Raw genomic sequence first — 115,343 nt, forward strand, 5'->3', positions numbered from 1 at the left:
CTCTTCCCATCCCGAACAGAGAAGTTAAGCCCGCCTGCGCAGATGGTACTGCATATTGTGGGAGAGTATGTCGCCGCCTTTCTTTTGTAAAACCCTGTCCATACCGGACAGGGTTTTTTCGTTTTTACATATTAGTTGGAAATTGTCATAAAAAATAGAAGGAGCTAAGTTTTAAAAACTGTTAAATTATAGTCAATTCTATAAGGTTAAAGATTGATAGTTTAGACTTTTCGGATTTGAATGAGTATTTTTGTGTTTCAATTATTTTATTTAAACATGAAGAAAAATATTTTACTGTTAACACTTCTTGCTATTACAAGTTTAAGTGCACAGCAACGTCCAAAATTAGTTGTAGGGATAGTTGTAGATCAGATGAAAATGGAATATTTATATCGATTTTCAGATGATTTTTCTCCAAACGGCTTTAAAAGATTAATGAATGATGGATTTACTTTCCAAAATATGCATTATAACTATATGCCAACTTATACTGCTCCTGGACATGCTTCAATCTATACTGGTACGACACCAGCAACCCACGGAATTGTAGGTAACGAATGGTTCAGCAGAACTCTGGGAAAAGAAATGTATTGTACAGATGATGCAGGAGTTAAAACAGTGGGTGATGGTACAGCAGAAGAAGGCGCTATGTCTCCTAAGAATCTTCAAAGTACTACGATTACAGACGAAGTTAGAATGGCTACTAATTTTAATGGTAAAGTAATTGGAATGAGTTTAAAAGATCGTGGAGCGATATTACCTGCTGGTCATTTTGCAAATTGGGCATTCTGGTACAGTAAAACAGGTTCTTTTATTTCTAGTACATTTTACGGCGACAAATTACCTGATTGGGTTACTGAGTTCAACAACGAAAAAAACTACTTAAAATATATTAATAAAGGTTGGGATTTGTACAAACCTGCTTCGGTTTACAACGAAAGTCTTCCAGATAATAATCCTTATGAGGGAAAATTATATGGAAGTGCGGCACCGGTTTTTCCATACGATTTAAAAACTATGTATGAAAAAAATGATGCGGGTGTTATCCGTGCTACTCCTTTTGGAAACGATTTATTAGCTGAATTTGCAAAAAGGGCTATTGAAAAAGAGGGATTAGGGAAAGATAACATTACAGATTTCTTAACGGTTAGTTTTTCTTCTACAGATTATGTAGGCCATTTACTCGGACCAAGATCTATGGAGCTTCAAGATACTTACTTGAGGTTAGATCAGACAATAGCAGATTTTTTAGTTTATCTTGATAAAACGGTTGGGAAAGGTAATTATCTACTTTTCTTAACAGCGGATCATGCTGGAGCTGAAAACGTAATTTATTTAAAAGATCGTAAATACAATGTAGATAATTATCCTTCTAAAGAGGTTAAGAAAAGTTTACAAGATTTTTCAACTAAGACTTTTGGTGTAGATTTGATTCAAAACTATTCAAATTTTAATGTTTTCTTCAATAAACAAATTATTAAGGAGAAGGCATTAGAACTTGCAAAAGTAAAACAAGCATTCAAAGAATTTTTAATTACTCAGCCTCAAGTTAAAAAAGTTTATACAGAAGAAGAAATTTTGGCAAATGCTGGAAATGATTATTCTCTTAATTTTGTAGCAAAAGGATATGATGTAACACAAAACGGTGATTTAGTTATTGTAGATAAGCCGGGAGATATAGAATATTCAACTACTGGGACATCTCACGGAACTATTTATAGTTATGATACACACGTTCCGGCCATTTTCTACGGATGGAATATTAAGAAAGGAGAATCTTATGATAAAAAGGCTATTACAGAAATTGCTCCGACAATAGCTCAGAAAATTAAAGTTACTTTTCCAAACGGAACTGAAGCTAAGGTAATGACTGAAGTTCTTGATAACAAGAAATAATAAAATATACTATTTTAAACCTGTCTTGTGTGAGACAGGTTTTTTTTATGAAAAAAAAAAGGCTTTTCAATTAAGAAAAGCCTTTATAATAGCGACTTAGTAAGCACTTATATAAGTATTAGCACTATGCGTTTGCTAATACTATTTCTTCGTTAAAAGGAAGATTCCAAGCTTCAGCAACTCCTTTATAAAGGATTTTTCCATTAGCTACGTTTAATCCTTTTTTCAATTCTTCATTTTCTGCACATGCTTTTTCCCATCCTTTGTTTGCTAATTGTACAGCATAAGGTAAAGTTGCGTTTGTTAAAGCTAAAGTAGACGTGTAAGGAACAGCTCCCGGCATATTAGCAACACAGTAGTGAACGATATCGTCAATAATGAAAGTTGGGTTTTCGTGAGTTGTTGGAGTACAAGTTTCAATACATCCTCCTTGGTCAACAGCGACATCAACAACAACAGTTCCTGGACGCATTAATTTAAGCATATCACGAGTAATTAAGTGAGGTGCTTTTGCTCCTGGAATTAAAACAGCTCCAACAATTAGGTCGGCATCTTTAATTGCTCTTGTAATGTTGTAGTGGTTCGACATTTCTGTATTTACATTTGCTGGCATAATATCATCTAATTGACGTAAACGTGGCAAGCTTAAGTCCATGATAGTTACTTGAGCACCTAATCCAGCAGCCATTTTAGCTGCTTGAGTTCCTACGATTCCTCCACCTAAAACTAATACTTTTGCCGGTGGTACACCTGGAACACCTCCTAAAAGAATTCCTCTTCCTTTTAATGGTTTTTCAAGATATTTTGCTCCTTGTTGAATTGCCATACGACCTGCAACTTCAGACATTGGAACTAATAATGGTAAACTTCTGTCTGTTTTCTCTACCGTTTCGTAAGCTAAACAAACAGCTCCTCTTTCTAACATTGCATGCGTTAATTCCTCAGAAGATGCAAAGTGGAAATAAGTAAATAATAATTGATCTTTTTTGATCAATGGGTATTCAGAAGCAATTGGCTCTTTTACTTTGATGATCATTTCTGCAATTGCATAAACTTCTTCAATAGTTGGTAAAACTACTGCACCAGCTTCAGCATATTCTGCATCAGCAAAACCACTTCCTAAACCAGCAGTAGATTGTACATAAACTGTATGTCCGTGTTTTTTCATTTCAGAAACACCGGCAGGAGTTAGAGCAACTCTGTTTTCGTTATTTTTTATTTCTTTAGGAACACCTATTATCATTTTGTTATATTTTTTGTTTTTATTGAAATTGTTTTTACAAATCTACAGATAGAGAATAAATTATGGTTTAACATGCGATAAATAAGAAAATATTATTTTATTTTTTACTTTTACAGAAAAATATTCTGATTCTGTTAAGAATTGATTCTCCAAAAAGAAAAAATGACTAAATCAGCTTATTTTAATAAAACGTTTTCGTTATGGCTTTAGATGAAATTGACAAAAAAATCCTACGTCTTTTGCAGGAAGATGCGCATTATACTTTAAAAGATATTGCAAACAAAATAAATTTGTCCTTAACACCTGTTCATGATAGGGTGAAACGTCTTGAAAAAGATGGTATTATCGAAAAATATGTGACGCTTTTAGATAAGAAAAAATTGGGAAATAATTTGACAGTTTATTGTCAGGTCACACTCGTCAAACAAACTTATGATACGTCTGAAGGATTTAATCAGTCAATTTTAAATCTACCCGAAGTTGTAGAATGTAATTATGTTTCTGGAAATTTTGATTACATGCTTAAAATTATCATTCCGGATATGGAAAGCTATCATCATTTTCATCAGAAAAAATTATCGGTTCTTCCAGAAGTTTCTCTAATTAATACTGTTTTTGTTATTTCGGAAGTGAAGAGTACCACAGTTCTTCCTATTTAAAACAAAAGAAAAACCATCAGGAAATCCCGATGGTTTTAGAAAAAAGTTAGTTTTGGTTGAATTAATAATAGGTATAACGTCTTACTTTGGCAATATATTTTGCTAAACGAATAACTTGGTGGCTATATCCGTATTCATTATCGTACCAGATGTATAAGACTATATTTTTTCCGTCTTTTGACACAATTGTAGCATTGCTATCATAAATAGATGGAGCAGAAGTTCCTACAATGTCAGACGAAACTAATTCGTTGTTTAAAGAATATTTTATCTGCTCTACCAATTCTCCTTCAAGAGCATATTTCTTCATGATTTTATTGATTCCAGAAATTGATGTTGCTTTTTTAACTTCTAAATTTAGAACAGCAAGTGATCCATTTGGCACCGGAACGCGAATTGCATTTGAAGTTAATTTCCCTTCTAATGATGGTAAAGCTTTTGCTACAGCGCTTCCTGCTCCGGTTTCGGTAATGACCATATTTAAAGCTGCAGCTCTTCCGCGGCGGTATTTTCTGTGCATATTATCAACGAGATTCTGGTCGTTAGTGTAAGCATGAATGGTTTCTAAATGCCCTTTTACAACACCAAGACTTTCTTCCACCACTTTTAAAACTGGTGTAATAGCATTTGTGGTGCAGGAAGCTGCCGAAAATATACTTATTTCGTCTGGATTAAAATCGTTATGATTAACGCCATGAACAATATTGGGAACTCCTTTTCCAGGTGCGGTCAATAAAACTTTGTCTACTCCATTTGAAGTTAAATGTCTTTTTAGGGCTTCTTCTGTTGTAAAAGCGCCTGTATTGTCAATTACTAAAGCATCATTGATTCCGTATGTTGTATAATCAATTTCTTCAGGTGAATTTGCAGTAATGATATGAACTGTTGTTCCATTAATAATCAAAGCATTATTTTTTGGATCGGCAATTACAGATCCTTGAAAATCACCATGAATAGAATCATATCGCAATAGAGAAGCTCGTTTCTCTAAACTCGATGCATCATTTTTGTCACGCGTTACAATAGCTCTTAAACGCAGTTGATTTCCTTTTCCGGTTTTTGACATTAGCTCTCTTGCTAATAAACGCCCAATTCTTCCGAAACCATATAAAACAACATCTTTAGGTTGTATTTCTTTAGAAGATTTTGCTTTTTTCAATTTTTCAATAACAAAATATCGTGCATCAGGATATTTTTCATCTTCTAAACGATATTCGTAAGTTAGTTTTCCCAAGTCAATTTTGGCTGGTGGAAGATCTAAGGATAAAACAACTTTTGCGATTTCAACCGAATCAAAAATAGTGATTGGTTTACCCACAAATTCACCAGCATATTGATGAAGGTTAATAATATCGCTTACGTTTTTATCCAATAATTGATTTTTGAATAAAACCATTTCGATGGATTTGTCATACCATAAATCGCTTATGACTTTGATTAATTCGACACCGGCTTTTCGTCGGTCAACTTGTAATGTTACCTCTTTTTGGTACAATGATTTGTTACTCATAATTGAAAAAATAAAATGCTCACTATTTTAAAATTTTGCGCAAAAGTATCTATTTCAATCGATTTCGTAAACTATTTTAGCATTTATTTTTGAAAACAAAAAAGCCACCTTAAATTTTTAAGATGGCTTTTTTTTTGTTTTCAGTCGGAGTCACTGTTTACAGTTTTGTTATACTAAAAACTGTGATCGAAAACTACGACTATATAATAATTCTAAATATCTCCCCGTTTTTGTTGATCATTTCGATACGAACGCTTTGTCCTTCATCTTTTTTGTTCAAAAGTTTTGAAACGGTTTCAACATTTGTTGCTTTCACATTATCAATACTTAAAATGATATTGCCTTGTAATTCATTTTGATACTGCATCAAATTTTCATTAGTGATGTTTTTAATTTTTACACCATAATCAATTCTGAATTTTTTCTTATCGGCAGCGTCAATATTTTCTAATTCAATTCCTTTAAATTCAGTGCTGAAGAATTCATTTTTACTTAAAGTTACAGGAACTGTTTTAGTTTTGCCGTCTTTTATATACGTTACTTTTACAACATCGTTAGGACGTTTTGTATTGATATAACCAGAAAGATCAGCAAAAGTAGAAATGTTTTGATCGTCTAATTTTACAATAATATCACCTTTTGTAAGCCCAGCTTTTTCTGCACCAGAGTTTTTCGAAACTTTGTTGATGTAAAAACCTTGAGTTTCTGTAACGCCTAATTCTTTTGAAGCTGTGCTATTAAGTTCGCCGCCTTCAACGCCCAGAATTCCTCTCTGCACATTTCCATATTCCATAATATCCTCAATAATTTTTCGGGCAATATTAGATGGAACAGCAAAAGAATATCCAACATACGATCCTGTCATAGACGAAATCATGGTGTTAATTCCAATTAATTCTCCTCTTGTATTTACTAACGCTCCACCGCTATTACCTGGGTTAACCGCGGCATCTGTCTGAATAAATGACTGAATTCCGCTTTGGTCTAAATTTCTGGCCTTCGCCGAAACAATTCCAGCAGTAACAGTAGATGTTAAATTATAAGGGTTACCAACTGCCAAAACCCATTCTCCAACTTTAACAGAATCTGAATTTGCAAATGCAGTGTAAGGTAATTTTTCATCAGCATTGATTTTTAATAATGCGATGTCCATTTTAGAATCCGTTCCAATAAGCTTCGCTTTGTATGATTTTTTGTTGTTTAAGGTAATCTCAATTTCAGAAGCATCTTTGATAACGTGATTGTTGGTTACGATATAACCATCTTCAGAAATAATAACACCAGAACCAGTTCCAACTTGTTCTTGTTGCTGTTGTCCGCCATATCCGTAAAAGAATTCCAGCATTGGGTTGCTAATGGTTCTTCTAGATACATTTTTTACGTGCACAACGGTGTGGATTGTTTTATCAGCTGCTTCGGTGAAATCAACTGCATCTCCGGGTAATCCAACTGTTTTTCCATATGAATTAGGGGCAAGGGTAACAACAGAATTTCCTTTTCCTAAAAGTGAATCACTGCCGTCAAATAATAACTTGTAAGCACCAAGTGTAGTAGCACCACTTAGAAGTGAAACTAAAAATAAGGTTGAAAATTTTTTCATATTACAGTTTATTTTTTTGAGTTGTTTAGATATTTGTTTTTAACATTTAGTAACGTAAAATTATGCCAAAAAATTATTTGAAAAAATGGTTTAACGCTCTTTAACAATGATTAACATTTCATTAATTAATAGTTCGTACTTTTGTATTTCTAACAACTAAAAAATGCAAATAGAATTTTATAAATATCAAGGAACTGGAAATGATTTTGTAATGATTGATAACCGTTCAGATTTCTTTCCAAAAAATGATGTAAAACTTATTGAGCGTCTGTGTGACAGACGTTTCGGAATTGGGGCAGACGGACTTATTTTGCTTGAAAATGATTCTGAAACTGATTTCAGAATGGTATATTACAATTCAGATGGAAATCAAAGTTCGATGTGTGGAAACGGCGGAAGATGCCTTGTTGCCTTTGCCAATCAGCTTGGGGTTATTGATGATAAAACTACTTTTATAGCTACAGATGGACTTCATCATGCTTCTGTAGGTGATGATGCCATTGTATCTCTTCAGATGATTGATGTGAATGAAGTACAAAAAAAAGATTCTTATACTTTTCTAAATACAGGATCACCACATCATGTTCAGCTTGTTGATGACTTAGAGCACTATAACGTAAAGGAAAATGGTGCAGCTATTCGTTACGGCGAATTGTACGGTGAAAAAGGGAGTAACGTTAATTTTGTAAAGAAAGTTGATGATGGTACATTTTCGCTTCGTACTTACGAAAGAGGTGTTGAAGATGAAACCTTGGCTTGCGGAACTGGTGCAACAGCTGTAGCAATTGCTATGAATGCCATTGGAGAAACAGATAAAACTTCTATCAATTTAAATGTTGAAGGAGGAAAACTGGTTGTTTCTTTTGATAAAGAAAATGATCATTATACAAATGTATTTCTTACCGGACCAGCCAAATTTGTTTTTAAAGGCACTATAGAAATTTAATACATCCAATTTTTAAATTCTCAATCACAATCTTTAATTTAAATTCAATAATCTAAAAATCAGATGATCACACTCAAAGGCGAATCCATTTATCTTCGTGCACTTGAACCCGAGGATTTAGAATTTGTATATTCTATGGAAAACGATCAAAGCATTTGGGAAGTCAGTAATACCAATACACCATACAGCCGATATCTGATTAGACAATATCTCGAAAATGCGCAGCAGGATATTTATGAAGCAAAACAGCTGCGTCTGGCTATTTGTCAGGATGAAGATTTTCCTGCTATTGGTTTGATAGATTTATTTGAATTTGACCCTAAAAATAATAGGGCAGGAATTGGTATCGTAATTCAGAAGAGTGAAAACAGAGGACAAAATATTGGTTCTGAGGCATTAGAACTTTTAATAAAATACTCTTTTTTCAATTTAAATCTCCATCAGATTTATGCAAATATTAGTACAAATAATGAAGCAAGTATAGCTCTTTTTACTAAATTTGGTTTTGAGAAAATAGGAATTAAAAAAGATTGGATTTTGCTGAATAACCACTATTACGACGAAGCAATTTTCCAGTTAATCAATAAAAACATTTAAAACTTAAGAAACTTTGAACTTAAAAAAAATCATCACCATAACCGCTGTAGCCGTAATTTCTGTTTTGTTGATTTACGGATTTATTTTAATCAGCCGAATTTTTAGTGCCAATACTAAATTTGAAGAAAATGAAGTGTATGTGCATGTGCCAACGGGATCGAATTACAGTGATGTTAAAAAGATATTAGCACCATATATTAAGAATTTTGACAATTTTGAATTAGTGGCAAGCAAAAGAAGTTATCCTGAAAATGTAAAACCAGGACGTTTTCTTCTTAAAAAAGATATGAATAATATTGATTTAGTTCGTGCCATGCGCGCTAATGTTCCAGTAAAATTGGCATTTAACAATCAAGAACGCTTAGAAAACTTTGCTGGTAGAGTAGGTTCAGAAATTGAAGCAGACAGTACTTCTTTATTAAAAGCTTTTAGAGATCCTGCTTTTTTAGAAGCAAACGGATTTAATGAAGAGAATGTTTTTGCGATGTTTATCCCAAATACATATGAGGTATATTGGAATACATCTGCAGAAAAGTTCCGTGATAAAATGATCAAAGAATATCATAAATTCTGGACTCCTGAAAGAATCGAGCAAGCTAAAAAGCAAGGATTGACTCCTGTTCAGGTTTCTATTTTGGCTTCAATTGTACATAAAGAATCGGTTAAAAGAGATGAAAGACCACGTATTGCTGGAGTTTATTTAAACCGTCTACGTCTTGAAATGCCATTACAAGCAGATCCAACGGTTATTTATGCTTTAAAATTAAGAGACAATGATTTTGATCAAGTTATTAAAAGAGTGTTTTATAATGATTTGATTATGAAATCTCCTTATAATACCTATGTAAATATCGGACTTCCTCCGGGACCAATTGCAATGGCGGATATTACAGCTCTTGAAGCCGTTTTAAACCCAGAAAAACACGATTATATTTACTTTTGTGCTAGTGTAGATCGTTTCGGTTATCATGAATTTGCATCCAATTATGCAGATCATACTAAAAATGCTAAAAGATATTCAGACTGGATTGCTAGTCAAGGGGTAACTAGATAACTTTGATTTTCGAATAATTTTCAATTCAAAATAACTTAAAAAAAGCTTTCAATCTGATTCAAATTTTTGAAAAGGATTGAGAGCTTTCTTTTATTTAAATATAAAAATCTTACAAAATTTACATTTTAAATTGTAAGTTATTTCTTTCTTTTTAATCGAATTTACCTAAAATTGATATAAAATTGCACTTTTTTTAAATTTGTTTTTCCTGTTTTTGCTCTAAAATTTATTGATAGATTTCCTCTCGAACCTTGCGTAATTAAAGGGCTTAACTGGAATTGGCAGAATTTTGATTATCGTTTAAACCGCTGATAATCAGATTTTTTTGTTTTTAATTACTTTTGCATCGTAGAAATTTCAAAGAGGTGACAGCGATTTGAAGAAAAACAATTTATGATAAAGAAGTGGTATTTTTATGCGAGTTTGATCGTAATTATTACATTTTTAAGTTTGGGTTTTAAACCCTTTAGTGTCGAAACCAAACCGTGGTTTCTAACAGAAAAAACAGATGGCGCAGAATACATGTTTCCGTCTGAAGAAAAGGATGATTATCCTAAAGTAAATCTAAACGTTCCATATACCGGAAAACGTCTTATCGGTTTTAAAGAAGCAGTCGCTTTTAAAGAATCTCAGGGAAAATACAAATTAGTGAATTCGCTGGGGTATATGGGAAAATATCAATTTGGTTCTAAAGCTTTACGTGCAATTGGTATCAGTGATGACAAGGACTTCTTAAAAGATCCTGCTTTACAGGAAAAAGCTTTCGTAGCGTTATTATCCAAAAACAAATGGATTTTGCGTAATGAAATCGAAAAGTATGAAGGAAAAGTCATTAATGGCGTTAAAATCACCGAATCGGGAATTTTAGCGGCAGCACACTTAGGAGGTGCAGGATCAGTAAAGAACTTTTTTAAACATGGAGGCAACAGGCATTTTAGAGATGCTTTTGGAACTTCTTTAAAAAGTTACTTAAGAGATTTTGCAGGCTATGATCTTTCTTTTATTGAGGCAGATAATAATGCCACAATTGACAATTAAAAAAGAAGCCCCGTAAAATTCGGGGCTTTTTTAATCTATTAGTATTTCTAGGATTTGTATGGCAGCTTCGCTGATTTTGGTTCCAGGACCAAAAATGGCTGCAGCGCCCGCATCAAATAAGAATTGATAGTCCTGTACCGGAATTACACCGCCCACAATTACCATAATATCTTCACGTCCATGTTTTTTAAGTTCTTCAATAACTTGCGGAACCAGCGTTTTATGTCCAGCTGCTAGAGATGAAACGCCTAAAATATGAACGTCATTTTCAACAGCTTGTTTTGCAGCTTCTGCAGGAGTTTGGAATAAAGGACCTATATCTACATCAAAACCTACATCGGCGTAACCTGTCGCTACTACTTTTGCGCCGCGATCGTGACCGTCTTGTCCCATTTTGGCGATCATAATTCGAGGACGTCTTCCTTCTTGTTTAGCAAAAGCATCGGCTAACTGCTTTGCTTTTTCAAAATTTTCGTCGTTTTTTATTGCTGCACTATACACACCGCTAAAAGATTTAATCTGCGCTTTAAACCTTCCAAAAATGCTTTCAAGGGCAAAACTGATCTCACCTAATGTGGCTCTATTTCTAGCAGCTTCAACAGCGATTTCTAATAAATTACCTTCTCCGGTTTTAGCGCAGTGAATTAATTTTTCAAGTGACTGATTTACTTTTTGAGTATCTCGCTTTGCTTTAATATGTTCCAATCGCTCAATTTGTTGTCGGCGTACCATTTGGTTGTCAACATCTAAAATATGAAGCGGATCTTCTTTTTCTAATCTAAATTTATTTACTCCGACAATAATGTCTTGCCCGCTGTCAATACGAGCTTGTTTTCTTGCAGCAGCTTCTTCAATTCGAAGTTTTGGTATTCCAGCTTCAATAGCTTTGGTCATTCCGCCTAACTCTTCAACTTCATTAATAAGTTTCCAAGTATTTTCTAAAATATCATTGGTAAGCTTTTCAACATAATAACTTCCTCCCCATGGATCTACCGTTTTGGTGATTTTGGTTTCTTCCTGTAAATAAATCTGAGTATTACGAGCAATTCTGGCTGAGAAATCTGTTGGTAGTGCAATAGCTTCGTCCAAAGCATTTGTATGTAAAGACTGCGTTCCGCCAAAAGCTGCAGCTGCGGCTTCAATACAAGTTCTGGCAACATTGTTAAACGGATCTTGTTCTGTCAAACTCCATCCGCTGGTTTGGCAATGTGTTCGTAATGCTAATGATTTATCACTTTTTGGATTAAACTGCTGAATCAATTTTGCCCAGATCATTCGGCCGGCTCTCATTTTGGCAATTTCCATAAAATGGTTCATTCCAATAGCCCAAAAGAAAGAAAGGCGGGGAGCAAATTCATCGATTGTCATTCCGGTTGATAATCCTGTTCTAATATATTCTAAACCGTCGGCAAGGGTATAAGCTAATTCAATATCAGCTGTTGCTCCGGCTTCCTGCATGTGATATCCTGAAATTGAGATCGAATTGAATTTCGGCATTTTTTTGCTTGTAAATTCAAAAATATCTGCAATAATTTTCATCGATGGAGCAGGAGGATAGATATACGTATTACGAACCATGAACTCTTTTAGAATATCATTTTGAATGGTTCCAGAAAGTTTATTCAGTTCAACTCCCTGCTCTTCAGCAGCAACAATATAAAAAGCCATGATAGGGAGAACAGCGCCATTCATAGTCATCGAAACCGACATTTCATCTAACGGAATCTGATCGAATAATACTTTCATATCTTCCACAGAATCTATGGCGACCCCAGCTTTTCCAACATCTCCAACTACTCGTTCGTGATCTGAATCGTAACCGCGGTGTGTTGGTAAATCAAAAGCGATAGAAAGTCCTTTTTGTCCCGCAGCAAGATTTCTTCTGTAAAATGCATTACTTTCTTCTGCAGTAGAAAATCCAGCATATTGACGAATTGTCCACGGGCGACGAACATACATCGTAGCATAAGGTCCGCGAAGATTTGGAGTAAAGCCTGCCCCGAAATCAAGAAATTCTAAATCTTCTATATCTTTTTCAGAATAGTTTTTTTTAATCTCAATTCCTTCGGCTGTGGTGAAGTTATGGGTTAAGTGTGAAGGGTTATGCGTTTGCTCGCTTAGCTCTTTACTTTTAACATCTAACTTTATATGTGTAAGGTCTTTTCTTGTCATAGACGCTTTTCGGTTTATTTAATATTAATTATCATTTAGATTATTCCTGTTCCAGCCTTTCCTGTTCCAGTTTTTCAGCTAATCTTTTTTCGATTATAGGGGTAATTAATGTTTTTCTTGGTTTGATTTTTACAAAAGGAAACAGCTCTAAATCATGTTTCATTTTGTCATCTTTATTAGGATATTTATTGGTGCCTAACAAGATTTCTTTTTTTGAATCGAATAATTCCTGTTCTTTATTGGCACTTTCCTGAATTTTCTTCTTGATAATTCCTTCGTTCAGAAGTTTTAGGTATCCGCCATTCGCTTCCATATCTTTGAACAATGCCAGACTTTTTTCAGCCAGCTGCATCGTAAGGCTTTCAATGTAATAACTTCCGTCGGCAGGATTGTCTACTTTGTCAAAGTAACTTTCGTGTTTTAAAACTAACAACTGGTTACGGGCAATTCGGTCCCCAAATTCATTGTCCTTATGATACAATGAATCATAAGGTAAATTTGCCACTGCATCTGCACCGCCTAGAATTGCCGACATACATTCGGTTGTAGTGCGAAGCATATTGACATTGTAATCATAAATTGTTTTGTTTCGTTTTGTTGGCGTTACCAAAAAATGACAGTCTAAATTTGGATTATATTCTGCAGCAATTAATTTGAAAAGCATTCGTAAAGCGCGAAGCTTTGAGATTTCAAAAAAATAGTTGGTTCCAACGGCAATTTGAAAAACAATAGGTTTTGTAAAATCAGGAAAACGATTTAAATATTCATTAGCATGTGCTAAACTGTAAGCGATTTGCTGTGTAATATTGGCTCCGGCGTTTTGATACAAACCTGAATCAATGCTTAGTAAAGAAAGATTTTGAGCTTCCTTTGAAATTTTCTCAAGTGTCTCGAAATTATTTTTATCAGAAGTTAAAAACCAGTTTCCTTCTCGTGCCAAATGACCAATTGGATCTAAATTGCAATAAAAAACTGCTTTTCGAGCAATAGAAATTTGGTTTAATTTCTTAACGAAATCGATTGAGAGAAAGCTTAAATTGAAGTAAACGATTTTATTTTCTAAAGGAATATTTTCCAATAGTTTAGTAACGTCAATATTTTCGTTTTGAATTGTAAAACGTAAACTTTCAGCGCCTCTTTCAAGTGTATTGTTTGCTCTTCGAATCGATTTTTCAATGTCGTGAACAAATATATTCTGGCAGATTTTAAAATGAGAAGCCTGTGTGTTAACAGAAGCTGATTTGGAAAATTCATCTCTGTGATAAAAAGGCTTAACCTGAATATCTTCTGGAGAATTCCAAATTACAGTTTCGTTATAATCGGCTCCATCTAATTCAAACTGAATTTTTTGTTTCCATTGTTTGGATGAAATCGGATTAAAATCGTCGAATAGGTTAGCCATTGGTTGTTTTTTTCTTGATTATTCTTCTTTTTGAATAGTATCTCCCTCAAAGTGGATGATGTAAATATCTTCGCTGTCTTTTTTCATGAAGTACTTTTCGCGAGCATATTTCTCTATTTGTTCAGGATTTTTAAGTTGTTTGATCTGTTCCTGATCTTTTTTGATTTCTTCCTGATAATATTTTTTATTGTCTTGGAGTTCATTAATTTGCTGGTCCAAAAAACGATGATCAAAATAGGAGTAATTGTCTAAAAATAACATCCAGATTATAAAGAACAGTAAAACCCAAACGTATTTGTTTCCTAGGTATTTAAACCATTTTTTATCTTTATATGGATTTTTAAATTTCATTTTTAAACGAATATTTCTTTTGAATTGGAGGGTTGTCTCTAGTTCGGATTACTTCTAATTTTTATGGATTAAATTTACAATAAAAATTATAAAATTCTCTGATTAATTACAGCACGAACTACATCAATCGCTACCGTATTGTATTTGTCGTTTGGAATAATAATATCAGCAAAAGCTTTAGAAGGTTCGATAAACTGCTCATGCATAGGTTTTAAGGTGTTTTGATAACGGTTTAAAACTTCGTCAATATCTCTTCCTCTTTCAGAAATATCCCTTTTTAAACGACGAATTAATCTTTCATCAGAATCAGCATGAACGAAAATTTTAATGTCAAACATATCGCGTAATTCTGGATTGGTCAGAATTAAAATACCTTCCACAATCATTACTTTTCTTGGATGAGTTGATACGGTATCGTCCGTTCTGTTGTGCTGAATAAAAGAATAAACCGGCTGATCAATAGTTTCTCCGGCTTTTAAAGCTTTTAAGTGTTTTACCAGTAATTCAAAGTCAATAGCACGAGGATGATCAAAGTTAATTAATGCTCTTTCGTCGAAAGATAAATTGGTAGTTTCTTTATAATAAGAATCCTGAGAAATTACGCCCACTTCTGTATCTGGTAATTCATTCATAATTTGGTGTACTACCGTTGTTTTTCCACTTCCTGTTCCTCCTGCGATTCCTATAATGAGCATAAATTTGATGTTATAATTTGTTTCGCAAAAATAATAATTTAAGTGAATTGCTAAACATATTATGTGTTTTAAACCATATAAGTAATGTAAGTAAATTTAAGCGGAAAAATTTTTAAGTAAAACAGTGCTTAACTGAACTTATATCACTTATATGGTTAAAATGTTTATTTTTATTTTAAAAAAAATCCCGAAAGTAAACCTTCGGGATTTGGTGCAATCAGTATAGTTTTAAAAAAATATTCTGAATTTAGTAAGCACTTGTAATTATTTGTTCTTTTTTGCTTTTATCATCATTTCAAGCTGATCCCAAAGTTCTTCTGGAATTGCTTCTAATAAATTGAATTGTCCCGCACCTTTCAGCCATTCACCTCCATCAATTGTAATAACGTCTCCATTTACATAAGCTGAAAAATCAGAAACTAAATAAGCAGCCAAATTGGCTAATTCCTGATGATCTCCAACTCTTTTCAATGGCACTTTTTTGGCCATATCGAATTTTTCTGAAAGATCGCCCGGCAATAATCGGTCCCAAGCACCTTTCGTTGGAAATGGACCCGGAGCAATAGCATTAGAACGGATTCCGTATTTTGCCCATTCTACCGCAAGACTTCTGGTCATAGCCAAAACTCCCGCTTTTGCTGTAGCACTTGGTACAACATACGCAGAACCTGTCCATGCGTAAGTAGTAACTATATTTAAAATCGTTGCCGATGTTTGTTTGGTGTCAATCCAATGTTTTCCAAAAGCGAGCGTGCAGTTTTTGGTACCTTTTAATACAATATCAATAACAGTATCAAAAGCGTTTGCAGATAAACGTTCTGTTGGTGAAATAAAATTTCCAGCCGCATTGTTTAAAAGAACATCTACTTTTCCGAAAGCTTTTAAAGTTTCCTGCAGCATGTTTTCAACTTCTTCGTAATGACGAACATCACATTGAAGAGGTAAACATTTGCCTCCTGTTTCTTTTTCAAGCTCTGAAGCAGTATTTTTTAGTTTTTCTAAGTCTCGGGAAGTAATGGCAACCTGAGCGCCTAATTCTAAAAAATATTTTGTCATTGCTTTTCCAAGACCGCTTCCGCCGCCGGTAACTACAATGACTTTACCTTTCAAAGCGTCGTCTCGTAGCATCTTATCTGTATAGCTCATACTTTTCTTTTTTTGCAATATTAATTAAATAAAATAGGATGCACGCATAATATTGTTATAAAATTTTAAAAAATTTTATATATCGCATAATTTTTTAGCGGCTGATTCTAAAGTATGATTGTCTTTTGCAAAGCAGAAACGTATTAATTTCTGGTCCTTATGATCCGAATAAAAAGTAGAAATTGGTATTGCGGCTACTCCATGATCGATGATGAGATTTTTACAGAAACTCACATCGTCTTGATCTGAAATGTTGGCATAAGAAGCCACCTGAAAATAAGTTCCTTCACAAGGTTTTAATTCGAAACGGCTGTTTTGAAGTAATTTTTGAAAATAATCTCTTTTTTCTTGATAGAATTTTCCAAGAAGATTTACATCCACAACATCTATATATTCGCTGATTGCAAATTGAGAAATACTGTTGACGCTGAAAACCAAAAACTGATGCACTTTTTTGATTTCTTTCATTAAATGTTCAGGGGCAATGGTATAACCAATTTTCCAGCCTGTAATATGAAATGATTTTCCAAAAGAAGAAACCATCACACAACGGTCTAAAAGAAAATCTTTAGTATGTGCCGAAATATGTTTTTCTTCGAAAGTAATGTATTCGTAAACTTCGTCAGATAAAATGATGATATCTGGATATTTTTCAAGAAGTTTTTTTAGTTGAACAAAATCATTCTCGGTTAAAATTTTCCCAGTTGGATTATGCGGATTGTTGATAATCATCATTCTGGTTTTCACAGAACATGCTTTTTCGATTCTTTCCCAATTTGGAGTATAATCGTCGTTTAATGCTACTCGAACAGGTTTTGCTTTGCAGAGTAAAACGGGAGATTCATACGAATCATAACTCGGATCGAGAATAATTACTTCATCATTTTCTTTTACTAAAGCTAAAATCGTAGTGAAAATTCCCTGTGTTGCTCCGGCCGTAACCAAAAGATCAGTATCTGGATTGATTGTTCTGTTATAAGAACTCTGAGTTAATTTCGCAATTTTATTCATCAATGGTGGATAACCTGCCATTGGTGTATATTGGTGAACATTTTCTTTAGCTAATCTCGCGACAATATCGGTCAGTCTTTCGTCAACTGGAAAATTTGGAAATCCCTGAGAAAGGTTTATCGCATTGTATTCGATTGCCATTTTTGACATTACCGTAAAAATGCTTGTGGTTACGTTAGGGAGTTTGCTCATCATTTGTATTTATTGGAATCGTTAAGTAATAACGAACTCTTACGGGTTTTTTGTTCAGTGTTCCATGTGTCCATCTGGGGCATTTTTTGAGAATGCGAATTGCTTCGTTTCCAGTTCCAAAGTCTGCATCTTTAACAACTATTATATTGCTTAAATAACCATCCTTTTCAACTATAAAATTTACATCAACGATTCCTTTTACCTGAAGTTCTTCTTCTGGATATCTATAATTTTGCCTAATGAATTTATGGAGCTTTTTAATTCCTTTTTCAAATTCGGGTTTTACATCTATTGAATCAATATTGTATACTTTGGTGTCTTCCTTTATTTTAATTTCAGTAACGTCGGCATTTGTATCTATTTTCGATACAGAATTGCTAAAGTCAGTGTCTTTTGAAGCTTTTTTTTCTGTTGAAGAAATGCATTGTGTTAATACAAGGAATAGCAGAGCTGACATTCTTTTCATAAATAAAGATTTATAAAGTAATTTACATTTTATGAATAATAAAAATTGCAGGACGTTTGTCAATATCAATTTTTAACTTTTTCCAATCTGAAACTTTCATCGTTTTAATGAATTCTGTTGGTAAAGTAATATCTGCGGCGATGCAAAGATGAGTTGCGGGATTTAAAATCTGTAAAAGATCTTCAATCAATTTGTTGTTTCTATATGGAGTTTCAATGAATAATTGCGATTGATTTTTGTCCTGAGATAATCTTTCGAAGTGACGTATTGCCGATTTCTTCTCGTCTTTATCAATTGGTAAATATCCGTTGAAGGTAAAGCTTTGGCCGTTCATTCCAGAAGCCATCATGGCCAGTAGGATAGAAGAAGGACCAACTAAAGGCACAACTTGAATTCCTTTTTCGTGAGCCAATTTTACAATTGCTGCGCCTGGATCTGCAACGCCCGGACAGCCGGCTTCGCTCATTAGTCCCATATTTATCCCCTCTAATAAAGGTTTTATGAAATCATTGTGTTCGCTGGTTTCTGTTCTTTTATTTAAGGTAAAAAGAACTAATTCAGATTGTTTTTTTTCTGGATAAACTGCTTTTATAGATTTTCTGGCAGTTTTATCATTTTCAACGATATAATAGTCGATAACTTCTATCGTTCTTCTAACGGTTTGAGGTAAAACATCCATTGGATCGCTTTCGCCCATTGTAGTTGGGATAAGATATAATTTGCCAAAAAGTTTCATGAGTTTTTGTTTAAAATTAAAAAATTCAATTATCTCTGTTTCAGAAACAATTGAATTGAATTAGGAGTGTTTTTTCAGAAGCTGATCAGCAATTAGATCAGTTACTTCGTCCAGCATTTGGTAAACATTGTCAAAACCGTTTGCAGAACCATAATACGGATCTGGAACGTCAACATTTTCATCTGGAAATAATTCGTTTAAAATCAAACGAACTTTATTTTTATGTTCTGGAGTTTTGGCTAAATGAATAACATCGCGAAAATTCGAATTGTCCATTACATAAATGTAGTCGAATTTGTCAAAATCAGAACTTTGGATTTGTCTGCCTTTTTGTGAGCTGATGTTGATTCCGTTTTTTCGGGCAACTTCTATCGAGCGCTTATCCGGACAATGACCAACATGCCAAGAACCTGTTCCAGCCGAATCTACAACGAATTTATCCTGAGGTAATTTTGAGGCTAAAATCCCTTCTGCTAAAGGAGACCTGCAGATATTCCCCAGACAAACCATTAAGATTTTTATAGGCATGGTGCGTATTAAAGCGTTAGTTTTTTATTGATGTCTTCGACAAATTTTTTGAATTGTTTGTCTGTAGAAACTAAGTTGTCAACCGTTTTACAAGCGTGTAATACCGTAGCGTGGTCACGATCTCCAATTTGAGAACCAATATTTGCCAAAGAAGCTTTAGTAAATTTCTTGGCAAAGAACATGGCTAATTGTCTTGCTTGTACTACGTGTCTCTTTCTCGTTTTAGATTGAAGTGTTTCAATATCTAATTGGAAATAATCTGAAACAATTTTTTGGATATAATCGATAGAGATTTCTCTCTTAACATTTTTAACGAATTTCTCAACAACGCTTTTTGCTAATTCGATTGTCACTTCTTTTTTATTGAAAGAAGATTGAGCAATTAATGAAATGATAGCGCCTTCAAGTTCTCTAACATTCGATTTGATGTTGCGGGCAACATATTCTAAAATATCTTCCGGCATAGTAACACCATCACGATATAAAATGTTTTTTAAGATTGAGATACGGGTTTCATAATCAGGCTGGTGCAATTCTGCAGACAATCCCCATTTGAAACGAGATAATAAACGCTGTTCAATATCCTGCATGTCAACAGGCGCTTTGTCAGATGTTAAAATTACCTGTTTTCCGTTTTGGTGCAAGTAATTGAAAATGTGGAAAAATACGTCCTGAGTTCCTGATTTTCCTGATAAAAACTGAACATCATCAATAATTAAAACATCAATTAATTGGTAAAAATGAATAAAGTCGTTACGGTTATTCTTTTTTACAGAATCAATATATTGTTGTGTGAAAATTTCAGCAGAAATATATAAAACGGTTTTTTCTGGATATTTATCTTTTACTTCAACCCCAATGGCGTGTGCTAAGTGTGTTTTTCCTAAACCAACTCCTCCAAAAATCAGCAAAGGATTAAAAGAAGTTCCTCCCGGTTTGTTGGCAACAGCCATACCAGCCGAACGAGCTAAACGGTTTGAGTCTCCTTCAAGGAAATTATCAAAACTATAATTAGGATTTAATTGAGATTCAATTTTTAAATTTCGGATTCCCGGAATTACAAATGGATTTTTCAGCTCTGGATTTAAGTTTTTAAACGGAGCGTCAACCTCTTGCGGTTTCATTGGAACTCTGTTGGAACTTGGCAGCTGCTCGGTAAATGGCTGTTTGTTTCCGTAAGTGTTCTCCATTTTAATTTTATAGAGTAACTTTGCGTTTTTTCCCAGTTCTTTGGTAAGCGCAACTTTCAATAATTTTACGTAGTGTTCTTCTAGCCACTCGTAGAAGAATTTACTTGGAACTTGAATATATAACGCGTTATCGGTTAGCTCAACTGATTTGATTGGTTCAAACCAAGTTTTGTATGCTTGATCTTGAATATTGTCCTTTATGAAAGACAAACAGTTTTCCCATACCGATTGAGCAGTTTTAGTCATAGATTCAAATAAATTTTTATATTATTGTTAAAGATTCTCCTATAAAAAAGGAGCAATTTTATTCCTTAATTCGGGATAACAAATATGTGAACAAATTTCTGTAAAAAAAAATATTTTGTAGTTTAATTTTATTAAAAAAAGTCGTAATAGGACTTGAGTAATTTAAAAGTTTTTAATATATAAATAATGAAAAAACATCAAACGCAAGTACGTGTCCGTTACTCCGAAACTGATCAAATGGGAGTGGTTTATCACGGAAATTATGTGCCGTATTTTGAGATTGGAAGAGTGGAATGGCTTAGAAATAAAGGGATTTCGTATAAAAGTATGGAAGAAAGCGGAATTGGACTTCCAATTGTTTCCATGCAGATCAACTATAAAAAATCAGCTCGATACGATGAACTTTTAACAATTCATACAACCTTCAAAAGTCAGTCATCTGTTAAGATTGAATTTGACTGCGAAATTTATAATGAGGCAAATGAGTTATTAACAACAGCAGTGTTTATTTTAGTATTTATTTCGTTAAAAACGGGTCGCCCAACAGCTCCGCCAGATTATATTTTAGAATTGTTTAAAACACTCGAATAATTGTTAAATCGAGATGCATTTTGATGTTAAATTATATAATTTTAATATCGATTTCAAACATTAAATCAAAAATGTCGAATATAGATTCGGCATTTTTTTTACGCGTTTTTGTAATTATTTTTCCAATTGGCTGACCTGTGTTTTCATCCATTTCCATTTCCTGAGAAGTAATCTCAAGTTTCTTTTCTTTAATTACCCGCATTACTTTGTTCATGTTTTTATAATCAAAAGAAATCAAAAACTGAACATCGATTGTTTTTTCTATAATCTCACAAACCTCCAGGGTCATTTGAGCCGTTGTTCTGTAAGCACTTATCAAACCGCCAACGCCTAATTTGATACCGCCAAAAATACGAACTACAACTACAAGAACGTTGGTGACTCCAAAAGATTGTATCTGGCCGTAAATAGGTGCGCCAGCCGTATTGTTTGGTTCGCCATCATCATTTGCTCTGTATGAAATTTTGGGTGCAGTTCCTAATTGATACGCATAGCAATAGTGTACAGCGTGCGGATGAAGTTTTCTTAAGTTTTCAATAATAGGTTTTACTTCTTCCTCACTTTCTATAGGATAAGCATAGCCAAAGAATTTGCTTCCTTTTTCTTTAAAAAGCACTTCTTCAGATTCAAAAGCAATGGTTTGGTACGTATCGTTAATTTCCAAAAGCAGTATTCTTAAAGTATATTTTTTTTATAAAGATCAATTACATCTTCTTTTCCAACTTGTAAATTCCAGACATTTATACCTAATTTCGCTGCGCTGTCTGTGTTTTCTGTTTTATCATCAACAAACAAAGTATTTTCTGGAACTAAATTATGTTTGTCAAGCAAGAACTGATAAATCTTAGGATCTGGTTTTCTCAATCCGATGTCAAATGAGAAATACACTTTTTCAAAGCAGTTGTAAAAATCCGTGTAAAAAGAAATACCACTTCTTTTTTCAAAAGTTGAAATATGAATTGAATCCGTGTTGCTCAATAAAAACAAACGATATTTTTTTGAAAGTTCTTTTAAGAAATCCAATCGGTACGAAGGGAAATCGGCTAAAACGGCATTCCAAGCTTCGAGAATTTCTTCGATTGATGCATTAGGAAGTTCGTTTTGAAATCCTGCTATAAAATCATCATATGAAACATCTCCAGTTTCAAACAATAAATTCAAACGATCCATTTCAGAATTCCATTCTTTCATACCTAATTTCTGCAATCCCGAAATGGTTCCTTGTTTATTTAAATTGATAAAAATATCGCCAAAGTCAAAAATTATAGTATCAATCATGGTTTCTTATATAAAGTAATTCGTCGGTTAGAATATTTGTTTTGGTGATGTTTTTCTTTAGAATAACAGGAGCTTTTACGCCATTTTCAAAAGAAGTTGTTCCAATAAAAACTCTCGCTTCGTCCCAAATATCTTGATCTATAAAAGATTGAAGCGTTTGTCTGCCGCCTTCAATAATAACAGATTGTATTTGGTGATTGTACAAAACCTCTAAAAGCTGCGAAATCATATTTTTATTAAGATCAATCTTTTCAAAAATCGTATTTTCTGTTGAATGTATATCATCTGCATTCGAAAATACAATTGTTTTTACGCTTTCATCAAAAACAAAACTATCTTTTGAAATTCGGTTATGCTGATCCAAAATCACACGAACAGGATTGTTCCCTGACCAATCTCGGGTATTTAATTTCGGATTATCGTCAATTACAGTTTGTGTTCCTACTAAAATAGATTGTTCTTCGCTTCGCCATTTATGAACCAATTGTCTGGAGTATTGATTGGTAATCCAAATAGGTTTACGTTCCTGATCTGCAACTTTTTCAGGAGCTAGAAAACCATCTTGGCTTTCTGCCCATTTCAATATAATATAAGGTCTCTTTTTTTGATGGAAAGTAAAAAAGCGTTTATTGAGCTCGTTGCATTCATCTTCTAAAACTCCGACCGTAACATTTGCTCCGGCTTCAATTAGTTTTAAAATGCCTCTTCCTGCAACTTTTTCATTAGGATCAACAGTTCCCACCACAACATTCGGAATTTCATTGGCGATTATCAAATCACAGCAAGGAGGAGTTTTGCCAAAATGACTGCAAGGTTCCAAACTCACATAAATCGTTGCTTTTTTTAGCAATGATTTATCTTTTACAGAACGCACGGCATTTACTTCGGCATGTGGTTCGCCTGCTTTTTTATGCCAGCCTTCGCCGATAATTTTGTCTTCATAAACGATTACGCTCCCCACCATTGGGTTTGGATAGGTAGTTCCAAAACCATTTTGGGCAAGTTCAATGCATCGTTTGATATATTTTTCATGTTTATTCACAGTGCAAAAGTAACTATTTTTCAATTTTTTGTCTAATGTTATGGTGTAAGTTGTGAAACAATCCAAAATGTTATGAAAGTATCAAAAAAGTATTTTTATTTTTGTGTAGATATACGTTAATAAAAAAATGAAAAACTGGGTTATCAGGGAGATTAAAAAAGAAGACAATCAGGCAGTAGCACAATTAATACGATCTGTTTTTGATGAAATGGAAATTCCAAAAGTGGGAACGGCTTACGAAGATCCGTATTTGGATTTAATGTTTGAGGAATATAGTAAGCCTAAATCTGTTTATTACGTTGTTGAAAGTGATGGTGAAGTTTTAGGATGTGCGGGAATTGCTCCTTTAGAAAATGGTGATCCAAAGATTTGTGAACTGCAGAAAATGTACTTTCTTCCCAAAGTCCGCGGTTTAGGAATTGGCAGTAAAATGATGGAGAAATGTTTGGAGCAGGCGAGAAGTTTTGGTTTTGAAAAATGTTATATAGAAACAATGCCGTTTATGCATTCGGCACAAAAATTATATAGAAAATCAGGTTTCGAATATTTAGATGCTCCAATGGGTTGTACCGGGCATAATTCCTGCCCCGTGTGGATGTTGAAAGATTTGCAAAATGACTTGTAACGAAGTGGCTTTGTAAAATACTTATGTATAGAAAATAATTGGCTTTAGCTGAAAAATAATTCCTCAATAAACCGAAATGAAAATCAAACAATATCGTACACAATTTATTAAAGAATTATCTCCTTTTTACGATGCGTACGAAGCAGAAAGTTTTTTCTATTTAATTTTAGAAGACAAGCACAAGCTGCGTCAGATAGATTTAGCTTTAAATCATGAATTATCTTTTACAGAAGAAGATTTTGTTGTTTGGGATTCGCTTTTAAAACAATTAAAAAAAGAAGTTCCTATTCAGTATTTGTTAGGGAAGACCAGCTTTTATGGTTTAGATTTTGAAGTCAACGAACATGTTTTGATACCGAGACCTGAAACAGAAGAACTGGTAGAATGGATTATCAGCGAAAATGCTGTTCTCGATAAAGATAAGAAATTAAAGATTCTGGATATAGGAACGGGAAGCGGCTGTATTGCTATTTCTCTTGCTAAAAACCTTCCAAATGCAGATGTTTATGCCATTGACGTTTCAAAAAAAGCCATTGAAACAGCCAAGCGAAATGCTATTCGAAACGATGTGAATGTGACTTTTATATTTCAGGATATTTTACAGGCCGAAGAATTGAAATGCAAATACGATGTCATTGTCTCTAATCCACCTTATGTAAGAAATTTAGAAAAAGAAGAAATCAAAAAGAACGTTTTGGATTATGAACCGCATTTAGCTCTTTTTGTAGATGATAATGATGCGCTAGTTTTTTACAGAAAAATAGCTTCTCTAGCTCATAATAATCTTTTGCCAGAAGGACAACTATATTTTGAAATCAATCAATATCTTGGAAAAGAAATGATCGAATTATTAGGTCAAATGGACTTTATCAATATCGATCTTAGAAAAGATATTTACGACAACGATAGGATGATAAAAGTTAATATTTAGTATTCAGTTTTCAGTCGCAGTTAAACTGTAAACTGAGACTGTAAACTGAGACTGTAAACTGCGACTGAAAACTAAAAAAATTATTCATATCGCAAAGCCTCAATTGGATCTAGTTTAGAAGCTTTAATTGCAGGATATAAACCAGATACTAAAGCTACGGCAAAACTTGTCCCAAAGGCAATCATAATGGCAAACCACGGAACTACAAAAACAAAACTCATAGCGCTTGCTAAACCATAACCAATGAGCATTCCTAAAATAATACCAACAAACCCGCCTATTTGCCCAATTAACAAAGTTTCAATAAAAAACTGAAAAGCAACTGTTGATCTCTTGGCGCCTAGTGCTTTACGAACACCGATTTCTCGTGTACGTTCTGTAACCGATACAATCATAATATTCATCAAAGCAATTGACGATCCTAATATGGTAATGATGCTGATAATGGCAGATGCCCAATCTAAATATTGTGTAATGCCTAAAATTCGGTTGATTAAATCATCGCTTCTGCCAATACCAAAATTGTTGTCACGAACGGGACTTAACTTACGAACCCTGCGCATAGTGCTTGTTGCATTGTCAATTGCCTGATCTAAAAGTTCTTTTTTAGACACCATGACACTAACAGTGTAATTGATATTGGGGGCAGTAAACAAAGATCTCGCCACTTGAATCGGAATCAAAACACGTAAATCCTGACTGTTTCCAAATGTAGATCCTTTTTCCTTCAAAACACCAATTACTTTAAAACGAGCGCCTCGAATAGAAATAATTTTATCAATTGGATTAACATCTTTCAATAAACCTTTTTCAAAATCAGAACCTACAATGCAGGAATACGTATTATTCTCAATATCAAATTGATTGAAAGAACGTCCCAAAGTAGTTTCCAAACCAGAATTGGTAATGAAATGTTCGTCAACTCCCACAACCGTAATTTCAGGATCGGTTTTAGTATCTAAATATTTTACTTCAGCTTTTGAAGTAGCGGTAAATGAAAGTGATGTTTCGGTAAAAGGATATTTGTATTTGTTTTTAAAAGCAACAGCTTCAGGATAAGAAATAATCGGATTAATAACTTCACGTTCATTTCCGCCTCTGTTTTTAACTGTGTTTTCGTATTGATTGATATTGAAAGTGTTAGCTCCCATTGAAGCAAAATTGGTCGAAACTGTATTTTCAAGAGCAGTTACAACGGTAAGAATTCCGACCAGAGCGGTAATTCCAATGGCGATAATCAGCACAGTAAGAATCGTACGCAGAATTTGCGTTTTGATCGAGCCAAAAGCAATTCGGATATTTTCTTTAAATAATTTTAGCATGATGACCAATTTGTCACGAAAATACGGTTTTTGTTACAAGTTTGTTTTCCAAGTGTTATTATTTATTTTAAAAAGTAAGATATTTGCAGACTTAATAAGTCAAAAGTTGGAAAGTTTTAAAGTCGAAAGCCAAAAGAACTAACAACCTAAAAAAATCTAAAAATAAATTAATATTATAAGATTTTTAGATAAAGATTGGAACAATCTAAAATCTAAAATCTTAAATCAGAAATCTAAAATAAAAAAGATGGCTTCAAAACCAAGTATACCAAAAGGAACAAGAGATTTTTCACCAGCTGAGGTGTCAAAACGTCAATATATTATTCAAACAATAAAAGCTAATTTCGAAAAATTTGGTTTTCAGCCAATCGAAACGCCTTCGTTTGAAAATTCAGATACCTTAATGGGGAAATATGGAGAAGAAGGAGATCGTCTGATTTTTAAGATCTTAAATTCTGGAAATTTTTTCTATAATAAAAGTAAAATTGAATTGCCAGAATCAATTGAAGAATTACAATTAAATTCTGCTGAGAAAATAACTTTAGAACAAAGAATCGAACTGAATAAATTTACAGGAAAAATTTCTGAGAAAGCTTTACGTTACGATTTGACAGTTCCATTCGCAAGATATGTTGTGCAACACCAAAGTGAAATTGAATTTCCTTTCAAAAGATATCAAATCCAGCCGGTTTGGAGAGCTGACAATCCACAAAAAGGTCGTTTTAGAGAATTTTTTCAATGCGATGCTGATGTTGTAGGTTCAAAATCACTTTGGCAGGAAGTTGAATTAGTTCAATTGTACGATACTGTTTTTACATCTTTAGGTTTAGAAGGGGTAACAATCAAAATCAATAACCGAAAAATTTTATCTGGAATTGCTGAGGTAATTGGGGCTTCAGATAAATTAATCGATTTTACCGTTGCTCTTGATAAATTAGATAAAATTGGAGAAGATGGTGTAAAGAAAGAAATGATCGAAAAAGGAATTTCAGAAGAAGCGCTTGTTAAAGTACAGCCACTATTTAGTTTCTCTGGAACTTTTGCAGATAAAATTAATCAGCTTTCAGAAATGTTATCTTCATCTGAAGAAGGAATGAAAGGCGTTGAAGAACTTAAATTTATTTGTGACAATGTTGCCGATTTAGGTCTGTCAACTGCAATTTTAGATCTAGATGTTACTTTGGCAAGAGGTCTAAATTATTATACCGGAGCTATTTTTGAAGTTGCAGCACCAAAAACCGTTTCAATGGGTTCTATTGGCGGCGGCGGAAGATACGACGATTTGACGGGTATTTTTGGTTTAAAAAATATGAGCGGCGTTGGAATTTCTTTTGGATTAGATAGAATCTATTTAGTTTTAGAAGAATTACAATTATTTCCAGAAACCGTTGCAGCGACTTCAAAAGCAATATTTTTAAATTTTGGAGATAAAGAAGCTTTGTATGCTTCAAAAGCTATTCAAAAATTAAGACAAGAAAATATAAAAGTAGAATTATACCCGGATAACGTAAAAGTTGGAAAACAATTTCAATATGCCGATAAACGTTTAATCCCGTTTGCAGTAATTGCAGGCGATCAGGAAATTGCATCGAATACTTTTGCGCTTAAAAACTTAGTAACAGGCGAGCAGATTTCTGTTGATTTTGAAGGATTGAAGAATTCTTTGCTTTAAAAAGAGAAACGCTAAGCGACCAAAGACAAAAAGTTTTTAAAAATTTCAGAAGGTTAAAAATTGATTTTTAATTAGATAGCTTTTGCATCGTTAGAAATCTTCTAAATCTGCGAGAAATAATTGCCAGAAAAGAAAAAAAAGCTTTTAATTTGCGGTCAAGTTACGGGCGTAGTTCAAGGGTAGAATAGCGGTCTCCAAAACCGTTGATGGGGGTTCGAATCCCTCCGCCCGTGCCATAAAAATAGATCAAATGACAATAGTTGTTTGGGAACAAAGCAAAAAAAAGCTTCGTCTCTATAGGCGAAGCTTTTTTTAATATAAGGTAAACTTGAATTAATAATTATTTTTGAGGCCGAAGCCAACCCTTAAATTCAATTTTTGGTGGTAATAATTTTAGTTTTTTATTGGCATCAAAGATAGGATAAACTACAACGTAATAGTCTTAAAATTATAATAAATTTTTATTTACTATTTTGCACCTTTTAAAAGTCTCATAATTAATAAAGTGACAATTTGACATTTTACAATATTTGGCAGTACTTTTGCAATCCAACAGAAAGAAATAAAAAATGAAGTTTAAGAATATTTTTAAAAATAAAAGTAATATGACTACGGAAAATACAGAATTCGATCAGGAATTAGATGATGCAACGATAGAGACTAACGCTAATGGAGAGCAATTAATTGTTGAAGAATTAAGTGTTGAGGAGCAATTAGCTCAAGACTTAGCCAAAGAAAAAGATAAGTTTTTAAGATTATTCGCTGAATTTGAAAATTACAAAAAAAGAACTTCAAAAGAGCGTCTTGAATTATTTAAAACAGCAAACCAAGAAGTTTTATTGGCGATGCTTCCAGTTTTAGATGATTTTGACAGAGCTGCAGTAGAAATCAACAAATCTGACGACGAAAACCTTAAAAAAGGAGTGGAGTTGATTCATGATAAATTTAAAAATACTTTAGTTTCTAAAGGTTTAGAGCAGGTAGAAATACAGGCAGGTGATGCATTTAATGCTGATATCGCTGAAGCAATTACCCAAATTCCAGCTCCGTCTGATAAATTAAAAGGGAAAATTGTTGATGTTATTGAAAAAGGATACAAATTAGGAGACAAAATTATTCGTTTCCCTAAAGTTGTGGTTGGAAACTAAAAAATGCAATAAGAATTTCAAGTGCGTTTTTTTGGATTTTGGAATTTTTAAGATTTGGAACTTAATCTAATTATGAAAAAAGATTTTTACGAAATACTAGGCATTTCAAAAAATGCTGATGCTGCCGAAATTAAAAAAGCATATAGAAAAAGTGCTTTAAAATACCACCCTGATAAAAACCCAGGCGACAAAGAGGCAGAAGAAAACTTCAAATTAGCGGCAGAAGCTTATGAAGTTTTAAGTGATCCGCAGAAAAAAGCAAAATACGATCAGTACGGTCATCAAGCATTTGATGGTTCTGGTGGATTTGGCGGTCACGGAGGTATGAATATGGATGACATTTTCAGCCAGTTTGGTGATATTTTTGGTGGCGGATTTGGCGGTTTCGGAGGCGGAGGCGGAGGTCCTCGCCGTGCGAAAGGAAGTAATCTTCGAATTAAAGTAAAACTAACTTTAGAAGAGATTGCAAATGGAGTTGAGAAAAAAGTAAAAGTAAAACGTAAAGTTCAGGCAAAAGGAGTTACGTATAAAACTTGTACAACTTGTAATGGTCAAGGACAAGTAATGCGTGTAACCAACACTATTTTAGGAAGAATGCAATCTGCATCAACTTGTCCTTCATGTGGTGGTTCTGGCCAGATTTTAGATAAAAAACCTTCTGAAGCAGACGGACAAGGTATGGTTCAGGAAGATGAAACAGTATCAATCAAAATTCCTGCGGGAGTTGTTGACGGAATGCAGTTAAAAGTTTCTAATAAAGGAAACGATGCACCGGGAAGCAACAGTATTCCTGGAGATTTAATTGTTGCTATTGAAGAAGTAGAGCACGAATTCTTAAAACGTGAAGGAGAAAATGTTCACTTTGATTTATATATTAGTTTCCCAGAAGCAGTTTTAGGAGCTTCAAAAGATATTGAAGCGATCAACGGAAAAGTTCGTATTAAATTAGAAGAAGGAATCCAGTCTGGAAAAATCTTAAGATTAAAAGGAAAAGGAATTCCAAGTTTAAACGGATACGGAAGTGGAGATTTATTAGTTCACGTAAATGTATGGACGCCGAGAACGCTTAACAAAGAACAAAAACAATTCTTTGAAAATGCTTTAAATAATGAGCATTTTGCGCCAAGTCCAGAGAAATCAGAAAAATCATTCTTTGAAAAAGTAAAAGATATGTTCTCATAATCTAACTTCCTTCGAATGTTATACATATTAAAAACCCATTCTAGTGCAAATTAGAATGGGTTTTTTGCGTAATATGACACAATTTCGCTTCGAATTATTTACTTTTACAGTCGCTGAAACCAGAATCGGTAAAGTGACGCAGAAAATCTATAAAACAGCATGAGCAACTTACTTGAAGTACATAAAGTCGTAAAAAAATACGGCGATTATGTAGCGCTTAACGAAGTTTCATTAAATGTGCCTAAAGGCAGTATATATGGACTTTTAGGTCCTAATGGAGCTGGTAAAACTTCCCTTATCAGAATCATAAACCAAATTACCATGCCCGACAGCGGCGAAGTCATTTTGGATGGAGAAAAACTGCAGCCTAAACACGTGCAGACTATTGGATATCTTCCAGAAGAAAGAGGTTTGTATAGCTCCATGAAAGTAGGAGAACAATGTTTGTATCTGGCTCAAATGAAAGGGCTTTCTAAAGCTGAAGCTAAAAAACAATTGGATTACTGGTTCGATCGTTTGGGAATTCAAGGCTGGTGGAACAAGAAAATTCAAGAACTTTCTAAAGGAATGGCGCAGAAAATCCAGTTTGTAGTTTGTGTTTTGCATAAACCAAAGCTGCTGATTTTAGACGAACCTTTTTCTGGTTTTGATCCTGTAAATGCCAATATTATTAAAGATGAAATTCTGGCATTAAAAGAACAAGGTTCAACCATTATTTTTTCGACACACCGAATGGAAAGTGTAGAAGAACTTTGTGAAAATATTGCGTTGATTCATAAATCAAATAAACTAATCGAAGGTAAAATTGGCGATGTAAAACGTCAGTTTAAAACCAATAGTTTTGAAGTTGGAATCCTAACGAATAATGTTGAAGGATTAATGTACGATATCACTCAAAAATTTACCGTTTCGCCTGCTAATTTTAAATCGTTGAATGACGAATTAAAACTAAATATTCAAATTGGAAATGCTTCTCCAAACGAATTATTACATGTGCTGACACAACGCGGACAAGTAACGCATTTCGTAGAAAAAATTCCAAGTGTACACGATATTTTTATACAAACTGTAACAGAGAACAAAATTTAAAAATTCCAATAATTAAATTCCAAATTCCAATTTAGAACGTATTCAATTGGAATTTGGAATTTGAAAATTAAAATATTTTATGAGTATTATCTCGTTGATTATAAAAAGAGAATTTATTGCCAAAGTCCGCAATAAATCTTTTGTTGTCATGACTTTTTTGAGTCCGCTCTTATTTGTGGCTATTGCTGTTTTCATTGGCTATCTAAGTACCATGAAAGCAGAAACAAAAAGAATTGCTATTCATGACGAAACCGGACTTTTTGCTTCAGATTTCTTGAAAGAAAATAAAAAAGGAGCAGAATTTAAATATCTGAATTTATCCGAAATAGATGTAAAAGCTTTAAAAGACAGCATTACAAAAGAAAATTTCAACGGCTTAATTGTTATTCCGAAAACAAAAAAAATAAAAGATTTAGAAAGCAAAATCGAGTTTATCTCAAATAACAGTCCAAGTATTTCTTTTATTGAAAGTACACAAGATGTCATTGCTTCAAAAATCACAAAAATAAATCTGGAAAGCGCCAAACTAGATACTTTGGCGATTCAGAAAGCGCAGTCTGATGTCAATATTCATTTGGTAAAAGCTTCTGGAGAAGAAAGTTTAAAAGGATTAAATGAAATAAAAATTGCAATTGGCGGTGCCTTTGGTTATTTGATTATGATGTTTATTATCATTTACGGAAATATGGTAATGCGAAGCGTAATCGAAGAAAAAACAAATAGAATTATCGAAATCATTATTTCATCTGTAAAACCATTTCAACTAATGATTGGTAAAATTGTTGGAACTTCTTTAGCCGGAATTCTGCAATTTATGATTTGGGCAGTTATTGGATTAGGATTAATGTTTGCCTCTTCGGCGTTTTTCGGAATAAATGTTGGACCAACAGCCAGAATTTCGCCTGAGTTAATGCAGTCAGCACAGCACGAATTTTCAGGATCAGCACAAATGTACATCGCTGAATTATGGAATCTGCCAATTGCCAGTATCATAATCGGATTTGTGGTTTATTTTATTGGAGGCTATTTTCTATACAGTTCATTTTATGCGGCAATTGGAGCAGCAGTCGATAATCAAACCGATTCCCAACAGTTTTTACTGCCAATCATAATGCCACTAATCCTAAGTGTTTACATTGGTTTTTTTACAGTAGTAAACGATCCTCACGGAAGTGTTGCGGTTATCTTTTCGATGATTCCGTTGACCTCACCAATTGTAATGCTCATGCGTATTCCGTTTGGCGTGCCGTGGTGGCAAATTGCAATTTCGGTATCATTATTGTTTGCAACCTTTTTCCTTGTGGTCTGGTTCGCAGCCAAGATTTACCGAGTAGGTATTTTAATGTATGGCAAAAAACCGACTTGGAAAGAATTGTATAAGTGGCTGAAGTACTAATTTTATAAAGTTGCAAAGGTTCAGAGGGACAAAGGTTCAAAGGTTTTGAATTTTTGTAACTTAGAAAAACGACCTTGAAATGTACTAGAAACAGAAGAAATATTATATAACAGGTTAAAAAGTATCATTGCAGACAAAGGTTTTACAACTTTGTCCCTCTGAGCCTTTGCAACTTTGAACCTTAAAAGAAAAAATGAGTAAAATACTAATTATCGAAGACGAAGCAGCGATTAGAAGAGTTTTGGTAAAAATATTATCAGAAGAGAATGATTCGTATCAAGTTGATGAAGCTGAAGATGGAGTTGTGGGACTCGAAAAAATAAAAAACAACGATTACGATTTGGTTTTGTGCGATATCAAAATGCCAAAAATGGACGGTGTTGAGGTTTTAGAAGAAGTAAAAAAAGTAAAACCAGAAATTCCGATGGTCATGATTTCAGGTCATGGCGATATGGAAACTGCGATTCAAACGATGCGTTTGGGAGCTTTTGATTACATCTCAAAACCACCGGATTTAAATCGTTTACTGAATACAGTTCGTAATGCTTTGGATAAAAAACAATTAGTAGTTGAAAATAAAATCCTAAAGAAAAAAGTCAGCAAAAACTACGAAATGATTGGTGACAGCGAATCAATTAATCACATTAAAGTGATGATTGATAAAGTAGCGCCAACTGAAGCCAGAGTTTTAATTACTGGACCAAACGGAACTGGTAAAGAATTAGTAGCACATCAGTTACACGAAAAAAGTGAGCGCGCTGGTTTTCCTTTAATTGAAGTAAACTGTGCGGCGATTCCAAGCGAGCTGATCGAAAGTGAATTGTTTGGACACGTAAAAGGAGCATTTACATCGGCAGTGAAAGATCGTGCTGGAAAGTTTGAAGCAGCCGACAAAGGAACTATTTTCTTAGATGAAATTGGAGACATGAGTATTTCGGCGCAAGCCAAAGTTTTGCGTGCGCTTCAAGAAAATATGATTACCAGAGTTGGAGCTGATAAAGACATAAAAGTTGATGTTCGCGTAGTTGCGGCAACCAATAAAGACTTAAAAACAGAAATTGCTGAAGGTCGTTTCCGAGAAGATTTATACCATCGTCTGGCTGTAATTTTAATAAAAGTTCCGCCTTTGAATGAAAGACGTGATGATATTCCGGCTTTGATTACGCATTTTGCAGAAAAAATTGCTTCAGAACAAGGAAATGCGGTTAAAGCTTTTTCGGCGCAAGCCATAAAATTATTACAAGAATACGATTGGACAGGGAATATTCGTGAGCTTCGAAATGTAGTAGAAAGATTAATTATTTTAGGAGGAAACGAAATCTCTGAAAGTGATGTGAAAATGTTTGCAAGCAAGTAAATTAATTTAATGATTTAAAAATTTAATGATTTAAAAATTTAAGCAATGAGCTAAGAATTTTTCAATTTTTCAATTTTTGAAATCTTTTAATCATTAAGAATGAAACTAAAAAAAATAAACGAGAAATTACAGGACGCTTTAATTGAAAATGGTTTAACAGAAGCAAACGCTTTGCAGATGGAAACTTTTTCAACCATAAAAAGTGGTGCTGATTGTGTGATTATTTCTCCAAACGGAAGTGGAAAAACAACTACAATTGTATTGAATGTAATTCAGCAATTGGCAGGAAAAAATGAAGAATCGCCTCGTGCTTTGATTATTGTCGAAGACAAAGATAAAATGAGTGCTATGGTTGAACTTTTTGAGAAATTAGGAAAATATGCTAATCTCGAAGTATATGGTGTACACGATAAAGGTGATATGGATTATGATAAAAATTACATTTCTACTGGAATTGATGTTTTAATTGGAACACCGACCAAGTTAAATGATATGTTTAGTACAGCGGGTTATAACGTAAACCGTCTTAAAATGTTTATCATGGATGATGCTGACCCGATTTTGAAATTGCGCCACGATCCGAAAATTACACGTATTTCTAACAGTATTGCCAAAGTACAGCGAATTATCTTTTCTGAAACATTGACAGAACGTGTCGAAATTTTGGCAGATAAAATCATGGTCGAACCTTATTTATTCGATATGGATGAAGAAGGAGAAGAACTTGATGAAGATGAAGACGATATTGAAGAAGAATAGTTATTATGAAGTATACAGTCCCGGTTTTCAGTCTCAGTCATTGGAAAGCGGGATTTTTTATGAGTCGCAGTCTCAGTTTACAGTTGCAATGCTGAAAACTGAGACCGCGATTTGAAAACTATATTAAAACTATATTAAAAATATATTAGAATAAATTATAAGTTTCAGTCACAGTTTACGGTTAGAAACTGAAAACTGAGACTGAGAACTTAACATTAAAATACAAGTATAATGGGATTAATGAAAGTGTTTTCGGGAAGCGAAATTTTAGCAATTGCTTTACAAGAAAGATTAGAAGAAGCTGGAGTCGAAACAGTAAAAAAAGACAATATTCAATCAGCTCGTTTAGGTGGTTTTGGCGCAACAGATTTAGCAGTTGAAGTTTTTATTCAAGAAACTGATTTTGCAAAAGCAAATCCGGTTATTGAAGAATTTAGAATGAGCCTTTAAAAAAGTGTTCAGTATTCAATCTCTGTGCTGTAAACCGAGACTGAAAACTGCGACTGAAAAGTAATAAAAAATATGCAATACAAAATGTTAGTACTCGACATGGATGACACCTTGTTGACGGACGATCACAGAATATCTGATTTAAATAAAAAAGTATTATTAGAAGCTCAGGCAAAAGGAGTGCATGTTGTTTTGGCTTCGGGAAGACCAACTTCTGCCATGACCGCTTATGCCAAAGAACTGGAAATGGATTTGAAAGATTCGTATATGATTTCCTTTAATGGAGCAATTATAAGCAGGGTAAAAGACGATTTTATTTTATTTGAACAAAGATTAACTCCAGAACAAATTCACGCTTTATACGATTATAGCCAGGAAAAGAAAACGCATATTATTACGTATCTGGATAACGAAATTATAAGCGAAACAGATTCTAAATACATTGATGTCGAAAAAGAAATTACAGGAATGCATCACCATAAAGTTTCGAGTTTTAAAAGTTATGTTGACAGACCTGCTGTAAAATGCATTTTATTAGAAGAACCATCTTACTTAAAAGGACTGGAAAAAGATTTGAAACAAAGAATGCCTCATTTGAGTGTTTCGATGTCAAAACCGTTTTTCCTTGAAGTGGCTCAAAACGGAATAGATAAAGCCGAAAGCCTAAAACTTCTGGCAGAAAGACTAGGAGTACAGCAAAATGAAATTATTGCTGTTGGAAATGCCGGAAATGATTTAACCATGATTGAATATGCTGGTTTGGGAGTTTGGGTTGATAATGTTGCTCCTGAATTACGTGATAAAGCAGATATAATTGTAGCATCAAACAATAATGATGGCGTTGCCGAAGTAGTACAGCGCTATATTTTAAATTAATCGATATGAAGAAACCAATTGAAACAGAACGATTACTTTTAAGAGAATTACAGCTCTCAGACGCTGATGGTATGTTTGAATTGGATTCGAATCCAAATGTGCATTTATTTTTGGGCAATAGACCCGTTAAACATATTGAGGAAAGTATCAAATATATTCATTTCGTTCAGAAACAATACAAAGATTTTGGAATTGGCCGCTGGGCAGTTATTTTAAAGGAAACCAATGAGTTTTTGGGATGGTCTGGAATAAAATTCATAACAGATGAAATCAACGGACATAAAAATTTCTACGAAATTGGATATCGTTTCATCGAAAAACATTGGGGAAAAGGATATGCAACAGAAGCAGGAAAAGCTTTTGTAGACTACGCTTTTAATGAAATAAAAGCAGATGCAATTTATGCGTATGCAGATGCAGGAAATGAAAATTCAAGAAGAATACTTGAAAAATTGGGTTTACAGTATGTAAACTCTTTTGAATATGAGGAAGAATTAGAAGTTTGGTACGAACTCAAAAATCCTAATTTAACCTGAGAAGCGTATTCCAAATCTTTATAAACCAAAATCAGATTTGTAAAGATTTGGAAACACTCAGAGGTTTATTTATTTTTTAGCTACAGAAACAAAATACTTATTTCCGTCACCCATTGTCAATTTAACACGCTCATCGCAAAGATCAATTGCGAAGTTAGCACTTTCGTAGCAGCTGCAAGTTGTGTTTTTATCTTTCGACATTTCAGTTTTACAATTGTTGTTTTTAAAAGTCGCCAATTGTGGTGTATATAAACTTACTAAGTCAGTAGAAGCTGTTACTAATGAAATGATACTTGCTGAATTGTTGTTTGTAATTCTGTAAACAATTCTGTCAGTATAATTTACTTCGTTTACAGTTACTTTACGAATGTAAGTGTAAGCTGTAGATCCTTCACCTGGTTCTTTTACTTCAAATTTAAATCCAACGGCACGGATTGCAACATCAAATTGCTGTTGAGAGTTTAAACTTGCCCAAGTTGTTAAAGTACTGATAGAAGGAAATGGATTTGCAACAGGGGCATTAGTAGTTTGCGCTTGCGAACTAAAAACGGTTAAGAACATCAAGCAGATTGTGGGTAAAAATGCTTTCATAAAGCGTGGTATTTGTATTTTAATTTTTGCCTACTCTCTTTGGTTTTCGGCTTTCCCATTTCATTTTGTAACACAAAACAACAACATAACGAGTAAAATTCAAAATTGTTATGGCCGATTTATTATTAAATTAATCAAAACCATCTAAAATTCTTCAAACCGAATAAATCCAGCACTCGAATTATAGAAAAGTAAATGTAAGATTTTTTCAATTTAAATCGATAAAAAATGCACTTAATCGATAAAATTTGCACTTAATCGATGTTTTTGTCATTTTATTCCTATTGAATTCTATCGATAAAGTTCGTAAAAAATATTGTTTTATCAAAATAAGACATGAAACAATGTTGCATTTTGTTTTAATGAATATTACAATTTCTTGAAATGAAGTGTCTTATTGATTTTCTTTTACCAATTTTGTTTGTAAATTTGCAGCCTTAAATTTTTTGACAACGATTTCATTAATTTAAGAAAATTATGGAAAATAGAAAAAAAGTTGCCTTTTACACGCTGGGTTGTAAGTTGAATTTTTCAGAGACTTCTACAATCGCCAGAAATTTTACAGACGAAGGTTTTGACCGCGTCGATTTTGAGGAAGTTGCCGATATTTATGTGATCAACACCTGCTCTGTAACCGATAATGCCGATAAGCAGTTCAAGCAGGTTGTAAAAAAGGCAATGAAATTAAATGAAAAGGCTTTCGTAGCAGCAGTTGGCTGTTATGCCCAGTTAAAACCAGAAGAATTAGCGGCTGTAGATGGTGTTGATTTGGTTTTGGGAGCTACAGAAAAATTTAAAATCACAGATTATATTCACGACTTAAGCAAAAACGATATGGGTGAAGTGCACTCATGCGAAATTGCTGAAGCTGATTTCTACGTAGGAAGTTATTCTATTGGCGATCGTACACGTGCTTTCTTGAAAGTTCAAGATGGCTGTGATTACAAATGTACCTATTGTACCATTCCTTTGGCACGTGGGATTTCAAGAAGTGATGCTTTAGAAAACGTATTAAAAAATGCTAAAGAAATCTCAGCTCAAAACATTCGTGAGATTGTTTTAACCGGAGTAAACATTGGCGATTACGGAAAAGGAGAATTTGGAAATAAAAAACACGAACATACTTTTCTGGATTTAGTTCAGGCATTGGATAAAGTGGAAGGAATCGAACGTTTAAGAATCTCTTCGATCGAGCCGAATTTATTAAAAAATGAAACCATCGAATTCGTTTCTAAAAGCCGAACTTTTGTACCTCATTTCCATATTCCGTTACAATCAGGAAGCAACGATATTTTGAAGTTAATGAAACGCCGTTATCTGCGCGAAGTATATACAGATCGTGTTAATAAAATTCGCGAAGTAATGCCTCATGCTTGTATTGGTGTCGATGTAATTGTAGGTTTTCCGGGTGAGACAGATGAGCATTTCTTAGAAACGTATCATTTCCTTAACGATCTTGATATTTCATATCTGCATGTTTTTACCTATTCTGAAAGAGATAATACAGAAGCTGTCGATATGCCGGGAGTTGTTCCTGCTAATATTAGATCTAAAAGAAGTAAAATGCTTCGTGGATTATCGGTTAAGAAACGCCGTGCTTTTTATGAAAGCCAGCTAGGAACTAAGAGAACTGTTCTTTTTGAAGGAGAAAATAAAGAAGGTTACATTCACGGATTTACTGAAAATTACGTAAAAGTAAAAACACCATGGAATCCAGAATTGGTAAATACGCTGCAAGAAATCAATTTAACAAAAATCGATGAAGATGGAAGTGTTCGTATGGAGTTTGTTAATAAATTGGCCGAAGCTTAAAATTTAGAACTTTGGTCAAAGTTTTAAACTTTGACCAAAGTTCATATACTACAAAAAAACAAAGCCTCTTTTATAAGAGGCTTTGTTTTTATAACTAATTCTGATCATCAGGAATTACCAGTTTCAAAGAATTAATATAATCGGTATCAAACTCGATTACTCTGATTTTTTCAGGATTAAAACCTAATTCTCCGCCAAACTGACCTCTTGTGTCTAAAAAGTTTATCGTCAATTCTTCGGCGTTCAATTCGATTAATTTTCCGAGATAAGCTGATTTAGATGATTTTTTGGCAATCTGAAAAATGCCGTATTTCTCAGAAATAAAATTCATAATCGTGGCTAAATCTTTGATTGGAATAATATCTTCAGAATTGGTTTTTAAACCTTTTAAGCGAATTACCTTTTCAGTAAAAGCCAAATCAGAATCTCTATTTACGCTTTGAATATTTTTATTTCTCAAAATGACAAAACCATCCAATACAAAATCAACTGGATTGTTTCGAAGCAAAATCCAATCATCAGAATAATCAATGAGGAATCCGGTAAAAATTTCTTTTTTATCCAGAAACTCAATTTCGATTAATTGTCTTAAATATTGTTCCATCATAATAAATTTAAAAATCCCAATATTTTAAATTCCAAATTCCAAACTTGAAAGCAATTGGAATTGGAACTTGAAAAATTGAAATTACTTTTTAAGGATTAGTAGACCAAATACTGCTGTTTTTAATAAACACTCTTCTGTTTAATTTTAATTGCGCAATAATCAAATCGGCCATATCTTCAGACTGCATTACTTTTTCAGGATTTCCGTCTGTTAGGTTTAGATCTTTTGCCATATCGGTTGCAACAGTACTTGGCGTTAAGGCAGTTACACGAATATTGTGTTTTCTCATTTCCTGCATCAAAGAATCAGTTAATCCTAAAACAGCAAATTTAGAAGCACTGTAAGCACTTGTTAACGCATTTCCGTTTAAACCTGCAGTCGATGAAATATTGATGATGTCTCCAGCTTGTCTTTCGATCATATTTGGAATCACGGCACGTGTGGTATAATACGTTCCCATTAAATTCACTTGAATAATTCTTTCCCATGCTTCTGGTTCCAATTCTAGGAATTTTCCGAAAGAAGCGATTCCAGCGCTGTTAATCAGAATATCAATGTATTTAAATTCCGCCAAAGCTTTTTCAACGGCAGTAGTAATTGAATTGATATCAGAAACATCGGCGCTTAAGGCCAAAGCTTTTACACCAAGATTTGAAACTTCATCTGCCAGCTGTTCGATATCTTTTTGAGTTCTTGAAACCAAGATCAAGTTTACACCTTCTTTTGCCAAAGCAACAGCAACGGCTTTTCCTATCCCTTTTCCTGCGCCAGTAATTAAAGCGTTTTTATTTTTTAAATCGGTCATGATTGTATTTTTAGAAATGCAGAAAGCATCATTATAAGTCTTACAAAAATAAGATTTTGAAAGCTAAAATGATGCTTTAGGATGTATTCTTAATCTAAGTTTAACAACTTTTATTATTCTTTCAGAACCATGTCAATACACATAACTGCTCCTAAAATTAACTGTCTCAACGAACTATCTGCTGGAACATTCTCTTCGATTTGAAGTACATAATTATCAGCACTGGTGAAAAATTCTTTTCCTAATCCTGCCCATTTTTTACTTACCTGAGCCAATTGTTTGTTTTCGTGCGAAAATTTAAAATCCCATCCCGTCCATTTCCCTTGAAGTGTTGCGACAGGTTTGTCATTTTTGTCCAGAATATCAAATTTACCTCCAATAGAAAAGAACTTTTGTTTGAAAGTTCCAACCAGACGATCTTTTTCATCTAGAACTTCTACAGTTGATCGGAAAATAGCAACGCCACGTCTAACAGTAATTAGTTTTTCGCCCGAAGCAGTTGTGATTTCCACATTAAACGGAGTAGCTCTTTTATAATCGGTAAAACGAAGTATTTTAGTGAAAAAACCAAGATTATTTTCTCGGCAGTTCATGATAATTTGATTGGTTTGCGGATCGTAAATGTCATAGTTGTTAGCCGCTTTAAACATTCCGATATGTTCTTTTACTAAAAATAGATTTTGGCTTAAAATAGGATTCATACGTTTGTAAAAATATTAGTTTTTAGAAATAAGAACCAAATGTAATAAAATATTGATTAATTATTCTTTTAAGGGAATTGCAAACTAATACGAATTTGTTTGTTTTTTTAGTGTAATTAAAACGATACCATTTAAACCTCTGCCTTGACGAATGAAATCTATTTCATCGGCTTTGATGATTTTAATAGATTCAATGTCATTTGGATTGATTTTAGAAAATTGAGATACAGTGATTATATTTCCATCCAGAATGAATAACGGTTCTGTTTTTGAAGCAAGGGAAAGAGGCTCATGAATTATTACACTTTTTTCAGCAGCATAATTTTTATTTTGAGGTGTAATTTGAGTTCCGCTGATTTTTTCCTGTACTGAAGAATCAATCGGAACTGCCCATTTTATAGTATCAGATGCAATTCCTCTAATCTCTTTTTTCTGTGCTATCGTCACGAAACCTATAAGCATAGCAATGGCTGATGAAATAAGTTTTACACTTTTCATTATCATAAATTTTAGACAATGCTTGAGATTATTTTTTTGGAGTTGGCTTTCCAGTTTTAGTAGTGATAATCACAACACCATTTCTCCCTTTTTCGCCATATTTTGCTGTGGCTTCAAGATCTTGAAGAACCGTAATGGTTTTTATTTCCTGCTGGTTCAAAGGGGCATACGGACTTGTTGGGTTTGCTCCAAATAAATCATTTTCTGAATAATAAATTCCATCAATAATATACAACGGTTCGTCTAACACCACAAGCGATTCTACATTTTCCGGCTGAAGATTCGGAAGTTCGGCCTGCATCATTTTATCTCTTTTTTTATCATCGCTGTGGGCCATTGCATTTCCATTTAGAATTACCAAAGGCACACTTTTTTTAGCTCTCTCCATTGATTGGGCAGCATAAGCTCTTTTAGCAGATTCTCTTTCTACATTTCTTCCATATCCAAAATCAGTAACGGTTTCTTCTTTTGCAACCGCTGGTTCTTCATAAGAAATAGCATTATCTTTTGACGGTGCCGCGCCTGGAGCAGATTGATCGACTGCCATAGACGGCATAGGCATTGCCAATGCTTTAATGTTATTAACGGTATCGTGCATAGTGACAGTCTGCTGATTTTTAACTTGATCTTCTAATATTTTAGCTGCTTCAGTTTTTGGGAGCAATTGTGAATCTGATGAAACCACTTCGTTGTTTTCTTCAACAGAAGCATTTTTATTGGGGTCGTGTTTGTCACCGATTGTTACAACTGAATTATTAATCTCTGTATTTGAAGTTTTATCTGATCTTAAAAATTGAGTACCTAAAGAAATTAATAGTAAAAGAGAGGCTGCAACAGCGATTTTTTTCCATAATGCAATTGTTTTTTTATCCTCTTTTTTATCGAGTTTATCTTCTAGACGTGACCATACTTTTTCCATTCCTGGAAAATCTTTGGTTTCTGCATTTTCTGCAGCTTCCTTAAATTTGTTAAATATTTTATCTTGATTGTCCATGACTATTTTGCTTTTTGATAATACAATTTACTAACCAGTTCTTTGAGTTTGGTTTTGGCAGCGTTTAGTTGTGATTTTGAAGTTCCTTCAGAAATATTCAGCATCGCCGCTATTTCTTTGTGTCCGAAACCCTCAATAACAAAAAGGTTAAAAACCGTCTTACATCCATCTGGAATGTGGTTTAGTAAATTGAGTAAATCCTCTTCTTCTAATGCATTTACCTCTTCTGTAAAAGGCTGTGAAAGTACTTTTACATCATCAAGATACATATTGAAATTGGTGTTTTTCTTAATGGTCGCTAAACAATGATTTACCGTAATTTTTCTAGCCCAGGCCTCAAATGCTTTTTCTTCTTTGAGCTGATCTAGTTTTGTAAATATGGTATAGAAAGCGTCAGCCATAGCTTCTTCAATTTCTTCTTCTTTCTTGAGGTATCGTTTGCAGACACGATACAATTTCGGAGCCATGTGTTCATAAACCTGACGCTGAGCATCGCGGTTCATTTTTCTACAGCCGGAAATTAGAGTTTCGTTTATCACAATTTTGGTCTTTACTTATAAAGAGAGCTAAAAAGAAAAAAAGGTTGGGACAGGCATGAAAAATATTAAAATATTTTTTTAGGGTCAGAGTTACAAAGTTACAAAGGATCAAAGTTTTAGTGTAGCAACGCACTGCAGTGCGTCTTCCGTGAGATTTCTCCTTGCCCTCTAATATTAACAAACAGGTTTTATTTAATTGGCAATGTCAATTTATAAATCTTAGTTTCTAAAACTTCGGTGTCATTATCTTCACAAAGTAAAAACTCGATTTTATTATTTTCTTTTTTATAGAAAGTCAGACCTTCAAATTTATTGGTTGACGTTATTTTTTGAGTGAAATCAATTTTCATAGTTTTTAAATCGATTCTTCCAATAAAACTTCCTAAAATCTCGCCGTCGTCATAAGTCGATTTAGTGTCTTCGGCAGTCGAAAGGAAATAGATTTTATCATCTACCAAAACGGCATCGGTAAAACTGGAACGAACTCCTTTTATTTTGGGTAATTTATAATTGACAGAAATCAATGCAAATTCATCTCCGAGATTCTTGGCATGAATTGTAAAAATGGTGTTTTTGTTCGAAACTCCATTTCCGCGATTGAACAAATACCAGTTTTCGCCATCAAAAATAGCGCCTTCTAAATTGAAATCTTCCGGTTTAATTGAACCAAAATTCTGCATTACGGCATATAAATCGGCTAGATTATTTTTTTGTAAAACGGTTTTGGTCTTAAGATCAAATTCGATCATTTTGTTGCGGTTTTCGGTTGAGCCGGAACCAAAAACATAAAGTGTATCGTTATGATGCGTTATAGATTCGAAATCAGGTTTTAGATTTTTTGGAATATTTTGCGTTGGATTGTCAATTAATGCGTGCTGATTTAATTGTTTGCTTTCAATATTATATTCATATAAAAAACCGCTGTTGTCGCCAATGACATAAAGTGCATCGTTATTAAAAAATAATCCCGAAGCAGATCCAATTCCTATAATTTGAAATAATATTTCTAATGTGAATTTTTCCATGAAATGTTTGTTTTGAAAAGATTTTGGCTAATACTAATGCGATGATTGCCAGTTTTGATAGTAACCGTAATTCGTAAAATTACTATATTTATAATATAAAAAATGAAATTAGTATGAAATCAATAGATCCGCAAGATTTTAAAGTTACCGATAAAATAAAATTGAAAAAGCTTCCCACTTTGATTAAAGTGGAAGCAGAAGATGATGAGAAAGAAGAAAAACTCGATAAGGTTAAAGAAAAACTAAGTGATCTGCAGGATATTATGTATGCGCACAATAAATATTCGGTTTTGATTTGCCTTCAAGGAATGGACACTTCGGGAAAGGACAGTTTGGTCCGTGAAGTTTTTAAAGAATTTAATCCGCGCGGAGTAGTGGTTCACAGTTTTAAAACGCCTAATTCGACTGAGTTGGAACATGATTATTTATGGCGTCATTACATTGCACTTCCGGAAAAAGGAAAATTTGCCATTTTTAATCGAACACATTATGAAAATGTTCTGGTAACACGTGTTCATCCTGAATTTATTCTGGCCGAAAATTTACCCGGAATTAACTCAGTTGATGATATTACACCAAAATTCTGGAAAAACAGAATCGAACAGATCAATAATTTTGAAAAACACATTGCAGAAAATGGAACGATCGTTATGAAGTTTTTTCTGCACTTAAGTAAAGACGAACAAAAAAATCGTTTACTGCGTCGATTAGAAGAAGGAAAACACAATTGGAAATTCTCGCCAGGCGATTTGAAAGAACGAGATCATTGGGATGAATACCAGCAATATTATGAAGAAGCTATAAACCAAACTTCTACAGATTATGCACCGTGGTATGTTGTTCCTGCAGATGATAAAGATATGGCACGTTATATTGTGGCTAAAATTATTTGGGAACAAATGAAACAGTACACGGATATTCAGGTTCCGGAATTAGATCCAGAAATCAAAGACAATTTTGATTTGTATAAAAAGAAACTGGAGAATAGTTAATTAGATACTGTGTCAATTTACAATTGGCTTCTCTCTAAAAAATACTAAACCCGGCAGACTATGAAAACTGCCGGGTTAGTTACCAAAAACAAAAAAATAAAATAAACCTTGTATTTTTATAAGTCAAAACCATACGCTAAACGAAGCGCGATTTGATTGGTTTTGAATTTGTTGTAGTCCTCATAACGGACACTAATGTCAATGTATTTGTTGGCATAACCAATACTAGGTGACCACAAAAAAGAGGTGTCGTTGTAACCATTTGTTACAGCAAATCCAGCACCTGCTTCACCCATGATATAAAATTGGTCTTCCCAGATAAAAGCTTTAAAACCAGCTTTTGCAGGAATAAAACCTAAGTCTTTCACATTGTTTCCAGCATCATCTTTACCAATAAATAAATTAGTAAAACCTGTAGTCAATGTTAATGATGTTCTTTTAGACAAATCATATTGTAAACGAACGTCTCCGCCTAGCGCCCAGTCGTAATCGCCATCTGTAGGCAGACCACCGCTTAAACCAAAACCTAATCTAAATCCCTGATCGTAATTTGTTGCTGCGCTATCTTGAGCGAAAGTTGTATTTGTGTATAAAAAAGCGAAAGCAGCGAGGCATATAATTTGTAATTTTTTCATGGCACGTATTTTTTGAATTATTAATAATGTAAAAGTATAATCAAGCCCGTTGGAGCTCGTTATATAATTTTTAAAAATCGTTACATAATATTGGGGTGTGCTTAATTTTGGCTTAAAATCACGATATATTTTTAATGATTGAACAGATTTCACCGCTTCTGACTATCTTTGCCGACTAAATAGAATACAAGTGAATTTAAAGCAGTACACCAAAGAGTTTTCGTATAATTTAAAATTGGCATATCCCGTAATTTTAGGGATGGTTGGGCATACTTTAATAGGTATTGTCGACAATATAATGGTAGGGAAATTAGGAAGTACTGAACTGGCTGCAGTTTCATTAGGAAACAGTATGATCTTTATTGCCATGTCACTTGGAATTGGTTTTTCTACCGCCATAACCCCAATCGTTGCCGAAGGCGATGCTGAAAAAAACGACTCTAAAATTCGTTCGGCATTTCATCATGGTTTGTTTTTATGTACCATTTTAGGCTTACTACTTTTTAGTGTTATTATGTGCGCAAAACCTATAATGGAATTATTAAAACAACCTGAAGATGTCATTAAACTGGCAAAACCATATTTAGGATGGGTAGCTTTTTCGTTGATTCCGCTTATTATGTACCAAGGTTATAAACAGTTTGCCGATGGAATGTCTTTGACCAAATATTCGATGTATGCGATGGTAATGGCAAATGTACTTCACGTTGGTTTAAACTATGTTTTGATTTACGGAATCTGGATTTTTCCAAAAATGGGAATTATTGGCGCCGCACTTGGAACCGTAATTTCGAGAATATTTCTGGTTATGTTTATGCATATTATGCTTTCAAGACGAAATGACTTAAAACGCTTTTTCAAAAATTTCAGTTTTAACGAAATCAAAAAAGCGACTATAAAAAAGATCATCAGTATTGGTTTCCCTTCAGCTATGCAAATGCTTTTTGAAGTCGTTTTATTTACGGCTTCCATCTGGCTTTGCGGTAACATTGGCAAAACAAGTCAGGCCGCGAATCAAATTGCCCTGAGCCTGGCTTCAATGACTTTTATGTTTGCCATGGGATTAAGCGTCACTTCGATGATTAGAGTAAGTAATCAAAGAGGTCTTACGGATTATAAAAAACTGATTGTGGTAGCCCGTTCTATATTTTTATTGGCGATAATTTTAGAAACCGTTTTTGCTGTTTTCTTTATTGTCTTCCACGATTATTTACCGCATATCTTTTTGAATATGGAAAACACAGGACAGATTTTAGATAATGAAGAAGTAATAAGCATTGCTTCAAAATTATTATTAATTGCAGCAGTTTTTCAAATCTCAGACGGAATTCAAGTTGTGGTTTTAGGAGCTTTAAGAGGTTTGCAAGATGTAAAAATACCAATGTATATTACCTTTGTAGCCTATTGGATTATTGGTTTTCCAATTTCTTACTATTTAGGAGAGTATACCGAATTAAAAGCACAAGGAGTTTGGATTGGACTTTTGGCGGGATTAACAGCCGCAGCTATTTTTCTGTATCTTCGTTTTCATTACTTAACCAAGAAGTTAATCGCAAATTCATTTTCAGATAATTAAATTTGAAAAATATATAACAGGTTTTTGAGTATCGAAATATTCACAATCTGTATCAAATAGTAACAAACACTAAAAATAAATATAATGGAATTACCTAAATTTTTACTTGGAGACAATACTGATTTTCCAGATGATATTTTTATCATTCACTTAGATTATCCAAGATTTATCATCAATTTAAAAGACGATGAGGTTGAATTTTTGGAAGAAGCAGAAGATCTTGATGAAGCAGAATTAAATGCTGAAATGGAAGGCCTTATCGAAAAGGCGAATGAGTTTTACGACAGAGAAGTAAACCGTTACGAAGAGTAATTGTTTTCAGGATTTACGTTCTTATATTAATTTCAGATGAAAAATTTACGTTTTTTAAAACCGATTTTTAGTTTTATTGCTATTGGATTATTGATAACAACTTTGAGTCGTATATTTCTATTTTTTCTTTTTAAAGAAAGAGTAGTTCAGACACCAAATTATTGGTATATATTTCCAATTGGTCTGCGAATGGATTTGATTTTACTTTGTTATTTATCATTTCTTCCAGCAGTTCTAGTTACATTTCTTCCTAATAAATGGATGAAATTCACCAATAAATTTTTGGTTTTTTACAGCTTTTTGTTCCTGTTTCTGATTCTATTTGTAGAATTGGCTTCACCCGACTTTGTAAAACAATACGATACACGTCCCAACAAAATTTTCTTGGATTATCTTATCTACCCCAAAGAAGTTGTTGGAATGCTTTTAAAAAGCTATTTAACTTCTATTATTGTAACATTCTTAATATTAGGAATTGTATTGTATTTTGCCTTTAAAAAAGGAAAACATCTTTTTCATACGACTACTTCTCAATACAAATTCAGATTAATGATTTTTCCATTAGTCGCATTTTTATTGTTTTTTGGAGCACGTTCAAGTTTAGTTTCAAAACGTCCTATCAATGCCAGTAATGCTGTTTTCTCAACAGATCAATTAACGAACTGTTTAGGATTGAATTCATTTTATACAGTTGCTTTTGCTGCTTATTCTATTAAGAATGAAGGAAACACAAAAATGTACGGTAAAATGGATGAAGCCGAAGCCATAGCGCGCGTTAAAAAATACATGATTGCCGGGCCAAAAGATTTTACAGATCCCGAAATTCCTTTCTTGCATGTACAGCAGCCAGATTCTGTTGTGAAAAAACCGTACAATCTGGTGATATTCCTTCAAGAAAGTTTAGGGGCAGAATACGTGGGTATTTTAGGTGGAAAACCATTAACTCCTGAATTTGATAAATTATCGAAAGAAGGAACTTTGTTTACCAATTTGTATTGCACAGGAACACGAAGTGTACGAGGAATTGAAGCTGTTGTGACCGGATTTTTACCATCGCCGTCAGAAAGTGTGGTGAAATTAGGAAACTCGCAGCAAGGATTCTTTACACTTGCTGATGCTTTAAAACACAAAGGTTACGATACCAGTTTTATTTATGGTGGAATGGCCAATTTTGATAATATGGCTTCATTTTTCAATGGAAATGGTTTTGAAGATATTGTAGATCAAACCGATTTTGAATCTGATGGAAAGAAATATGCGTTTAAAGGAACTTGGGGCTATTCTGATGAAGATTTAGTTACCAAAGCCAATGAATATTTCAAATCAAAAGGCAATAAACCGTTTTTCTCTTTGATGTTTTCAACGTCTAATCACGAACCTTTTGAATACCCAGAAGGACGAATTAAACCGTATGATAAAAAAGCTGCTACTGTCAATAATGCCATGAAATATGCTGATTTTTCAATTGGAAAATTCTTCGAAATGGCGAAAAAAGAAGCGTATTTCAAAAACACAATTTTCATTGTCATAGCTGACCACAATACCAGAACGTACGGAAAAAATTTAGTACCCATAAATAAATTCCATATTCCGGCTTTCATCATGGGACCTGGCGTTCCAAAAGGAGCAGTTTACAACAGACTAGCAAGTCAGATCGATATTCCACCAACTTTATTAGGGTATTTAGGTATTCCGTTCGAAACTCCAATGGTTGGACGAAATCTGAATAAATTAGATCCAAAAATACAGGGAAGATCAATTATGCAGTTTAATGATATCAATGCTTTTAGAGTTGAAAATCAAGTTGTCATCATGCAGCCAAATTTGAAACCATTGCAATTTGAAATCAAAAACGATACGACCTTAATCCCAGTAAAACTAAACGAAGATTTAGCTAAAGATGCTTTAGCTCATGTTATTACTGCGGGTAATTTGTATAAAGAGAATAAATACAAGCTTAGAGGAAAAGGTACTAAGTAGCTAAGATTTTAAGTCGCCGAGTTTTAAATAGCAATATTTAGAAAAAGCTGTTAGATATGTAATTTCATACTTAACAGCTTTTTTTTGTATTAAAATTCAATCGAAAAGGGTAACAAAACAATAGTTTAATTGATATATACTCAAATCCAAATGGCGTAACCCGAAAAGCCAAAGATAGAGTAGGGACAATTAAATTATTTATTATGAAAAGAATACAACAAAAAAAATCTGGAGTATTAAAAGTAATGTTAGTCTTAATGTTTGCCGCTTTTTTTATAAGCTGCAGCAACGATTCCAGCGAAAATCAAAATGCTCAATTATCAAACACAGAGCAGCAAAATCAGCCCAATACTCAAAAATATTTACCTCATTACGAAGGGTTTATTGTACGAGCTTGGGGAGCACATAATATTGACTGCAGCCAGCCGGATGGTTTTTGTAATTTTGTTTATTACGACTGGATAACCTATGGATTTGGGAAACCAACCTCTGATGGAACACCAGTACGTGTTGCAAATGAAAAAGGAAATTTTGTTATGGAAATTCAAAAAAGCGCTTTAACCCCAGAACATCAAAGAGTATTATTACGAAATGGAGATGTATATGTAATTCCTGAAGGACAAATTATTCAACCGGAATTAGTTAAATCTTTAAAATTCAGTTCAGACATTTTAGTTCCTGGTAAATACCGTATTCAAGAAAGTGAAGAGTCCTATACAATTTCAATCAATGTAAAATAAAAGAAATATTAAAAAAGCTGTAAGGAATTAAAAGCTCTTTTTATATTGATTTAATAAAAGCTGAGCGGCTGCAAAAGGTGATATTTCATTATTTTGCACCGCTTTTTTATTTTGTTCCAATAATGAAATGATTTCTGGCTGATTGTAGAAATTTTGTTTAAGCTGTTCGTTGATGGTTTCCATCATCCAGAATTGGTTTTGTTCGTTTCTTTTTTCCTGAAAAAATCCCGTTTCTTTAGTCATTTCAAAATAATCCAGAATACTGTTCCAAACATCCGAAATGCCATCTTTTGTAATCGCGCTGCAAGTTGTTACTTTAGGCTGCCAGCTCGATTTTTTTGGAGGAAATAAATGAAGTGCACGATTAAATTCAACTTTTGCTTGATTGGCTTTTTTGATATTATCGCCATCTGCTTTATTGATTACGATTGCGTCTGCCATTTCCATAATGCCTCGTTTAATACCTTGAAGTTCATCGCCGGCGCCGGAAATTTTAAGTAAAAGGAAAAAATCTACCATACTGTGAACAGCAGTTTCACTTTGTCCAACGCCAACCGTTTCTATAATTATGGTGTCAAAACCTGCAGCTTCACATAAAATAATCGATTCACGAGTTTTACGCGCAACACCGCCTAAATTTTCCCCCGAAGCACTCGGACGTATAAAAGCATTTTCATCTTTTACCAATTCTTCCATTCGGGTTTTGTCGCCCAAAATACTGCCATGCGAAATAGAACTGCTGGGATCAACTGCCAAAACAGCAACTTTTTTTCCTAATTGCGTTAAATGTGTTCCAAAGGCTTCAATAAAAGTACTTTTTCCAACACCGGGAACACCAGTAATTCCAATTCTAAGCGATTTATTAGCATGAGAAATACAACCGTTGATAATTTCGTTTGCTTTTTCGGCATGTTCTGGATTCGTGCTTTCAATTAAGGTAATGGCACGGCTTAAAGCGGTTCGGTTTCCTTCGAGAATTCCTGCAATTAATTCGGTAGCGGTAGGCTGTTGTCTGCGTTTAAATTTAATTTGATTAATAGCCGAAACGTTGGTGATTTCGGGAGATGAAATTCCAGCTTTTTCAGATAAACTGCCGGCTTGTTTATTAAAATCAGACAAAACGCATTATTTAGAATTGTAAAAGTACTGAAAACAAAAACAGTTTCAAAAGACAAATGTTCCTTTGAAACTGTATAAATTTATTTGCCACGAATTCACGAATTATTGTTGCATTTTTTTATCATTCTAAATGAAATCGAAAGACACGAAATCTCAAAAATCGGTAATTCCGATTGTATACAGTTTCGTGTAATCTGTATCTTCATCAAGATTAGATATAATTCGGCTAAAAAACAATTCGTGAATTGCTTCGCCTGTTCGCTATCGCTCGAGTCGTGGCGAAAAAAAAATTAATACCCAGCCGTAAATCTAACTTGGTGGTGTTTTGGAGTTTCGATTTCATCAGCAATTACAACCGCTAAATCTTCTACAGATAAAATACTTCTTTGCTCGTCGTTGAAAACCGGATTTTCTAGTCCCAAACGGTATTTTCCAGTTCTTCCTGTTGTAATTCCCTGATGCATTTCGAAAGCTGGACTAAAGAATGCCCAATCTAATTCTTTTTCTTCTCTTAAAATATTTAAATAATCTCTTGCAGCAGTTGCACCAGCATAAAATTCTTTTGGAAAATCTGGAGTGTCAACCGCCTGTAAACCTGGAGCAACAAATAAACTTCCTGCACCGCCAATCGTGATATAACGTTTAACACCCGATTTTTTAACTGCTTCTTGAATCGCTTTAGAACCTGCTAAAAAGTCATCATAAATATTAGGATTTGTCCAACCTGGATTGTAAGCATTAACAACTGCATCGTGACCTTTTAAAATTTCTGCCAAAGCATCAACATTAAAAATATCAGTCGCAATCCACGTAGCATTTGCAGTATCTTTTGGTGTTCTTGCGATAGCCGTAATTTCCTGTTTTCTATCTGCTAATTCGTTTAAAATAGCTGAGCCTACAAATCCAGTAGCTCCAATAAGTGCGATTTTCATAATATATAAATTTATTTAGTAATAAAAAATGTTACAGTTTAGGTTAAAAAAATAGTTTTAAAATTGATTCGAAAAATCTTCCAATGAAATACCTTCTAGCTGTGCGCCGACTTTCTTGTTCATTTCGCTGTATAAATTTTCTAAATGCTGATTGATGTTTTTTCCAACAGGACAATCAGGATTCGGTTGATTTTTAGCAAAACCCAAACCAATGGTTTCAAAAGTCATTTCGAATATTTGTTTTAAAGTCAGTTCAGCAGCATTAACTGCCAATTTCGTACCGCCATTTTTTCCTTCTTTACTTTCTACAATATGATGTGATTTGAGGTTGGCAATTTCTTTTCGAACCAAAACAGGATTTAAATTAATACTTCCCGCGATAAACTCCGAAGACAAATAGTCGTTTGGGAATTTATGCAGCAACGTAAGAATATGAATCGTTATAGCGAATTTACCTGAAACCATACTGTAATAAAATATGTTACAAATTTACATCTTTTTGTAACACAAAATACTAATTTAACTATTTTTTTGGAAATGAGTGATTAGTGATTAGTGAAAAGTAATTAGTCAATAGTGAAAATTAGGTGTTTACAAAGTTATCGTTGCCAGGCTAATTACTCATCACTTTTCAATAATCACTAAAATTTAAATACTTATTTTTGTTATGATCTTACTATATGAACAACTTTATTCTAATATTTCTATTTCTTTCACTCGGATTGATTTTACAGCGGGTAAAACAATTTCCGACTCATATTTACAAGACGATTAACAAAATTGTCATTTATATATGTCTTCCGGCAATTACCTTATATCATATTCCAAAAATAAAATGGAGCAATGAATTATTGTTTCCGATAGGAGCGGGCTGGATTAGTTTTTTTCTGGCGTTTTTATTTTTTCATTTTTTAGGGCGAAGATTAGGCTGGTCGAATAAACTGATTGGCTGTTTGATTCTAACAGCAGGATTAAGTAATTCTTCGTTTTTAGGATATCCAATTGTGGAAGCTTTATTTGGGAAGAAAGGTTTGGAAACGGCGGTATTAGTAGATCAGCCCGGAACTTTTGTGGTCGTTTCGACTTTGGGCGTTTTTGTCGCAGCTTTTTATTCGAATGGAAATCCCGATTTTAAAAGCATTGCTAAAAAGATTATTTTCTTTCCGCCATTTATAACTTTTGTTGCGGCTTGTTTGCTTAATGTTTTTAACGCTGAATTAAACGCCAATATCGAATCGGTTTTATTGAAATTAGGAAGTCTGGTAACACCGCTTGCCTTATTTTCGGTTGGATTGCAGTTGAGTTTTGATCGAAAAAGCCGCCATTGGAAATTTTTACGTCTCGGACTTTTCTTCCGTTTAATTGTGACTCCTTTCATTATTTTCGTTTTATATGTTTTCATTTTTAACCAGCATTCCGAAGCCATTAAAATTACGATTATAGAAATTGCCATGGCACCTATGATAACGGGCGCAATTCTGGCTTCGACTTATGGATTAAAACCCAAATTAAGCAGTATGATGATTGGTTTTGGAATTCCTATTTCGTTTATAACGATTGCTTTATGGTACCTTATAGTGGGATTTATTTAACTTAAAATAGTAATTATATCGAGAAAGTAGAATTTTAACGTTTTTTAAGAAATTTGATGTTTTCTCTATATATTTTTTCTTTAATTTTAGAGAAACTAAAAAATTAAATTATGTCAACATTACGATTAGGCGATATAGCTCCAGATTTTCACGCAGAAACCACACAAGGTCCTATTAATTTTCACGAATGGTTAGGAGATTCGTGGGGTGTTTTGTTTTCGCATCCTGCAGATTTTACTCCAGTTTGTACAACTGAATTAGGAACTGTAGCGAATTATGTTCCTGAATTCCAAAAGAGAAATACAAAAGTTATTGCTTTGAGTGTGGATGGATTGGATTCTCATAAAGAGTGGATAAAAGATATTAACGAAACTCAAAATACAGAAGTAAATTTCCCAATTATTGCTGATGAGGATAAGAAAGTAGCCAATCTATACGATATGCTTCATCCAAATGCAAGTGATAAATTTACGGTTCGCTCTGTTTTTGTTATCGGACCAGATAAAAAAATCAAATTGACTTTAACGTATCCAGCTTCTACAGGAAGAAATTTTGATGAATTACTTCGTGTAATCGACAGTTTACAGTTAACGGCCAACTACAGCGTTGCGACTCCAGCAAACTGGAAAGATGGTGAAGATGTAGTCATTGCTCCTGCAATTCCAGACAGCGACATTCCTGCTAAATTCCCAAAAGGACACACACCAATTAAGCCTTATTTGCGTTTAACACCGCAGCCGAATAAGTAGTTTTTTTGAGGTACAGAGGTACAGAGGTTCAGAGGTTCAAAGGTACAGAGGGACAAAGGTACAGAGGGACAAAGTTTAAAGGCTGATATTTTTCCATTTGGAAAAACATCAGCCTTTTTGTTTTCTACGAGATTTTTGAACCTCTGTCCCTTTGAACCTTTGCACCTTCAAAAGCCATCAAAGCGCTCATTCTTTTCTTATCTCCAACCACCCAAAGAATGTCGTTTCTTTCTAAGACCAAACTAGATTCTGGGTTTAAGATACGATTTCCGTTTCGTTCGATTCCTACGACCATTCCGTTAGTTTTGGCTCTGAATTGTCCGATGCTTTTTTTGATGAATTCTTCTTGAGAAACTTCCAGCTGACGTAAAACAATATTTGTTTCTTCGACCTTTCCAGGCGCTTCGGTTTCATTTTGATTTAGGTATTTGGTAAACTCGGCAATTTGGGCATCGGTACCAATTACACAGATTTCATCGCTTGGAAATAAACGTTCGGTTTTGGTTGGAATAGGGATGGTAACATCTCCTCGTTTGATATAAGCAATGTTGATTCCTAATTGCTCACGGATTTTTAATTCTTCTAAAGTTTTACCAACTAAATTGGATTCTTTTTTAATTTCAAAAAAGGACATATGACCATCCCACGGAGTTAAATTGGCATATCGTCTATCAATTTTTTTGTTTTCGCGGTCGTTGAGGTTTTTCAAGAAATGATTCTCAATTTTATGATATTGTTCGTTTAATTTTTTAGGGAAAATTTGATACGCTCCAATCGCAATAATCAAGGCAATAAATGCGACTAAAGGAGAAAAGAAAATATTCAGCAAAAATCCTACGAAGAATAATCCAAGACTCATTCTGATTAAAATAAGCATTAAAAGAGCGCCGCGGTATTTTCGTTCTTCCCATAATGTTTCAACTTCATCTACTTTTACACGGCGCAGTGAAAGTGCCCATAAAAAAGGAGCAATTACGACTAAGGTTAATAAAGCCGCTAAAGTATTTCCGAATCGCGTATCAGCAACTAAAGGCGCAACGAATTTAGACGACAATAAAATAATGGCCGTGATAATAATGGTATGGAGAATAATTTGTGTGATCGAAGATCTTAAAACAATCTGCCAAGTGCTTACTGATTTAATGGCTTGCGCATTTACACTGTAACGGTTGATGTTTTTAACCCATTTTTTAGGCATTTTAGATTCTAAAAAAAGAGCAAAACCTTCTGAATATTTAATTAAAAATGGTGTTGTAAAAGTTGTGATCGCCGAAACAGCCACGATAATTGGATACAAGAAATCACTGGTTACTTTTAAAGTCATTCCAAGTGTGGCAATGATAAAAGAGAATTCTCCAATTTGCGCCAAACTCATTCCGGTTTGAACAGATTGTTTTAAAGGCTGTCCCGAAAGCAAAGCTCCAATTGAGGAACTAAATGCTTTTCCGAAAATAGTCAATAGCGTAATTAAAGCTACTGGAAGAGCGTATGTAACTAATGTCCCTGGATTAATTAACATTCCCACAGAAACGAAGAAAACAGCACCAAATAGATCCTTTACGGGCTGAATTAAATGTTCGATTTTTTCTGCCATTGTGGTTTCAGCAATGATTGATCCCATAATGAAAGCTCCAAGTGCCGGAGAAAAACCAACATTGGCTGCAAAAATTACCATCATTAAACACAAAGCCAGCGAAATAATCAGCAGCATTTCATCGGTTAAAAGATGTTTGGCTTTTTTTAGAATAGTTGGAATGATGAAAATTCCGCCTAAGAACCAAATGATTAAAAAGAAAACCAGTTTTAAAACAGATTGTAAAAGTTCGGCTCCAGAAACCTGATCGCTCACGGCAATTGTTGAAAGGAGTACAAGCATTAAAATGGCAACGATATCTTCAACAATAAGAGCTCCAAATACAATTCCAACGAACTTTTTTCCTTTTACACCTAATTCGTCAAACGCTCTGATAATAATGGTTGTGGATGAAATAGAGAGTGTCGCTCCTAGAAAAATACTGTCCATTTTTCCCCAGCCCATCCATTGTCCCACACAATATCCTATGAGTGTCATGAATAAAATCTGGGTGATGGCGGTGACGGAAGATGTACCGCCCACTTTCATCAACTTCTTAAAACTGAATTCGAGCCCTAAACTAAATAATAAAAATATAACACCGATTTCGGCCCAGACTTCGACACTTTTCATGTCGGTAATCGAAGGGAAAAAATCAAAATGGTTTCCCGCTAAAAAACCTGCAATCAGGTAGCCTAAAACCAAAGGTTGTTTCATTTTTTTAAATAGAAGAACGGCAATTCCGGCAGTCATCAGGATTAATCCCAGATCACTAATTAAGGGTTGTAAGTGGTGTGTACTTTCTGCAGCGGCATTTAAGGCAATCATAAGTGGTATTTTAGTTTTTTAGGAGCTAGTCCAGCTTTCCATTTCAAATAAAATCGGGGAACTTATTATGCATTATAATAGTTAGGTGAAATGATCTGGTTTAACTTCCAAGGTTAAATAAAAAAAGCTATCTCGATAAAGATAGCTTTTTTTGGTAGAATATTTTAGGTTTTCTTTAAATTCCTGTGTAATTACTAGGTGTTATCTGCAATAATTCTGCTCTAACAGCATCAGAAACTTCTAATGTTGCAATAAAATTATGAATTGCATTTTTGTCGATTGCTTCATTGGTTCTAGTTAAACCTTTTAAAGCTTCGTATGGATTTGGATATGCTTCACGACGTAAAATAGTCTGGATGGCTTCTGCTACAACTGCCCAGTTTTTTTCTAAATCTTCAGCAAATTTACTTTCGTTCAAAAGCAATTTGTTCAAGCCTTTAAGAGTGGCTTCAAAAGCAATAATAGTATGTCCGAAAGGAACACCAACATTACGTAAAACAGTACTGTCAGTTAAGTCACGCTGTAATCTCGAAATAGGTAATTTTGCTGCTAAATGTTCTAAAATAGCGTTTGCAATTCCTAAGTTTCCTTCAGAGTTTTCAAAATCAATTGGGTTTACTTTATGCGGCATTGCCGATGAACCAATTTCTCCTGCTTTGATTTTTTGTTTGAAATAATCCATTGAAACATACGTCCAAATGTCACGATCTAAATCGATAATAATGGTGTTGATTCTTTTTAAAGCATCAAAGAAAGCAGCAAAATGATCGTAATGTTCAATTTGAGTGGTTGGGAAAGAATGTTGTAAACCCAGATTAGATTCAACGAATTTATTTCCGAATTGTTTCCAGTCAATTTGCGGATAGGCTACATGATGCGCGTTGAAGTTTCCTGTTGCACCACCAAATTTAGCCGCAAACGGAATATTGAATAACAAGCGCATTTGTTCTTCAAGACGCTCAACGAAAACCAAAATTTCTTTTCCTAAACGTGTAGGAGAGGCAGGTTGTCCATGCGTACGTGCCAGCATTGGAATGTCTTTCCATTCTACACTTAATTCTTTTAATTTAGAAATTACAGAAATTAATGTTGGCATATAAACTTGCTCAAACGCTTCTTTTGTAGAAAGCGGAATAGCCGTATTGTTGATATCTTGAGATGTTAATCCGAAGTGAATGAACTCTTTGTATTGAGATAAACCTAATTTTTCAAAAGCATCTTTAATAAAGTATTCAACCGCTTTTACGTCGTGGTTGGTTACTTTTTCAGTTTCTTTAATCCAAAGTGCATCTTCGGTTGAGAAGTTTTTGTAGATGTTTCTTAAACTTTCAAATAAAGAAGAATCAATACCTTGTAATTGCGGTAATGGAATTTCGCATAAAGCAATGAAGTATTCAACTTCAACTAAAACACGATATTTTATTAAAGCTTCTTCAGAAAAGAAAGGTGCTAAATTTTGAGTTTTATTTCTATATCTTCCGTCAATTGGCGATATAGCATTCAATTCGTTTAGAGTAGTCATTGTTATGTTGTTTTTCGAAAGGTGCAAATATAAGGTATTGTTAAAACTTCTGAAAGCTATATTCAACCTTAAATCATGGTTTTGAAAATTTTATCCCAGATGGTAAAGTAAAAACCAAAATTTCGGGATTCATTTTTATGATGATCGTTATGAAATCTGGTAGTCGAAATCCATTTGGTAAAATAATTTTGATACCAGAAAGAAGGAAAAATATCGGTTTTCAAGTGACCAAATATTCCGTAAGACAAATTCAGAATAAGATACATTATAATACTCAGATAATTAAATTTTAAGATCGTAATTAAAAACAGCCAGATAACTCCAAATCCCAAAGTTTCAATAGGGTGAAGTACATACAAACTGTAGACATTGGTTTCGATATGTGTATGATGCAGTTTATGAATTGGATACAGCCATTTTAAATGGTGAACCAGATAATGAAAAAGAAACATTAAAAGATCCATTAACAAAATCAATAAAAGCGTATCGAAAAAGATAAGCTTTATAGATCCTGAAAAATCTATTTTTAGAATTCCGTAATGATATAATTCGAAACCTAATAAGGTTATAAAGGTGTTGCAAATGAGTGTTAATAAAACCCATTTTCGGTCTCTGCTCTTTAAAACGGTATTTTCTGGTTCGAAGATCTTTCCAATTAAAACGGATAGAATTATTAGCACTAAGTTTTCGATTAAAAAGAAAACAAAGAGCCAGAATGCGTTTAATTGTGCCAACTGTTGTAACCAGCTTTCAAAAATCATGTTGTTTTTTCTAAGTTCAATAAACTATTCCTTAAATCTGCAACTCCTTCTGAAGCAAATTTTGCGATGGTTTCTACTTTATTTCGAAGATTTGGAATGGCAATGGGTTTTGGATCAACATAAAAAACTGGAGTTGTACTTGGTGTGTAAGCAATTAATCCCGCTGCTGGATACACTTGTAACGAAGTTCCAATTACAGCAAAATAATCAGCCGTTTCGGTTATGTCAATTGCTTCTTCGAGTGCTGGAACTTCTTCTCCAAACCAAACAATATGCGGACGCAGTTGATGTCCGTTTTTATCCAAATCGCCTGTTATTAAATCTTCTGTCCAGTCTAAAATGAGGTTTTTATTCTGCGTGCTTCTCACTTTTAATAATTCGCCATGCAAATGCAGAACGTTTGTACTTCCTGCACGTTCATGTAAATCATCAACGTTTTGAGTAATAATTTGTACCTCAAAATCGTTTTCCAGTTCGGCTAAAATCTGATGTCCTAAATTAGGCTGTACTTCTTTTAACTGCTGGCGTCTTTTGTTGTAAAAGTCTAAAACCAAATCTTGATTTTTATACCATCCTTCTGGAGTTGCCACTTCCATTACGTCATGTCCTTCCCATAATCCTTCGCTGTCGCGGAAAGTTTTAATACCGCTTTCAGCACTGATTCCGGCTCCAGTTAAAACAACAAGTTTCTTTTTCATTCTTACTTTATTAAAAGATAAAAATAGTAATTTCTGTATTCAGATGGTTAGTAATAGATAGGATTTGTATTATTTTTTTAAGAAATAAAGCGTATTTCTACTCGTTGTACGTCTTTTTAAATTATTTAGTTTTAATGCCAGATTAGAGAAAGAAAATTCCCAATGATTTTAATACAATTTACAGGTTTATCGGGTTCAGGAAAAACTACACTAGCACAAAATGTTAGGCAGTTGTTAATAGAAAATAATTACAATGCTGAGATCGTGGACGGCGATGTGTACCGAAAAACAATTTGTAAAGATTTAGGATTTTCTAAAGAAGACCGCTGTGAAAACGTGAGACGGCTTTTTAATGTAGGGCGAAATTTAATCAGCGAAAATAAAATCGTCTTAATGTCGGTTATTAATCCATATGAAAATCTTCGGAATGAATTACGGTCTTTTGAGTTTGTGAGAACTGTATTTTTAGATTGTTCCATTTCTAATTTGATTGAAAGAGACCCCAAAGGATTGTATAAAAAAGCACTGCTGCCAGACGATGACGAGAATAAAATTAAAAACTTTACCGGAATCAGCGATGTTTTTGAAATTCCGCAGAAAGCAGATCTAATACTAAAAACAGATTCTGAACCTGTATCAGTTTCCACTCATAAACTTTACCATTTTATAGTCAATAGCTTGGTTGCTTCTGTTTGATTCAAAGTCTTTGTTAATTTGTAAACTTTTGCTTATTTATTTAACAAATTGGCTTTTATAAATTTATATATTTACCTCGTAAAATATCCTTGTTAAATTTAATCCTGTAAGCGTATGAATCCTTCTTCCTGCCAGCTGCCGATTTCTTTTTCAATCGAAAAATTGCAAAATGATTTAGTTACCTGCGAAACCAATTTATGGACACCGCATTTTAATACCTATCGGTATGAAGGTAAATGGACCAGTGTTTCCCTGCGTTCGCAGTCAGGATTAGAAACCGATATTCTTTCTTTTCCAGATAAAGAATATAAAAATACGCCTCTGCTGGACAGCTGTCCTTATTTTAAAGAAATAATGGATTGGTTTCAATGTGAAAAAGAAGCGGTGAGATTATTAAGACTTGGACCTGACAGCGAGATTAAAGAACATGTAGATAATGATACTTCTTATGAAGATGGTTTTTTTAGAATTCACGTTCCTATTATCACCAATTCTGAAGTATATTTTTATGTCGATCAAAAATTAGTTCCTATGAAAATGGGCGAGTGCTGGTACGCAAATTTCCAATTGCCACATAGTGTACAGAATAAGAGTTCTGAACCAAGAATTCATCTCACACTAGATTGTATACGAAACGAATGGTCTGATGCATTGTTTGCTAAAATGGGTTTTGATATACATTATAAACCGCCAACAGAATATTCAGACGAGGTTAAAAAGCGAATGATCGAAGAGCTTTCTAGAAATCCATCGGATATTAATGCTGCACTTATTGCTAAACTTCAATCAAATTTAACTGTATAAAATGGAAAATATTCAGAACCCTGTTGCCAATTGGATTCCAGTAAAATTAATCGAACAAGAAAATCAAATTTATTTTGAATGGATTTATTTGTCAGATATTCTATTTGAAGAACCTTTTTTTGATGAAACAATTGCAAGATGCAAAAGTCATAGTTACAATTCTAAACGGGTTAAATTAATAAGTACAGCAGAAAATTTGATTGAATGGTCTAAGGATTTAGATTTTGTTGCATTAAAATCACTGGTATTTCATGTTTCAAGATGTGGTTCTACAATGTTGAGCCAGTCTTTGGCGACTTCAACAGAAAATATTATGATTTCTGAAGCGCCTATTATTGACCAGATTTTACGAAGCGATGCTTTTGGTCTTGATACCAAAACTATTCTATTGGAGTCGGTTATGAGGTTCCTGGGACAAAAAAGATTTCCAGAACAAAAATACCTGATTATAAAACTCGATGCATGGAATATATTTAACGCGTCTTATTTAAGATCTATTTTTCTAGATGTTCCTTTTGCTTTGCTGTACCGCGATCCGTCAGATGTTTTAAAATCACATCAAAAATTAATGGGAATGCACATGGTGCCAAATTTAATTCCGCCAAGTGTTTTTGGAATTACTCAAAAGGAAATCAACCAAATTAGTTTTCAGCAATACGGAGCTTTGGTTCTGGAAAAATATTTTCAAGGTTTTCTGGATTTTTATGAAACCGACGATAATGTTACCATGCTGAATTATAATGAAGGAATGAGAAATGTTGTGGAGCGATTTGTGACATTTATAAATGCTGATTATTCTGAAAATGAAAAAGAGGCCATGTTTGACCGTTTAAAACACCATTCTAAAAATAAACAAGCTGATTTTAGCGGAGATTCTTATAAAGATGATGTTTTATCGGTGGATTTAAAACAAGTGAATTTACTGCACGAAAAGCTAAATACCACTTTTATTAAAGATTTTGCAAGCTGAAATTAGCATGAAGGTTTCTTTTTTAATTTGTGTATTTTTGCGCCAAAATAATTAAAAATGATTGATTTAGATTACCTCGCCTTTTTAGAAAATATATTGACAGAAAACAGAAAAAGTAATTTTTTAAAAGTATTAGAAAACCGCACCAAACATTTTACAGTTGCTGTTGAAGATGTGTATCAAATGCATAATACGAGCGCGGTAATGCGTAGTTGTGAGGTTTTTGGAATTCAGGAACTGAATGTAATCGAACAGCGTTTTGGTAAACGAATTGATAAGGAAATTGCTTTAGGCGCTCAGAAATGGGTTGATATTAATAGATTTGATTCAGTTTCAGGCTGTCTTTCTGATTTAAAAAATAAGGGATATCAAATTATTGCCACAACTCCGCATGAAAAAGACTGTATGCTGGAGGATTTCGATATTTCAAAACCAAGTGCTCTGTTCTTCGGAACAGAAAAAGAAGGCTTGTCAAAAGAAATTATGGACAATGCAGATGGTTTCTTAAAAATACCCATGGTTGGTTTTACAGAGAGTTTGAATATTTCGGTTTCGGCAGCAATTATTATTCAGAATTTGACGAACAGACTTCGCCGATCTGATATTGATTGGAAATTGACCGAAGAAGAAATTCTGGTAAAACGTTTGGACTGGGCTAAAAATTCAATTAAAGATATTAAACGAATCGAAGCTCGTTATTATCAAGATAATCCGCAATAGAATTCCTTCAAGGTTTTTTAAACCTTGAAGGTATGTTTATGTTTGATTATCTAAAAACCTTGCAGGAGATGAAATTACCTCTTTAAAAAAAGAATAAAACCTAATATACTCACAATTAAAATACTCAGTGCAGCCAGTACTGTCGCCAGATCACGGATATTTTTTCCTGCCCAATCCATAAATAAAAATTTATGTAAAATGGCAAAAGAATATCCTTCTACACGATCTGAGTTTTTAACCACAGCAGCAAGTCTTGAAGTTGAAGTTTCTATAAAATAAGTCGTTTTCTCAGGCGTGTCATAAGCCAGTTTTACAACAGGAAGTCTTTTGTTGACAAAACCATATTCCCGGCTTTCAAAATCATGTAAAACTTTTGATTCTAATAATTTTGTGTTTTCCAAAGAAGGCTGAGGTTCTTCATCTGAAGTTTCGGTCATTTCACAACAAGATCCTTTTGGCGCGCCATCCGTAAAATAAAAAGCTAGAAATTCCGCATATTCCAAATCAAGATTAGGAATTATTTTATTTGAAGCCGCATTGATATACAGAATTTCAGATTTTGAATCTTCATTTTTATTCCACTTAGAAGCTGATTTTGGTTTTTTAAATCTTCCAGTTTCTTTTTCTGCCAATTGACAGCGAAAATAAACAGAGTCATTTAAGGTAATAAGACTCACGTTCTGAAAACGATTCCAGTCGACGTTAAGTGCATTATTTGCTGTTGCAATTTCTTTGGTTACAAATGTTGGTTCGTAAACCATCTGCGAAAGCATATTCGGAGACCATTTTGTGGTAGTATGATATGCACCGCTAAATGCGAATGTTAACGTAAAAAGAGAAACCCAGATTCCAATTTGGCGATGGTATTTTCGAAGTCCTTTTTTAGGTTGCAGCGAATCTGTTTTTTTGAACTGTTTCCATAATAAACCATATATTAAAATACCGCTTAAGGCAGAAAATCCAATAATCGACAACAGAAAAATCATGGTAATAATTCGTACACTGTTGTTCGAAATAGCGTCTATAAATGACCAGTTATGAAAAGTATCAAATAATGAAATAAAAATTTGTCTTGAAACCGGATTGTACGTGGCAAGTTTGCTCGATGATGTTTCTACATAAATCTGCATTTCATCTGGTCGGTCAAAAGTGATTTTGTAAACTGGCAGATAACGGTTTACATATTTGTACTGCGAAGTAAATTCGGTTAAAATTTCACTATTTTTGACAGGACTTTTTTGGTCGTCCAGAAAATAGCGCGAAAGCCATTCGGCATATTTTTGATCTCCGTTTTCTAATTTTTGGGCATTTGAAGTGTCAAAATAAACCAATTCACCAAAAAAGGTTTTTACCTGATAATAGGTTTTATTATTGAAAGTTACAATTCTGAAGTTTTTAAATTGTGTCAGCTCGTTTTTTAATAATACTTCCTGAATGGAATATTTCAGCTGACTTTTATCAATAATGGATTGTTCTATTTTGTCATGTGCAATTTCAGGTTTGAAAAAATGCGCCATAAACGGGTGCATCAAACCAGAAAGCGTCCAGAAAATTACGGGAACAACCGTAATCAATCCAATAATACGATGCCATTTGTACATGTGCTGTTTGATCTTTTTTATGAACTTAGATCCAAAAGATTTCTGGTTCTTCTTAGAAGATTTTTTGTTCGTTTCTTTACTCATTGGTTTAGTTTTTTGACCACTCCCAACTGTGCTGAGAGTGGCTAAATATTATTTTTTTAATGAAAAATTATACTGAATTCCAAATACAAATGTTCTTGGCGCCGCTGCAGTATAAGTTGGCTGTGCATTTGTGGTATTAGCTCTCGATACATTGTAAGCATACAATTTATCAGTAAGATTTAAGACATTTCCGTAAACCTCAATTTTTCTCCATTGGTAGCCAATTCTGGCATTGAATATATTATAACCTGAATACTTTACGGTATTAATTTGATCCTGATAGTAACTTCCCACAAGCTGCCATTCTAAAGAGGTTCTCAGATTTGGAAGCCAATTTGGGTAATAACTTACTTCTGAATTTCCTGACCATTTTGGTGCAGCCGGCATTTCTTTGCCATTTAAATCTTGAACAGGATCTGTTGGTTTGTCTGAAAGTTTAAAATCGATATAAGTATGTTGTGCATACGTTCCACCAAGACGAATATTGAATTGTTTTGAGGGTTTGTATGAAGCTCCAAACTCAATTCCTTTGTGGCATGTTTCTCCTGCAGAACGATAATCTGTTGAGTTGTCAGGTAGTTTTATGTTTAATAATTCATTTTGGCCTTCCATATAATACAAGGCGTAGTCAAAGTTCAGTTTATTTTCTAAAAAAGTAAGCCATCCGCCAATTTCATAATTGTTAAATTCTGCGGGTTTAAGGTTGTAATAAAAATCAGCTGGAACACCAGTTGTACCACCTGTACCTGGTTTTGTTCTAAAAATAGATGTAATTCCCGGAGGCGCAAATCCTTGTGAATAATTCCCGTAAAAACCTGCAAAATGTACAGGATTGTAGTTGATACCTGCTTTAAAAGTAGTTTTGTCGTATACTTTGCTTCCGCTTGAAAGGTCAAGTGCATTATCATAGTTGACTTTCATATTATCGTAACGTCCGCCAAGCGTTACTATTACTTTCTCGATTGGATTAAAACTAATCTGAGCATAACCTGCTGTATTGAAGATGTCTGCAGTATAATCGGCTAGTTTTGAATCAGGATGTTCAGCTATAATTTCGTATGAATCTACGGTTTGTTTTCCGGGTTCTCCCGGATTTAAATTGGCTTTTAAATCGATTACATACGACCAATACGTTACAGGAGAATAATCATATAAAGCTCCGGCTACAATTTTGGTATTCAAGAAATCAAATTTTTGAACGTGCTGTCCAATTGCACCATAGCTTTTAAAGTTGTTTGAGTTTACTTCACCTTTTGCTGTTGTAGGATTTACGGTTGGACTCCATTTAATTCCGTATGACGGGTTTTGTCCTAATTTATTATCGCGTAAATAAACTGTAATGTAACTGTTTGAGTTATCGTTCCAATCGTGCTCAAGCGTTAAACGAGTACGTAGAGCATCAGATTTTCTATACGTAAAATTAGAAGTGCTTTTGTACGTTCTATTATTAAAAGCATCTTCGTTTACAGTTCCACTCATATCCGAATAGTATTTCCCATACATAGTATTGCTTATCAATCGGGTAGAAGGTGAAATGTTGTAATCGATTCTGGCGTTTAGGTTGTCTTTGTTGTAATCTGAATACGTCATCCAGCCATTTTCTTGTAAACTTGAAATTCCGGCAATATGAAATCCGACTTTTCCAATTGTTGCTCCTCCAGCGGCTTGAAATCTTCTGTAACCGTAATTATCAGCCTGAATTCCAAATTTAAATTCAGGATCAACAGGAGGTTTAAGCGAAATTAAGTTAATAGTTCCGCCTACTGCTTCTGGTCCGTATAATGAAGATACTGGACCTTTTACAACTTCAATACTTTGAAGGTTAAATTGGTTGATTTCTAATAGGGCATTGTGATTAAAAATTCCCATTGGACGAATAGGCAGTCCGTCTTCCAAATACAAATAATAAGCATTTGTAGTCATAGGCTGTCGAATAGACATCATGTGTTGTTCGTTGCCTAAATTGACCATTAATACACCGGGAGTTTTATTTACAATTTCGTAAACAGCTGTCGCTTTGGTTTCATTGATCGTTTTTGCCGTTAATTTACTAATGGCAACTGGAGTTTCTTTTCGTTGTGCAGCTGTACGATTTGCGGTTATAAAAACATTTTCAAGTTCCTGCGATTTTGTTGTGTCCTGCGCTGTTTTGTTTTGTGCAAAAACACATTGCCCTATAATAAAAAGGGTAAAGAATATTTTTTTCATTTTAAATCTATAAATTTTAAAAAGTATTGTGTGTTCTAAGATGCTTCATCTTTGAACAGGCTTAATTCATAAAGCCGAATTAAAATTTATATGAAATAGGATGGGGGATGAAATGCAGGAATTGAAACCCCTATTGGTTTTTTATGGAAAGAGCTGTAAATTTTTCTTTTTGGTTCGGCTGGTAATGCCAGCTCGAAATTATTTAAAACGAAATTTTGAATGTAAACTACTTCTGTTTTTTCTTTCAGATTGTTTTGCATTCTTTTCTCGTTATCGGCATATTTTTTTAAACTCTTTTGAAGTTCGCATCGTCCGTTACAGCTGTTAAACATCATTTTTCGCTGCACGCAGATGGTTTTAGAAATTTCTTCCTGATTTAACTTGAATGAGGTATATACAAAGAAACTGCCAAAAGAAGGTACTAATAGCATACAGGAAAGAAATAGAATAAATAATCTTTTCACTTTGGGTTTCTGTTGTTTTAAATAATTTGATTCTTATTGTGCATAACTAAATTTGAGATTTAGATATAGGCACTTATGTATTCGATGTTTTTACACAGCGAAATTTATTCAATTAAAAAATTGAATTAAGATTTTAAAAAATTATATAAAACAGGATGGAGGGCGAAATGCCACAACAGTAATCGAAACAGGTTTTTTATCTGCACTTGCAAAGTTTTTTGCAGCAGTTTCAACAGGAGCGACTAAAGTATATAGGGGAGTATTTGTATTCTGGATGTAAACAATCTCTGCTTTTTCTTTTAGATTGTCTTGCATTTTCTTTTCGTTGTCGGCGTATTTTTTTAAGCTTTTTTGAAGCTCGCATCGGCCGTTGCAAGTATTGAAAACCATTTTGCGCTGTACGCATATTGTTTTCGAAATTTCTTTTTGATTTAATTTGAAAGAAGCATAAATGAAGACCTTACCAAAAGATGGCACCAGAAGGGTAATCGAAAGTAATATGATAAAAAGTTTCTTCAAGAGTGAATTTCTATGTTTCAAATGCAAAAGTACATTTAATTCGTTTTTATCATAAACTTATTTGAAAGTTTTTTATAAAAAAAATATCCCCGATAATTATCGGGGATATTTAAGTGTCGTTCGTTCTGCAGTTTAAGTGAAAACTGAGATTAAAACGTATGTATTAGTTCACTAAAACCCAAGCTCCAGAAGCGATAAGGCTTTCTGCTTTTTTGAATTTCATAGTTTCTGTTTTACCAGTTGCTACTTCTTGAACCGTTACTGTATCGTTACGATTGATTTTTGGCATATCTCTAACGATCGTTTCGGTTACCTGACGCTGTTGTGTTTCTCCAGCTTCACGATTCATGCTTTCGCTGTTTGGAATTTCGTCTTTACTTAATTGTAAGTTTTCTTTTTGACGAACTTCTCTTGCTTCGTGAATTTCAGGAGCGTTTTGAGCAGGTAAATCACCTTTGAATAAGAATGAAATAACTTCTTTGTTAACGTTATCCAGCATTCCTCTAAACAAATTGAAAGCTTCTAATTTGTAAATAAGCAAAGGATCTTTTTGTTCGTGAACGGCTAATTGAACAGATTGTTTCAATTCGTCCATTTTACGTAAGTGTTTTTTCCAAGCTTCATCCACAATAGAAAGTGTGATGTTTTTCTCGAAATCAGCAATTAATTGAGCTCCTTCGCTATCGTAAGCTTTTTTCAAGTCAGTTACCACATTTAGAGTTTTGATTCCGTCTGTAAACGGAACTACAATTCTTTCGAAATGGTTGTTTGGCTCTTCGTAAACTCCTTTGATGATTGGGAAAGCTTCTCTTGCGCTTCTTTCTGTTTTTTCGGTGTAGAATGCTAAAGCTTCTTTGTATACTTTTCCTGTAACTTCAATATCTGATAATTTTACAAAATCAGCTTCTGAAATTGGAGATGTGATTCCGAAATAACGAATTAAATCAAATTCAAATCCTTTAAAGTCATTGGCTACTTTATTGTTGCTTACAATTAATTCGCAAGTATCATAAAGCATGTTAGCAATATCCAGTTTTAAACGCTCTCCAAATAAGGCGTGACGACGGCGTTTGTAAACTACTTCACGCTGAGAGTTCATTACGTCATCATACTCTAATAAACGTTTACGAACACCAAAGTTATTTTCTTCTACTTTTTTCTGAGCACGTTCGATAGATTTAGTCATCATAGAATGCTGAATAACTTCACCTTCTTTTAATCCCATTCTGTCCATTACTTTCGCAACTCTTTCAGAACCAAATAAACGCATTAAGTTATCTTCAAGAGAAACATAAAATTGAGAACTTCCTGGATCTCCCTGACGACCAGAACGACCACGTAACTGTCTGTCTACACGACGAGAATCGTGACGCTCAGTACCTACGATTGCTAAACCTCCCGCAGCTTTTACTTCTGGAGATAATTTAATATCGGTACCACGACCGGCCATATTTGTTGCTATGGTTACAACTCCGGCTTTACCAGCTTCTTCAACGATTTGTGCCTCTTGCTTATGCATTTTAGCGTTCAATACGTTATGAGTGATTCCTCTCATTTTAAGCATACGGCTTAATAATTCTGAAATCTCTACAGAAGTTGTTCCAATCAATACTGGTCTACCAGCTTTTGATAATTCTGTTACATCTTCGATTACCGCGTTGAATTTTTCACGTGTTGTTTTGTAGATGTAATCTTCTTTGTCTTGTCTTGCAATTGGACGGTTTGTTGGAATTTCAACAACATCCAATTTATAAATCTGCCATAACTCACCCGCTTCTGTAACAGCAGTACCCGTCATACCGGCTAATTTACTGTACATTCTGAAATAATTCTGTAATGTTACAGTTGCAAAAGTTTGAGTTGCAGCTTCGATTTTTACGTTTTCTTTTGCTTCGATCGCTTGGTGAAGACCGTCTGAATAACGACGTCCATCCATGATACGACCTGTTTGCTCATCGACAATCATAATTTTGTTGTCCATGATAACATACTCTACGTCTTTTTCAAATAAAGCATACGCTTTTAAAAGCTGAGTAAGAGTGTGGATACGCTCGCTTTTTACACCAAAATCTTGAAATAATCTTTCTTTGGCTTCAGCTTCAGCATCTTTGTCAAGTTTTTGTTTTTCGATAGCTGCGATTTCTGTTCCAATGTCTGGTAAAATAAAGAAATCCGCATCAGTATCGCCAGACAGGTATTTAATACCATTATCTGTCAATTCTACTTGATTGTTTTTTTCTTCAATCACAAAATACAAAGCTTCGTCTACTTTGTGCATTTCGCGATTGTTATCCTGCATGTATTGATTTTCAGTTTTTTGAAGCAATTGTTTAATTCCTTCTTCACTTAAAAATTTAATTAATGCTTTATTTTTAGGTAAACTTCTGTAAGCTCTTAATAATAAGAAACCACCTTCTTTAGTATTACCTTCTTTGATTAATTTTTTAGCTTCAGCTAAGAAACCATTCGCTAACTGGCGTTGTTGTGCAACTAAGTTTTCAATTTTTGGTTTCAATTCGTTGAATTCGTGACGATCTCCTTGAGGAACCGGTCCAGAAATGATAAGCGGTGTTCTAGCATCATCAATCAATACCGAGTCAACCTCGTCGACTATGGCAAAATTGTGTTTTCTCTGCACTAAATCGCTTGGCGAATGTGCCATGTTATCTCTTAAGTAATCGAAACCGAACTCGTTGTTGGTTCCGTAAGTGATATCAGCATCGTAGGCTTTTTTTCTAGCTTCTGTACTTGGCTGGTGGTTATCGATACAATCTACAGATAAACCGTGGAATTCGAATAAAGGTGCTTTCCATGTGCTGTCACGTTTTGCTAAATAGTCGTTTACTGTTACTAAGTGAACTCCGTTTCCTGTCAAAGCGTTTAAGTAAAGTGGAAGAGTAGCCACCAAAGTTTTACCTTCTCCCGTTTGCATTTCGGCAACTTTACCTTCGTGTAATACCATACCACCAATTAACTGAACATCGTAATGAATCATGTCCCAAGTGATATCTTTTCCGGCAGCATTCCATTTGTTAGCCCAGATTGCTTTGTCGCCTTCAATAGTAATGTATGATTTTGCAGCTGAGAATTCGCGGTCTTTTGCAGTTGCAGTAACTTCGATATGAGAGTTTTCTTTGAAACGACGTGCTGTTTCTTTTACAACCGAAAATGCTTCAGGAAGAATTTCCAATAAAGTTTTTTCAGAGATTTCATAAGCTTCTTTTTCAAGAGCGTCTATTGCATCATAAATATCTTCTCTTTTGTCGATATCCTCAATATTTTCAACTTCAGCTTTAAGCGAAGCAATTTTAGCATCTTTCTCTGCTCTTGCTTCTTTAATTCTATCTTTAAAATAAACGGTTCTTCCTCTTAATTCGTCATTAGACAATTCCATTAAAGGAATTTCGAACGCTTTAATTTTGTTTAAATATGGTTGTAAAGCTTTGACGTCTTTTTCGGATTTATCACCTACAAAGACTTTGATGATGCTGTTTATGAAACTCATAATTTATTGTATTTCTTTATTTTATATAATTAATTTGAACCAAAAAAAAAGCCTCTGTGATGAGACTTTTTCATTTGGTTTATTTTTTTAATATTCATCCTCATTCCAAAGATAATCTTCGTCTGTTGGATAATCAGGCCAAATTTCTTCCATTGATTCATATATCTCTCCTTCATCTTCGATTGACTGAAGGTTTTCTACTACTTCTAATGGAGCACCTGCTCTAATAGCGTAGTCTATAAGTTCGTCTTTGTTAGCAGGCCATGGCGCATCACTTAAATAAGATGCTAATTCTAATGTCCAATACATCTGTTATCTATTTAGTTTGTGCAAAAATAAATTTTTTACTGAAAAAGACAAGTAAAATTTGATTTATTTTAATAAAATTTAAGAACGTCAATTATTAAATCCCTATTTTTTAAATTTCAAATTCCTAAAAAGGAGTTTAAAACCTCCTGTTTTATAGCTTTTATGTAAAATTTAAATTCAAAGAATTATTAATTTTTCTTGGAATTTGGGATTTAAAAAAATTGAAATTTTAAGAAAGCTTTTACTTTCTAGGAATCCATTTCACTTCCTCCGCTTTTAGGTCAAAGGACAACTTTCGTGCCAAGACAAAAAGGTAGTCAGAAAGTCGGTTTAAGTACATGATTGCGATTTCAGGAACATGTTCATTGTGGCTTAAATGCACGGCTAAACGTTCTGCTCGACGGCAAATACAACGTGCAATATGACAATGTGACACGGTAGGATGACCGCCAGGCAAAACAAAATGAGTCATTTGTGGAAGACTTTCTTCCATTTTATCTATTTCGTTTTCGAGCAGTTCGATATCTGAATCAATTATTCCGAGATTTTCTAATCTAAGTTTACCATTTTTTAGAACTTCTTTTTCCGGTGGCGTTGCCAAAATGGCACCAACTGTAAAGAGTCTATCCTGAATTTCTATTAAAATGGTTTTATAATGTGAATCTATTTCCTGATCGCGGATTAATCCTATATATGAATTTAGTTCGTCAACAGTTCCGTAACTGTCAATTCGAATATGGTCTTTTGGAACACGGGTTCCTCCAAAAAGAGCTGTTGTTCCTTTGTCGCCTGTTTTGGTGTATACTTTCATTGTGATTAAGATTGTAGATTTCTGATTTTAGATTGAAATGTTGTTGTCTATAATTTTAGATTTAGAAAGTAATCTAAAATCTAAAATTATTTACTCGTGTCGCTTTCAATTAAACCATCTCTTAAACGAATAACGCGATGTGCATATGCTGCAATATCTTCTTCGTGGGTTACTAGTATTACAGTATTTCCTTGCGCGTGAATATCTCCGAAAAGTTTCATGATTTCTACAGATGTTTTACTGTCTAGGTTTCCTGTTGGCTCATCGGCTAAAATAATTGACGGTTTGTTGACCAAAGCACGGGCAACAGCAACACGCTGGCGCTGTCCTCCAGAAAGCTGATTTGGCTGATGATCCATTCTATCGGCAAGGTTTACTTGTTTTAGAACTTCTGTAGCGCGTGCGATTCGATCTGATTTTCCGTAACCGGCATAAATCATAGGTAAGGCGACATTATCTAGGGCTGTGGTTCTAGGTAAAAGATTAAAGGTCTGGAAAACGAAACCAATTTCCTTATTTCTGATTTCGGCTAGTTCATCGTCTTTCATTTGGCTGACATCTTTTCCGTTTAAAACGTAACGCCCAGAAGTTGGGGTGTCTAAACAACCTAAAAGGTTCATTAAAGTCGATTTTCCAGATCCAGAAGGTCCCATTAAAGCAACATATTCTCCTTTATTGATTTGTAAATTAATTCCTTTTAGGACATACACTGTTTCATTCCCCAGAATAAAATTTCGTCTTATGTCAGTTATTTTAATTAATGGATCTGCCATTTGGTTTTACAATTTTGGATTTAAAAGTACGAAACACTTTTCAATAATGATAAGTAGTTGAGAATTGGATTTTGTTACAAAAAGCTTTTTTAAGAGATAACAATTAAAATAATATAATTTTTAAAGTTTTAAATTGTTATATCTTTTTTGATTTGTTTTGCATAATAGTCATTATTTTATGTGTTTTATAGTTTTAAAATGTTTTTAATTCTAAAAATGTGTTAATAATGTAATTTTTTTACGTTTGTTGTTGAGTAAATTTGATTAATCAATATTAAATACTCAACATTATGAAAAATATTAAATTAGGATTAGGAATTGCATTAATTGCCTTAGGTTTTGCATCATGTAAAGATGAGAAACAAGAAAAAGCACAAAAAACTGTAGACTCATATGTAACCTACGTAGATTCTGTTAAGAATGTAGCTGCTGCTGATTTAAAAGAAAATTGGAAAACTGTAGAAGCAGAGTATGACAGAAAATCTCAAGAGGCTCAGGCAGCTTTAGCAGACCTAAAAGATAATTCGGCAGCGACCGAAAAAATTAATGCAAGTAAAATTAAATACGAAGAATTTAGAAATCAAATGGCCACCCAATTTGCCCCACCGGCTCCAAGTCCGAAACAGCAATTAAGAGATGCCTTATTTGGAGCAGGAAAAATAGGTGATGATATGAACTTTGACTGGGTAAATGCTAAAAATATTCACAGCGTTTATCAGCAGTTCGTTCACACTGTAGAAGATAATAAAGATAAATATTCAAGAGAAGACTGGGATGAGGTTAAATTGATGTATGAAGCACTTGACAGCCGTAAAAATACAGTTGAAAAAGAAGGTCTAACATCAGAAGATAACCGAAAAATCGCTGGTTTGAAAATTAAATTTGCACCTATGTACACTGTAAACAGAATGGGAGCAAAATCTGAAGAAAACAAAGAAGCTAAAAAATAGTTTTTTAGAATTTTGAATTAGATAAGAAAAAGACGATCAGAAATGATCGTCTTTTTTTTATGTTTTAATGTGGAATAATCCTGAAATTTATTTAATCAGTTTTTCAAGCTTTGCCATCAATTCCTCTTTCTCTTTCAGCATACGCTCATACAGTGCAATTTTTTCTTCATGCAATTGAATAATCTTTTCAATTGGATTGTTGTTATTGATTATAAGTGTCGCGTAATCATGGGTATTGAATGTACTTGCAATAATATTTACGGCGTGTTCTTCATCAAAATTTTGAAAAGCTTCAACAGGAATTTTCAAAGAATTTGAGATTTGTTTAAGCAAATTATCGTCAATTATCTCTTTTTGTTCCAGCATAGAAATTTTTTTCTGGTTCCAGTCTTCTCCCAAATCATAAGCCAGTGCTTCTTGTTTGATGCCAAGCATTTCTCTGAAACGTTTTACGTTTCTTCCCTGATGAATTTTCTGTTCCATAATGAATATCGATTTTATGAAGGTTCAAATATAAGGTTATTTGTACTAAAAATTTTGAATTTAAAAGGATAAAAAATACCTTATAAAACTTTTTTATGCTCTAATAACAAAATGTTCTTTTGGTTGTTCGTATCTAAAAAATACAAATCCCCATTGAAAAGTGTCAATCGTGACTTTTACTTGAGGATGGTTTTTAATCATTTCCCAAGCCTCTTCCATATCTTCTGACCAATGAATATCATCGAAAATCCAAACCGAGTCATTGTTGATTGTTGGCAATAAAAGTTCGAAATATTCTAAGGTTGCTTTTTTAGAATGATTTCCATCGAAATATATTAAATCCCAATCACAGATATTCGCAGAACCATCTTTTAAGAATTTGCTAAATTCGGAATTCACAAAATCAAAATTAAAATCTGGAAATTCTTGATTAAATAAACTTTCTGCGACTGATTGTGTATTTTGGCAACCTTCAAGACTAAGCAAAAAAGATTCTTTATTTCCCAATGCAATAGCTGAACTCGCTAATCCTAAAGAAGTTCCAATTTCTAAAACATTTTTTGGTCTGAAATAATTGCTAACACGAAATAATAATTCGGCTCGTTTTGGTGAAATTCCTGCAGTTTGTGCTATTTTATAAATTTGTCTTCGGTTTGATTTAAAGACTTTTGAACCAGCTCCAAAATCAGTTACTTCAATAAAATTGTTGTTTTCTAAAAGTGACTTTCTGTAATTTTTTAGAATTTGATATTCGGGTTTTGGCTTTTTATCGTAAAAACATTTTGTGAGTAAACTAAAGACAAAAGGAGAGTGAACTCCGTGTTCGTTTTTAGATTCCCAAAGAAATTTTAGATAAGATTGAATTTGAAACAGCATTCTGAATTTGAAAAAATCTTAATTAACCGAAATTAGTTTTATATCAAATATAAGTACGGATCCGCCTGGAATGCTTTGGTAATCTTTACTGCCGTACCCTAAATGAGCAGGGACTAAAAGTTTGCCTTTCCCGCCTTCTTTAAAATGAGGAATACCTTCTTTCCAGCCTTGAATTACTTGAGTTAAACTAAATGCAACTCCTTGTTCATCACTTTGGTCAAAAACATTTCCGTTCGTGTAATATCCTTTATAAGCAACTGTTACATTTGAGGTTGCTAATGGAGTTTCTCCTTCAGCATCACCTTCTTCTTCAATAATATAATACAAACCAGAATCAGTTCTTGTTGCCGTTAGGTTATTTTGTGCCAGATAATCTGTGATCTCTTTTTCGTTTTGAGCAGTATAATCTTTTACTTCGTCTTTATCTTTAGAGCAAGAAATGAAAAGTGTTACTGTAAGTAATGCTGATAAAAGGTGTTTCATTTTTTAGGGTTTTAAATCGCTAATTTATATAAAAATATTTTTCAGTCTTGGTTTTCGGTTTCAGTCTCAGTCTCAGTTTTCAGTTTTCAGTCTCAGTTTTCGGTCTCAGTCGTAGTTTCTGTTTTCTAATTTGCTTGACATCCAAGTAAAGAAAACTGAATACTAAAAACTGAGACTGAACACTTAAAAAAATTATCCCTCAATTTTTGCAGAAAGCTCAAACCATCTTTCTTCTTTTGCTTCAATTTTATTGATTATGTTTTGAAGTTCGTTGGCTTTTTTCTCGATATCAGCATCAGCAACTTTTCCATCAGAGAAAAGCTGTTCGATTTTGGCTTTTTCGATTTCTAAATCTTTGATTTCGCGTTCGATTTTTTGATATTCTTTCTGTTCGTTAAAGCTTAGATTTCCGGTTGGATTATTTTGTTTCCAGTCTTTTTTCTCAGCTTTGTTTTCTTCTTTTTGAGTAACATCGGCGCTGTCTTCGTAAGCACGGAAATCAGAATAGTTTCCTGGGAAGTTTTCGATTTCGCCTTGTCCTCTAAAAACAAATAAATGATCGACAATTTTATCCATAAAATAGCGATCGTGAGAAACCACCAATAAACAGCCCGGATAATCTAATAAGAAACTTTCCAGAACGTTTAAAGTTACAATGTCCAAATCGTTTGTAGGCTCATCGAGAATCAAGAAGTTCGGATTCTGAATTAAAACCGTACACAGATACAAACGTTTTAATTCTCCACCGCTTAATTTTTCGACATAATCGTATTGTTTTTTGGCATCAAAAAGGAAACGTTCCAATAATTGCGAAGCCGAAATAATCTTTCCTTTTGTCAACGGAATGTACTCACCGTATTCTTTAATAATATCAATAACTCGCTGACCCGGTTTTGGATTGATTCCAGATTGCGTGTAATAGCCGACTTTTATAGTGTCGCCTTTTACAACACGTCCGCTGTCTGGCGGGATTGTGCCTGTAAGCAAGTTTAAGAAAGTCGATTTACCGGTTCCGTTTTTACCAATAATCCCGATTCTTTCGCCGCGCTGGAAATCAAAACTGAAGTTGTCGAGAATAACTCGGTCTTTGAATTTTTTAGAAAGTTTGTGAAGCTCGATAATTTTGCTTCCCATTCTTTCCATATTAATTTCAAGCTCGACTTTGTTTTCTTTACGTCGGCTTTGTGCTTTTTCTTTAATAATGTAAAAATCGTCCTGACGTGATTTAGATTTGGTTGTTCGTGCTTTCGGCTGGCGGCGCATCCATTCTAATTCTTTTACAAAAAGGTTTTTGGCTTTGTCAATACTCGCATTTTCAGAAGTAATTCTTTCTTCCTTTTTCTGTAAGTAATACGAGTAATTTCCTTTGTATTGGTATAATTTTCCGTTGTCTAATTCGATAATTTCATTACATACACGTTCCAAAAAGAAACGGTCGTGCGTTACCATAAACAACGTAATGTTTTCTTTTGCAAAATAACTTTCCAGCCATTCGATCATTTCAAGATCTAAGTGGTTGGTTGGCTCATCCAAAATCAATAAATCTGGTCGATTAATTAAGATTATGGCCAATGAAAGACGCTTTTTTTGTCCTCCTGAAAGATTTTTTACTTTTAGTTTAAAATCTTCCAATTTTAGTTTGAATAAAATCTGTTTGTACTGCGTTTCGAAATCCCAGGCATTGTGCTGATCCATGGCATCAAAAGCTTTTTGATACGCTTCTTCGTCATTTGGGTTTTCGAGTGCTTTTTCGTAAGCTTCAATTACCTTCAGCGTTTCATTGTCTGATGCGAAAATACTTTCTTCAATCGTAAGTTCATCTTGTAAATTATTATCTTGAGAAAGAAATGCCATTCTGATTCCTTTTCGCAAAACCACTTGTCCAGTATCTGGCTCTTCCAAACCATTAATAATACTCATAATAGTGGTTTTACCAGAACCATTTTTGGCAATAAAAGCAATTTTTTGGTCTTTGTTGATTCCAAACGAAATGTTGTCAAAAAGGACTCTTTCTCCAAATGACTTCGATATATTTTCTACAGATAAGTAATTCACTGTTGTAATTATAAGTTATAAATTGTGAGTTATGAAGGTTTCTAAAAACATAACTTTCTGCAAAAGTAAACTATTATCTTACGATTTACGAATTATTTATGGAGATACGAATTGAGTACCGAACCCAAATCTAAATAATGCATTTGCTGCGGCGTGTTTATAATAGGTTTGCGAACGAGTGATTCGTTTGTAATAAAATAATGAATTCCGTCTTTGGTTGTAATTCCTTCTATTTGATGAAAAGGCAGTTTTAAATCAATTCGGCGTTGGTTTCCCGAAGTGAAATCAGAGTTTTTGAAATCATATAAAAGATACAGAAATGATTTTCCAACTTTTGAATATCCGCAGAGAACAACAAGTTTTTTATCTTCTACATACACGGCGCCTGTCACTAAACCTTTTGTATCAATTGTGCCTTTCAATTGTGCAATGTGATTTCCAGACTGTTTAGGCAGCACATAAATATTGGTTTTTGAAGAAGTCCACTGTTTGGTAAACAAATAAATACTATCTCTTGAAACAATAAAAGCTTCACAATCAAAATTGGTGGTATTTGGTTTTTGTGAAGATAAATCTGTTTGATCCGAATAGCTGAAAGAGATGGTTTCAATAATTGGATTTTGGGTAAAAAAAGAATTTTTATCGATTTTTAAAATATGAAGATCAGTTCGGCTTCCGGTGTAATTATTTCCAAAATCGCCAATGTACAAATGTAAACTGTCTTGCGATATTTCTTCCCAGTCATGGTTGGTTACCTGTTCCAGAACAATTTTCTTTTTAATTTTTCCTAAAGAATCTAAGCCGTAAATTGTTTTGTCGTGATCGTCGTTATGAGTCCAAAGCAAATTGTTAAATGCGATTAAACCAGATGTTTCTTTTACAGAATCACTTAATTTTAGCGAATACTGGGGTTTTATTTTTAAGTTTTCATAAGTACAGCTTCCGTCATTTTCGATTGCTGCAGAATTGTAGTTTTTTGCCAAAGAATCTGTACAGCCAGAATTTTGTGTATAAGCACTGAAACAACTGAAAAAAACGAATAAAATAAACCTGTTCACTGTCTTGATTTTAAGTTTACGTTAATATAAAAGTAAATTTTTAAAGAATAGAAAAAAAATAGGATTATTAATATAATTAAAATGTTATTTTGCAGCTACAAGTTTACCCCCAGATTCAGTTTTCCAATATATGAAGATATTAGAAGAGTTATCACGTTTTAGAATGTCCCGTTATTTCAAACTTTTGTTTGTCTGCTGGGATATTGTTTTGTTGAATACTGCCATAATTCTTTCAGCTCTGGCCAGATTTGGAACTCTGGATGAGCTTTTTATAAAAGAAGAAAAAACGGTTTCTTTGCTGGCAAATCTCGTTTGGATTGGTCTTCTTCTTAATAATGATTCCTATCGTATGATCCGTATCGAACGTATCGAATCTATTGTAAAACGTACAACCAGAAAGCTGATTATTCATGCTTCGGTAATTTCGATTTTTGTCGTTTACCTTAAGTTCGCCGATATTTCCCGACTTCGTCTGCTTTTTTTCTATCTTTTCTTTTTCGCTATATTGCTCGTTTCGCGTTACATTTCAATGAAACTGCTAAAAGAAATAAGAGCAAAAGGGTATAATTTTAGGAAATTTATAGTTGTAGGCGCTAATGAAACCGGCGAAAGAATGAAAAAAATCTTAGCCAAAGATCTAACATATGGGTATCGGTTTTTAGGTTTTTTCGACGGAAATCCTGATCCATCTTTTTCAGAAGAAATTCTGGGAGGTTTTGATAAAATTCAAGAGTTTATAGTCAAAGAAGGTGTCGAAGAAATGTACATTGCGCTTCATATCGATCAGGTTGAGGTTATAAATGAATTGATTAAAGTATGCGAACAAAACATGGTAAGAATTAAATTTATACCTGATTTCCAGTTGTATACTAAATCAAGTAAAGTCGAAATCACCTTTTACGAAAATACTCCCGTATTAATGTTTCGTCCAGAACCTTTAGAATCTTCAATAAACAGATTGATCAAAAAAGCATTTGATGTGTGTTTTTCGGGTCTTGTAATTCTGCTGATATTTCCTTGGTTATTTCCTATCGTAATGCTCATTATTAAAATCGAATCGCCTGGACCTGTATTTTTTAGACAAAAACGTTCAGGACGTGACAATCGCGAATTTTTATGTTTGAAATTTAGAAGTATGTACGTTAACGATCTGGCTCATAATAAACAGGCAGGAAAAGGAGATAGTCGTATAACGAAATTTGGAGCTTTTATACGTAAAACCAGTATTGACGAACTGCCTCAATTTTTCAATGTTTTCTGGGGAGATATGTCGGTTGTTGGCCCTCGTCCGCACATGATCAATCTTGCTAAAGAATACAGCGAATTGATTAATCATTATTTAGTGCGTCAGTTTGCAAAACCTGGAATAACAGGCTGGGCGCAGGTAAATGGGTACCGCGGAGAGACAAAAGAGCTTGTCGATATGGAAAATCGAGTAGAATACGATATTTGGTATATCGAAAACTGGAGTTTACTTCTCGATATTAAAATTATCATTAGAACGATAATCAATGTTCTAAAAGGTGAAGAAAACGCGTATTAGTTTTTAAAATTTAAAAAACTGATTGTTGGTTATAACTTCTTTCAGCTGTACTGAAGAATCAATTTTTATTTTTTGATGCAGCGATTCGATGTGTTTTCCGTGGTGAACATCTGTTCCCGCGAAATCATACATTCCTTTTTTCAATAAAAGTTCAGCTGTTTTAGTGATTGCACTTCCATAATATCCCATTACAGCCAATAAATTTAACTGAAATAAACAACCGGATTTCTTGAGGTTTTCGTACTCACCAAAGTTTTTATGAAAATAAACATATCTTTCAGGATGTGCCAAAACAGGTTTGTATCCAGCAAGCTGAATATCAAAAATCATTTTATAAAGGTTGAATGGCGCGCTTAAATACGATATTTCAACCAATACGTAATTATCCTTTAAAGTCAGCAGTTTTCCTTCTTTTAAATGATTCTCAAACCAATCGTCCATAAAATATTCGGCAGCAGCCTTGAATATTGGTGTGCTGTTTTCTTCTTTTAATAAAAGTTTAGTTTCATTGTATTTTGCTGCAATGTCTTCTTCAGAATTATTCCAAACATAATGATTAATGTGTGGTGTGGTTACAAACTGAGAAATTCCCAAATCCTCAAAAGCTTTTGCCAGTTTTACAGTTTTTTTAATCGTTTTTGCACCGTCGTCTATTCCCGGCAGTAAATGCGAGTGAATATCAACAAAGTCTCCGGCTAAAAGATCTTTTAAATAAGGTTTGGATTTGAAAAATGATAACATGGGCGCAAAAGTAAAAAAATGATACCGTTTTTATCTATGCAAGAACAGATTAATGCAAAATAAAATAATATAACCATGTAACACCATTTTAGAATTATGCTATATTTGATAAAAAAGTAATATTTTATGAAAATTAAAGAGAATTTGTATAATCAAAGGATTATTTCGATTGACGCTTTGCGCGGAATTACCATTTTTGTAATGATATTTGTAAACGAACTTGCAAGTATTCAAGATGTGCCACAATGGATGAGACACATGCCTGCCGATGCCGATGCGATGACCTTTGTCGATTTAGTTTTTCCTGCTTTTTTATTTATTGTCGGAATGTCGATTCCGTTTGCTTTCAATGCCCGTTTAATAAAAGGTGACCCTCCAAAAACCATCTGGACACATACACTCAAACGTGCTTTAGCATTAATCATTATTGGTGTTTATATGGTTAATTCAAGTGAAGGTTTTGATGCTTCAAAAATGATCATTTCACCTGCAGTCTGGGGACTTTTGGCCTATGCCATGCCAATTCCTATCTGGAATAAATATCCTAAAGATTTTTCAGCGGGTTTAAAATTTGTACTTCAATACGGCGGAATGCTGGTTTTAATTGCCCTTTATTTTTTATATGTTCAAGAAGGAACAGGCAAAGTTGGAATCACGCCGCAATGGTGGGGAATTTTAGGGCTGATTGGCTGGGCATATCTTATTTCGGTTATTTATTATTGGCTGGTTTCTGGCAGATTATGGGCAATGATTGCTTTTTTGGTAGTTTGTGTCGCTGCAAATTCTATTCATTTAACCAAAGATATTCATTTGCCGGAATGGCTTGGGTTTATTGTCGGACATTTAACTCATACTTCATTAGTAACCGCCGGAGTTGTAATTTCATTATTGTTTTTTGACCGAAAAGTCGAAGCTAAAATAAATTGGCCTGTAATATTATTTATAGTATTATTTTTTGTTGTTGGATTTTCGCTTCGTCCATACTACGGAATTTCTAAAATACATGGTACGCCATCATGGACGATGATTTCTGCCGGAATTTGTACTATTTTATTTTACTTTCTTTTCTGGCTCATGGAAATCAAAAAGAAAACTAAGTGGAGCGAATTTTTCATGCCAGCAGCGGCTAATCCGTTATTGATTTATATCCTGCCAGGAGTTATTTATTATTTCTGTAAAGCATTAAACCTTCACATTATTCCAGGCTATTTTAGAGTAGGAATTCCAGGAATTATCTGGTCGCTGCTGTTTTCTATTATCATGCTGTATGTCATGAGGATTTTTAACAGATTTAAAATTCAATTGCATTTATAATTTTCTTGAATAAAAAAAATTAACCGCAAAGTACGCAAATAGTAAAGGTGCGGCACAAAAAAGCGCAAAGTTCGCAAAGCTTAATCAATAAATAGCTTTGCGAACTTTGTGTTTTATAGAATCTCGCTCATTAAAAAACTTAGCGTGCTTTGCGGTAAATAATAAAGGAATACACTATTCAATAATAACTGACTTTATCTCTAAAACCGCTTCAGAACTTGGATTGTAATTCACAAAATTGAACTTACACAGATTATGAATATTTAAGAGCTTTCCGTTTAGATTGCCATCTTGCCTAAAATTTGTCCAAGGAATTTTTATAGTCGTGAATTTTTCAGAAATAGGTAAGTCAACTCTTGGATGTGAACCGCCATGAACACATCCAGTTCCCTCAGCATTTCCTTCGCGTGCCTGCAGTTTAATCAGCTGATTTGATTTGTAAGTGATACTCACAAATTTTGAATTTTGCGAGAGGTTTGTAGGTGCGCCGTCATTCGAATCTGATTCGGTAATCATGACGTTTAATTCGATTTCTCCAATCGGACTTTCTTTTGCAGTAACTCTAACAATTCCTTTTTCTTTCCGAATGGCATTTATAGTTTCTTGGGTTTCATTAACCGGACCGGCAACAAACCACGTTGAGGTTTTTACTAAATCAATTCTAGATTTTGTTTTTTCTCCTGCGAAAGCAAAACCCATTACTACATATAAAATGGATGACAAAAACAAACCGATAATTGCTATGCTGCTTTTCATAAAATTTCCTGTTCTATTTCAAAAATAAGATTTCTTTTTATTCTTTGTGAAAATAAGATGACTATTCTGAATAAAATTTTAAATTTGTAAGGTGTTGTTTTTGAAAAAGTTGCGGTATGAAAAATGTAAAATTGATACTAGGTTTGTTTTTCTTTTTTCAAGTGCATTTTTGCTATTGCCAAAACGATTCTATTTCAAACAACAATAAAGATATTTTAGATGTTCTGCTTAAACTTTTCCATAAAAATGATTCAATCAGACAAAATACAGATAAGAAAATAGCTTTTTCACTGCTTCCTATTCCCGTTGATGCTAATAAAAGTACCGGTTTGGTCGTTTCCTTTTTAACAACATTTTATCTCGGAGACAGCGAAACGACCAAAATGTCGCAGATTACCTTTTCGCCTTATTTTAGTTTTACCAAGCAATATGTTTTTCCCATTCAATCGTATATTTATACAAAAAACAATAATTGGAATTTTACAGGCGATTATAGATTTATGATTTATCCGCAAGATACGTATGGCTTAGGCGGACATAATACTGATGAAAAAATGTCGACTCTCGATTATCAGCAATGGCGGTTTTATCAATTTGCAACCCGAAGAATTTTTGGAAATTTTAGAGGCGGATTAGGATTGCTGCTGGATAATTATCAAAATATTTCTGAGAAATCATACACAGAAGATGAAACAGATTATTATAAATATATGAATGGAGATTTTTCAGATGAAAACTCCTTTGGAATCGCGATTCAAGGACTTTACGATTCGCGCGAAAACAACGTAAATCCAGAACAAGGAATGTATATAGAAGCCGATTACCGTATAAATACGAGCGGTGTTGAAGGTAAAAAATGGAATTCTATTTATATTGATGCCCGAAAATACCATTCTTTTCATAAATACAAGCACAGAGTTTTAGCCTACAGAGCCTTTTACTGGTCAACTTTTGGAGGAAAACCACATTATTTAGATCTGCCGAGTATTGGCTGGGACAGAGAAGGAAAAACAGGCCGAGGTTTTACCCGAAATAGATTTAGAAGTAATGCTCTGATTTATTTTGAATCCGAATATCGGACCGATATTTCCAGAAATGGTTTTTGGGGAGCCGTATTTTTTACCAATATTTCTTCGGTTTCTAAATTCGATACCTACGATTTTAAAAAATGGAATCCTGCTGCTGGCGCTGGACTGCGTATTAAATGGAACAAGAAAAACAACAGTAATTTAGTACTCGATTACGGAATTAGTAAAAACGACTGGTCATTGCGATTAGGTTTGGCCGAAAATTTCTAACTTTCCCCAAAATCAATTTTCTATTTTTTTCATGCAGTTATCGGTAATTATACTTAATTATAATGTGCGTTACTTTCTAGAACAATGCGTTTTAAGCGTTCAGGAAGCAATCGCCGAACTTGATGCCGAAATAATAGTAATAGACAATAATTCATCAGACGACAGCTGTTTGATGATGAAAAGTAAATTCCCCAATGTAAAACTCATTGAAAACAAAGAAAATTTCGGTTTTCCAAAAGGAAATAATATAGGAGTTGAACAAGCGCGCGGAAAATACATTTGTATTCTAAATCCGGATACTGTTGTTGCTGATGATACTTTTGTAAAAATTTTGGCTTTCGCCGAAGAAAAGCAAAACCTCGGAATCGTGGGCTGTAAATTAATTGACGGAACTGGAAGTTTTCTGCCCGAAAGTAAACGAGGAATTCCAACTCCATGGGTGGCATTTACCAAGATTTTCGGATTGTATAAAATAGCTCCAAAATCAAAACTTTTCAATCAATATTATGCCCAGCACATCGATGAAAATCAAACTGGAAAAGTAGAAATTCTCGTAGGCGCTTTTATGTTTATGGAAAGAAAATTATATCTCGACGTAAACGGTTTTGATGAAAATTGCTTTATGTATGCCGATGATATTGATTTGTCATACCGCGTTTTACAGCTTAAAAGATCGAATTATTACTTTCATGAAACGACAGTGCTACATTATAAAGGAGAAAGCACCATAAAAGATGAATTGTATATGAAACGTTTTCAAGATGCAATGAATTTTTTCTACGAGAAGCATTTTAAAAAATCATGGTTTTTTAGTTTTTTTATTCAAATAGGAATCTGGATTTTTTCATTTGTAAAAATGTTTCAAGGAAAACCAAAAGTAAAACCATTGCCAGAAAGTTATATTTTGTATTCAGAAAATGCGAATTTGTTTGAAAAACTGGCTTCGATTTTAGAAAATAAAGTTAGTTTTTTAGATTTCAAAAAGGAAAAAATGGTAAATTCGTCGCTGATTTTAAAGGGCAAAAAGACAGAGATCATTTTGGATAATCACTATATTTCATTCAAAAAATGTATCAATATCATAGAAACTCTTAAAGATAAGAACATTACTTTTAAGATTTTCCCTAAAAGAACAAGTTTTAGTATTGGAAGTAATTCTAGAAATGACAGGGGGCAAATCATGAAAATTGAGTAAAAAATTATATTAAGTGAAATTTATATTCAAAATTTTCAGTAATTTCGCAATCAGAAAATCAAAATCACCCTTTAGAATAACAATATGGCAAGATTTGAATTAAAGCTTCCTAAAATGGGAGAGAGCGTCGCTGAAGCAACCATAACCAACTGGTTGAAAGAAGTGGGAGACAAAATTGAAGCTGATGAAGCAGTACTGGAAATTGCAACTGATAAAGTTGACAGTGAAGTGCCAAGTGAAGTATCAGGAATTTTGGTTGAACAATTATTTGGCAAAGATGATTTAGTTCAGGTAGGGCAGACAATTGCAATTATCGAAACTGAAGGCGGTGATGAACCAGCTGCAAAAATCGCACCGCAAGAAATTGCTGCTCCGGCAGAAGCTATAGAAATTGAAAAATCAATTGAAGCAGTAAAAGAAAATACGGCACCTCAGGATTTTTCTGGTTCTGAGAAATTCTTCTCTCCGTTAGTAAAAAATATTGCAAAAGAAGAAGGAGTTTCTGTTATTGAACTTGAAAATATTCAAGGTTCAGGAAAAGATGGCCGAGTAACTAAAGAAGATATTTTAAAATACATAGACGACCGTAAATCTGGAGTTGTACAAACGCCAAAAGCGGTTGAAGAAGCTCCAAAACCAGCTGTTGAAGCGCCAAAAGTGGTTGCGGAAACACCAAAAGCGGCAGAACCTGCGGTTCAGAAAAGTCAGCAGGCAGTTCCGGTTTCTGTAAACGGAGCTGATGAAATTGTCGAAATGGATAGAATGCGTAAACTAATCTCAGGATATATGGTCGCTTCTGTACAGACTTCGGCTCACGTTCAGTCTTTTATTGAAGTTGACGTAACCAATATTGTAAAATGGAGAGATAAAGTAAAAGCAGCTTTTGAAAAAAGAGAAGGTGAAAAACTTACTTTTACGCCAATTATGATGGAAGCTGTTGCGAAAGCATTAAAAGATTTTCCTGGAATGAATATTTCTGTTGATGGCGATTATATCATCAAAAAGAAAAACATCAACTTAGGAATGGCGGCTGCGTTACCAAATGGGAATTTAATTGTTCCTGTAATTAAAAATGCAGATCAGTTAAACCTTGTTGGAATGGCAAAAGCGGTTAACGATTTAGGAAACCGTGCAAAAGCAGGAAAACTAAAACCAGACGATACTCAAGGTGGAACGTATACAGTTACAAACGTAGGAACTTTTGGAAGCGTTTTTGGAACTCCAATTATCAATCAGCCTCAAGTCGGCATTTTAGCACTTGGAGCTATTCGTAAAGTACCTGCAGTTATCGAAACTCCAGAAGGAGATTTCATCGGAATCCGTCAGAAAATGTTCTTGTCGCACTCTTACGATCATAGAGTGGTTGATGGTGCATTAGGAGGAAGTTTTGTGAAAAGAGTAGCAGAATATTTAGAAGCTTTTGATGTAGATAGAGATTTCTAATATATTACTAAAAATACATTCAGAACCCGAAAAAACGAGACCGTTTTTTCGGGTTTTTCTTTTTTAAGAAATCGGGAAAATCTTTTTTCAATGCTTTTTTTGGACGTTTTTTTAAAGTTAAAATTCGAAAAATAGCCTTATTTTGGTCAAAAAAATAGAATTTGGGGCGGAAAATTCGCCTTTTAAAATTACATTTGTAATTCTTATAAAAATTAAAAATGGAATTAAAACTTAACAAACCAATCTGCTTTTTTGATCTTGAAACAACTGGAATTGATATAGGTAAAGATCGAATTGTAGAGATTTCAATATTTAAAGTTTTCCCAAACGGAAATAAAGAAAGTAAAACCTGGCTGGTTAATCCAACAATTCCAATTCCTCCGCAAACAACTGCTGTTCACGGAATAACCGATGAAAAAGTAGCAAACGAACCTACTTTTGCAGAATTGGCTCCGCATATCCACAATATGATTAAAGACAGCGATCTTGGAGGATTTAATTCAGACCGATTCGATATTCCGTTATTAGCAGAAGAACTGCTTCGCGCGGGAGTTGATTTCGATATGAAAAATAAAGTTTCTGTTGATGTTCAAACTATTTTTCACAAAATGGAAGAACGCACATTAAGTGCTGCTTTGAAGTTTTATTGCGGAAAAAATCTAGACAATGCGCATTCAGCAGAAGCAGATACGATGGCAACTTACGAAATTTTAAAAGCGCAGCTGGATCGTTATCCTGAACTGGAAAACGACATGAAATCTTTATCTGAATTTACCACTCGTAAAAAGATAGCTGATTTCGCTGGAATGATTGCTTTTGACAATGATAATGAAGAGATTTTTACTTTCGGAAAACATAAAGGTGCCAAAGTAGAAAAAGTGTTAGAAACTGAGCCAGGATATTTCAGCTGGATTCAAAACGCAGATTTTCCTCTGTATACCAAAAAGGTGTTGACGGGAATAAAATTGAGAAAATTAAATACGAAATAAGGTGCTGAGGTACTAAGGTTCTAAGGTTGTTTAGTTTTTTACCTTAGAATCTTAGTGCCTTAGAATCTTAGAACCTATAAAAGAAATGAAGATTATTTGTATCGGTAGAAATTATACCAATCATATTGAAGAGCTGAAAAACGAACGTCCAGACGAACCGGTGGTGTTTATGAAACCAGATTCGGCAGTGTTATTGAAGCAGCATCCGTTTGTAATTCCCGAATTTTCTGAAGAAGTTCATCACGAATTAGAAATAATTGTGAAAATTAACAAAGTAGGCAAGTACATCGAGCCTAAGTTTGCACACAAATATTATGATGATATAAGTGTGGGTATCGATTTTACAGCCAGAGACTTACAAGATAAATTGAAAGCAAAAGGACTTCCGTGGGAAAAAGCAAAAGCATTTGACGGATCAGCAGTTATTGGAGATTTTTTACCAAAAAGTGATTTTGTTTCGTTAGAAAACCTTACGTTTGAACTCAAAAAGAATTCAGAAACAGCTCAAATAGGAAATACAAGTTTAATGCTTTGGAAGATTGATGAGCTTATTTCGTATGTGTCTCAGTTTTTTACATTGAAAATAGGAGATATTATTTTTACAGGAACGCCGGCAGGTGTAGGACCAGTTAAACCGAACGATATTTTAGAAGGCTTTTTAGAAGATAAAAAATTATTTAGAATACAAGTAAAATAATGGCTTTAAAGTACAACCTTTCGAAAGTGTATGCGCTTTCAGATAATGATCCCGAATTTGTAAACGAAATTCTAAAATTATTTGTTACAGAAGTTCCGGAAGATTTAAAACAAATCAAAGAAGGAATCAAGAAAAAGGATCATAAATATGCCTATTCTTATGCACACAAAATCAAGCCTACATTAGATTTAATGGGGTTAAATGTTGCTTTTGAAGAAATCCTTCAGGTTGAAGCTTGGACAAAAGCAGAAGGAAAGAAAAAAGACATCATAGAAACTTTTAAAAGCATAAAAGTACAGGTGAAAGACGCGATTAAGGAAATCAAAAAAGACTTTGATTTATAAAAATAAAACGACCTGATTCGTTTAAAAGAATCAGGTCTCTTTTCTGATTTTCAGAAAATAACTTTTGTTTAGAATATCATACCACACCATATTCTTGTAATACGTTTTACTTCCCCAAAAACGAGACAGAAACAAAAGAACCACTTCATAAATTAATGGCTCAATAAATAGAGTGTAAAAAATAATTCACATGAAAGCAGTTATTGTTACGATTGGAGATGAAATTTTAATTGGTCAGATTGTAGATACAAATTCTAATTTCATTGCCAAAGAGCTGGATCGCATAGGTGTTGAAACGCATGAAATGATTTCAATAAGTGATGATAAACAGCATATTTTGAATACATTTAAACAATTGCAGAATAAAGTTGACATTGTAATTGTAACTGGAGGTCTTGGGCCAACAAAGGATGATGTTACTAAAAAAACTTTCTGTGAATATTTTGATGACGAACTGGTGGTTAATCCAGAAGTTTTAGAACACGTAACACAATTGATTGAAGGTTTTTATAAGAGACCAATTTCTCAGTTGAATAAAGATCAGGCACTTGTTCCATCAAAATGCACCGTTCTGCATAATAAAATGGGAACAGCTCCGGGAATGTGGATGAAAAAGGAAAATACCGTTTTTGTTTCGCTTCCAGGTGTGCCGTATGAAATGAAATATCTGGTCGAAAATGAAATAATTCCTAAACTTGTCCGCGAATACGAACGACCTTATATTATTCATAAAACCATTTTAACCTATGGTCAAGGAGAAAGTTTAGTTGCAGAACGTATTGAACAATGGGAAAACAATCTGCCTGAATTTATAAAATTGGCTTATCTGCCAAATCCGGGACGAGTCCGCCTGCGTTTAACAGCACGCGGAACCAATAAGGAAAAACTAGAAGAAGCAATTGAAAGCAACGTTCGTTCTTTAGATGCTATAATTCATGATATCATAGTAGGATATGAAGAAAATGAAACCATAGAAACAGTTGTTGGAAAACTGCTGGCAAAACAAAATCAAACCGTAGCAACGGCGGAAAGCTGTACGGGCGGAAAAATAGCATCACTTTTATCAAGTGTTCCGGGATCTTCTTCTTATTTTAAAGGAAGTGTTGTTTCGTATTCGACTGAAGTTAAGGTAAATGTTTTGGGAATTCCACAGGAATTGGTAGATCAATTTTCAGTAGTAAGTGCCGAAGTGGCATCTGCTATGGCACAGAACGTTAAAAAATTACTGAAAACGGATTACGCGCTAGCAACGACGGGCAATGCAGGACCTTCTAAGGGGGATTCAGATGCTGAAATTGGAACCGTTTTTATAGCTTTAGCAACGCCTGAAGGTGTAATTACTGAGGAATTTAACTTTGGACAACCACGTGAAAAAGTGATAGATAGGGCAACCGTTAAGAGTTTAGAAATACTGCAAAAAGAAATTTTAAAAATTGTTCGATAAATTTTGGTACAATGGTTTATTTTTCTTTTCTTTGCACCCTGATTTTGAATAACGATAAAAGATAAGTATAATGTCAAGAGTTTGTGACCTTACAGGTAAAAGAGCGATGGTAGGAAATAACGTTTCTCACGCTATGAACAAAACTAAGAGAAAGTTTTCTGTAAACTTAGTTAAAAAGCGTTTTTATCTTCCAGAAGAAGATAGATGGATTACTCTTAGAGTAGCAGCATCTACGATAAAAACAATTAATAAAAACGGAATCACTGCTGTTTTGAAAAAAGCACAGTCAGAAGGATTTATCAAATAATCTTTTCCTAAATAAATATATAGCAAGATGGCAAAGAAAGGTAATAGAATCCAAGTAATTTTAGAATGTACTGAGCACAAAACTTCTGGTGTTCCAGGAACTTCTAGATATATTACAACTAAGAACAAAAAAAATACTCCAGACAGATTAGAGATTAAAAAATTTAATCCAATCTTAAAAAGAGTAACTGTTCATAAAGAAATTAAGTAATAATTAGAGATTTTGTAAATCTCAATGGTTGTTTTGCCATTTGAGTTTTATAAAAACTTCAAATAACATTTGAATCATGGCAAAGAAAACCGTAGCATCGTTACAAACATCTTCTAAGAGATTATCAAAAGCCATCAAAATGGTAAAATCTCCAAAAACTGGTGCATATATATTCGTTGAATCTATTATGGCTCCTGAATTAGTTGATGAATTCTTGAAAAAGAAATAATTACAATCACATCATATAGAAAAGCTGCTTTCTTTCGGAAGTAGCTTTTTTATTTTTATATTTGTTTAAAATTTTATAGGAACACCGCAAATTTGTGTTTTTTTAAACATTTGTTCCCGCCATACTCTTTATCTTTACCTGTCTAAAGAAGCCAGGCAAAGGATATCGATCCTGTCGGGGTTACATTAAAAACAATAGGCATTCTATAGACATAGAGATGGTTTCAAAACTTAAAAGAAACGATCTGGAACTAACAATAAATAAAAAAATGAGTTTTTTTAAAAAATTATTCTCTACCGAAAAAAAAGAGACTTTAGACAAAGGTCTTGAAAAAACAAAAACTACTTTTTTCTCTAAGTTAAGCAAAGCTGTTGCTGGAAAATCTAAAGTCGATGATGATGTTTTAGATAATCTGGAAGAAGTTTTGGTAGCATCTGATGTTGGTGTTAATACAACATTGAAAATTATTGAAAGAATTGAAAAAAGAGTATCTGAAGATAAATATCTAGGAACAGATGAGTTAAACCAAATTCTGCGTGATGAAATTGGTGCTCTTTTATCTGAAACTAATACCGGTGAAGCTACTGAATTTGAAATTCCGAAAGATAAAAAACCGTATGTTTTAATGGTAGTAGGAGTAAATGGAGTAGGAAAAACAACTACTATTGGTAAATTAGCTTATCAATTTAAAAAAGCCGGACACAAAGTAGTTTTAGGTGCAGCTGATACTTTCCGAGCAGCAGCAATCGATCAATTGCAAGTTTGGGCTGATCGTGTAAATGTGCCTATTGTAAGACAACAAATGGGAAGTGATCCAGCTTCTGTAGCATTTGATACTTTACAGTCGGCAGTGGCTCAAAATGCCGATGTAGTGATTATTGATACTGCAGGACGTCTTCATAACAAAATTAATTTGATGAACGAATTAACGAAAGTAAAACGTGTGATGCAGAAGGTTGTTGACGATGCTCCTCACGATGTACTTTTGGTTTTAGACGGTTCTACAGGACAAAATGCTTTTGAACAAGCCAAACAATTTACAGCAGCTACCGAAGTGACTTCACTAGCCGTTACTAAATTAGACGGAACTGCAAAAGGTGGTGTTGTAATTGGAATTTCGGATCAATTTAAAATTCCTGTAAAATACATTGGTGTTGGCGAAGGAATTGAAGATTTGCAAGTCTTTAATAAATACGAATTCGTTGATAGTTTCTTTAAATAATTTATAATGAAAAATATATCGGCTGTTACGTTCTATTTTGCCAGCGTAATATGTTTTGTTTTTGCAAACGTATTGAAAGGTACTAATATTTCAGTTTATTATGTTTTACTGGTTTTAGGAGTAATTTTATTCTTTTTGGGAGTTCTTAAAAGAATAGGGACTAATCGCTAGAGTTTTAGTAAAATATAAATTCTAAAAATATTGAGCTTTTAAATAAAAGATTTTGATGACTTTTATTTAAAAGCTCTTTTTTTATTGGTATAAAGCGCTAATCTTTTCCCATAAAGTTTTATCGAAATCAGATAACGCCAGATTAACATTGTCAGCAGCATCACCCATTCTGATTACGACCATTTTTTTACTTGGAACAACGTAAATTTTCTGATCATTTTTACCCAGCGCCATAAACATATCGTTTGGTCCTGTTGGAATTACACTCCCTTGAAAAGTAAGCTGTGATTGTGGTAAATGATAAGAAGTTTTTCCGTTTAGCCACCATAAATAGCCGTATCCTAAATTAATATTTTGTGAAGTAGTTGTAGCTTCATTAAAATATATTTCGTTTAGAATTACGTTGTTTTCCCATTTTCCTTTGTTGAGCATTAATAATCCGAAACGCGCCATACTTCTAGTTGTGCTGGTGTAAACACTATTTACGCCAAGTTGTACCCAAGTACCGTTCATTCCGATTTTGTCTCGTAATTTCGCATTAAAATAATTCTCCCAAGTTTGTCCGCTGGCTTGTGCTACAACGTCCTGAAGTTTTACATACACATTATGATACGCCCATCGTGTTCCAGCATCGGCTTTATAGATTAAGCTGGCGGGGTCAACATCGTCTGTGCTGTCGTCAAGACCAGATGTCATGGTTAGTAAATGTTTGCAGGTGATTAAATTTTCTTTGGCTAAAGTTTCGCTTGTCCATCCGGTTCCTAAATATTGTGAAACTTTGTTGTTGATGTTAAGCAGATTTTCTTGCTGAGCAATTCCGGTAACAGTTGAAGTTAACGTTTTTCCGGCGCTGGCCCAATACCAGTTTGTTGTAGCTGAATGTCCGTTGAAATAATTTTCGAGAACGATTCTGCCGTTTACTAAAATAATAAAAGATTTAGAATGTTTAAGTTCAAGATAATCCAATAAAGGCTGTACTGCGGTTTGATTCCATTTTAAATCAGCAATAGATCTGGTTTCCCAAGTTGTTCCGGTTAAAGGTGGGAAATACATGCTTTCTGACGGTGTTGGTACAGGATCTGGTTCGGCCGTGTCTTTACTGCAGCTTATGCACAATAAGGCTGTCAGTACAATACAAATGATTCGGTTCATGGTTTTTGGTTTTAGTTTGGGCTTTGACCAAAAATATGCAAAATAGTTTAATGGGATTTGTAATTTTTTATTTCTTATAGATTAACTTTGCAGATTACGAATTTTCTTTTGAAAACGAAGTCTAGCCCTGATGGGAGCGGCATCCTTTTTCTGGCTTCTTTAGACAGAAAAAGATACAGCGTACAGCAGGAATAAGCTTCTAATAAATGATATGATTATTATGAAAAACACTTTTATGATTTTGGTTTTGTCTTTATTGTTTGTGAGTTGCAAACAGAAAATAAAACCAGCAGATATTGCGAAATTAAATGGATATTGGGAAATTGAAAAAGTGGTTTTTGATAAAGGTGAGGAGAAGGCGTATGGAATGAATGAAAATTTTGATTACCTTCAAGTGAAAGGAAATAAAGGAACGAGAATGAAAGTTATGGCGCAGCTTGATGGGACTTTTTTAACTACAGATACTTTTGAAAATTTTTCGGTTCGGTTTACAGATAAGGGAACTTTTCTGGATTATAAAACAGATTATGCGAAATGGAGTGAAGAGTTAATTTCGATTTCGGATGATCAATTTGTGGTGAAAAATGATCAGAATAAAGAATATCATTATAAAAAGGCGGGACCTGTAAATTTGTTGAAAGATGGCGAAAAGACTAAATAACGAAAGTACAATTGGTGCAGTTTTGCAGCAGATCATTCAGGTGAATAAATTGCAACCTGGAATGGATCAAATCGACGTGCGTGAGGCGTGGAGACAGTTAATGGGAAATGGTGTAAATACGTATACCAGAAATGTTGTTTTGAAAGGCAGTACTTTGTACGTTGAATTGGGATCGGCTGTTTTGCGTGAGGAATTAAGTCACGGAAAATCGAAAATTGTTAAAATGATTAATGAAGAGTTGGGTAGAGAAGTAGTTAAAGATGTGGTTTTACGATAATCCAGCGTGTTTTTAATAAGATTAGTTCTGATTTTAAAATAAATTTAACACTTCCTGTTTTGGAAGTGTTTTTTTTACGATACATTTGAACACTTTTATTTTTTAAAATATATCGTAAATTAATTAATCCAAAAACAATTTAAAAACACATGAAAAGAATTTTACTTATTTTAACTGTATTGTTTGCTTTAACTGGTTATTCTCAAAAGAAGAAGGTTGCTGTTGTTTCTTTTTACACAGACAAAACGATAGATCTTTCTGAATTAGGTTTAAACGGATTAGCTGCTATTGCTGATTTAGGAAACAATCCAGACTTTAATCTTTCTCCAATTTTAGAGAAATACCATAATGCATTTTTTAATGATTATTCTAAAAAATTCCCTTTTGAATTACTTCCAGAAACTGATGTAACCCAAAAGCCAGAATACATTGCTTTTACTCCTAAATTTGCAAGAGAAGGTGGAGAAAATGGTACTATTATTAACTATCCTGGATACAAATATATTTATGAAGGAATTAATGGTTCTGCAAATGAAGAAGCATCTGCTCAAATATTTAAAGATGTAGCTGATGGTGTTTTATTTACAGAAATTCATTTCGCTGTTGTAAAAGGATTCGCTGTTGGTGGAACTGGAACTGTAAAAATGAAAGCTTATGCAAGAATTGCTTTGTATGATAAAACAGGAAAAAAAGTATTTGCTTTTTCTGAAGGTGCAACTTCTAAGAAAACTGGTGCGATTGTAGGCGGAGTTCCTGTTTTAAGTCTTGAAAAAGTATTGCCGATGTGCGAAAGTGCATTGGAAGAACTTTTGAAGGATCTTGATGAAAAAATTGAGAAAATCGTTAAAAAGTCAGACAAGCTTTAATCGATATTTGATATAAAAAAAATCCATTTCAATTGAAATGGATTTTTTTGTTTTTATGGATTAGGTTTAGCAATCTAAACTCTAAAAATTAAAATTGTTCTCTTCCTGCAAAGTGGAATGCTGATTCGATAGCAGCGTTTTCATCGCTGTCAGATCCGTGAACTGCATTTTCTCCAATAGAAGTTGCGTATGCTTTACGAATAGTTCCTTCAGCAGCTTCAGCTGGGTTTGTAGCTCCAATTAAAGTTCTGAAATCTTCTACTGCGTTTTCTTTTTCTAAAATTGCAGCAACAATTGGTCCGCGTGACATAAATTCAACTAATTCTCCGTAGAAAGGTCTTTCTGCGTGAACTGCATAGAATGCTTTAGCATCAGCTACAGTTAATTGAGTTAATTTTAAAGAAACGATTTTGAAACCACCATTAGTAATCATTGCTAAGATATTCCCGATGTGTCCGTTTGCAACAGCATCTGGTTTAATCATTGTAAAAGTTCTATTTGTTGCCATTTTATATTTTATTAAATTTTGTGCAAAAGTATACTTTTTTTATGAATTGTTTTTAATAAATTCATAATTAAAACGTTTGAGAATAATGTTTTGACTAAAAAACTTTTTCTTCGAACCGCATAAGTAATATAAGTCCATTTAATTACTTTGTGTAAATTTATTGCTTATGAAACTATTCGGTTTTGCTGCAATGAACTTAAATAACTTATGGTTGATTAAATTTATACTTTGAAAATCAATTTATTTCTGTAGAATATCCACAGAATGAATGTCCAGATACAAACATACACTAATGCTCCCACAAGTGAAGCAGTCATTGGATTACTAAAAAATGGTGCTATCCAGAATTTGTAGAGATAATTGAGTAAGTTGATTTTTTCTGAGGAATTATGCGGATTTTGAAATTCGATCATTACCAAAGCCTGCGGAATAATCTGCGATGTAAAAAATACAATCATTGGGTTAACTCCCCAGATTAAGAAAGGTTTGAATCCTTTTTTATAATCGGCAATATCAATTGTATAATATAGAATTGTCAGGAAAACTGTTGCCAATCCAGTTGTGTATAAAACATAACTGCTTGTCCAGATTGATTTGTTGATTGGAAAAACCAAATCCCACATTAATCCTAAAAAGATAAGCACAGTTCCTGCGATTCCCATTTTTTGTGCTTTCAGAATTTTAGTGGTATCACGCTGTAAAACCTGACCAATCAAAAGACCAATAATTCCGTTTACGATTGAAGGCAGCGTGCTTAAAATTCCTTCAGGGTCCCAAGTTACTGTACCTCGATACATATGACCTTTTAGCAAAATGCTGTCGACCCAAGCCGCAAGGTTTGTTCCTTTATCAAGATTCGCTTCTCCAATTCCAGGAACAGGAATTAAGGTCATTACAGCCCAATAGCCTAATAATAAAACTGCTCCAGTTATAATTTGTGTTTTCTGTGATGTTTTTAGATACAAAAGAGAAACTACAAAGTAAACAATCGCAATTCGCTGTAAAACTCCTGGAAGCCTTACATCATGATAGGCTTCGATACCGCTGTAAGCCAGAAACAGATAAATAAACAGAATTGAAAAGGCTAAAATATTTTTGACTTTAGAACTAAAACTTCCCATTAAAGCATAACCAACAGCGATCGTTATAACTAAACGTCCGATTAAAAGCGGAATGCCTTCAAGTCCGAATAATTGGATTTTTCCGAAAAAGTTAAAGAAAATCCCCAAACAAAACATTCGCAAGGAACGGATTAGGATTTTATTGAAAGTGGTGTCGTCGTAATACTTGTCGGGCATTGCCAGCGGAACTGCGACCCCCATTATAAATACAAAAAAGGGAAAAACTAAGTCGGTTGGCGTACATCCGTTCCATTCGGCGTGAAGCAGCGGCGGATACACATTGCCCCAGTCTCCGGGATTATTGACAATTGTCATTAATAAAATAGTGAGTCCGCGAAAGACATCTAGCGAAATTAAGCGTTCTTTTACCATTGGTTTTGGGTAAATTGGTTAGTTAATAATTTTAATAATCGCTATTTGGTTTATGGAAGTAATAATTTTGAGAAGATAGGTGGTTATTTGTTTCTCGTAATTATTACTATATTATTTGACACGAATGCAATCGTGCCTTGTGTCTTAAATGATTACAATGTTAAAATTCATTTCTAAAGGTTTTAGTTTCTGCATTAAGAGTGGTATTAATTGTTCGCCTTTTTCTAAATAAAATTCAGAAAAATTGCTTTGACGCTCTTGTAAACCATTATTTGGAAACAGTTCACATTGCAGATCTATTACACGTTGCAATTGATCGTTTAGTTTTCTTTTCTGTGCTTTTAATAATCGTTTTTCTAAATTTTCTAAACCTTTCATCTGTTTTACTTCTTGGGCTTTTACAGCTCCCGAAAAGGATTTGTCAGTTTGATTGGCTAGATTGTAAAGATATTCAAATTGCGTTTTCAGCGTTTCTTTTTGAGCAGTTAAATCAATCGGGAAAGCTGAAATTTTGTGTGTAATCTCATTTACTAAATTTTCCTGTTTTGTGAATAAATCTTTCCAGCTTAAATTTAAATTATCGGCTTTTTTAGCTTGCTTTTCAGTTGTTAATAAAACTGAATTACGAACTAAAAGCATTGGAAAAGTGATTTTGACAGCATCAAAAAAAGATTTTAATTCCAGCCAGTACGCTATTTCTCCGCCTCCGCCAATGTAACATAAATTCGGCAGGATTATTTCCTGATACAATGGACGCATAATCACATTTGGACTGAATTTTTCAGGATTGCTGTTTAGTAAGTGTAGAATTTCTTCTTTAGAAAATGAGATTTTAGTATTGTTTACAAGGTATTTATCATTTTCAAAAATGATTCTTTCCCGAAGATTATCTTCAATATAAAATAAATTAATCTCACGAGGATTTACCTGAACAGTATATTGTTTTAATTCTTCAATCGTTTTTTGAACAGTATGAAATGAAGTCTGTTTTTCTAATTCTTCTTTTATGTACGGAATAAATGCTTGTTTCAAATTAGCATCATCAGCATCAATAATCACTAAACCATGGCTTGCAAATAAACTATTTGCTAAAAAACGAGTGGCATCAGCGAGATTATCATGTTTTACGTAAGCTTCTTCAAAAAGAGTTTTTAAGGTATTTGCATTAGTACTCGATCCTAGTTCTAAAGAATAGATTTCTAAAAACTCGGTTAAACCTTCGGTGGAAAGGCGCCCAACTGGACCTGTACTTTCTCTATTCCATCTGAATTTTTTTCCTTTAAAGTTAAAATAGTTGATTTCTTCAAAATCATGATCTTCAGTCGCCATCCAATAAATTGGAACAAAATTGCTAGAAGGATATTTTGATTTTAATTCTTTGGTTAAATTAATCGTAGAAATAATTTTATACAGAAAATATAACGGACCACTAAATAAATTTAATTGATGACCAGTGGTAATGGTAAATGTATTTTGAAGAGTAAGGAGTTCAATATTATGTTTGGTCGAATCTGAAATTTCAATGTTTTGATATTGCTTTCTTAACGTTTCAACTAATGGAATTCGGTTATTATTATCAAAATTGGATTGTTTTTCGTGAATTTGTTTTTCGAAGTTTTCCAGTGTTGGAAAATTATTATATAAAGATTGTAAATGTGGTTTTTGATCTAAATAATCTTGTATCAAGGTAGAGAAATATCCTGAATTTTGGTAGCTGATACAGTCGGTAGGCATAATTTTAGATTTATTTTTGACAGCTGTAAATTTAATGAAAATATGCAGTTAAAAATGTTTTTAACGATTGCTTATGATTTGATTTTTTTAGATTTGATTTAAAGTTCCTATAATCAGGTTTTTAATTTGGCTTTAAAATAGAGTTTGTAAAATAGAAAACTCATGAAATTTGTTAAATAATTATCGACGTTTCGAAACTAATTGTTGTAAATGTGAATTATTAATAATGAAACTCTATTTTTGTAATCAAAAAAAAGTTATATCTATTTTAAAATGAAAACGACCCCAAATCAGAAGAACTCATTAAAGCACGTTCTTTTTGGAAGCCTTATTGGTACCACAATCGAATTTTTTGATTTTTATATTTTTGCCAATGCGGCGGTATTGGTTTTTCCCCAATTATTTTTTCCAGGTTCAGATCCAACAGTGGCGACTTTGGAATCGTTAGCTACTTTTTCAGTTGCATTTTTAGCGCGTCCGCTAGGTTCTGCTTTTTTTGGACATTATGGCGATAAAATCGGGCGTAAATTTACTCTTGTAGCGGCTTTGCTTACCATGGGAATTTCGACAGTTACCATTGGATTTTTACCAAGTTATGCCAGCATTGGTGTTGCCGCGCCTTTATTGTTAATGCTCTGCCGATTTGGACAAGGTGTTGGTTTAGGTGGAGAATGGGGTGGGGCGGTTTTGCTTGCGATTGAAAATGCGCCTCCGCATAAACGTGCTTGGTACGGAATGTTTCCGCAATTAGGCGCTCCAATTGGATTGCTGCTTTCTGGAGGAACTTTTTTATTACTAACGGATTCTATGAGCAATGAAGATTTTATGGATTACGGCTGGAGAATTCCCTTTATTGCCAGTGCACTTTTGGTAATAGTTGGTTTTTATATCCGAACAAAAATTACAGAAACGCCTTCATTTGAAAATGCTAAAAAGCATGAAGAAGAAGTAAAAGTTCCATTTTTAACTTTGGTAAAATTATATAGAAATCAATTGATTTTTGGAACCTTCGCGGCCATTACAACCTTCTTGGTTTTCTATTTAATGACTGTATTTACTCTAAGCTGGGCAACCTCTGATTTAGGAATTGTAAAAAGAGATGGTTTGTTGATACAATTATTCTCGGTGTTGTTTTTTGCCATTTTTATTCCAATTTCCGCAGTTGTGGCCGATAAAATTGGTCGTCGTAAAATGCTTATTGCGGCAACAGCAGGTATCGCTGTTTTCGGATTTTTCTTTTCTTATTTCTTAAGTGTTGGAAATATTACTCTGGTTACTATTTTTGCTTGTATAGGAATGACTTTAATGGGATTCACTTACGGACCTTTGGGAACTTTTTTATCAGAATTGTTTCCAACAAATGTTCGTTACTCTGGTGCATCTTTAACATTTAATATGGCAGGAATTCTTGGAGCGGCTTTTGCACCGATGATTGCGATTTGGCTAGCTAAGAATTATGATGTCAGTTATGTAGGCTTTTATTTAGTTGCCGCAGCTTGCATTTCTTTAATTTCATTTTTAGTAATCAGCAAAGACGAACATAAGTTTTAAAAAAACTATTTTACAGATTTTAATGAAGCAGTAACTAAAAAAGTTGCTGCTTTTTTTGTGCATTAAAAAAGTATTTAGATATTTGTCTAAATATTTAAATATTATGAATGAAATTTTTAAAGCTTTAAATGATTCCACAAGAAGGGAGATTTTGGATCTCTTGAAGGAGAAAGACCGATCGGCAGGAGAAATTGCCGATGCTTTTAATATTTCGAAACCCAGTATTTCGCATCATTTGGATATTCTAAAAAGAGCTGATTTAATTACGTCTGAAAAAAATGGACAATTCATCATTTATTCCATTAATACTACCATCATGGACGATGTTTTACAATGGATACTAACTTTTAAACATTAATAAAATGAACCTAGAATTTAAAAAAGAGCTTCCCATAATTGGAATTGTTTTGATACCTTTTGTTTATTTGGCAACAATTTGGAATAGCCTTCCTGAAAGAGTACCTATACACTGGAATTCGAAAGGAGAAATTGATAATTGGGGAAATAAACTGGCTTTAATCGCTTTGCTTTTTATGCTTCCTGTTTTGACTTATGTGATCATGTCAGTGATTACTAAAATTGATCCCCAAAAAAAATTGACGTTAATGGGAGGGAAGCTTTATCAGCTTAAATTTTTTCTAGTTCTTTTTATGTCAATTCTGGCTTTGTTTATTGTGTACAGCAGTAAAAATCAATCTTTTTCAAGTCCGAATTTCACTTTTGTTATGATTGGCGCATTGTTAATGATTTTCGGAAATTATTTTAAAGTAATCCGCCCCAATTATTTTATCGGAATTCGTACACCGTGGACTTTAAAAAATGAAGAAGTTTGGAAACTGACACATGTTTTTGCAGGAAAGTTGTGGTTTATTGCGGGCTTTTTAATCATTTTAAGCAGCCTGGTTTTTGAAATGCCTGTTTTCTCAAAAGTTTTTTTCCCATTTGTCCTTATTGTGGCAATTATGCCAATTGTATATTCTTATTTTAAATATAGCAGCTTGAAAAAAGGAGAAAATTTATAAATCAATTAATTGAAAGAGTGATGATAAAAGTAGTATTTGTTCTAATGACATTGCTTATTAAATATATAATGGCACGTTAAAAGTAAATTAAAAACAAAAAGAGTCTGAATATACAGACTCTTTTTGTTTTTATTATCGTTTAAGAGAAAAATGTCCTCTAAATTCTTTTCCATTTAGTCTTGTAACTGTAAACCAATAATCGCTGGCTGGTTCCTGATGCCCAAGATATGTTCCATCCCAAGCGGCATTTGGTCCTAATTCTTTGATGAATTTTCCATAACGATCAAATATTCTGATGGATGAATTTGGAGCCAGATATGCTGGATCAATTGTCCAAGTATCATTAAAACCGTCATTGTTTGGGGTGAAGAATTTTGGATAAGGAAGTTCGTCAATAAAATTGATGCATACTCCTTTTGTGGCTTCTAACACTTCTATAGTTACCGGAATTCTGTCGCTTTCGCAATTACTAATTGTTTGTGAAGCATAATATGTAATTCCGTTTTCAAGCAGTGTCGATTCCGAAAGATTAATGGAAGTAGAATTGTTGCTGTACCATTTTATATTTTGTCCCGTAATATCGATACTATTGATTTTTGCATTTTGCTGTATGCAGAAAGATTGAGGAGAATCTGCAATTGGATTTTGTGTGTCCTGTATTTTTACTGTAATGGCAAATCTTTCGCTTTCGCAATTGTTCAATGTTTGGGTTACGTAATAGGTTGCGTTTTGTAATAAATCGGTGTCTGATAGAATATTTCCGTTTACCGTAGCATCATACCATTTTAGGGCTGTTCCGTTTATATTTAAATTGCTTATAGCGGCAAGCTCATCAATACAAAATTGCTGATTGTTATTTCCTGTTGGTAATGGTGTGTCATAAATCTGAACCAGAATTGGTGTTCTGTCACTTTCACATCCAACAGTTTGCGAAGCATAATACGTTCTGTTATTTTCAACCAAAGTGGTATTGGGTAAAACCGAAGCCGAGAAATTAGTGTCGAACCATTTTATATTTTGACCCGAAATCTGAATATTGCTTAAAGTGGCATTTTCGTTTTTACAAAATGATTGAGTAGCATTTGCAGTTGGAGCAGAAGGTGTGTTTACAATTGAAATAGTAACTCCTAATCTTGAAGCTTCACAATTGTTTTCAGTCTGCGATGCATAATAGGTTTGTCCATTAACAAGATTTGTAGTTTCGGTCAACAAAGAGCCATTGGTTTCTGTGTCATACCATTTTATTGATGTTCCAGTAATTTGAAGATCGGCAATTGTTGGATTCTGTGCTGTACAAAATGATTGAGTGGCATTTCCTGTTGGAGGTAATGTAACCTGAATATTAATCTTAACGGGAACTCTTTCGCTTTCGCATCCGTTTATGGTTTGCGAAGCGTAATACGTTGCTTTGTCTTGAGCGACTGTTGTACTTGATACAAGTGTTCCACCTGTTAAGTTACTATACCATTTTATATTTTGTCCCGTAATTTGAATATCATTTAATGTCGCATTTTGCTCAACACAAAAAGTCTGTAGAGAATTTGCAGTTGGTAAAGACTGACTTGTAATAGTAACCGTTTGATTTTGATGCGAAATATTTCCATTTCCATCATCATAATTCCAAACTATTGTATAAGTACCCGGTAACACGTAAGAGAGAGGATCGGTAGTTGTTCCAGTTATTACTCCTGCACAAGCATCAGTAGCGGTTGGGATTGTTGTGACAGTAGTATTGCAATCTCCTGTGATTGTTGGAAGAGTTGCTAAATCTGGCTCTGGAGCTTCGATATCACCAATTACCACATTAACTTTTTTAGTATCGTCACAACCGCCTGTTCCAGTAATTAAACAACTGTATTCTCCGCTATTTAGTGTTGAGGCATTTGTAATTGTAGGATTCTGATCTGTTGATGTAAATCCGTTTGGACCTGTCCATAAATAAGTAGTTCCTCCGGAAGCTTTTAGTTCTAATGTTTTGCCTATGCAAATAGGAGAGTTGCTTGAAATTAATGGATTTGTCAAACATTCTTGAAATTTTACAAGATAGGTTTCGTAATCACCATTTGGCAAATATTGAAAAGAATTTGGTGTACTAATTCCATAATCAGTGACGTTTAAATATGAGCTAACTGATCCAAAAACATACAGAACGTCAAAGTCGTCTGCAGTAATTTGAGGGCCAAATGGAGAATGATAAAACCCTAAAAAGGTTCCCCAAATTTTTTGGCATTGATTATCTAACTTAATAATAAATGAATTACCACTTGAATTAGGATTAAAAGCGTCAGGAGATGCAATATCCCAATAAGAGGCTGATTCTCCGGCAATATATACTTGATCTTTATTGTTAGAATAAATTGAAGTGATTTTTCCTTTAGAATAGCTTAACCATGTTTTGTTTTGAGTTTTTAAATTAAAGCTGGCAAAATAACTGCTTCTAACAGTAGTTAGCATTGTTGTTTCAAAAGCATTAGGTGTAGCTATATTTGTGTTTTCAGTTTCTCCTGAAAAATAAAGATTATCTCCTGTTATTTTACAATTATAAATCCAATCACTATTTGGGCCACCAAAATAAGTTCCCCATATCCGATCTCCATTTGGAGAAAATTTTATTATCATCCCATCTCCATCGCTAGCATTATTAGTTGGGATGTTATAATTAGGCTGGTACGAATTTGAAGTCGCAATACCAGATGTACTTCGGGTAGATCCCGCAAGAATTATATTTCCATCTGGATCAATATCTGAATCTTCAACAAAGTCATCATTTATTCCTCCTAAATAAGTACCCCAGATTCTGTTGCCGTCACTGTCAAATTTTGCCAGAAAACCATCAAAACGATTATTATCTATGAACGAGTCTTGAAATGAATTAGGTGTAGCAATAAAATCATCACTAGTAGTTGATCCGCTTAAATATACATTGTTTTGATTATCAACAGAAAGGCTGTTCGCAAAAGTTAATCCATTATCATTTCCATAATAGGTTGCCCATTGTCTAATTCCGTTTGAATTTAGTTGACCTAAAAACATTTCATCATAAGAACCTGATTTGTTTGGTTTAAAAGAATTTGATGTAGAAATGTTATTACTGCTTCTGCTATTTCCGCAAAAAAATAGAAAAGAATTATTCTTAGAAACCTTTATTTCTTTTATAAAATCATCAAGTTGTCCTCCATAATAAGTAGTCCATAATCGATTTCCATTCTCATCAAATTTTGAAATAAAACCATCCAAAATAAATGTTGAAGAATATAAAGATGAACCAAATACAGTCTGATGTGCTCCTGAGGAAGCCAAATTCGTCATACTCCATGTTGCCCCAGCTGTGTAAACATTATTTGATGCATCGCGATCAATTGAATAATTTTTGTCCCATCTTTCTCCTCCAATAAAGGTTCCCCACATTCTATTCGGCACAGGATCAATAACAACTTTTTTCCCAATCAAAAAATTTGCAGAACGAAATCCGTAAACATTCTTTTTTAATTTCTGATAGCTTACAATAATTCCTTTTTTATGACCTTTTTCTTCAATCCAGCTTGCTGGAAGTGTTTCTTCCATTTTTCCAAAACGAACATTCATCTGGATTTTATTATCGACTAAATCTGTTTCGGCGCCAGAAAATTTTAACTGGATGTCAGAAATTTTTCCTTTTGGATGAATTATGAAATTGTATTCGACTGTTTTATTTGGATCAGCAGGAATGGTAAAAATAGCATCAATATTAGGATAAATGTTTTTGTAGGTTATTTGTTTGTATTGATAAACACCAAGAATTCCTTCTGGTTTGTTGGGAACGTTGTAATAGTTGTCAAAATCGGCAGATTCTTGTTCAGCAATTAATTCAACTTTTGGATTTGAATTTAGAAAATCGATATCTATTCTGTGGAATGTATATTCCAAGTTGTATTCAGTTTCGTCTTTTGGTTTATTATGAAAATACGAAATAGATTCTCTTGAATTTCTTGGATCTTTAGATGGAGAAATTGGAGTCTTTTTTACTTCATAAACATCATACGAAAAACCATTTTGTTTTAACTGAACATTTAATCCTTCTGTGTTCAATAAATATTTTACAGCAGAATTCAGCTTTCCGTTTTGATCTATAATCTGGCCTTTATTTTCTTTAAAACCTACAGATTGGTTTTTACTTTGAGAAAAACCCAAAATAAAAAGCAGTAATAATAAAGATGTAAATTTCTTTTTCATTTTCTAAATTATCTTTTTAAAGAAAAGTGTCCTCTAAATTCTTTTCCATTTAGTCTTGTAACCGTAAACCAATAATCACTGGCTGGTTCCTGATGTCCAAGATATGTCCCATCCCAAGAATTATCCAATCGCAATTCTTTGATGAGCTTTCCGTAGCGGTCAAAAATTTTAATCCCGGTATTTGGTGCTAAATATATAAAATCAATAGTCCATGTATCATTATAGCCATCATTATTCGGGGTAAAGAATTTAGGATAGGGAAGTTCATCCACAAAGTGAATGCAATCCGGAGTTGTAGCTTCAAGAATATTTATGGTAACAGGAATTCTGTCGCTTTCACAATTGCTGGAAGTTTGTGATGCATAATACGTGATTCCGTCTGCAAGTTCAGTTGTCTCGGATAAACCAATAGTAGATGAAGCTGTTTCATACCACTTAATATTTTGTCCTATTATTTTAATATCCCTAATTTTTGCATTTTTCTGAATACAGAATTGTTGTGGAGAATCAGCAATTGGGATTTGTGTGTCTTGAATTTTTACCGTTACTGCAAATCTTTTGCTTTCGCAGCTGTTCAATGTTTGAGTTGCATAATAAGTTTTGCTTTGTAATAAATCGGTGTCTGATAGAATATTTCCGTTTACTGCAGCATCATACCATTTTATATTTGTCCCTGTTATCTGAATGTTCTCGATTGTTGCAATTTCATCAATACAAAATTGCTGATTGTTATTTCCTGTTGGTAATGGTGTGTCATAAATCTGAACCAGAATTGACGTTCTGTCACTTTCACATCCAACAGTTTGCGAAGCATAATACGTTTTGTTGTTTTCAAGCAAAGTGGTATTCGGTAAAACCGAAGCCGACAAATTAGTGTCGAACCATTTTATATTTTGACCCGAAATCTGAATATTGCTTAAAGTGGCATTTTCACTTTTACAAAATGATTGAGTAGCATTTGCAGTTGGAGCAGAAGGTGTGTTTACAATTGAAATAGTAACTCCTAATCTTGAACCTTCACAATTGTTTTCTGTTTGTGATGCATAATAGGTTTTTCCATTAACCAGATTTGTAGCTGCTGTTAATAGCGAACCGTTGCTTACTGCATCATACCATTTTATGGAATTTCCAGTAACTTGAAGATTGGCAATTGTTGGATTCTGTGCTGTACAAAATGATTGAGTGGCATTTCCTGTTGGAGGCAATGTAACCTGAATATTAATCTTAACAGGAACTCTTTCGCTTTCGCATCCGTTTATGGTTTGCGAAGCATAATAGGTTGCTTTGTCTTGAGCGACTGTTGTACTTGATACAAGTGTTCCACCTGTTAAGTTACTATACCATTTTATATTTTGTCCCGTAATTTGAATTTCGTTTAATGTCGCATTCTGCTCAACGCAAAAGGTTTGTAAATTCAATGTTTCGGGTAAAGGTGTCAAATTAATAAATTTTGTTATAATTACTTTTACTGCTTCAGAAATACAGCCGCTGGAATTTTTGATTTTTAGATAATATTCAGCTGGCTCCAAAGATCCTGACGCTGGATTGTTAGTCCATGTTATTCCATTGTCAAAACTATATTCTGAGGCATTAGAAAGAATATGTATCTTTCCTTTACTATCAGTACAGTTTGGCTGAATACTATTATATGAAGGAGGAAAAGGATAATCTGCAGGAGGATTTATCTGAACAGTAACGGGATCAGATATACAACCAGCTGAATTCTGAATTTTAATTTTATAAGTTCCAATAGTTAAATTGCCAGAAACTGTACTGGTTTGCCAGCTGATTCCGTTATCAAAACTATATTTTGAAGCTGGAGTTAAAATTGTAATGCTTCCAAAGGGATTAGTACAACTTGTGGGCTGGATAGCTGTATAAGCAGGATTCGTTATTGCATCTAACGGAGCATCGATTGTTACTTTAATAGCAGGAGAAGGACAGGCTACAGCACTATTTCTTATTCTAACAAAATAATTTCCAGGATCCAAACCTGTTACCTTATTATTACTTGTCCAGTTTATTCCGTTGTCAAAGCTATATTGATAAGCAGTTGTTGATACTGCCGTAATAGTTCCTTTTGAAGATGTGCAGCTGCTTGGCTGTTGAATTAAAATGCCGGGTGCCTGAGCAGCAGGATCTGGATCGGTAAGAGTAAGTAATTTAGGGCTGGATTCACATCCTAATACTGATTTAATTATTAAATAATAATCACCAGCTTTTAAATTTGAAAAGACAGGATTTGAACTCCAGTTTTCTCCATTATCAATAATGTATTCAAATGCTGGTGAAGTAAACTTAATACTTCCTAAAGATTCGCAATTAGGTTGAGTCAACGTAATTGAAGGCTCATCTAAATAGAATCGGGATATATTAACCGCTTTTGGATAAGATTGACATCCAAATTTATTTTTTAATATTATATAATAAGTTCCTTCGTCTAAATCAGTAGAAACCGGGTTTTTAGTCCACGTCATTCCATTGTCGAAACTATATTCATCTCCAATCGGATCAATAGAAATACTTCCACCTTTCTCACATGTTGGTTCTGTCGTTGTATATTCAGGTGTTTCTATGAATATAGCGGGAATACCTACCACTGACTGATAAGACTCGCAGCCCGTTTCGTCTTTTATAATGATATAGTAATTTTCAGCGTAAATCGATGCTGGAATATTCAAAACTTTATTTGAGTTACTCCATGTTCTTCCGCCGTCAAAACTATATTGTGCAGCAGGAGTATTTACTGTAATGCTTCCCGGTGATCCACATTTAGGCTGAATAACTGTTATATCAGGGTAGATTAATTTTGGTTCAGTAAAATTGACGCTGTAATAAGTTGGGGAAACACAGCCGAATTCATTTTTGATTTTTGGATAATAAAAACCGGGAGGTAAATTTAAAGCAGTTGGGTTAGTTCCCCAGGTTTGTCCTCCATCAAAGCTGTAAAATGGGGCTTGAGTTGTTATAGTAATACTTCCTCCCTTATTACAAGTTGGATTTGTATAGGTATACTCCGCATTTCTTAGGTCGAATGGTATGAAATTAATATAAATGCTTTCCGAAACACAACCATCACTGTTTTTGATTTTTATACGATACTCAGAATCAACAGGAAGATTTTCAGCCGTAGGATTTGTGCTCCATGTTGCTCCATCATTAAAACTGTAAAAATCAGCTTTCGTTCGTATGGTTATACTTCCAGTAGCATTTTCACCACAAACAGTAGGCTGGGTAACGTCTAAGTATGGCATTGGAAGATAAAATGAAAAAAGATGGATATGAAAAGGTAAACTAGTACAGCCCTCTTCATTTTTTATTACCACATAATAATTACCTTCTTCCAAATTAGATTTTACTGCGCTTGTTCCCCAAGTTACTCCACCATCAAAACTGTAAAATGGAGCTGGAGTAGTAATTGTAATGCTTCCTTTTTTATTACATTCTGGCTGGACCACCGAACAAGTTGGAAAACTTAAATAACGATCATAGATAGAAACCCTTGTTTGATAAGTCTCACACCCGTTACTGTTTCTCGTTTTTAAATAATAATCACTAGCTTTTAAATTTACAGCTGTGGGATTTGTAGACCAAGTTTGACCATCATCAAAGCTATATTCTTCGGCTGGTGATGTAATAGTTACACTCGCACCTGAGGTGCACGTTACTTCTTTATTTATTACATATTTAGTATCTCCAGTATAAATTTCGGGATCCATAGATATATATTGAGGATCTGATATACAGCCAAACTCATTTTTTATAGAAATAAAATATGATGAAAAAACAGTAGGTACTGTCATTATTGGATTTGTAGTCCAAGTTAACCCGCGATCAAAACTATATTCGGCTGCTGGTGTTGTAATTGTGATACTTCCATTGGTGCTACAAGTAGATTTTATAATAGAGAAAGTAGGATTTGGGAGAAAATAAGGTTTAAGGAAAATATATAATGGCTCAGTTTCACAGCCAAGGCTGTTTTTAGTTTTTACTGCATAAGTTCCAGATTCTAAATTTATCGCTTTAGGATTTGTGGTCCATGTTATGCCATTATCAAAACTATATTCAGCTGCAGTGGTTAGAATAGTTATAGAACCTAAATTTGCACAAGAAGGTGCAACCGATCTTACTTTTGGAAAAGGAGCGTAAAACTTTTTCAAATAAATATATTCATGAGGAGTATTGGATTCACATCCATTTTGATCCTTAATTTTTATAAAATAATATCCTGAAGGCAGATTTGTTGCAGTTGGATTTGTTGTCCATGTGACTCCATTATCAAAACTATATTCAGATGCAGACGTTGTAATAGTTATACTTCCTCCCGAAGTACAGCTGGGAACTGTAAAGGTGTTTTTAGGGAAATCTAAATGCGGAATAAAAAGTAATACGTTTTGAGAATAGGACTCACAACCTAAATTGTTTTTAATTTTAATGTTATAATTTCCTGCCGGTAAATTACTTTTAGTAGGATTCGTATTCCATGTTAATCCATCATCAAAACTATATTGTGATCCGGGAGTCGTAATAGTGATACTGCCATTAGTATTGCATGTTGGCTGTACAATTGAAAATGAAGGTCTATCCAATAATACCGGATCAATAATAGTTATAATAGAAGGTGATGAAATACATCCAGCTGTGGATTTGGTTTTAACATAATATTTTCCTGGACCAGTTGGAATAAAAACAGGATTGGTCTGCCAGGATTTGCCATTATCAAAACTATAATTTAAGCCAGTTTCTTTAACAGTTATGCTTCCTTTAGTATTATTACAGCTAGGTTGAACTACAATTGTTTCGGGACTTAAAAGCGAATTATTTGTGGTGAAATTTGAACTAACAAAGCAGGTATTTCCATTCGTTATTTTAACTGAATAAGCTCCAATATTAGATGGTATTGATGATATTGAATTAGTTTTGTTTGTGGCTCCATTTATAGCAATTCCATCTTTATACCATTGATAAGTAGTGTTTGAGTTTAGATTTTTAGTAATGTTCGCAGTTAGTTGTAAATTACCATTACAAAAAGATCCTGTTTCAGAAATAGTTACGCCAAAATTTTCTGAAGTGTTCAAAATTAAATTGTCGTAAAGAAATGCCAATGTTTCTAATGTGTCAAATAATGGCGGTAATTTCCCTGAAGGTGGCCCCAGCATTATTGAGTTTATGTTTACACTTGGAGTAAAAGTCATAGTAATTTCTCCCCATACTGATTGAGGCTGATACGTTACATGCCCAATTTCGATCCAGCTTGGATCAAAAGTATCTGGACTAGAATTGGTATACAATGGTAAATTATCACGATTATTACATCCAAAAAGGGTAATATTAACAGGTTCTAAGTAATTAAAATCAAATTCTTTATTATTACTTTCGTCTATATAGATACTAGTTAACGTAGCAATGTTTAATTTTAACTGATATTTTGTACCCGCAATTAAAGGAGTTTGTAATTTAGTAGCGAGGTATTCTTTTCTGCTATTTTTATATTCAGCCCTGATTATTCCGTCACCATCAGGAAAATTTTCAAGATGTTTATTGTATATAGCATTTTGTTTTTCACAATTAATGTAGTCAGGGGAAGGCTGGGTACCTTTTACCCATGAATTTACGGCACTTAAATCGTTTAAATTATACGGACAATTTGTTTTTTCTTCAAAAGAAGGATTGGCTAAAATTGAAGTTGTTTTATTACAGACACAATCGCTGTCATTTAAATCTATTTTTCCATCGCCATCATCGTCGATACCATTATTGCAATTTTCCTGAGAGTAACAAAACGTTGAAATAAGTAAAAATAAAAAAAGTAAAGTTTTCTTCATGCGGTCGATTTAAGAGCAAACAAATGTAATTAAATATTGACTAAATAAAATTAAAAAATCAAAACTCAAACCATTAAATCTTTTCCTGAAAAGTCTCCAAATAACCCGTATTTTTGCAGAAAAATATTCCTTTTGAAAACAAAGCTTTTTATAATCACACCACCTTTTACACAGCTGAATACACCGTATCCGGCAACAGCTTACATAAAAGGATTTTTAAATACTAAAAATATCGAATCAGTTCAAGCTGATCTGGGTATTGATGTGATTTTGGAATTGTTTTCAAAAAAAGGACTTGAAAGATTATTTCAATCCCACAACCCACAGCCCACAACCGACAACTGTAAAAGAATTTTTGCTTTACAGGATGAATATATCAAGACAATTGATCCTGTTATTCAGTTTTTACAAGGAAAAAATCCAACTTTAGCGTTACAAATCTGTCAGGAAGATTTTCTGCCCGAAGCTTCTCGTTTTGCGCAGTTGGAAGAACTCGATTGGGCTTTTGGTTCAATGGGGACTCAGGATAAAGCCAAACATTTAGCGACTTTATACCTCGAAGATATTTCGGATTTTATCGTAGAATGTGTAGATGAAAATTTTGGCTTTAGCCGATATGCCGAACGTTTAGGACGAAGCGCCAATTCATTTGATGAATTGTATCAAGCTTTACAGCAACCGCCAACTTATATTGATTCGATTTTAATTTCACTTTTAAAAGCTAAAATTGAAACTGTAAAACCAACCTTGTTTTTAATTTCTGTTCCTTTTCCTGGGAATTTATATAGCGCATTTCGATGTGCGCAATGGGTAAAACAAAACCATCCTGAAATTAAAATTTCAATGGGCGGAGGTTTTCCGAATACCGAATTACGTTCGCTTTCGGATAAACGCGTTTTCGAATTTTTTGATTTCATTACTTTAGATGATGGTGAAGTGCCAATTGAGGAACTTGTTGATAATTTGTCATCCCGAGCGGAGTCGAGGGACGAGAAGCATTATAAACGAACCTTTTTATTAGAAAATGGAGAAGTCGTTTACAAAAACAATTCTCTAAAACACGATTATAAGCAATCTCAAGTAGGAACTCCCGATTATTCTGATCTGCCTTTGGATAAATACATTTCGGTTATCGAAATCGTAAATCCAATGCACCGAATGTGGAGCGACGGACGCTGGAATAAATTAACCATGGCGCACGGCTGCTATTGGGGAAAATGTACGTTCTGCGATATTTCGTTAGATTATATAAAAGTATACGAACCTGTTGCCGCAAGTTTGCTTTGCGATCGTATCGAAGAATTAATCGAGCAGACCGGACAAAACGGTTTTCATTTTGTAGATGAAGCAGCACCGCCAGCTTTAATGCGCACGCTGGCTCTTGAAATTCTAAAAAGAAAACTAGCCGTGACTTGGTGGACAAATATTCGTTTTGAAAAAAGCTTTTCAAAAGATTTATGTCTATTGCTAAAAGCTTCGGGATGTATTGCCGTTTCGGGAGGTTTAGAAGTGGCTTCAGACCGATTATTGAAATTAATAGATAAAGGTGTTACGGTTGAGCAAGTGGCAAAAGTTACCAGAAATTTTACCGAAGCCGGAATTATGGTTCATGCGTATTTAATGTACGGATATCCTACACAAACAATTCAGGAAACGGTTGACAGTCTTGAAATGGTACGCCAGTTGTTTGAAGCTGGAGTTTTACAGTCTGGATTTTGGCATCAGTTTGCATTGACGGCACATAGTCCGGTTGGATTGTATCCAGAGAAATTTGGCGTGACTAAAAAAACAGAAGCAATTGGAACTTTTGCCAATAATGATATTGAATACAACGATTCAACTGGAATTAATCACGATAAATTCAGTTTCGGATTGAAGAAATCTCTCTTTAATTTCATGCATGGAATCTGTTTTGATTATGAACTGCAGGAATGGTTTGATTTTAAAATACCAAGAACCAAAATTCATCCTGATTTTATTTTCAATGCGCTCGAAGAACAAAATGATTTCAATACCAAACCAAATGCAAAAGTAGTTTGGCTTGGCGGAAAACCTTCGGCAGAAATATTCACAAAATCCAAAAAAGGAAGAAGCTGGGAAATGATGTCCTTAACTTTTCATGATAAAAAAGAAAGTTTTATGATTCAAACCAGTAAAGAAGAAGGCGAGTGGCTGACTTCAATTCTCTCTAAAATTTCGATTTCGAATGCTAAAAATTATACTTTTCAGGAAGTGAAAAATGATTTTGAAACTACCT

General features: G+C 33.8%; 106 protein-coding genes, 1 tRNA gene and 1 rRNA gene (1 of these 108 running past the window's edge). 54 read left to right on the plus strand and 54 right to left on the minus strand.

What is annotated here, in order from left to right; all coding sequences use genetic code 11:
* Together rrf and pafA are read left to right on the plus strand one after the other, a co-directional pair.
* Window positions 1-82 (plus strand): 5S ribosomal RNA (gene rrf / locus P2W75_RS17275); the annotation flags it as partial.
* Window positions 83-276: 194 nt separating this feature from the next.
* Window positions 277-1,896, plus strand: coding sequence for an alkaline phosphatase PafA (pafA, locus tag P2W75_RS17280; protein WP_276381454.1), 1,620 nt, complete (start codon window positions 277-279; stop codon window positions 1,894-1,896).
* A 124-nt stretch (window positions 1,897-2,020) separates the two neighbouring features.
* Here pafA and ald read toward each other — a convergent pair whose 3' ends face one another.
* The gene (ald, locus tag P2W75_RS17285) at window positions 2,021-3,139 is read right to left on the minus strand and encodes an alanine dehydrogenase (RefSeq protein WP_207294965.1); all 1,119 of its coding nucleotides are present in this window, start codon (window positions 3,137-3,139) and stop codon (window positions 2,021-2,023) included.
* Window positions 3,140-3,339: 200 nt separating this feature from the next.
* Here ald and P2W75_RS17290 point away from each other — a divergent pair, with 200 nt between their 5' ends.
* On the plus strand, window positions 3,340-3,798 hold the full coding sequence (locus P2W75_RS17290) for an Lrp/AsnC family transcriptional regulator (protein ID WP_207294966.1): 459 nt from the start codon (window positions 3,340-3,342) through the stop codon (window positions 3,796-3,798).
* Between the two features lie 61 nt (window positions 3,799-3,859).
* Here P2W75_RS17290 and P2W75_RS17295 read toward each other — a convergent pair whose 3' ends face one another.
* Window positions 3,860-5,308 (minus strand): glyceraldehyde-3-phosphate dehydrogenase, encoded by a 1,449-nt coding sequence (locus tag P2W75_RS17295; RefSeq protein ID WP_276381455.1) that lies wholly within the window; start codon window positions 5,306-5,308, stop codon window positions 3,860-3,862.
* Between the two features lie 199 nt (window positions 5,309-5,507).
* A complete protein-coding gene (locus P2W75_RS17300) occupies window positions 5,508-6,908 on the minus strand; it encodes a Do family serine endopeptidase (protein ID WP_207294968.1) in 1,401 nt (466 codons plus the stop codon).
* Between the two features lie 163 nt (window positions 6,909-7,071).
* Here P2W75_RS17300 and dapF point away from each other — a divergent pair, with 163 nt between their 5' ends.
* The 4 genes from dapF (at window position 7,072) to P2W75_RS17320 (ending at window position 10,543) form a co-directional block, all read left to right on the plus strand.
* On the plus strand, window positions 7,072-7,854 hold the full coding sequence (dapF, locus tag P2W75_RS17305; protein WP_207294969.1) for a diaminopimelate epimerase: 783 nt from the start codon (window positions 7,072-7,074) through the stop codon (window positions 7,852-7,854).
* A gap of 63 nt (window positions 7,855-7,917) precedes the next feature.
* Window positions 7,918-8,451, plus strand: a complete 534-nt coding sequence (locus tag P2W75_RS17310) for a GNAT family N-acetyltransferase (protein WP_276381456.1) — start codon at window positions 7,918-7,920, stop codon at window positions 8,449-8,451.
* A gap of 13 nt (window positions 8,452-8,464) precedes the next feature.
* Entirely contained in the window at window positions 8,465-9,505 is a 1,041-nt protein-coding gene (gene mltG / locus P2W75_RS17315) for an endolytic transglycosylase MltG (protein WP_207294971.1), read from the plus strand.
* 393 nt (window positions 9,506-9,898) lie between these two features.
* On the plus strand, window positions 9,899-10,543 hold the full coding sequence (locus tag P2W75_RS17320; protein WP_207294972.1) for a peptidoglycan-binding protein LysM: 645 nt from the start codon (window positions 9,899-9,901) through the stop codon (window positions 10,541-10,543).
* A 30-nt stretch (window positions 10,544-10,573) separates the two neighbouring features.
* Here the strand turns inward: P2W75_RS17320 and scpA are convergent, their stop codons facing one another.
* From scpA to dnaA, 10 genes are all read right to left on the minus strand, one after another.
* Window positions 10,574-12,715, minus strand: coding sequence for a methylmalonyl-CoA mutase (gene scpA, locus P2W75_RS17325; RefSeq protein ID WP_276381457.1), 2,142 nt, complete (start codon window positions 12,713-12,715; stop codon window positions 10,574-10,576).
* Window positions 12,716-12,755: 40 nt separating this feature from the next.
* Complete coding sequence (locus P2W75_RS17330) at window positions 12,756-14,117, minus strand: methylmalonyl-CoA mutase subunit beta (RefSeq protein WP_276381458.1); 1,362 nt, start codon at window positions 14,115-14,117, stop codon at window positions 12,756-12,758.
* 18 nt (window positions 14,118-14,135) lie between these two features.
* Entirely contained in the window at window positions 14,136-14,468 is a 333-nt protein-coding gene (locus P2W75_RS17335) for a septum formation initiator family protein (RefSeq protein WP_207294975.1), read from the minus strand.
* An 86-nt stretch (window positions 14,469-14,554) separates the two neighbouring features.
* Window positions 14,555-15,163 (minus strand): uridine kinase, encoded by a 609-nt coding sequence (gene udk / locus P2W75_RS17340; RefSeq protein ID WP_207294976.1) that lies wholly within the window; start codon window positions 15,161-15,163, stop codon window positions 14,555-14,557.
* Between the two features lie 264 nt (window positions 15,164-15,427).
* Complete coding sequence (locus P2W75_RS17345; protein WP_207294977.1) at window positions 15,428-16,309, minus strand: SDR family oxidoreductase; 882 nt, start codon at window positions 16,307-16,309, stop codon at window positions 15,428-15,430.
* A gap of 75 nt (window positions 16,310-16,384) precedes the next feature.
* Window positions 16,385-17,512 (minus strand): methionine aminotransferase, encoded by a 1,128-nt coding sequence (locus P2W75_RS17350; RefSeq protein ID WP_276381853.1) that lies wholly within the window; start codon window positions 17,510-17,512, stop codon window positions 16,385-16,387.
* Window positions 17,496-17,978 (minus strand): energy transducer TonB, encoded by a 483-nt coding sequence (locus P2W75_RS17355; protein WP_276381459.1) that lies wholly within the window; start codon window positions 17,976-17,978, stop codon window positions 17,496-17,498. The genes P2W75_RS17350 and P2W75_RS17355 overlap by 17 nt, the downstream gene beginning before the upstream one ends.
* 22 nt (window positions 17,979-18,000) lie before the next feature.
* A complete protein-coding gene (locus tag P2W75_RS17360) occupies window positions 18,001-18,714 on the minus strand; it encodes an SAM-dependent methyltransferase (RefSeq protein WP_276381460.1) in 714 nt (237 codons plus the stop codon).
* Between the two features lie 60 nt (window positions 18,715-18,774).
* Window positions 18,775-19,242 (minus strand): low molecular weight protein-tyrosine-phosphatase, encoded by a 468-nt coding sequence (locus P2W75_RS17365; RefSeq protein WP_207294980.1) that lies wholly within the window; start codon window positions 19,240-19,242, stop codon window positions 18,775-18,777.
* An 8-nt stretch (window positions 19,243-19,250) separates the two neighbouring features.
* Window positions 19,251-20,678, minus strand: coding sequence for a chromosomal replication initiator protein DnaA (dnaA, locus tag P2W75_RS17370; protein WP_207294981.1), 1,428 nt, complete (start codon window positions 20,676-20,678; stop codon window positions 19,251-19,253).
* Window positions 20,679-20,864: 186 nt separating this feature from the next.
* On the opposite strand from dnaA, the gene P2W75_RS17375 reads away from it, so the two are divergent.
* On the plus strand, window positions 20,865-21,269 hold the full coding sequence (locus P2W75_RS17375) for a thioesterase family protein (protein ID WP_207294982.1): 405 nt from the start codon (window positions 20,865-20,867) through the stop codon (window positions 21,267-21,269).
* Window positions 21,270-21,300: 31 nt separating this feature from the next.
* Here the strand turns inward: P2W75_RS17375 and P2W75_RS17380 are convergent, their stop codons facing one another.
* From P2W75_RS17380 to ribD, 3 genes are read right to left on the minus strand one after another with little or no spacing between them, the layout of a single operon-like run.
* Window positions 21,301-21,933 carry a YigZ family protein gene (locus P2W75_RS17380; RefSeq protein ID WP_276381461.1) on the minus strand — a complete coding sequence of 211 codons (633 nt, stop codon included), beginning with the start codon at window positions 21,931-21,933 and terminating at the stop codon, window positions 21,301-21,303.
* A gap of 11 nt (window positions 21,934-21,944) precedes the next feature.
* Window positions 21,945-22,547, minus strand: coding sequence for an HAD family phosphatase (locus P2W75_RS17385; protein WP_276381462.1), 603 nt, complete (start codon window positions 22,545-22,547; stop codon window positions 21,945-21,947).
* Window positions 22,540-23,589: a bifunctional diaminohydroxyphosphoribosylaminopyrimidine deaminase/5-amino-6-(5-phosphoribosylamino)uracil reductase RibD gene (ribD, locus tag P2W75_RS17390; protein ID WP_276381463.1), complete on the minus strand. Its 1,050-nt coding sequence runs from the start codon at window positions 23,587-23,589 to the stop codon at window positions 22,540-22,542. The genes P2W75_RS17385 and ribD overlap by 8 nt, the downstream gene beginning before the upstream one ends.
* 127 nt (window positions 23,590-23,716) lie before the next feature.
* Here ribD and P2W75_RS17395 point away from each other — a divergent pair, with 127 nt between their 5' ends.
* Complete coding sequence (locus tag P2W75_RS17395; protein WP_207294985.1) at window positions 23,717-24,214, plus strand: GNAT family N-acetyltransferase; 498 nt, start codon at window positions 23,717-23,719, stop codon at window positions 24,212-24,214.
* 76 nt (window positions 24,215-24,290) lie between these two features.
* Window positions 24,291-25,145 carry a peptide chain release factor N(5)-glutamine methyltransferase gene (prmC, locus tag P2W75_RS17400; protein WP_276381464.1) on the plus strand — a complete coding sequence of 285 codons (855 nt, stop codon included), beginning with the start codon at window positions 24,291-24,293 and terminating at the stop codon, window positions 25,143-25,145.
* Window positions 25,146-25,225: 80 nt separating this feature from the next.
* Here prmC and P2W75_RS17405 read toward each other — a convergent pair whose 3' ends face one another.
* A complete protein-coding gene (locus tag P2W75_RS17405; RefSeq protein WP_276381465.1) occupies window positions 25,226-26,467 on the minus strand; it encodes an ABC transporter permease in 1,242 nt (413 codons plus the stop codon).
* A gap of 247 nt (window positions 26,468-26,714) precedes the next feature.
* Between P2W75_RS17405 and hisS the strand changes: the two genes are divergently transcribed.
* The 11 genes from hisS (at window position 26,715) to P2W75_RS17460 (ending at window position 36,932) form a co-directional block, all read left to right on the plus strand.
* Window positions 26,715-28,139 (plus strand): histidine--tRNA ligase, encoded by a 1,425-nt coding sequence (gene hisS, locus P2W75_RS17410; protein WP_207294988.1) that lies wholly within the window; start codon window positions 26,715-26,717, stop codon window positions 28,137-28,139.
* Between the two features lie 162 nt (window positions 28,140-28,301).
* Window positions 28,302-28,375 (plus strand) — tRNA-Trp (locus P2W75_RS17415).
* A 333-nt stretch (window positions 28,376-28,708) separates the two neighbouring features.
* Entirely contained in the window at window positions 28,709-29,287 is a 579-nt protein-coding gene (locus P2W75_RS17420) for a nucleotide exchange factor GrpE (protein ID WP_207294989.1), read from the plus strand.
* Between the two features lie 72 nt (window positions 29,288-29,359).
* Window positions 29,360-30,469, plus strand: coding sequence for a molecular chaperone DnaJ (gene dnaJ, locus P2W75_RS17425; RefSeq protein WP_207294990.1), 1,110 nt, complete (start codon window positions 29,360-29,362; stop codon window positions 30,467-30,469).
* Window positions 30,470-30,628: 159 nt separating this feature from the next.
* Entirely contained in the window at window positions 30,629-31,558 is a 930-nt protein-coding gene (locus tag P2W75_RS17430) for an ABC transporter ATP-binding protein (protein ID WP_276381466.1), read from the plus strand.
* 79 nt (window positions 31,559-31,637) lie between these two features.
* Entirely contained in the window at window positions 31,638-32,954 is a 1,317-nt protein-coding gene (locus P2W75_RS17435; RefSeq protein WP_207294992.1) for an ABC transporter permease, read from the plus strand.
* A 193-nt stretch (window positions 32,955-33,147) separates the two neighbouring features.
* Window positions 33,148-34,311, plus strand: a complete 1,164-nt coding sequence (locus tag P2W75_RS17440) for a sigma-54 dependent transcriptional regulator (RefSeq protein WP_276381467.1) — start codon at window positions 33,148-33,150, stop codon at window positions 34,309-34,311.
* 99 nt (window positions 34,312-34,410) lie between these two features.
* Window positions 34,411-35,070 carry a DEAD/DEAH box helicase gene (locus P2W75_RS17445; RefSeq protein WP_276381468.1) on the plus strand — a complete coding sequence of 220 codons (660 nt, stop codon included), beginning with the start codon at window positions 34,411-34,413 and terminating at the stop codon, window positions 35,068-35,070.
* A 231-nt stretch (window positions 35,071-35,301) separates the two neighbouring features.
* Entirely contained in the window at window positions 35,302-35,520 is a 219-nt protein-coding gene (locus P2W75_RS17450) for a putative signal transducing protein (protein WP_207294995.1), read from the plus strand.
* 84 nt (window positions 35,521-35,604) lie between these two features.
* Window positions 35,605-36,396, plus strand: coding sequence for a Cof-type HAD-IIB family hydrolase (locus tag P2W75_RS17455; protein ID WP_276381469.1), 792 nt, complete (start codon window positions 35,605-35,607; stop codon window positions 36,394-36,396).
* 5 nt (window positions 36,397-36,401) lie between these two features.
* Window positions 36,402-36,932: a GNAT family N-acetyltransferase gene (locus P2W75_RS17460; protein WP_276381470.1), complete on the plus strand. Its 531-nt coding sequence runs from the start codon at window positions 36,402-36,404 to the stop codon at window positions 36,930-36,932.
* Between the two features lie 69 nt (window positions 36,933-37,001).
* On the opposite strand, the gene P2W75_RS17465 is transcribed toward P2W75_RS17460, so the two are convergent.
* Entirely contained in the window at window positions 37,002-37,523 is a 522-nt protein-coding gene (locus tag P2W75_RS17465) for a hypothetical protein (protein ID WP_044048609.1), read from the minus strand.
* A gap of 477 nt (window positions 37,524-38,000) precedes the next feature.
* Here P2W75_RS17465 and mtaB point away from each other — a divergent pair, with 477 nt between their 5' ends.
* Entirely contained in the window at window positions 38,001-39,335 is a 1,335-nt protein-coding gene (gene mtaB, locus P2W75_RS17470) for a tRNA (N(6)-L-threonylcarbamoyladenosine(37)-C(2))-methylthiotransferase MtaB (protein ID WP_207294998.1), read from the plus strand.
* 94 nt (window positions 39,336-39,429) lie between these two features.
* Here the strand turns inward: mtaB and P2W75_RS17475 are convergent, their stop codons facing one another.
* The 7 genes from P2W75_RS17475 to P2W75_RS17505 form a co-directional block, all read right to left on the minus strand.
* Window positions 39,430-39,939, minus strand: coding sequence for a hypothetical protein (locus P2W75_RS17475; RefSeq protein ID WP_276381855.1), 510 nt, complete (start codon window positions 39,937-39,939; stop codon window positions 39,430-39,432).
* Window positions 39,940-40,030: 91 nt separating this feature from the next.
* Window positions 40,031-40,747 (minus strand): 3-ketoacyl-ACP reductase, encoded by a 717-nt coding sequence (locus P2W75_RS17480; protein WP_276381471.1) that lies wholly within the window; start codon window positions 40,745-40,747, stop codon window positions 40,031-40,033.
* A gap of 113 nt (window positions 40,748-40,860) precedes the next feature.
* The gene (locus P2W75_RS17485; protein WP_207295001.1) at window positions 40,861-41,448 is read right to left on the minus strand and encodes an LURP-one-related/scramblase family protein; all 588 of its coding nucleotides are present in this window, start codon (window positions 41,446-41,448) and stop codon (window positions 40,861-40,863) included.
* 84 nt (window positions 41,449-41,532) lie between these two features.
* Window positions 41,533-41,946: a hypothetical protein gene (locus tag P2W75_RS17490; RefSeq protein WP_276381472.1), complete on the minus strand. Its 414-nt coding sequence runs from the start codon at window positions 41,944-41,946 to the stop codon at window positions 41,533-41,535.
* Between the two features lie 28 nt (window positions 41,947-41,974).
* The gene (locus tag P2W75_RS17495) at window positions 41,975-42,940 is read right to left on the minus strand and encodes a hypothetical protein (RefSeq protein ID WP_276381473.1); all 966 of its coding nucleotides are present in this window, start codon (window positions 42,938-42,940) and stop codon (window positions 41,975-41,977) included.
* A gap of 2 nt (window positions 42,941-42,942) precedes the next feature.
* Entirely contained in the window at window positions 42,943-43,443 is a 501-nt protein-coding gene (locus P2W75_RS17500) for an RNA polymerase sigma factor (protein WP_207298715.1), read from the minus strand.
* A 224-nt stretch (window positions 43,444-43,667) separates the two neighbouring features.
* Window positions 43,668-44,504, minus strand: coding sequence for a hypothetical protein (locus P2W75_RS17505; RefSeq protein WP_276381474.1), 837 nt, complete (start codon window positions 44,502-44,504; stop codon window positions 43,668-43,670).
* Between the two features lie 113 nt (window positions 44,505-44,617).
* On the opposite strand from P2W75_RS17505, the gene P2W75_RS17510 reads away from it, so the two are divergent.
* A complete protein-coding gene (locus tag P2W75_RS17510; RefSeq protein WP_207295005.1) occupies window positions 44,618-45,496 on the plus strand; it encodes a PPK2 family polyphosphate kinase in 879 nt (292 codons plus the stop codon).
* 116 nt (window positions 45,497-45,612) lie between these two features.
* On the opposite strand, the gene P2W75_RS17515 is transcribed toward P2W75_RS17510, so the two are convergent.
* The gene (locus P2W75_RS17515) at window positions 45,613-46,131 is read right to left on the minus strand and encodes a hypothetical protein (protein ID WP_207295006.1); all 519 of its coding nucleotides are present in this window, start codon (window positions 46,129-46,131) and stop codon (window positions 45,613-45,615) included.
* 190 nt (window positions 46,132-46,321) lie between these two features.
* On the opposite strand from P2W75_RS17515, the gene P2W75_RS17520 reads away from it, so the two are divergent.
* The 4 genes from P2W75_RS17520 (at window position 46,322) to P2W75_RS17535 (ending at window position 50,739) form a co-directional block, all read left to right on the plus strand.
* The gene (locus tag P2W75_RS17520) at window positions 46,322-47,707 is read left to right on the plus strand and encodes an MATE family efflux transporter (RefSeq protein WP_276381475.1); all 1,386 of its coding nucleotides are present in this window, start codon (window positions 46,322-46,324) and stop codon (window positions 47,705-47,707) included.
* An 84-nt stretch (window positions 47,708-47,791) separates the two neighbouring features.
* Complete coding sequence (locus P2W75_RS17525; protein WP_012026986.1) at window positions 47,792-48,019, plus strand: hypothetical protein; 228 nt, start codon at window positions 47,792-47,794, stop codon at window positions 48,017-48,019.
* Between the two features lie 36 nt (window positions 48,020-48,055).
* Window positions 48,056-49,999: an LTA synthase family protein gene (locus P2W75_RS17530; RefSeq protein WP_276381476.1), complete on the plus strand. Its 1,944-nt coding sequence runs from the start codon at window positions 48,056-48,058 to the stop codon at window positions 49,997-49,999.
* 203 nt (window positions 50,000-50,202) lie between these two features.
* Complete coding sequence (locus P2W75_RS17535) at window positions 50,203-50,739, plus strand: hypothetical protein (protein ID WP_276381477.1); 537 nt, start codon at window positions 50,203-50,205, stop codon at window positions 50,737-50,739.
* A 27-nt stretch (window positions 50,740-50,766) separates the two neighbouring features.
* Here P2W75_RS17535 and meaB read toward each other — a convergent pair whose 3' ends face one another.
* The 3 genes from meaB to P2W75_RS17550 all read right to left on the minus strand — a co-directional run bounded on the left by meaB (window position 50,767) and on the right by P2W75_RS17550 (window position 53,255).
* Entirely contained in the window at window positions 50,767-51,858 is a 1,092-nt protein-coding gene (gene meaB / locus P2W75_RS17540; protein WP_276381478.1) for a methylmalonyl Co-A mutase-associated GTPase MeaB, read from the minus strand.
* A 290-nt stretch (window positions 51,859-52,148) separates the two neighbouring features.
* Window positions 52,149-52,790, minus strand: coding sequence for an NAD(P)-dependent oxidoreductase (locus P2W75_RS17545; RefSeq protein WP_276381479.1), 642 nt, complete (start codon window positions 52,788-52,790; stop codon window positions 52,149-52,151).
* Between the two features lie 57 nt (window positions 52,791-52,847).
* Window positions 52,848-53,255: an Rrf2 family transcriptional regulator gene (locus P2W75_RS17550; RefSeq protein WP_207295012.1), complete on the minus strand. Its 408-nt coding sequence runs from the start codon at window positions 53,253-53,255 to the stop codon at window positions 52,848-52,850.
* 215 nt (window positions 53,256-53,470) lie between these two features.
* On the opposite strand from P2W75_RS17550, the gene P2W75_RS17555 reads away from it, so the two are divergent.
* Together P2W75_RS17555 and P2W75_RS17560 are read left to right on the plus strand one after the other, a co-directional pair.
* The gene (locus P2W75_RS17555) at window positions 53,471-54,382 is read left to right on the plus strand and encodes an AEC family transporter (RefSeq protein ID WP_276381480.1); all 912 of its coding nucleotides are present in this window, start codon (window positions 53,471-53,473) and stop codon (window positions 54,380-54,382) included.
* 110 nt (window positions 54,383-54,492) lie between these two features.
* A complete protein-coding gene (locus P2W75_RS17560) occupies window positions 54,493-55,131 on the plus strand; it encodes a peroxiredoxin (protein WP_207295014.1) in 639 nt (212 codons plus the stop codon).
* Window positions 55,132-55,255: 124 nt separating this feature from the next.
* Here the strand turns inward: P2W75_RS17560 and P2W75_RS17565 are convergent, their stop codons facing one another.
* The 4 genes from P2W75_RS17565 to P2W75_RS17580 all read right to left on the minus strand — a co-directional run bounded on the left by P2W75_RS17565 (window position 55,256) and on the right by P2W75_RS17580 (window position 60,513).
* Window positions 55,256-57,532 carry a cation:proton antiporter gene (locus tag P2W75_RS17565; RefSeq protein WP_276381481.1) on the minus strand — a complete coding sequence of 759 codons (2,277 nt, stop codon included), beginning with the start codon at window positions 57,530-57,532 and terminating at the stop codon, window positions 55,256-55,258.
* A gap of 175 nt (window positions 57,533-57,707) precedes the next feature.
* Entirely contained in the window at window positions 57,708-59,054 is a 1,347-nt protein-coding gene (purB, locus tag P2W75_RS17570; protein WP_207295016.1) for an adenylosuccinate lyase, read from the minus strand.
* A gap of 68 nt (window positions 59,055-59,122) precedes the next feature.
* A complete protein-coding gene (locus P2W75_RS17575; protein ID WP_276381482.1) occupies window positions 59,123-59,815 on the minus strand; it encodes a sterol desaturase family protein in 693 nt (230 codons plus the stop codon).
* Window positions 59,812-60,513, minus strand: coding sequence for an NAD-dependent deacylase (locus P2W75_RS17580; protein WP_276381483.1), 702 nt, complete (start codon window positions 60,511-60,513; stop codon window positions 59,812-59,814). The genes P2W75_RS17575 and P2W75_RS17580 overlap by 4 nt, the downstream gene beginning before the upstream one ends.
* 162 nt (window positions 60,514-60,675) lie before the next feature.
* On the opposite strand from P2W75_RS17580, the gene cysC reads away from it, so the two are divergent.
* From cysC to P2W75_RS17600, 4 genes are all read left to right on the plus strand, one after another.
* Window positions 60,676-61,209: an adenylyl-sulfate kinase gene (gene cysC, locus P2W75_RS17585; RefSeq protein WP_276381484.1), complete on the plus strand. Its 534-nt coding sequence runs from the start codon at window positions 60,676-60,678 to the stop codon at window positions 61,207-61,209.
* Window positions 61,210-61,323: 114 nt separating this feature from the next.
* Entirely contained in the window at window positions 61,324-62,013 is a 690-nt protein-coding gene (locus tag P2W75_RS17590; protein ID WP_207295020.1) for an aspartyl/asparaginyl beta-hydroxylase domain-containing protein, read from the plus strand.
* A 1-nt stretch (window position 62,014) separates the two neighbouring features.
* Window positions 62,015-62,983 carry a sulfotransferase family protein gene (locus P2W75_RS17595; RefSeq protein WP_276381485.1) on the plus strand — a complete coding sequence of 323 codons (969 nt, stop codon included), beginning with the start codon at window positions 62,015-62,017 and terminating at the stop codon, window positions 62,981-62,983.
* A 57-nt stretch (window positions 62,984-63,040) separates the two neighbouring features.
* Window positions 63,041-63,703 carry an RNA methyltransferase gene (locus P2W75_RS17600; protein ID WP_207295023.1) on the plus strand — a complete coding sequence of 221 codons (663 nt, stop codon included), beginning with the start codon at window positions 63,041-63,043 and terminating at the stop codon, window positions 63,701-63,703.
* 74 nt (window positions 63,704-63,777) lie between these two features.
* Here the strand turns inward: P2W75_RS17600 and P2W75_RS17605 are convergent, their stop codons facing one another.
* The 8 genes from P2W75_RS17605 to P2W75_RS17640 form a co-directional block, all read right to left on the minus strand.
* The gene (locus P2W75_RS17605) at window positions 63,778-65,388 is read right to left on the minus strand and encodes a PepSY-associated TM helix domain-containing protein (RefSeq protein WP_276381486.1); all 1,611 of its coding nucleotides are present in this window, start codon (window positions 65,386-65,388) and stop codon (window positions 63,778-63,780) included.
* Window positions 65,389-65,436: 48 nt separating this feature from the next.
* The gene (locus P2W75_RS17610; protein ID WP_276381487.1) at window positions 65,437-67,596 is read right to left on the minus strand and encodes a TonB-dependent receptor; all 2,160 of its coding nucleotides are present in this window, start codon (window positions 67,594-67,596) and stop codon (window positions 65,437-65,439) included.
* An 86-nt stretch (window positions 67,597-67,682) separates the two neighbouring features.
* Window positions 67,683-68,027 (minus strand): hypothetical protein, encoded by a 345-nt coding sequence (locus P2W75_RS17615; protein WP_276381488.1) that lies wholly within the window; start codon window positions 68,025-68,027, stop codon window positions 67,683-67,685.
* Between the two features lie 174 nt (window positions 68,028-68,201).
* Window positions 68,202-68,579: a hypothetical protein gene (locus tag P2W75_RS17620; protein WP_276381489.1), complete on the minus strand. Its 378-nt coding sequence runs from the start codon at window positions 68,577-68,579 to the stop codon at window positions 68,202-68,204.
* Window positions 68,580-68,742: 163 nt separating this feature from the next.
* The gene (gene secA, locus P2W75_RS17625; protein WP_207295028.1) at window positions 68,743-72,084 is read right to left on the minus strand and encodes a preprotein translocase subunit SecA; all 3,342 of its coding nucleotides are present in this window, start codon (window positions 72,082-72,084) and stop codon (window positions 68,743-68,745) included.
* Between the two features lie 87 nt (window positions 72,085-72,171).
* On the minus strand, window positions 72,172-72,393 hold the full coding sequence (locus P2W75_RS17630) for a DUF2795 domain-containing protein (RefSeq protein WP_007138072.1): 222 nt from the start codon (window positions 72,391-72,393) through the stop codon (window positions 72,172-72,174).
* Window positions 72,394-72,634: 241 nt separating this feature from the next.
* Window positions 72,635-73,204, minus strand: a complete 570-nt coding sequence (locus P2W75_RS17635) for a cob(I)yrinic acid a,c-diamide adenosyltransferase (RefSeq protein ID WP_207295029.1) — start codon at window positions 73,202-73,204, stop codon at window positions 72,635-72,637.
* 86 nt (window positions 73,205-73,290) lie between these two features.
* Window positions 73,291-73,977 (minus strand): ABC transporter ATP-binding protein, encoded by a 687-nt coding sequence (locus P2W75_RS17640; protein ID WP_276381490.1) that lies wholly within the window; start codon window positions 73,975-73,977, stop codon window positions 73,291-73,293.
* A 290-nt stretch (window positions 73,978-74,267) separates the two neighbouring features.
* On the opposite strand from P2W75_RS17640, the gene P2W75_RS17645 reads away from it, so the two are divergent.
* Window positions 74,268-74,927, plus strand: coding sequence for a DUF6565 domain-containing protein (locus P2W75_RS17645; protein ID WP_207295031.1), 660 nt, complete (start codon window positions 74,268-74,270; stop codon window positions 74,925-74,927).
* 87 nt (window positions 74,928-75,014) lie between these two features.
* Here the strand turns inward: P2W75_RS17645 and P2W75_RS17650 are convergent, their stop codons facing one another.
* The 5 genes from P2W75_RS17650 to P2W75_RS17670 all read right to left on the minus strand — a co-directional run bounded on the left by P2W75_RS17650 (window position 75,015) and on the right by P2W75_RS17670 (window position 79,882).
* The gene (locus P2W75_RS17650; RefSeq protein ID WP_276381491.1) at window positions 75,015-75,410 is read right to left on the minus strand and encodes a helix-turn-helix transcriptional regulator; all 396 of its coding nucleotides are present in this window, start codon (window positions 75,408-75,410) and stop codon (window positions 75,015-75,017) included.
* Between the two features lie 93 nt (window positions 75,411-75,503).
* Window positions 75,504-76,286 carry an O-methyltransferase gene (locus P2W75_RS17655; protein ID WP_276381492.1) on the minus strand — a complete coding sequence of 261 codons (783 nt, stop codon included), beginning with the start codon at window positions 76,284-76,286 and terminating at the stop codon, window positions 75,504-75,506.
* Window positions 76,287-76,304: 18 nt separating this feature from the next.
* Window positions 76,305-76,769 (minus strand): FKBP-type peptidyl-prolyl cis-trans isomerase, encoded by a 465-nt coding sequence (locus P2W75_RS17660; RefSeq protein WP_276381493.1) that lies wholly within the window; start codon window positions 76,767-76,769, stop codon window positions 76,305-76,307.
* 192 nt (window positions 76,770-76,961) lie between these two features.
* Window positions 76,962-78,824 carry an ABC-F family ATP-binding cassette domain-containing protein gene (locus P2W75_RS17665; protein WP_207295035.1) on the minus strand — a complete coding sequence of 621 codons (1,863 nt, stop codon included), beginning with the start codon at window positions 78,822-78,824 and terminating at the stop codon, window positions 76,962-76,964.
* Window positions 78,825-78,916: 92 nt separating this feature from the next.
* Complete coding sequence (locus tag P2W75_RS17670) at window positions 78,917-79,882, minus strand: T9SS C-terminal target domain-containing protein (RefSeq protein WP_276381494.1); 966 nt, start codon at window positions 79,880-79,882, stop codon at window positions 78,917-78,919.
* Between the two features lie 130 nt (window positions 79,883-80,012).
* On the opposite strand from P2W75_RS17670, the gene P2W75_RS17675 reads away from it, so the two are divergent.
* Window positions 80,013-81,425: an undecaprenyl-phosphate glucose phosphotransferase gene (locus tag P2W75_RS17675; protein ID WP_207295037.1), complete on the plus strand. Its 1,413-nt coding sequence runs from the start codon at window positions 80,013-80,015 to the stop codon at window positions 81,423-81,425.
* Window positions 81,426-81,428: 3 nt separating this feature from the next.
* Here the strand turns inward: P2W75_RS17675 and P2W75_RS17680 are convergent, their stop codons facing one another.
* Entirely contained in the window at window positions 81,429-82,166 is a 738-nt protein-coding gene (locus P2W75_RS17680) for a tyrosine-protein phosphatase (RefSeq protein ID WP_276381495.1), read from the minus strand.
* Between the two features lie 126 nt (window positions 82,167-82,292).
* Here P2W75_RS17680 and P2W75_RS17685 point away from each other — a divergent pair, with 126 nt between their 5' ends.
* Window positions 82,293-83,480 carry a DUF5009 domain-containing protein gene (locus P2W75_RS17685; protein WP_276381496.1) on the plus strand — a complete coding sequence of 396 codons (1,188 nt, stop codon included), beginning with the start codon at window positions 82,293-82,295 and terminating at the stop codon, window positions 83,478-83,480.
* Window positions 83,481-83,654: 174 nt separating this feature from the next.
* On the opposite strand, the gene P2W75_RS17690 is transcribed toward P2W75_RS17685, so the two are convergent.
* Window positions 83,655-84,236, minus strand: a complete 582-nt coding sequence (locus tag P2W75_RS17690) for a hypothetical protein (RefSeq protein WP_276381497.1) — start codon at window positions 84,234-84,236, stop codon at window positions 83,655-83,657.
* Between the two features lie 116 nt (window positions 84,237-84,352).
* On the opposite strand from P2W75_RS17690, the gene P2W75_RS17695 reads away from it, so the two are divergent.
* From P2W75_RS17695 to ftsY, 11 genes are all read left to right on the plus strand, one after another.
* Window positions 84,353-85,534, plus strand: a complete 1,182-nt coding sequence (locus P2W75_RS17695) for a hypothetical protein (protein ID WP_276381498.1) — start codon at window positions 84,353-84,355, stop codon at window positions 85,532-85,534.
* A gap of 31 nt (window positions 85,535-85,565) precedes the next feature.
* Complete coding sequence (locus tag P2W75_RS17700) at window positions 85,566-86,729, plus strand: glycosyltransferase family 2 protein (protein WP_276381499.1); 1,164 nt, start codon at window positions 85,566-85,568, stop codon at window positions 86,727-86,729.
* Between the two features lie 84 nt (window positions 86,730-86,813).
* Window positions 86,814-88,172, plus strand: coding sequence for a dihydrolipoamide acetyltransferase family protein (locus P2W75_RS17705; RefSeq protein ID WP_276381500.1), 1,359 nt, complete (start codon window positions 86,814-86,816; stop codon window positions 88,170-88,172).
* Between the two features lie 218 nt (window positions 88,173-88,390).
* A complete protein-coding gene (locus tag P2W75_RS17710; protein WP_207295043.1) occupies window positions 88,391-89,161 on the plus strand; it encodes a 3'-5' exonuclease in 771 nt (256 codons plus the stop codon).
* 85 nt (window positions 89,162-89,246) lie between these two features.
* Window positions 89,247-89,858, plus strand: coding sequence for a fumarylacetoacetate hydrolase family protein (locus tag P2W75_RS17715; protein WP_207295044.1), 612 nt, complete (start codon window positions 89,247-89,249; stop codon window positions 89,856-89,858).
* Complete coding sequence (locus tag P2W75_RS17720; protein WP_012026948.1) at window positions 89,858-90,202, plus strand: Hpt domain-containing protein; 345 nt, start codon at window positions 89,858-89,860, stop codon at window positions 90,200-90,202. The genes P2W75_RS17715 and P2W75_RS17720 overlap by 1 nt, the downstream gene beginning before the upstream one ends.
* A gap of 190 nt (window positions 90,203-90,392) precedes the next feature.
* The gene (locus P2W75_RS17725; RefSeq protein WP_276381501.1) at window positions 90,393-91,646 is read left to right on the plus strand and encodes a competence/damage-inducible protein A; all 1,254 of its coding nucleotides are present in this window, start codon (window positions 90,393-90,395) and stop codon (window positions 91,644-91,646) included.
* Between the two features lie 70 nt (window positions 91,647-91,716).
* Window positions 91,717-91,953: a 50S ribosomal protein L28 gene (gene rpmB, locus P2W75_RS17730; protein WP_008468080.1), complete on the plus strand. Its 237-nt coding sequence runs from the start codon at window positions 91,717-91,719 to the stop codon at window positions 91,951-91,953.
* 27 nt (window positions 91,954-91,980) lie between these two features.
* Entirely contained in the window at window positions 91,981-92,163 is a 183-nt protein-coding gene (gene rpmG / locus P2W75_RS17735) for a 50S ribosomal protein L33 (RefSeq protein WP_008253902.1), read from the plus strand.
* Window positions 92,164-92,239: 76 nt separating this feature from the next.
* Window positions 92,240-92,392, plus strand: coding sequence for a DUF4295 domain-containing protein (locus P2W75_RS17740; RefSeq protein WP_012026946.1), 153 nt, complete (start codon window positions 92,240-92,242; stop codon window positions 92,390-92,392).
* A 268-nt stretch (window positions 92,393-92,660) separates the two neighbouring features.
* A complete protein-coding gene (gene ftsY / locus P2W75_RS17745) occupies window positions 92,661-93,614 on the plus strand; it encodes a signal recognition particle-docking protein FtsY (protein ID WP_276381502.1) in 954 nt (317 codons plus the stop codon).
* Between the two features lie 252 nt (window positions 93,615-93,866).
* Here the strand turns inward: ftsY and P2W75_RS17750 are convergent, their stop codons facing one another.
* Window positions 93,867-94,937, minus strand: coding sequence for a serine hydrolase (locus P2W75_RS17750; protein WP_276381503.1), 1,071 nt, complete (start codon window positions 94,935-94,937; stop codon window positions 93,867-93,869).
* Window positions 94,938-95,157: 220 nt separating this feature from the next.
* Here P2W75_RS17750 and P2W75_RS17755 point away from each other — a divergent pair, with 220 nt between their 5' ends.
* The 3 genes from P2W75_RS17755 (at window position 95,158) to P2W75_RS17765 (ending at window position 96,741) form a co-directional block, all read left to right on the plus strand.
* Window positions 95,158-95,598, plus strand: coding sequence for a hypothetical protein (locus P2W75_RS17755; RefSeq protein WP_276381504.1), 441 nt, complete (start codon window positions 95,158-95,160; stop codon window positions 95,596-95,598).
* Window positions 95,579-95,875, plus strand: a complete 297-nt coding sequence (locus P2W75_RS17760) for a DUF721 domain-containing protein (RefSeq protein WP_207295050.1) — start codon at window positions 95,579-95,581, stop codon at window positions 95,873-95,875. Before P2W75_RS17755 ends, P2W75_RS17760 begins: the two co-directional genes overlap by 20 nt.
* 149 nt (window positions 95,876-96,024) lie before the next feature.
* Complete coding sequence (locus tag P2W75_RS17765; protein ID WP_276381505.1) at window positions 96,025-96,741, plus strand: hypothetical protein; 717 nt, start codon at window positions 96,025-96,027, stop codon at window positions 96,739-96,741.
* Between the two features lie 88 nt (window positions 96,742-96,829).
* Here P2W75_RS17765 and P2W75_RS17770 read toward each other — a convergent pair whose 3' ends face one another.
* The 3 genes from P2W75_RS17770 to bshC all read right to left on the minus strand — a co-directional run bounded on the left by P2W75_RS17770 (window position 96,830) and on the right by bshC (window position 100,476).
* Complete coding sequence (locus tag P2W75_RS17770) at window positions 96,830-97,249, minus strand: nucleoside-diphosphate kinase (RefSeq protein ID WP_071634812.1); 420 nt, start codon at window positions 97,247-97,249, stop codon at window positions 96,830-96,832.
* A gap of 221 nt (window positions 97,250-97,470) precedes the next feature.
* The gene (locus P2W75_RS17775; RefSeq protein WP_276381506.1) at window positions 97,471-98,742 is read right to left on the minus strand and encodes an acyltransferase family protein; all 1,272 of its coding nucleotides are present in this window, start codon (window positions 98,740-98,742) and stop codon (window positions 97,471-97,473) included.
* A gap of 144 nt (window positions 98,743-98,886) precedes the next feature.
* A complete protein-coding gene (gene bshC, locus P2W75_RS17780; RefSeq protein WP_276381507.1) occupies window positions 98,887-100,476 on the minus strand; it encodes a bacillithiol biosynthesis cysteine-adding enzyme BshC in 1,590 nt (529 codons plus the stop codon).
* Window positions 100,477-100,749: 273 nt separating this feature from the next.
* On the opposite strand from bshC, the gene P2W75_RS17785 reads away from it, so the two are divergent.
* From P2W75_RS17785 to P2W75_RS17795, 3 genes are all read left to right on the plus strand, one after another.
* Complete coding sequence (locus P2W75_RS17785) at window positions 100,750-102,027, plus strand: MFS transporter (RefSeq protein WP_276381508.1); 1,278 nt, start codon at window positions 100,750-100,752, stop codon at window positions 102,025-102,027.
* Window positions 102,028-102,130: 103 nt separating this feature from the next.
* A complete protein-coding gene (locus tag P2W75_RS17790) occupies window positions 102,131-102,385 on the plus strand; it encodes an autorepressor SdpR family transcription factor (RefSeq protein WP_207295055.1) in 255 nt (84 codons plus the stop codon).
* Between the two features lie 4 nt (window positions 102,386-102,389).
* Window positions 102,390-103,049, plus strand: a complete 660-nt coding sequence (locus tag P2W75_RS17795; protein ID WP_276381509.1) for an SdpI family protein — start codon at window positions 102,390-102,392, stop codon at window positions 103,047-103,049.
* 132 nt (window positions 103,050-103,181) lie between these two features.
* Here P2W75_RS17795 and P2W75_RS17800 read toward each other — a convergent pair whose 3' ends face one another.
* On the minus strand, window positions 103,182-107,261 hold the full coding sequence (locus P2W75_RS17800) for a T9SS type B sorting domain-containing protein (RefSeq protein WP_276381510.1): 4,080 nt from the start codon (window positions 107,259-107,261) through the stop codon (window positions 103,182-103,184).
* 8 nt (window positions 107,262-107,269) lie between these two features.
* On the minus strand, window positions 107,270-113,086 hold the full coding sequence (locus P2W75_RS17805) for a T9SS type B sorting domain-containing protein (RefSeq protein ID WP_276381511.1): 5,817 nt from the start codon (window positions 113,084-113,086) through the stop codon (window positions 107,270-107,272).
* A 132-nt stretch (window positions 113,087-113,218) separates the two neighbouring features.
* Between P2W75_RS17805 and P2W75_RS17810 the strand changes: the two genes are divergently transcribed.
* Window positions 113,219-115,343, plus strand: the 5' portion of a protein-coding gene (locus P2W75_RS17810; protein ID WP_276381512.1) for a radical SAM protein. It continues 74 nt past the right edge of the window; 2,125 of the gene's 2,199 nt are visible here — the first part of the coding sequence; the start codon lies at window positions 113,219-113,221; its stop codon lies off the right edge, out of view.

Origin of the sequence: Flavobacterium sp. H4147 (assembly GCF_029360735.1) — a bacterium.
Taxonomy (GTDB): domain Bacteria; phylum Bacteroidota; class Bacteroidia; order Flavobacteriales; family Flavobacteriaceae; genus Flavobacterium; species Flavobacterium endoglycinae.

What these genes read in the sequence shown, in the direction of transcription:
- pafA (WP_276381454.1), top strand. Translation starts at nt 277, where the DNA reads ATGAAGAAAAATATTTTACTGTTAACACTTCTTGCTATTACAAGTTTA.
- ald (WP_207294965.1), bottom strand. Translation starts at nt 3,139, where the DNA reads ATGATAATAGGTGTTCCTAAAGAAATAAAAAATAACGAAAACAGAGTT.
- P2W75_RS17290 (WP_207294966.1), top strand. Translation starts at nt 3,340, where the DNA reads ATGGCTTTAGATGAAATTGACAAAAAAATCCTACGTCTTTTGCAGGAA.
- P2W75_RS17295 (WP_276381455.1), bottom strand. Translation starts at nt 5,308, where the DNA reads ATGAGTAACAAATCATTGTACCAAAAAGAGGTAACATTACAAGTTGAC.
- P2W75_RS17300 (WP_207294968.1), bottom strand. Translation starts at nt 6,908, where the DNA reads ATGAAAAAATTTTCAACCTTATTTTTAGTTTCACTTCTAAGTGGTGCT.
- dapF (WP_207294969.1), top strand. Translation starts at nt 7,072, where the DNA reads ATGCAAATAGAATTTTATAAATATCAAGGAACTGGAAATGATTTTGTA.
- P2W75_RS17310 (WP_276381456.1), top strand. Translation starts at nt 7,918, where the DNA reads ATGATCACACTCAAAGGCGAATCCATTTATCTTCGTGCACTTGAACCC.
- P2W75_RS17320 (WP_207294972.1), top strand. Translation starts at nt 9,899, where the DNA reads ATGATAAAGAAGTGGTATTTTTATGCGAGTTTGATCGTAATTATTACA.
- scpA (WP_276381457.1), bottom strand. Translation starts at nt 12,715, where the DNA reads ATGACAAGAAAAGACCTTACACATATAAAGTTAGATGTTAAAAGTAAA.
- P2W75_RS17330 (WP_276381458.1), bottom strand. Translation starts at nt 14,117, where the DNA reads ATGGCTAACCTATTCGACGATTTTAATCCGATTTCATCCAAACAATGG.
- P2W75_RS17335 (WP_207294975.1), bottom strand. Translation starts at nt 14,468, where the DNA reads ATGAAATTTAAAAATCCATATAAAGATAAAAAATGGTTTAAATACCTA.
- udk (WP_207294976.1), bottom strand. Translation starts at nt 15,163, where the DNA reads ATGCTCATTATAGGAATCGCAGGAGGAACAGGAAGTGGAAAAACAACG.
- P2W75_RS17345 (WP_207294977.1), bottom strand. Translation starts at nt 16,309, where the DNA reads ATGAGCTATACAGATAAGATGCTACGAGACGACGCTTTGAAAGGTAAA.
- P2W75_RS17350 (WP_276381853.1), bottom strand. Translation starts at nt 17,512, where the DNA reads ATGAGCAAACTCCCTAACGTAACCACAAGCATTTTTACGGTAATGTCA.
- P2W75_RS17355 (WP_276381459.1), bottom strand. Translation starts at nt 17,978, where the DNA reads ATGAAAAGAATGTCAGCTCTGCTATTCCTTGTATTAACACAATGCATT.
- P2W75_RS17360 (WP_276381460.1), bottom strand. Translation starts at nt 18,714, where the DNA reads ATGAAACTTTTTGGCAAATTATATCTTATCCCAACTACAATGGGCGAA.
- P2W75_RS17365 (WP_207294980.1), bottom strand. Translation starts at nt 19,242, where the DNA reads ATGCCTATAAAAATCTTAATGGTTTGTCTGGGGAATATCTGCAGGTCT.
- dnaA (WP_207294981.1), bottom strand. Translation starts at nt 20,678, where the DNA reads ATGACTAAAACTGCTCAATCGGTATGGGAAAACTGTTTGTCTTTCATA.
- P2W75_RS17375 (WP_207294982.1), top strand. Translation starts at nt 20,865, where the DNA reads ATGAAAAAACATCAAACGCAAGTACGTGTCCGTTACTCCGAAACTGAT.
- P2W75_RS17385 (WP_276381462.1), bottom strand. Translation starts at nt 22,547, where the DNA reads ATGATTGATACTATAATTTTTGACTTTGGCGATATTTTTATCAATTTA.
- P2W75_RS17395 (WP_207294985.1), top strand. Translation starts at nt 23,717, where the DNA reads ATGAAAAACTGGGTTATCAGGGAGATTAAAAAAGAAGACAATCAGGCA.
- prmC (WP_276381464.1), top strand. Translation starts at nt 24,291, where the DNA reads ATGAAAATCAAACAATATCGTACACAATTTATTAAAGAATTATCTCCT.
- P2W75_RS17405 (WP_276381465.1), bottom strand. Translation starts at nt 26,467, where the DNA reads ATGCTAAAATTATTTAAAGAAAATATCCGAATTGCTTTTGGCTCGATC.
- hisS (WP_207294988.1), top strand. Translation starts at nt 26,715, where the DNA reads ATGGCTTCAAAACCAAGTATACCAAAAGGAACAAGAGATTTTTCACCA.
- P2W75_RS17420 (WP_207294989.1), top strand. Translation starts at nt 28,709, where the DNA reads ATGAAGTTTAAGAATATTTTTAAAAATAAAAGTAATATGACTACGGAA.
- dnaJ (WP_207294990.1), top strand. Translation starts at nt 29,360, where the DNA reads ATGAAAAAAGATTTTTACGAAATACTAGGCATTTCAAAAAATGCTGAT.
- P2W75_RS17430 (WP_276381466.1), top strand. Translation starts at nt 30,629, where the DNA reads ATGAGCAACTTACTTGAAGTACATAAAGTCGTAAAAAAATACGGCGAT.
- P2W75_RS17435 (WP_207294992.1), top strand. Translation starts at nt 31,638, where the DNA reads ATGAGTATTATCTCGTTGATTATAAAAAGAGAATTTATTGCCAAAGTC.
- P2W75_RS17440 (WP_276381467.1), top strand. Translation starts at nt 33,148, where the DNA reads ATGAGTAAAATACTAATTATCGAAGACGAAGCAGCGATTAGAAGAGTT.
- P2W75_RS17445 (WP_276381468.1), top strand. Translation starts at nt 34,411, where the DNA reads ATGAAACTAAAAAAAATAAACGAGAAATTACAGGACGCTTTAATTGAA.
- P2W75_RS17450 (WP_207294995.1), top strand. Translation starts at nt 35,302, where the DNA reads ATGGGATTAATGAAAGTGTTTTCGGGAAGCGAAATTTTAGCAATTGCT.
- P2W75_RS17455 (WP_276381469.1), top strand. Translation starts at nt 35,605, where the DNA reads ATGTTAGTACTCGACATGGATGACACCTTGTTGACGGACGATCACAGA.
- P2W75_RS17460 (WP_276381470.1), top strand. Translation starts at nt 36,402, where the DNA reads ATGAAGAAACCAATTGAAACAGAACGATTACTTTTAAGAGAATTACAG.
- P2W75_RS17465 (WP_044048609.1), bottom strand. Translation starts at nt 37,523, where the DNA reads ATGAAAGCATTTTTACCCACAATCTGCTTGATGTTCTTAACCGTTTTT.
- mtaB (WP_207294998.1), top strand. Translation starts at nt 38,001, where the DNA reads ATGGAAAATAGAAAAAAAGTTGCCTTTTACACGCTGGGTTGTAAGTTG.
- P2W75_RS17475 (WP_276381855.1), bottom strand. Translation starts at nt 39,939, where the DNA reads ATGGAACAATATTTAAGACAATTAATCGAAATTGAGTTTCTGGATAAA.
- P2W75_RS17480 (WP_276381471.1), bottom strand. Translation starts at nt 40,747, where the DNA reads ATGACCGATTTAAAAAATAAAAACGCTTTAATTACTGGCGCAGGAAAA.
- P2W75_RS17485 (WP_207295001.1), bottom strand. Translation starts at nt 41,448, where the DNA reads ATGAATCCTATTTTAAGCCAAAATCTATTTTTAGTAAAAGAACATATC.
- P2W75_RS17490 (WP_276381472.1), bottom strand. Translation starts at nt 41,946, where the DNA reads ATGAAAAGTGTAAAACTTATTTCATCAGCCATTGCTATGCTTATAGGT.
- P2W75_RS17495 (WP_276381473.1), bottom strand. Translation starts at nt 42,940, where the DNA reads ATGGACAATCAAGATAAAATATTTAACAAATTTAAGGAAGCTGCAGAA.
- P2W75_RS17500 (WP_207298715.1), bottom strand. Translation starts at nt 43,443, where the DNA reads ATGAACCGCGATGCTCAGCGTCAGGTTTATGAACACATGGCTCCGAAA.
- P2W75_RS17505 (WP_276381474.1), bottom strand. Translation starts at nt 44,504, where the DNA reads ATGGAAAAATTCACATTAGAAATATTATTTCAAATTATAGGAATTGGA.
- P2W75_RS17510 (WP_207295005.1), top strand. Translation starts at nt 44,618, where the DNA reads ATGAAATCAATAGATCCGCAAGATTTTAAAGTTACCGATAAAATAAAA.
- P2W75_RS17515 (WP_207295006.1), bottom strand. Translation starts at nt 46,131, where the DNA reads ATGAAAAAATTACAAATTATATGCCTCGCTGCTTTCGCTTTTTTATAC.
- P2W75_RS17525 (WP_012026986.1), top strand. Translation starts at nt 47,792, where the DNA reads ATGGAATTACCTAAATTTTTACTTGGAGACAATACTGATTTTCCAGAT.
- P2W75_RS17530 (WP_276381476.1), top strand. Translation starts at nt 48,056, where the DNA reads ATGAAAAATTTACGTTTTTTAAAACCGATTTTTAGTTTTATTGCTATT.
- P2W75_RS17535 (WP_276381477.1), top strand. Translation starts at nt 50,203, where the DNA reads ATGAAAAGAATACAACAAAAAAAATCTGGAGTATTAAAAGTAATGTTA.
- P2W75_RS17545 (WP_276381479.1), bottom strand. Translation starts at nt 52,790, where the DNA reads ATGAAAATCGCACTTATTGGAGCTACTGGATTTGTAGGCTCAGCTATT.
- P2W75_RS17550 (WP_207295012.1), bottom strand. Translation starts at nt 53,255, where the DNA reads ATGGTTTCAGGTAAATTCGCTATAACGATTCATATTCTTACGTTGCTG.
- P2W75_RS17555 (WP_276381480.1), top strand. Translation starts at nt 53,471, where the DNA reads ATGAACAACTTTATTCTAATATTTCTATTTCTTTCACTCGGATTGATT.
- P2W75_RS17560 (WP_207295014.1), top strand. Translation starts at nt 54,493, where the DNA reads ATGTCAACATTACGATTAGGCGATATAGCTCCAGATTTTCACGCAGAA.
- P2W75_RS17565 (WP_276381481.1), bottom strand. Translation starts at nt 57,532, where the DNA reads ATGATTGCCTTAAATGCCGCTGCAGAAAGTACACACCACTTACAACCC.
- purB (WP_207295016.1), bottom strand. Translation starts at nt 59,054, where the DNA reads ATGACTACTCTAAACGAATTGAATGCTATATCGCCAATTGACGGAAGA.
- P2W75_RS17575 (WP_276381482.1), bottom strand. Translation starts at nt 59,815, where the DNA reads ATGATTTTTGAAAGCTGGTTACAACAGTTGGCACAATTAAACGCATTC.
- P2W75_RS17580 (WP_276381483.1), bottom strand. Translation starts at nt 60,513, where the DNA reads ATGAAAAAGAAACTTGTTGTTTTAACTGGAGCCGGAATCAGTGCTGAA.
- cysC (WP_276381484.1), top strand. Translation starts at nt 60,676, where the DNA reads ATGATTTTAATACAATTTACAGGTTTATCGGGTTCAGGAAAAACTACA.
- P2W75_RS17590 (WP_207295020.1), top strand. Translation starts at nt 61,324, where the DNA reads ATGAATCCTTCTTCCTGCCAGCTGCCGATTTCTTTTTCAATCGAAAAA.
- P2W75_RS17595 (WP_276381485.1), top strand. Translation starts at nt 62,015, where the DNA reads ATGGAAAATATTCAGAACCCTGTTGCCAATTGGATTCCAGTAAAATTA.
- P2W75_RS17600 (WP_207295023.1), top strand. Translation starts at nt 63,041, where the DNA reads ATGATTGATTTAGATTACCTCGCCTTTTTAGAAAATATATTGACAGAA.
- P2W75_RS17605 (WP_276381486.1), bottom strand. Translation starts at nt 65,388, where the DNA reads ATGAGTAAAGAAACGAACAAAAAATCTTCTAAGAAGAACCAGAAATCT.
- P2W75_RS17610 (WP_276381487.1), bottom strand. Translation starts at nt 67,596, where the DNA reads ATGAAAAAAATATTCTTTACCCTTTTTATTATAGGGCAATGTGTTTTT.
- P2W75_RS17615 (WP_276381488.1), bottom strand. Translation starts at nt 68,027, where the DNA reads ATGCTATTAGTACCTTCTTTTGGCAGTTTCTTTGTATATACCTCATTC.
- secA (WP_207295028.1), bottom strand. Translation starts at nt 72,084, where the DNA reads ATGAGTTTCATAAACAGCATCATCAAAGTCTTTGTAGGTGATAAATCC.
- P2W75_RS17630 (WP_007138072.1), bottom strand. Translation starts at nt 72,393, where the DNA reads ATGTATTGGACATTAGAATTAGCATCTTATTTAAGTGATGCGCCATGG.
- P2W75_RS17635 (WP_207295029.1), bottom strand. Translation starts at nt 73,204, where the DNA reads ATGAAAGTATACACCAAAACAGGCGACAAAGGAACAACAGCTCTTTTT.
- P2W75_RS17640 (WP_276381490.1), bottom strand. Translation starts at nt 73,977, where the DNA reads ATGGCAGATCCATTAATTAAAATAACTGACATAAGACGAAATTTTATT.
- P2W75_RS17645 (WP_207295031.1), top strand. Translation starts at nt 74,268, where the DNA reads ATGAAAAATATTAAATTAGGATTAGGAATTGCATTAATTGCCTTAGGT.
- P2W75_RS17650 (WP_276381491.1), bottom strand. Translation starts at nt 75,410, where the DNA reads ATGGAACAGAAAATTCATCAGGGAAGAAACGTAAAACGTTTCAGAGAA.
- P2W75_RS17655 (WP_276381492.1), bottom strand. Translation starts at nt 76,286, where the DNA reads ATGCTGTTTCAAATTCAATCTTATCTAAAATTTCTTTGGGAATCTAAA.
- P2W75_RS17660 (WP_276381493.1), bottom strand. Translation starts at nt 76,769, where the DNA reads ATGAAACACCTTTTATCAGCATTACTTACAGTAACACTTTTCATTTCT.
- P2W75_RS17675 (WP_207295037.1), top strand. Translation starts at nt 80,013, where the DNA reads ATGAAGATATTAGAAGAGTTATCACGTTTTAGAATGTCCCGTTATTTC.
- P2W75_RS17680 (WP_276381495.1), bottom strand. Translation starts at nt 82,166, where the DNA reads ATGTTATCATTTTTCAAATCCAAACCTTATTTAAAAGATCTTTTAGCC.
- P2W75_RS17685 (WP_276381496.1), top strand. Translation starts at nt 82,293, where the DNA reads ATGAAAATTAAAGAGAATTTGTATAATCAAAGGATTATTTCGATTGAC.
- P2W75_RS17690 (WP_276381497.1), bottom strand. Translation starts at nt 84,236, where the DNA reads ATGAAAAGCAGCATAGCAATTATCGGTTTGTTTTTGTCATCCATTTTA.
- P2W75_RS17695 (WP_276381498.1), top strand. Translation starts at nt 84,353, where the DNA reads ATGAAAAATGTAAAATTGATACTAGGTTTGTTTTTCTTTTTTCAAGTG.
- P2W75_RS17700 (WP_276381499.1), top strand. Translation starts at nt 85,566, where the DNA reads ATGCAGTTATCGGTAATTATACTTAATTATAATGTGCGTTACTTTCTA.
- P2W75_RS17705 (WP_276381500.1), top strand. Translation starts at nt 86,814, where the DNA reads ATGGCAAGATTTGAATTAAAGCTTCCTAAAATGGGAGAGAGCGTCGCT.
- P2W75_RS17710 (WP_207295043.1), top strand. Translation starts at nt 88,391, where the DNA reads ATGGAATTAAAACTTAACAAACCAATCTGCTTTTTTGATCTTGAAACA.
- P2W75_RS17715 (WP_207295044.1), top strand. Translation starts at nt 89,247, where the DNA reads ATGAAGATTATTTGTATCGGTAGAAATTATACCAATCATATTGAAGAG.
- P2W75_RS17720 (WP_012026948.1), top strand. Translation starts at nt 89,858, where the DNA reads ATGGCTTTAAAGTACAACCTTTCGAAAGTGTATGCGCTTTCAGATAAT.
- P2W75_RS17725 (WP_276381501.1), top strand. Translation starts at nt 90,393, where the DNA reads ATGAAAGCAGTTATTGTTACGATTGGAGATGAAATTTTAATTGGTCAG.
- rpmB (WP_008468080.1), top strand. Translation starts at nt 91,717, where the DNA reads ATGTCAAGAGTTTGTGACCTTACAGGTAAAAGAGCGATGGTAGGAAAT.
- rpmG (WP_008253902.1), top strand. Translation starts at nt 91,981, where the DNA reads ATGGCAAAGAAAGGTAATAGAATCCAAGTAATTTTAGAATGTACTGAG.
- P2W75_RS17740 (WP_012026946.1), top strand. Translation starts at nt 92,240, where the DNA reads ATGGCAAAGAAAACCGTAGCATCGTTACAAACATCTTCTAAGAGATTA.
- ftsY (WP_276381502.1), top strand. Translation starts at nt 92,661, where the DNA reads ATGAGTTTTTTTAAAAAATTATTCTCTACCGAAAAAAAAGAGACTTTA.
- P2W75_RS17750 (WP_276381503.1), bottom strand. Translation starts at nt 94,937, where the DNA reads ATGAACCGAATCATTTGTATTGTACTGACAGCCTTATTGTGCATAAGC.
- P2W75_RS17755 (WP_276381504.1), top strand. Translation starts at nt 95,158, where the DNA reads ATGAAAAACACTTTTATGATTTTGGTTTTGTCTTTATTGTTTGTGAGT.
- P2W75_RS17760 (WP_207295050.1), top strand. Translation starts at nt 95,579, where the DNA reads ATGGCGAAAAGACTAAATAACGAAAGTACAATTGGTGCAGTTTTGCAG.
- P2W75_RS17765 (WP_276381505.1), top strand. Translation starts at nt 96,025, where the DNA reads ATGAAAAGAATTTTACTTATTTTAACTGTATTGTTTGCTTTAACTGGT.
- P2W75_RS17770 (WP_071634812.1), bottom strand. Translation starts at nt 97,249, where the DNA reads ATGGCAACAAATAGAACTTTTACAATGATTAAACCAGATGCTGTTGCA.
- P2W75_RS17775 (WP_276381506.1), bottom strand. Translation starts at nt 98,742, where the DNA reads ATGGTAAAAGAACGCTTAATTTCGCTAGATGTCTTTCGCGGACTCACT.
- bshC (WP_276381507.1), bottom strand. Translation starts at nt 100,476, where the DNA reads ATGCCTACCGACTGTATCAGCTACCAAAATTCAGGATATTTCTCTACC.
- P2W75_RS17785 (WP_276381508.1), top strand. Translation starts at nt 100,750, where the DNA reads ATGAAAACGACCCCAAATCAGAAGAACTCATTAAAGCACGTTCTTTTT.
- P2W75_RS17790 (WP_207295055.1), top strand. Translation starts at nt 102,131, where the DNA reads ATGAATGAAATTTTTAAAGCTTTAAATGATTCCACAAGAAGGGAGATT.
- P2W75_RS17795 (WP_276381509.1), top strand. Translation starts at nt 102,390, where the DNA reads ATGAACCTAGAATTTAAAAAAGAGCTTCCCATAATTGGAATTGTTTTG.
- P2W75_RS17800 (WP_276381510.1), bottom strand. Translation starts at nt 107,261, where the DNA reads ATGAAAAAGAAATTTACATCTTTATTATTACTGCTTTTTATTTTGGGT.
- P2W75_RS17805 (WP_276381511.1), bottom strand. Translation starts at nt 113,086, where the DNA reads ATGAAGAAAACTTTACTTTTTTTATTTTTACTTATTTCAACGTTTTGT.